The sequence below is a fragment of the Flavobacterium jejuense genome (genome assembly GCF_006491595.2).
In the GTDB taxonomy this organism is placed as follows: Bacteria; Bacteroidota; Bacteroidia; order Flavobacteriales; family Flavobacteriaceae; genus Flavobacterium; species Flavobacterium jejuense.
Window position 1 is genome coordinate 172,010 of record NZ_VEVQ02000003.1, and the last position, 115,343, is coordinate 287,352.

Annotated in this window: 119 protein-coding genes, 1 tRNA gene and 1 pseudogene (2 of these 121 running past the window's edge); 73 read left to right on the forward strand and 48 right to left on the reverse strand. The window is 29.2% G+C overall.

The genetic code is table 11. The features are described 5' to 3' along the window. The 5 genes from FIA58_RS05765 to FIA58_RS05785 all read left to right on the forward strand — a co-directional run. Nucleotides 1–697: the end of a tetratricopeptide repeat protein gene (locus FIA58_RS05765; protein WP_165928860.1), read on the forward strand. The gene continues 884 nt to the left of window position 1, outside the view; the window shows 697 of its 1,581 coding nt (coding positions 885–1,581); its start codon lies beyond the left edge, outside the window; the stop codon is at nucleotides 695–697. Nucleotides 698–821: 124 nt separating this feature from the next. Continuing rightward, entirely contained in the window at nucleotides 822–3,074 is a 2,253-nt protein-coding gene (locus FIA58_RS05770) for a T9SS type A sorting domain-containing protein (protein ID WP_140961081.1), read from the forward strand. A gap of 120 nt (nucleotides 3,075–3,194) precedes the next feature. Then, the gene (locus tag FIA58_RS05775; protein ID WP_140961083.1) at nucleotides 3,195–3,770 is read left to right on the forward strand and encodes a hypothetical protein; all 576 of its coding nucleotides are present in this window, start codon (nucleotides 3,195–3,197) and stop codon (nucleotides 3,768–3,770) included. Further along, a complete protein-coding gene (locus tag FIA58_RS05780) occupies nucleotides 3,730–4,464 on the forward strand; it encodes a hypothetical protein (RefSeq protein WP_140961085.1) in 735 nt (244 codons plus the stop codon). The genes FIA58_RS05775 and FIA58_RS05780 overlap by 41 nt, the downstream gene beginning before the upstream one ends. Nucleotides 4,465–4,473: 9 nt before the next feature. Then, entirely contained in the window at nucleotides 4,474–5,031 is a 558-nt protein-coding gene (locus FIA58_RS05785) for a hypothetical protein (protein ID WP_140961087.1), read from the forward strand. A gap of 54 nt (nucleotides 5,032–5,085) precedes the next feature. Here FIA58_RS05785 and FIA58_RS05790 read toward each other — a convergent pair whose 3' ends face one another. Then, on the reverse strand, nucleotides 5,086–5,820 hold the full coding sequence (locus tag FIA58_RS05790; protein WP_140961089.1) for an SDR family oxidoreductase: 735 nt from the start codon (nucleotides 5,818–5,820) through the stop codon (nucleotides 5,086–5,088). Between the two features lie 102 nt (nucleotides 5,821–5,922). Here FIA58_RS05790 and FIA58_RS05795 point away from each other — a divergent pair, with 102 nt between their 5' ends. Continuing rightward, nucleotides 5,923–6,267, forward strand: coding sequence for a winged helix-turn-helix transcriptional regulator (locus FIA58_RS05795; RefSeq protein WP_140961091.1), 345 nt, complete (start codon nucleotides 5,923–5,925; stop codon nucleotides 6,265–6,267). A gap of 10 nt (nucleotides 6,268–6,277) precedes the next feature. On the opposite strand, the gene FIA58_RS05800 is transcribed toward FIA58_RS05795, so the two are convergent. Together FIA58_RS05800 and FIA58_RS05805 are read right to left on the reverse strand one after the other, a co-directional pair. Continuing rightward, complete coding sequence (locus FIA58_RS05800) at nucleotides 6,278–6,538, reverse strand: hypothetical protein (RefSeq protein WP_140961093.1); 261 nt, start codon at nucleotides 6,536–6,538, stop codon at nucleotides 6,278–6,280. A 41-nt stretch (nucleotides 6,539–6,579) separates the two neighbouring features. Then, a complete protein-coding gene (locus tag FIA58_RS05805; RefSeq protein WP_140961095.1) occupies nucleotides 6,580–6,921 on the reverse strand; it encodes a hypothetical protein in 342 nt (113 codons plus the stop codon). Between the two features lie 271 nt (nucleotides 6,922–7,192). Here FIA58_RS05805 and FIA58_RS05810 point away from each other — a divergent pair, with 271 nt between their 5' ends. Further along, nucleotides 7,193–7,687: a hypothetical protein gene (locus FIA58_RS05810; RefSeq protein ID WP_140961097.1), complete on the forward strand. Its 495-nt coding sequence runs from the start codon at nucleotides 7,193–7,195 to the stop codon at nucleotides 7,685–7,687. Nucleotides 7,688–7,734: 47 nt separating this feature from the next. Here the strand turns inward: FIA58_RS05810 and mtaB are convergent, their stop codons facing one another. Then, nucleotides 7,735–9,063 (reverse strand): tRNA (N(6)-L-threonylcarbamoyladenosine(37)-C(2))-methylthiotransferase MtaB, encoded by a 1,329-nt coding sequence (gene mtaB, locus FIA58_RS05815; RefSeq protein WP_140961099.1) that lies wholly within the window; start codon nucleotides 9,061–9,063, stop codon nucleotides 7,735–7,737. Nucleotides 9,064–9,421: 358 nt separating this feature from the next. Between mtaB and FIA58_RS05820 the strand changes: the two genes are divergently transcribed. Both FIA58_RS05820 and FIA58_RS05825 read left to right on the forward strand, forming a co-directional pair. Further along, complete coding sequence (locus FIA58_RS05820; RefSeq protein WP_140961101.1) at nucleotides 9,422–9,694, forward strand: hypothetical protein; 273 nt, start codon at nucleotides 9,422–9,424, stop codon at nucleotides 9,692–9,694. A gap of 30 nt (nucleotides 9,695–9,724) precedes the next feature. Then, on the forward strand, nucleotides 9,725–10,021 hold the full coding sequence (locus FIA58_RS05825; protein WP_140961103.1) for a hypothetical protein: 297 nt from the start codon (nucleotides 9,725–9,727) through the stop codon (nucleotides 10,019–10,021). A 20-nt stretch (nucleotides 10,022–10,041) separates the two neighbouring features. On the opposite strand, the gene FIA58_RS05830 is transcribed toward FIA58_RS05825, so the two are convergent. The 3 genes from FIA58_RS05830 to FIA58_RS05840 all read right to left on the reverse strand — a co-directional run bounded on the left by FIA58_RS05830 (nucleotide 10,042) and on the right by FIA58_RS05840 (nucleotide 11,928). Further along, on the reverse strand, nucleotides 10,042–10,380 hold the full coding sequence (locus FIA58_RS05830; RefSeq protein WP_140961105.1) for a hypothetical protein: 339 nt from the start codon (nucleotides 10,378–10,380) through the stop codon (nucleotides 10,042–10,044). A 2-nt stretch (nucleotides 10,381–10,382) separates the two neighbouring features. Next, complete coding sequence (locus FIA58_RS05835) at nucleotides 10,383–11,558, reverse strand: GlmU family protein (protein ID WP_140961107.1); 1,176 nt, start codon at nucleotides 11,556–11,558, stop codon at nucleotides 10,383–10,385. A 115-nt stretch (nucleotides 11,559–11,673) separates the two neighbouring features. Continuing rightward, nucleotides 11,674–11,928, reverse strand: a complete 255-nt coding sequence (locus FIA58_RS05840) for a type B 50S ribosomal protein L31 (RefSeq protein WP_140961109.1) — start codon at nucleotides 11,926–11,928, stop codon at nucleotides 11,674–11,676. 233 nt (nucleotides 11,929–12,161) lie between these two features. Between FIA58_RS05840 and FIA58_RS05845 the strand changes: the two genes are divergently transcribed. Genes FIA58_RS05845 through FIA58_RS05870 form a run of 6 tightly spaced genes read left to right on the forward strand, consistent with a single transcriptional unit; the run spans nucleotide 12,162 to nucleotide 18,500 of the window. Next, on the forward strand, nucleotides 12,162–12,692 hold the full coding sequence (locus FIA58_RS05845) for a DUF4199 domain-containing protein (RefSeq protein WP_140961111.1): 531 nt from the start codon (nucleotides 12,162–12,164) through the stop codon (nucleotides 12,690–12,692). After that, nucleotides 12,693–13,646: a glycosyltransferase family 2 protein gene (locus FIA58_RS05850; RefSeq protein WP_140961113.1), complete on the forward strand. Its 954-nt coding sequence runs from the start codon at nucleotides 12,693–12,695 to the stop codon at nucleotides 13,644–13,646. It begins immediately after the preceding gene. Nucleotides 13,647–13,701: 55 nt separating this feature from the next. Further along, nucleotides 13,702–15,429, forward strand: a complete 1,728-nt coding sequence (locus FIA58_RS05855; protein WP_140961115.1) for a phospho-sugar mutase — start codon at nucleotides 13,702–13,704, stop codon at nucleotides 15,427–15,429. Next, nucleotides 15,429–17,276 (forward strand): ABC transporter ATP-binding protein, encoded by a 1,848-nt coding sequence (locus FIA58_RS05860; protein ID WP_140961117.1) that lies wholly within the window; start codon nucleotides 15,429–15,431, stop codon nucleotides 17,274–17,276. Before FIA58_RS05855 ends, FIA58_RS05860 begins: the two co-directional genes overlap by 1 nt. 8 nt (nucleotides 17,277–17,284) lie before the next feature. Further along, nucleotides 17,285–17,740: a DUF2147 domain-containing protein gene (locus FIA58_RS05865; RefSeq protein WP_208022762.1), complete on the forward strand. Its 456-nt coding sequence runs from the start codon at nucleotides 17,285–17,287 to the stop codon at nucleotides 17,738–17,740. Between the two features lie 58 nt (nucleotides 17,741–17,798). Then, nucleotides 17,799–18,500 (forward strand): hypothetical protein, encoded by a 702-nt coding sequence (locus FIA58_RS05870; protein WP_140961121.1) that lies wholly within the window; start codon nucleotides 17,799–17,801, stop codon nucleotides 18,498–18,500. 290 nt (nucleotides 18,501–18,790) lie between these two features. Here the strand turns inward: FIA58_RS05870 and FIA58_RS05875 are convergent, their stop codons facing one another. The 7 genes from FIA58_RS05875 to FIA58_RS05905 form a co-directional block, all read right to left on the reverse strand. Continuing rightward, nucleotides 18,791–21,454 carry a peptidase associated domain and porin domain-containing protein gene (locus FIA58_RS05875; RefSeq protein WP_140961123.1) on the reverse strand — a complete coding sequence of 888 codons (2,664 nt, stop codon included), beginning with the start codon at nucleotides 21,452–21,454 and terminating at the stop codon, nucleotides 18,791–18,793. 60 nt (nucleotides 21,455–21,514) lie between these two features. Further along, nucleotides 21,515–22,318 carry a GLPGLI family protein gene (locus tag FIA58_RS05880; RefSeq protein ID WP_140961125.1) on the reverse strand — a complete coding sequence of 268 codons (804 nt, stop codon included), beginning with the start codon at nucleotides 22,316–22,318 and terminating at the stop codon, nucleotides 21,515–21,517. A gap of 89 nt (nucleotides 22,319–22,407) precedes the next feature. After that, nucleotides 22,408–22,632, reverse strand: coding sequence for a hypothetical protein (locus FIA58_RS05885; protein ID WP_140961127.1), 225 nt, complete (start codon nucleotides 22,630–22,632; stop codon nucleotides 22,408–22,410). A gap of 343 nt (nucleotides 22,633–22,975) precedes the next feature. Next, nucleotides 22,976–23,146 carry a hypothetical protein gene (locus tag FIA58_RS05890; RefSeq protein ID WP_165928861.1) on the reverse strand — a complete coding sequence of 57 codons (171 nt, stop codon included), beginning with the start codon at nucleotides 23,144–23,146 and terminating at the stop codon, nucleotides 22,976–22,978. 48 nt (nucleotides 23,147–23,194) lie between these two features. After that, the gene (locus tag FIA58_RS05895; RefSeq protein WP_140961129.1) at nucleotides 23,195–23,914 is read right to left on the reverse strand and encodes a hypothetical protein; all 720 of its coding nucleotides are present in this window, start codon (nucleotides 23,912–23,914) and stop codon (nucleotides 23,195–23,197) included. A 48-nt stretch (nucleotides 23,915–23,962) separates the two neighbouring features. Next, nucleotides 23,963–26,425 (reverse strand): TonB-dependent receptor, encoded by a 2,463-nt coding sequence (locus FIA58_RS05900; RefSeq protein WP_208022763.1) that lies wholly within the window; start codon nucleotides 26,423–26,425, stop codon nucleotides 23,963–23,965. Nucleotides 26,426–26,436: 11 nt separating this feature from the next. Continuing rightward, entirely contained in the window at nucleotides 26,437–28,122 is a 1,686-nt protein-coding gene (locus tag FIA58_RS05905) for a M23 family metallopeptidase (RefSeq protein WP_140961145.1), read from the reverse strand. Between the two features lie 193 nt (nucleotides 28,123–28,315). Between FIA58_RS05905 and FIA58_RS05910 the strand changes: the two genes are divergently transcribed. From FIA58_RS05910 to FIA58_RS05925, 4 genes are all read left to right on the forward strand, one after another. Further along, nucleotides 28,316–28,606 (forward strand): hypothetical protein, encoded by a 291-nt coding sequence (locus tag FIA58_RS05910; protein ID WP_140961148.1) that lies wholly within the window; start codon nucleotides 28,316–28,318, stop codon nucleotides 28,604–28,606. 5 nt (nucleotides 28,607–28,611) lie between these two features. Continuing rightward, nucleotides 28,612–28,905 carry a cell division protein ZapA gene (locus FIA58_RS05915; protein WP_140961151.1) on the forward strand — a complete coding sequence of 98 codons (294 nt, stop codon included), beginning with the start codon at nucleotides 28,612–28,614 and terminating at the stop codon, nucleotides 28,903–28,905. Nucleotides 28,906–29,114: 209 nt separating this feature from the next. Further along, nucleotides 29,115–30,677, forward strand: a complete 1,563-nt coding sequence (rny, locus tag FIA58_RS05920; protein ID WP_140961153.1) for a ribonuclease Y — start codon at nucleotides 29,115–29,117, stop codon at nucleotides 30,675–30,677. A gap of 134 nt (nucleotides 30,678–30,811) precedes the next feature. Next, nucleotides 30,812–31,396 (forward strand): porin family protein, encoded by a 585-nt coding sequence (locus FIA58_RS05925; protein ID WP_140961156.1) that lies wholly within the window; start codon nucleotides 30,812–30,814, stop codon nucleotides 31,394–31,396. Nucleotides 31,397–31,432: 36 nt separating this feature from the next. Here FIA58_RS05925 and xerD read toward each other — a convergent pair whose 3' ends face one another. The 4 genes from xerD to FIA58_RS05945 all read right to left on the reverse strand — a co-directional run bounded on the left by xerD (nucleotide 31,433) and on the right by FIA58_RS05945 (nucleotide 34,684). After that, nucleotides 31,433–32,332, reverse strand: a complete 900-nt coding sequence (gene xerD, locus FIA58_RS05930) for a site-specific tyrosine recombinase XerD (protein WP_140961158.1) — start codon at nucleotides 32,330–32,332, stop codon at nucleotides 31,433–31,435. A 71-nt stretch (nucleotides 32,333–32,403) separates the two neighbouring features. Next, nucleotides 32,404–33,210 carry a hypothetical protein gene (locus FIA58_RS05935; RefSeq protein WP_208022764.1) on the reverse strand — a complete coding sequence of 269 codons (807 nt, stop codon included), beginning with the start codon at nucleotides 33,208–33,210 and terminating at the stop codon, nucleotides 32,404–32,406. Between the two features lie 143 nt (nucleotides 33,211–33,353). Continuing rightward, nucleotides 33,354–33,959 carry an outer membrane protein gene (locus tag FIA58_RS05940; RefSeq protein ID WP_140961160.1) on the reverse strand — a complete coding sequence of 202 codons (606 nt, stop codon included), beginning with the start codon at nucleotides 33,957–33,959 and terminating at the stop codon, nucleotides 33,354–33,356. Nucleotides 33,960–34,114: 155 nt separating this feature from the next. After that, the gene (locus FIA58_RS05945; protein WP_140961162.1) at nucleotides 34,115–34,684 is read right to left on the reverse strand and encodes a porin family protein; all 570 of its coding nucleotides are present in this window, start codon (nucleotides 34,682–34,684) and stop codon (nucleotides 34,115–34,117) included. Between the two features lie 323 nt (nucleotides 34,685–35,007). Between FIA58_RS05945 and FIA58_RS05950 the strand changes: the two genes are divergently transcribed. The 5 genes from FIA58_RS05950 (at nucleotide 35,008) to FIA58_RS05970 (ending at nucleotide 41,763) form a co-directional block, all read left to right on the forward strand. After that, nucleotides 35,008–37,470 carry a T9SS type A sorting domain-containing protein gene (locus FIA58_RS05950; protein WP_165928862.1) on the forward strand — a complete coding sequence of 821 codons (2,463 nt, stop codon included), beginning with the start codon at nucleotides 35,008–35,010 and terminating at the stop codon, nucleotides 37,468–37,470. A gap of 132 nt (nucleotides 37,471–37,602) precedes the next feature. Continuing rightward, nucleotides 37,603–38,145 carry a porin family protein gene (locus FIA58_RS05955; protein WP_140961166.1) on the forward strand — a complete coding sequence of 181 codons (543 nt, stop codon included), beginning with the start codon at nucleotides 37,603–37,605 and terminating at the stop codon, nucleotides 38,143–38,145. Between the two features lie 73 nt (nucleotides 38,146–38,218). Continuing rightward, nucleotides 38,219–38,632 (forward strand): type II 3-dehydroquinate dehydratase, encoded by a 414-nt coding sequence (aroQ, locus tag FIA58_RS05960; RefSeq protein ID WP_140961168.1) that lies wholly within the window; start codon nucleotides 38,219–38,221, stop codon nucleotides 38,630–38,632. A 54-nt stretch (nucleotides 38,633–38,686) separates the two neighbouring features. Next, nucleotides 38,687–41,149 carry a DUF5686 and carboxypeptidase regulatory-like domain-containing protein gene (locus tag FIA58_RS05965; protein ID WP_140961170.1) on the forward strand — a complete coding sequence of 821 codons (2,463 nt, stop codon included), beginning with the start codon at nucleotides 38,687–38,689 and terminating at the stop codon, nucleotides 41,147–41,149. A gap of 194 nt (nucleotides 41,150–41,343) precedes the next feature. Further along, entirely contained in the window at nucleotides 41,344–41,763 is a 420-nt protein-coding gene (locus tag FIA58_RS05970; protein WP_140961172.1) for a hypothetical protein, read from the forward strand. A gap of 60 nt (nucleotides 41,764–41,823) precedes the next feature. On the opposite strand, the gene murA is transcribed toward FIA58_RS05970, so the two are convergent. The 3 genes from murA to FIA58_RS05985 are packed head-to-tail and all read right to left on the reverse strand — an operon-like array spanning nucleotide 41,824 to nucleotide 44,125. After that, nucleotides 41,824–43,134 carry a UDP-N-acetylglucosamine 1-carboxyvinyltransferase gene (murA, locus tag FIA58_RS05975; protein WP_140961174.1) on the reverse strand — a complete coding sequence of 437 codons (1,311 nt, stop codon included), beginning with the start codon at nucleotides 43,132–43,134 and terminating at the stop codon, nucleotides 41,824–41,826. A 5-nt stretch (nucleotides 43,135–43,139) separates the two neighbouring features. Then, on the reverse strand, nucleotides 43,140–43,838 hold the full coding sequence (locus FIA58_RS05980) for a DUF4290 domain-containing protein (RefSeq protein WP_140961177.1): 699 nt from the start codon (nucleotides 43,836–43,838) through the stop codon (nucleotides 43,140–43,142). Between the two features lie 2 nt (nucleotides 43,839–43,840). Then, the gene (locus FIA58_RS05985) at nucleotides 43,841–44,125 is read right to left on the reverse strand and encodes a DUF493 family protein (RefSeq protein WP_140961179.1); all 285 of its coding nucleotides are present in this window, start codon (nucleotides 44,123–44,125) and stop codon (nucleotides 43,841–43,843) included. Between the two features lie 126 nt (nucleotides 44,126–44,251). Here FIA58_RS05985 and FIA58_RS05990 point away from each other — a divergent pair, with 126 nt between their 5' ends. The 5 genes from FIA58_RS05990 to FIA58_RS06010 all read left to right on the forward strand — a co-directional run bounded on the left by FIA58_RS05990 (nucleotide 44,252) and on the right by FIA58_RS06010 (nucleotide 48,790). Further along, nucleotides 44,252–44,791, forward strand: a complete 540-nt coding sequence (locus FIA58_RS05990; RefSeq protein ID WP_140961181.1) for an AAA family ATPase — start codon at nucleotides 44,252–44,254, stop codon at nucleotides 44,789–44,791. Between the two features lie 36 nt (nucleotides 44,792–44,827). Further along, nucleotides 44,828–46,711 carry a RecQ family ATP-dependent DNA helicase gene (locus FIA58_RS05995; protein WP_140961183.1) on the forward strand — a complete coding sequence of 628 codons (1,884 nt, stop codon included), beginning with the start codon at nucleotides 44,828–44,830 and terminating at the stop codon, nucleotides 46,709–46,711. Next, entirely contained in the window at nucleotides 46,711–47,658 is a 948-nt protein-coding gene (gene fmt / locus FIA58_RS06000; protein WP_140961185.1) for a methionyl-tRNA formyltransferase, read from the forward strand. Before FIA58_RS05995 ends, fmt begins: the two co-directional genes overlap by 1 nt. 164 nt (nucleotides 47,659–47,822) lie before the next feature. Then, on the forward strand, nucleotides 47,823–48,110 hold the full coding sequence (locus FIA58_RS06005) for an HU family DNA-binding protein (protein WP_317167881.1): 288 nt from the start codon (nucleotides 47,823–47,825) through the stop codon (nucleotides 48,108–48,110). Between the two features lie 119 nt (nucleotides 48,111–48,229). Continuing rightward, entirely contained in the window at nucleotides 48,230–48,790 is a 561-nt protein-coding gene (locus FIA58_RS06010) for a YqgE/AlgH family protein (protein ID WP_140961189.1), read from the forward strand. Here FIA58_RS06010 and FIA58_RS06015 read toward each other — a convergent pair. Both FIA58_RS06015 and FIA58_RS06020 read right to left on the reverse strand, forming a co-directional pair. After that, nucleotides 48,783–49,625 (reverse strand): aminotransferase class IV, encoded by an 843-nt coding sequence (locus tag FIA58_RS06015; protein WP_140961191.1) that lies wholly within the window; start codon nucleotides 49,623–49,625, stop codon nucleotides 48,783–48,785. The two genes, FIA58_RS06010 and FIA58_RS06015, sit on opposite strands and share 8 nt — an antisense overlap. Before the next feature lie 57 nt (nucleotides 49,626–49,682). Further along, nucleotides 49,683–50,075 (reverse strand): START-like domain-containing protein, encoded by a 393-nt coding sequence (locus FIA58_RS06020; RefSeq protein WP_140961193.1) that lies wholly within the window; start codon nucleotides 50,073–50,075, stop codon nucleotides 49,683–49,685. Between the two features lie 161 nt (nucleotides 50,076–50,236). Between FIA58_RS06020 and FIA58_RS06025 the strand changes: the two genes are divergently transcribed. From FIA58_RS06025 to FIA58_RS06070, 10 genes are all read left to right on the forward strand, one after another. After that, nucleotides 50,237–50,310: transfer RNA gene (locus FIA58_RS06025), tRNA-Met, on the forward strand. Between the two features lie 17 nt (nucleotides 50,311–50,327). Beyond that, nucleotides 50,328–51,590 carry a tyrosine-type recombinase/integrase gene (locus FIA58_RS06030; RefSeq protein ID WP_140961195.1) on the forward strand — a complete coding sequence of 421 codons (1,263 nt, stop codon included), beginning with the start codon at nucleotides 50,328–50,330 and terminating at the stop codon, nucleotides 51,588–51,590. A 300-nt stretch (nucleotides 51,591–51,890) separates the two neighbouring features. Beyond that, on the forward strand, nucleotides 51,891–52,700 hold the full coding sequence (locus FIA58_RS21625; protein WP_140961197.1) for a type IV toxin-antitoxin system AbiEi family antitoxin domain-containing protein: 810 nt from the start codon (nucleotides 51,891–51,893) through the stop codon (nucleotides 52,698–52,700). After that, nucleotides 52,697–53,491, forward strand: a complete 795-nt coding sequence (locus tag FIA58_RS06040) for a nucleotidyl transferase AbiEii/AbiGii toxin family protein (RefSeq protein ID WP_140961199.1) — start codon at nucleotides 52,697–52,699, stop codon at nucleotides 53,489–53,491. Before FIA58_RS21625 ends, FIA58_RS06040 begins: the two co-directional genes overlap by 4 nt. A 72-nt stretch (nucleotides 53,492–53,563) precedes the next feature. Continuing rightward, complete coding sequence (locus tag FIA58_RS06045) at nucleotides 53,564–55,342, forward strand: restriction endonuclease subunit S (RefSeq protein WP_140961201.1); 1,779 nt, start codon at nucleotides 53,564–53,566, stop codon at nucleotides 55,340–55,342. After that, nucleotides 55,339–56,931: an AAA family ATPase gene (locus tag FIA58_RS06050; protein ID WP_140961203.1), complete on the forward strand. Its 1,593-nt coding sequence runs from the start codon at nucleotides 55,339–55,341 to the stop codon at nucleotides 56,929–56,931. The genes FIA58_RS06045 and FIA58_RS06050 overlap by 4 nt, the downstream gene beginning before the upstream one ends. Beyond that, nucleotides 56,928–57,821: a hypothetical protein gene (locus FIA58_RS06055; protein ID WP_140961205.1), complete on the forward strand. Its 894-nt coding sequence runs from the start codon at nucleotides 56,928–56,930 to the stop codon at nucleotides 57,819–57,821. Before FIA58_RS06050 ends, FIA58_RS06055 begins: the two co-directional genes overlap by 4 nt. A gap of 6 nt (nucleotides 57,822–57,827) precedes the next feature. Then, entirely contained in the window at nucleotides 57,828–59,639 is a 1,812-nt protein-coding gene (locus tag FIA58_RS06060; protein WP_140961207.1) for a hypothetical protein, read from the forward strand. A gap of 4 nt (nucleotides 59,640–59,643) precedes the next feature. Continuing rightward, nucleotides 59,644–61,104 (forward strand): class I SAM-dependent DNA methyltransferase, encoded by a 1,461-nt coding sequence (locus tag FIA58_RS06065; protein WP_140961209.1) that lies wholly within the window; start codon nucleotides 59,644–59,646, stop codon nucleotides 61,102–61,104. Nucleotides 61,105–61,117: 13 nt separating this feature from the next. Then, entirely contained in the window at nucleotides 61,118–62,407 is a 1,290-nt protein-coding gene (locus tag FIA58_RS06070) for a hypothetical protein (RefSeq protein WP_140961211.1), read from the forward strand. Nucleotides 62,408–62,450: 43 nt separating this feature from the next. Here FIA58_RS06070 and FIA58_RS06075 read toward each other — a convergent pair whose 3' ends face one another. The 7 genes from FIA58_RS06075 to FIA58_RS06105 form a co-directional block, all read right to left on the reverse strand. Beyond that, entirely contained in the window at nucleotides 62,451–62,633 is a 183-nt protein-coding gene (locus FIA58_RS06075) for a hypothetical protein (RefSeq protein ID WP_140961213.1), read from the reverse strand. A gap of 6 nt (nucleotides 62,634–62,639) precedes the next feature. Next, nucleotides 62,640–63,572, reverse strand: coding sequence for a relaxase/mobilization nuclease domain-containing protein (locus FIA58_RS06080; RefSeq protein WP_140961215.1), 933 nt, complete (start codon nucleotides 63,570–63,572; stop codon nucleotides 62,640–62,642). Further along, nucleotides 63,573–63,911 (reverse strand): plasmid mobilization protein, encoded by a 339-nt coding sequence (locus FIA58_RS06085; protein WP_140961217.1) that lies wholly within the window; start codon nucleotides 63,909–63,911, stop codon nucleotides 63,573–63,575. Between the two features lie 140 nt (nucleotides 63,912–64,051). Next, nucleotides 64,052–64,537, reverse strand: a complete 486-nt coding sequence (locus tag FIA58_RS06090; protein WP_140961219.1) for a hypothetical protein — start codon at nucleotides 64,535–64,537, stop codon at nucleotides 64,052–64,054. Next, the gene (locus FIA58_RS06095) at nucleotides 64,537–65,229 is read right to left on the reverse strand and encodes a hypothetical protein (protein ID WP_140961221.1); all 693 of its coding nucleotides are present in this window, start codon (nucleotides 65,227–65,229) and stop codon (nucleotides 64,537–64,539) included. Before FIA58_RS06095 ends, FIA58_RS06090 begins: the two co-directional genes overlap by 1 nt. 482 nt (nucleotides 65,230–65,711) lie before the next feature. Next, nucleotides 65,712–66,257 carry a hypothetical protein gene (locus FIA58_RS06100; protein ID WP_140961223.1) on the reverse strand — a complete coding sequence of 182 codons (546 nt, stop codon included), beginning with the start codon at nucleotides 66,255–66,257 and terminating at the stop codon, nucleotides 65,712–65,714. 14 nt (nucleotides 66,258–66,271) lie between these two features. Next, nucleotides 66,272–66,814 (reverse strand): hypothetical protein, encoded by a 543-nt coding sequence (locus tag FIA58_RS06105; protein ID WP_140961225.1) that lies wholly within the window; start codon nucleotides 66,812–66,814, stop codon nucleotides 66,272–66,274. An 83-nt stretch (nucleotides 66,815–66,897) separates the two neighbouring features. Between FIA58_RS06105 and FIA58_RS06110 the strand changes: the two genes are divergently transcribed. Next, nucleotides 66,898–67,149, forward strand: a complete 252-nt coding sequence (locus FIA58_RS06110) for a helix-turn-helix domain-containing protein (protein WP_165928863.1) — start codon at nucleotides 66,898–66,900, stop codon at nucleotides 67,147–67,149. 175 nt (nucleotides 67,150–67,324) lie between these two features. Here FIA58_RS06110 and FIA58_RS06115 read toward each other — a convergent pair whose 3' ends face one another. After that, complete coding sequence (locus FIA58_RS06115) at nucleotides 67,325–67,705, reverse strand: Fur family transcriptional regulator (RefSeq protein WP_140961229.1); 381 nt, start codon at nucleotides 67,703–67,705, stop codon at nucleotides 67,325–67,327. 206 nt (nucleotides 67,706–67,911) lie between these two features. Between FIA58_RS06115 and FIA58_RS06120 the strand changes: the two genes are divergently transcribed. From FIA58_RS06120 to FIA58_RS06180, 13 genes and pseudogenes are all read left to right on the forward strand, one after another. Beyond that, on the forward strand, nucleotides 67,912–68,820 hold the full coding sequence (locus tag FIA58_RS06120; RefSeq protein ID WP_394352409.1) for an NAD(P)/FAD-dependent oxidoreductase: 909 nt from the start codon (nucleotides 67,912–67,914) through the stop codon (nucleotides 68,818–68,820). A 38-nt stretch (nucleotides 68,821–68,858) separates the two neighbouring features. Continuing rightward, entirely contained in the window at nucleotides 68,859–70,397 is a 1,539-nt protein-coding gene (locus FIA58_RS06125; protein WP_140961233.1) for an MFS transporter, read from the forward strand. 10 nt (nucleotides 70,398–70,407) lie between these two features. Beyond that, nucleotides 70,408–71,703 carry an APC family permease gene (locus FIA58_RS06130; protein ID WP_243754641.1) on the forward strand — a complete coding sequence of 432 codons (1,296 nt, stop codon included), beginning with the start codon at nucleotides 70,408–70,410 and terminating at the stop codon, nucleotides 71,701–71,703. A gap of 13 nt (nucleotides 71,704–71,716) precedes the next feature. Then, nucleotides 71,717–72,460, forward strand: coding sequence for a class I SAM-dependent methyltransferase (locus tag FIA58_RS06135; protein ID WP_140961235.1), 744 nt, complete (start codon nucleotides 71,717–71,719; stop codon nucleotides 72,458–72,460). 63 nt (nucleotides 72,461–72,523) lie between these two features. After that, a complete protein-coding gene (locus FIA58_RS06140) occupies nucleotides 72,524–72,778 on the forward strand; it encodes a hypothetical protein (protein ID WP_140961237.1) in 255 nt (84 codons plus the stop codon). Between the two features lie 10 nt (nucleotides 72,779–72,788). Further along, complete coding sequence (locus FIA58_RS06145; protein ID WP_140961239.1) at nucleotides 72,789–73,391, forward strand: class I SAM-dependent methyltransferase; 603 nt, start codon at nucleotides 72,789–72,791, stop codon at nucleotides 73,389–73,391. A gap of 103 nt (nucleotides 73,392–73,494) precedes the next feature. After that, on the forward strand, nucleotides 73,495–74,403 hold the full coding sequence (locus FIA58_RS06150; protein ID WP_140961242.1) for a helix-turn-helix domain-containing protein: 909 nt from the start codon (nucleotides 73,495–73,497) through the stop codon (nucleotides 74,401–74,403). A gap of 89 nt (nucleotides 74,404–74,492) precedes the next feature. Beyond that, complete coding sequence (locus tag FIA58_RS06155; protein WP_140961244.1) at nucleotides 74,493–75,224, forward strand: SDR family oxidoreductase; 732 nt, start codon at nucleotides 74,493–74,495, stop codon at nucleotides 75,222–75,224. Between the two features lie 187 nt (nucleotides 75,225–75,411). After that, on the forward strand, nucleotides 75,412–75,984 hold the full coding sequence (locus tag FIA58_RS06160; RefSeq protein WP_140961246.1) for a Crp/Fnr family transcriptional regulator: 573 nt from the start codon (nucleotides 75,412–75,414) through the stop codon (nucleotides 75,982–75,984). A gap of 73 nt (nucleotides 75,985–76,057) precedes the next feature. Then, a complete protein-coding gene (locus FIA58_RS06165) occupies nucleotides 76,058–76,495 on the forward strand; it encodes an SRPBCC domain-containing protein (RefSeq protein ID WP_140961248.1) in 438 nt (145 codons plus the stop codon). Between the two features lie 48 nt (nucleotides 76,496–76,543). Next, nucleotides 76,544–77,113, forward strand: a complete 570-nt coding sequence (locus tag FIA58_RS06170) for a Crp/Fnr family transcriptional regulator (protein ID WP_140961250.1) — start codon at nucleotides 76,544–76,546, stop codon at nucleotides 77,111–77,113. A 78-nt stretch (nucleotides 77,114–77,191) separates the two neighbouring features. Then, the gene (locus FIA58_RS06175) at nucleotides 77,192–77,515 is read left to right on the forward strand and encodes a putative quinol monooxygenase (RefSeq protein WP_140961252.1); all 324 of its coding nucleotides are present in this window, start codon (nucleotides 77,192–77,194) and stop codon (nucleotides 77,513–77,515) included. A gap of 121 nt (nucleotides 77,516–77,636) precedes the next feature. Beyond that, nucleotides 77,637–77,859 (forward strand): annotated as a pseudogene (locus FIA58_RS06180) (transposase); the annotation flags it as partial. A gap of 179 nt (nucleotides 77,860–78,038) precedes the next feature. Here FIA58_RS06180 and FIA58_RS06185 read toward each other — a convergent pair. Further along, nucleotides 78,039–78,380, reverse strand: coding sequence for a winged helix-turn-helix transcriptional regulator (locus tag FIA58_RS06185; protein WP_140961254.1), 342 nt, complete (start codon nucleotides 78,378–78,380; stop codon nucleotides 78,039–78,041). Nucleotides 78,381–78,488: 108 nt separating this feature from the next. On the opposite strand from FIA58_RS06185, the gene FIA58_RS06190 reads away from it, so the two are divergent. The 3 genes from FIA58_RS06190 to FIA58_RS06200 all read left to right on the forward strand — a co-directional run bounded on the left by FIA58_RS06190 (nucleotide 78,489) and on the right by FIA58_RS06200 (nucleotide 81,025). After that, nucleotides 78,489–79,025, forward strand: coding sequence for a YceI family protein (locus FIA58_RS06190; protein WP_140961256.1), 537 nt, complete (start codon nucleotides 78,489–78,491; stop codon nucleotides 79,023–79,025). A 102-nt stretch (nucleotides 79,026–79,127) separates the two neighbouring features. Beyond that, a complete protein-coding gene (locus FIA58_RS06195; RefSeq protein ID WP_140961258.1) occupies nucleotides 79,128–80,090 on the forward strand; it encodes an NADP-dependent oxidoreductase in 963 nt (320 codons plus the stop codon). Between the two features lie 2 nt (nucleotides 80,091–80,092). Continuing rightward, entirely contained in the window at nucleotides 80,093–81,025 is a 933-nt protein-coding gene (locus tag FIA58_RS06200) for a helix-turn-helix domain-containing protein (RefSeq protein WP_140961261.1), read from the forward strand. A gap of 67 nt (nucleotides 81,026–81,092) precedes the next feature. On the opposite strand, the gene FIA58_RS06205 is transcribed toward FIA58_RS06200, so the two are convergent. After that, nucleotides 81,093–81,722 carry an NAD(P)H-dependent oxidoreductase gene (locus FIA58_RS06205; protein WP_140961263.1) on the reverse strand — a complete coding sequence of 210 codons (630 nt, stop codon included), beginning with the start codon at nucleotides 81,720–81,722 and terminating at the stop codon, nucleotides 81,093–81,095. Between the two features lie 109 nt (nucleotides 81,723–81,831). Between FIA58_RS06205 and FIA58_RS06210 the strand changes: the two genes are divergently transcribed. Then, nucleotides 81,832–82,185 (forward strand): winged helix-turn-helix transcriptional regulator, encoded by a 354-nt coding sequence (locus tag FIA58_RS06210; protein WP_140961265.1) that lies wholly within the window; start codon nucleotides 81,832–81,834, stop codon nucleotides 82,183–82,185. Between the two features lie 28 nt (nucleotides 82,186–82,213). Here the strand turns inward: FIA58_RS06210 and FIA58_RS06215 are convergent, their stop codons facing one another. After that, nucleotides 82,214–83,188 (reverse strand): helix-turn-helix transcriptional regulator, encoded by a 975-nt coding sequence (locus FIA58_RS06215; RefSeq protein WP_140961267.1) that lies wholly within the window; start codon nucleotides 83,186–83,188, stop codon nucleotides 82,214–82,216. A 92-nt stretch (nucleotides 83,189–83,280) separates the two neighbouring features. Here FIA58_RS06215 and FIA58_RS06220 point away from each other — a divergent pair, with 92 nt between their 5' ends. From FIA58_RS06220 to FIA58_RS06245, 6 genes are all read left to right on the forward strand, one after another. Next, nucleotides 83,281–84,384: an FAD-dependent monooxygenase gene (locus FIA58_RS06220; RefSeq protein WP_140961269.1), complete on the forward strand. Its 1,104-nt coding sequence runs from the start codon at nucleotides 83,281–83,283 to the stop codon at nucleotides 84,382–84,384. A gap of 684 nt (nucleotides 84,385–85,068) precedes the next feature. Beyond that, nucleotides 85,069–85,209 carry a hypothetical protein gene (locus tag FIA58_RS06225; RefSeq protein WP_165928864.1) on the forward strand — a complete coding sequence of 47 codons (141 nt, stop codon included), beginning with the start codon at nucleotides 85,069–85,071 and terminating at the stop codon, nucleotides 85,207–85,209. Nucleotides 85,210–85,504: 295 nt separating this feature from the next. Next, on the forward strand, nucleotides 85,505–86,344 hold the full coding sequence (locus FIA58_RS06230) for an SDR family oxidoreductase (RefSeq protein ID WP_140961273.1): 840 nt from the start codon (nucleotides 85,505–85,507) through the stop codon (nucleotides 86,342–86,344). Nucleotides 86,345–86,404: 60 nt separating this feature from the next. After that, complete coding sequence (locus FIA58_RS06235; protein WP_140961275.1) at nucleotides 86,405–87,319, forward strand: helix-turn-helix domain-containing protein; 915 nt, start codon at nucleotides 86,405–86,407, stop codon at nucleotides 87,317–87,319. A gap of 123 nt (nucleotides 87,320–87,442) precedes the next feature. After that, nucleotides 87,443–88,009, forward strand: a complete 567-nt coding sequence (locus FIA58_RS06240) for a Crp/Fnr family transcriptional regulator (RefSeq protein WP_140961277.1) — start codon at nucleotides 87,443–87,445, stop codon at nucleotides 88,007–88,009. 77 nt (nucleotides 88,010–88,086) lie between these two features. Then, on the forward strand, nucleotides 88,087–88,815 hold the full coding sequence (locus FIA58_RS06245; protein ID WP_140961279.1) for an SDR family oxidoreductase: 729 nt from the start codon (nucleotides 88,087–88,089) through the stop codon (nucleotides 88,813–88,815). 423 nt (nucleotides 88,816–89,238) lie between these two features. Here FIA58_RS06245 and FIA58_RS06250 read toward each other — a convergent pair whose 3' ends face one another. Beyond that, the gene (locus FIA58_RS06250) at nucleotides 89,239–89,961 is read right to left on the reverse strand and encodes a LytR/AlgR family response regulator transcription factor (protein WP_140961281.1); all 723 of its coding nucleotides are present in this window, start codon (nucleotides 89,959–89,961) and stop codon (nucleotides 89,239–89,241) included. Beyond that, complete coding sequence (locus FIA58_RS06255) at nucleotides 89,958–90,872, reverse strand: sensor histidine kinase (RefSeq protein WP_243754642.1); 915 nt, start codon at nucleotides 90,870–90,872, stop codon at nucleotides 89,958–89,960. The genes FIA58_RS06250 and FIA58_RS06255 overlap by 4 nt, the downstream gene beginning before the upstream one ends. Before the next feature lie 346 nt (nucleotides 90,873–91,218). Between FIA58_RS06255 and FIA58_RS06260 the strand changes: the two genes are divergently transcribed. The 7 genes from FIA58_RS06260 to FIA58_RS21790 all read left to right on the forward strand — a co-directional run bounded on the left by FIA58_RS06260 (nucleotide 91,219) and on the right by FIA58_RS21790 (nucleotide 96,777). Next, nucleotides 91,219–93,594 (forward strand): TonB-dependent receptor, encoded by a 2,376-nt coding sequence (locus FIA58_RS06260; protein WP_140961285.1) that lies wholly within the window; start codon nucleotides 91,219–91,221, stop codon nucleotides 93,592–93,594. Nucleotides 93,595–93,607: 13 nt separating this feature from the next. Next, a complete protein-coding gene (locus FIA58_RS06265) occupies nucleotides 93,608–94,429 on the forward strand; it encodes a DUF4249 family protein (protein WP_140961287.1) in 822 nt (273 codons plus the stop codon). Between the two features lie 95 nt (nucleotides 94,430–94,524). Continuing rightward, nucleotides 94,525–94,854 (forward strand): hypothetical protein, encoded by a 330-nt coding sequence (locus FIA58_RS06270; RefSeq protein ID WP_140961289.1) that lies wholly within the window; start codon nucleotides 94,525–94,527, stop codon nucleotides 94,852–94,854. A 37-nt stretch (nucleotides 94,855–94,891) separates the two neighbouring features. Then, complete coding sequence (locus FIA58_RS06275) at nucleotides 94,892–95,125, forward strand: hypothetical protein (RefSeq protein ID WP_140961291.1); 234 nt, start codon at nucleotides 94,892–94,894, stop codon at nucleotides 95,123–95,125. 22 nt (nucleotides 95,126–95,147) lie between these two features. Continuing rightward, nucleotides 95,148–96,017 carry an SDR family oxidoreductase gene (locus FIA58_RS06280; protein ID WP_140961293.1) on the forward strand — a complete coding sequence of 290 codons (870 nt, stop codon included), beginning with the start codon at nucleotides 95,148–95,150 and terminating at the stop codon, nucleotides 96,015–96,017. Between the two features lie 113 nt (nucleotides 96,018–96,130). Continuing rightward, nucleotides 96,131–96,553: a lipid-binding SYLF domain-containing protein gene (locus tag FIA58_RS21300; RefSeq protein WP_208022765.1), complete on the forward strand. Its 423-nt coding sequence runs from the start codon at nucleotides 96,131–96,133 to the stop codon at nucleotides 96,551–96,553. After that, the gene (locus FIA58_RS21790; protein WP_394352406.1) at nucleotides 96,550–96,777 is read left to right on the forward strand and encodes a YSC84-related protein; all 228 of its coding nucleotides are present in this window, start codon (nucleotides 96,550–96,552) and stop codon (nucleotides 96,775–96,777) included. Before FIA58_RS21300 ends, FIA58_RS21790 begins: the two co-directional genes overlap by 4 nt. 146 nt (nucleotides 96,778–96,923) lie before the next feature. On the opposite strand, the gene FIA58_RS06290 is transcribed toward FIA58_RS21790, so the two are convergent. Further along, nucleotides 96,924–97,286 carry a winged helix-turn-helix transcriptional regulator gene (locus FIA58_RS06290; protein WP_140961295.1) on the reverse strand — a complete coding sequence of 121 codons (363 nt, stop codon included), beginning with the start codon at nucleotides 97,284–97,286 and terminating at the stop codon, nucleotides 96,924–96,926. A gap of 129 nt (nucleotides 97,287–97,415) precedes the next feature. On the opposite strand from FIA58_RS06290, the gene FIA58_RS06295 reads away from it, so the two are divergent. From FIA58_RS06295 to FIA58_RS06305, 3 genes are all read left to right on the forward strand, one after another. Beyond that, on the forward strand, nucleotides 97,416–98,462 hold the full coding sequence (locus FIA58_RS06295; RefSeq protein WP_208022766.1) for an NADP-dependent oxidoreductase: 1,047 nt from the start codon (nucleotides 97,416–97,418) through the stop codon (nucleotides 98,460–98,462). A 64-nt stretch (nucleotides 98,463–98,526) separates the two neighbouring features. Then, a complete protein-coding gene (locus FIA58_RS06300) occupies nucleotides 98,527–98,970 on the forward strand; it encodes a nuclear transport factor 2 family protein (RefSeq protein WP_140961298.1) in 444 nt (147 codons plus the stop codon). Between the two features lie 1,522 nt (nucleotides 98,971–100,492). Next, complete coding sequence (locus FIA58_RS06305) at nucleotides 100,493–101,977, forward strand: glycosyl hydrolase (protein ID WP_140961300.1); 1,485 nt, start codon at nucleotides 100,493–100,495, stop codon at nucleotides 101,975–101,977. A 343-nt stretch (nucleotides 101,978–102,320) separates the two neighbouring features. On the opposite strand, the gene FIA58_RS06310 is transcribed toward FIA58_RS06305, so the two are convergent. From FIA58_RS06310 to FIA58_RS06360, 11 genes are all read right to left on the reverse strand, one after another. Then, complete coding sequence (locus tag FIA58_RS06310) at nucleotides 102,321–102,773, reverse strand: hypothetical protein (RefSeq protein WP_140961303.1); 453 nt, start codon at nucleotides 102,771–102,773, stop codon at nucleotides 102,321–102,323. 121 nt (nucleotides 102,774–102,894) lie between these two features. Beyond that, complete coding sequence (locus FIA58_RS06315) at nucleotides 102,895–103,719, reverse strand: ABC transporter permease (RefSeq protein WP_140961305.1); 825 nt, start codon at nucleotides 103,717–103,719, stop codon at nucleotides 102,895–102,897. A 6-nt stretch (nucleotides 103,720–103,725) separates the two neighbouring features. Further along, nucleotides 103,726–104,625, reverse strand: a complete 900-nt coding sequence (locus tag FIA58_RS06320) for an ABC transporter ATP-binding protein (RefSeq protein ID WP_140961307.1) — start codon at nucleotides 104,623–104,625, stop codon at nucleotides 103,726–103,728. 99 nt (nucleotides 104,626–104,724) lie between these two features. Continuing rightward, a complete protein-coding gene (locus FIA58_RS06325) occupies nucleotides 104,725–108,177 on the reverse strand; it encodes a pyruvate carboxylase (protein WP_140961309.1) in 3,453 nt (1,150 codons plus the stop codon). Between the two features lie 44 nt (nucleotides 108,178–108,221). Beyond that, nucleotides 108,222–109,169 carry a thioredoxin-disulfide reductase gene (trxB, locus tag FIA58_RS06330; RefSeq protein WP_140961311.1) on the reverse strand — a complete coding sequence of 316 codons (948 nt, stop codon included), beginning with the start codon at nucleotides 109,167–109,169 and terminating at the stop codon, nucleotides 108,222–108,224. Nucleotides 109,170–109,303: 134 nt separating this feature from the next. Further along, on the reverse strand, nucleotides 109,304–109,444 hold the full coding sequence (locus FIA58_RS06335) for a hypothetical protein (RefSeq protein ID WP_165928865.1): 141 nt from the start codon (nucleotides 109,442–109,444) through the stop codon (nucleotides 109,304–109,306). Nucleotides 109,445–109,564: 120 nt separating this feature from the next. Next, nucleotides 109,565–111,055, reverse strand: a complete 1,491-nt coding sequence (locus tag FIA58_RS06340; protein WP_140961313.1) for an aminotransferase class V-fold PLP-dependent enzyme — start codon at nucleotides 111,053–111,055, stop codon at nucleotides 109,565–109,567. A 39-nt stretch (nucleotides 111,056–111,094) separates the two neighbouring features. Further along, on the reverse strand, nucleotides 111,095–113,077 hold the full coding sequence (locus tag FIA58_RS06345; protein ID WP_140961315.1) for a protein-disulfide reductase DsbD family protein: 1,983 nt from the start codon (nucleotides 113,075–113,077) through the stop codon (nucleotides 111,095–111,097). Between the two features lie 17 nt (nucleotides 113,078–113,094). Beyond that, on the reverse strand, nucleotides 113,095–113,235 hold the full coding sequence (locus FIA58_RS06350; RefSeq protein ID WP_165928866.1) for a hypothetical protein: 141 nt from the start codon (nucleotides 113,233–113,235) through the stop codon (nucleotides 113,095–113,097). A 226-nt stretch (nucleotides 113,236–113,461) separates the two neighbouring features. Next, on the reverse strand, nucleotides 113,462–113,686 hold the full coding sequence (locus tag FIA58_RS06355; protein ID WP_140961317.1) for a hypothetical protein: 225 nt from the start codon (nucleotides 113,684–113,686) through the stop codon (nucleotides 113,462–113,464). 208 nt (nucleotides 113,687–113,894) lie between these two features. Beyond that, nucleotides 113,895–115,343, reverse strand: partial view of a TlpA family protein disulfide reductase gene (locus FIA58_RS06360; protein WP_140961319.1) — the 3' portion only. Its footprint extends 24 nt past the window's final position; only the last 1,449 of its 1,473 coding nucleotides appear in the window; the start codon falls outside the window, past its right edge; its stop codon occupies nucleotides 113,895–113,897.

The window sequence follows — 115,343 nt, forward strand, 5'->3', positions numbered from 1 at the left end:
TAATACCGAGGAAGCCAAACGAATTACTGCTTTAGAATTGAATTATAAATTTGAGAAAGAGAAGTTGCAAGCAAGCTTGAATTTACAAAATGAAAGAGCTAAAAAACAATTGTATCTCATTTTACTTTTACTTTCAGTAATTTCAGCTGTTAGCATATTTTTATTGGTACGAAAAAACTTAAAATACCAATTGGATCTTTCAAAAAGAAAATTAGAAGAAGAAAACTTACAAAGGAAAAATACCGAACAAATTTTACAATTGAAAGAAGCCGAACTTAAAACGGAATTTCTGAACAACAAAATTAAACAAGAAGTTCAAGAGTATTTTGAAAATGAAGTAAAAGCCATTTTAAAGTTAGACGAAGAAGAAAAAACAAAGGCCTTAAAATCGCTCTTGCTCTCTTTAAAATCTAAAAATTCAAATTATAGTCCTTCGCAAAATTTAGCCGAGTACATTGATCAGGTTAATCATGATTTCAAAATTAAAGTGAATACTTATTTCTCGATTCTCAATGAAAAAGAAAAAAAGCTACTCTATTTGATGAAATTAGGGTTATCAACTAATGAAATAAAAGATTTACAAAATACTAGTTTGGCATCGGTAAAATCGATACGATATCGCATTAGAAAAAAGTTAGAAATTGATTCTGAAGCTGACATTATAGCTCATATAGAAAAATATTCTAGTAACGCATAATTGCTCTTAAAACCTTGTATTTTGGGAGTTGCTACCCATTTGCTACCCTAATTTCCTTTTCCTTACATCCAGAAATGTTTTCCTTTGCAGGATAAAATTGTACAACATAAACATACATTTCACGATGAAAAAATTATTACACGTAATTGCTCTCTTTTTTTCCCTAATGGCATTCAGTCAGTACACCAGTATTCCAGACACGAATTTTGAACAAGCCTTAATCGATTTAGGAATTGATACGGATGGCACATTAAATGGTTTAGTATTGACTTCAGATGTTGCTTCGATTGTTTCTATAGATTTAGACGATAAAAACATCTCTGATTTAAATGGTATTGAAAGTTTTTCAGCTTTAGAAACACTACGTATTAGAAGTAATAATTTAACACAAATTGATCTGTCTAATAATTTGGCTTTAAAGAGCTTGTATGCGGGATACAATTTCTTTACTTCGGTTGATTTATCAGCACACACAAGCTTGATGCGATTGGGATTAGAAGGAAATCCTTTAACAGAATTATTATTATCTAGTGCCGCTACTCAATTTTATGAATTTAATGTTTCTGATACACAACTTACAGAAATTGATTTAAGTGGTTATCCTGATTTAGCTTTAGTTATCATTAGTAACAATCCTGTTATTGAAAGATTTACATTAAAAAATGGAAATAATACAGGAATTTTAATATATCAATCCTCAAATACGCCTTTATTATCGTGTATCGAGGTGGATGATGCTTCGTATAGTACTAGCAACTGGACTTCAGTTGACGCCAATAGTACCTTCAGTTCGGATTGCCATTTAGATGACACCTATGTTCCAGATGATAATTTTGAACAAGCCTTAATTGATTTAGGCTACGATTCGGTTTTAGACGATTATGTAACTACAGCCAATATTTCAGGAATTACGTCTCTAAATGTAACTTATAGAAACATTTCTGATTTAACAGGTATAGAAGACTTTGTGTCGTTACAAGTTTTGAATTGTAGGAGTAATCAACTTACCACTTTAGATGTATCCAATAATACCGAATTAACGAATCTAGTTTGTGGTGCCAACACCATTACTTCTCTTGATTTATCAGCCAATACCAGTTTAACAAATTTAGCAGCAGAACTTTGTGATTTAACTAGTATTACATTACCATTGAGCATTCAATTGATGAATATTGATGGCAATGAATTTACCGAATTAGATTTTAGTGGTTTACCCAATTTAAAATATCTTTTGGTTAAAAATAATACGTATTTGAGTGTTTTAAATGTTCAAAATGGAAACAATACTAATTTTATTGGTTTTGAATCTACTTCAAATCCGCTATTGTATTGTATCGTAGTAGACGATCCTTCCTATAGTACTACCAACTGGACCACTGTGAGTGCACAAGTTACTTTTAGAACAGATTGTACCGTTCCAGTAATTACCTTAACAGGTGCGAACCCTCAAGAAATTGAATTAGGTGCTGGTTATACCGAATTAGGTGCTACGACCAGTGACGGTTCGAATGTGGTGATTGATGCTTCCGAATTTGTAGATGCAGTAGGAACCTATTCTATTTATTATGAGGCTACAGATGCAGCTGGAAATGAAGCGGAACAAATGATTCGTACCGTGAATGTAGTAGATACAACACCACCAACCATAATTTGTGCTGGAGAAACTTGGTTTAATCTAGATGAATATGGCACCTATACTGTTCTTATTGAGCAAATTGATAACGGTTCGAATGACCTTTCCGGTATTCAATCCATAACTATTGACCAAGATAGTTTTGATTGTACGTACATTGGTACACCAGTAACCATTACTTTAACCGTAACAGACAACAACAATTTATCAGAAACGTGTACAACTACCGCTCATTTTGTTGACAATACCCTTCCCGTTTTCGATACCAATACCTTACCAGATGACATGACTGTAGCGTATAATAATGCTGAAAATAATGGTTATATTTTACCTGATTTTACTACTTCTGTAGTGGTTACTGATAATTGTACTTCATCTGTTGTAGCGGATCAATATCCTTCACCCGGACAGACCTTAACTAGCGGATTGCATACCATTACTTTAGAGATTTTTGACGATTCAAACAATTTCGATTTTTATGAATTTGTAATTAATGTTGATGGAACATTAAGTGCTGCAACATATATTATTGATGGTCTTACGGTTTATCCTATTCCAACACACGACAGGGTTAATTTAGATGTTGTAGTAGATGCTGTTCGTGTAACAAACCTAACTGGACAAGAAGTAATGCAATTGACTCAAACTGCTTCCATTGATTTGTCTGAAATGCCTAATGGAATTTATTTTGCTCAAATTAACAAAGACGGAAAACAAGAAGTGGTTCGCTTAATCAAAAAGTAGTTTTAGTTTAATTATAGAACCTACTTTATTATAATTGGGTTGCTTTTAAGATGAAAAAGTCTGTATTTTTATACAGACTTTTTTATTTTTAATGTATTTTAGTGGTACCTATTTTTACAAATGAAAAACTTATTGTTTTTAATCCTTGTACTACTATGCGTTTCTTGTCAGTACAAACAAGAGAACACAACTCCTTCTATATTCACAGAGGAAGAGGCTTATGCAGTAATGAATACTTTTATTGCAGACCAAAAAGACAAGCCTGTCCTTTGGAACGATAGACAATTAGTTAGGCCTTCAATGGAGTACACAACTGTCAGTTTTGATGAAATCCCAGAAACTCCTTATTATCCTGAACTTTCTTTCCCTGTTTTTACAAAAGGCTATTGGAAAATAGAAAAATTAAAAAACACTATCCTTTTTAACAGTAAAGAATATGATTATTTTTTTGCGAATGAAAGTCAAGATGAGATTGAAATTGAAAAGATTAAACAGGAATGGCAAACTCGTTTTAAGGACCACTATTTATACAATGTTTCTTATCCTATCTATAATGCAAATTCAAAAGTAGCCATCATAGCTGTCTATTATTACAAAATACCCTTATATTGTGGAACAGGTTTACATCAAACGTATTGCTATAAAAAAACAACAAATGGATGGAGTAAAGGCATTCCTTGCAACGGTTGCAATTAGTTTGTTTTCTTGCCAAAGCAAAGAAGACCAACTCATAGGTCATTGGCACGAATATGAAAAAGGAAATCCTGATTTTATAAATTGTCATAAAATTACGGATAGTACTTATTCTGTTGATTTATATACTTATGGAAGTGGTGAACCAATGAAAAGAGGTACTGAAATAAAAAAATCAGAAATTGCAATTCAAGAGTATGTTTTTAGTAGCAATTTTTCAATAAGTAATAACAAACTTATTATAAATGATTCTATTTATTGGATCAAACAAGAAGATAATGAACAAACATTTATCGCTGATTTTTCGGCAGGACTTTTAGTAAACATTCATCCATTTGAAACTAACGCAACTGAATTTGATTATAAAAAGAATACAAAACATCTTGAAGTACTGATTTATATTGGCACACTTAAAAAAAGTACACTTACTTCCTATAAAGAATACAATTCGAAAGAACATTACATTCAATTGAATGATAAAATCGTGAATGTGTACGATATTAAAAGTTATCTAGATTACGGTGTGCATCATGATGAGCGAATAAAAGTAGTATTACACACAGATAAAAACACTCCAAAACCTTTTTTGTCTCAAATAGAAACAGAAATTTTAAATTGTGGCTATAAAAGAAATCAAATTTATTATTTAACTGTCAATACTCAAAAAAAACTTTATGGTTATAATAATCGTAATTAATTAAAAAAAATGAAACAGTACCTTCAAATACTATGCTGTGTTTGTCTATTTTCTTGTCAAAAAAACAAAGAAAATCAAATAACATTAGTTACCGAACCTGTCAAAACAGACACAACAACTCTTATAATAGAAAAGGAAATAATTGAAAGTCAAAGTCCAATAGATACTACAGATTACGAACATACTATTTTTTATGTTGTAATCGTTGATACCAGTTTCAATTATCAATCATTACATAAAAAAATGTTAGATTTGAGTAAAAAGTCAAACACTCCAATAGACACTATGGGTCGTTATTACAATGCTTCTGAAGATCTTATTGTACTTTCTGATGATGATGATGATTTATATGCAGGAGATTATTTCCCTAGACGCTTTCCTTCTGAAAATTTAAGTTTAGAATATTTAACATGGTACAAAAATAACGCTGAAGAAAAAACAATTGCTTTAGTTGCTGGAATTTATGAATCGGAGATTAAAGCAGATAGCGCTGTTAGTAAACTAAAGAAAACAAACCCACAAACATTTGAGATTAAAACAAAAATGTTTGTGGGTTGTATGCACTAAGCTTTTATATCAAATAAAAACTCTCATTTCATATAAAAATGAGAGCTTAAAACACTAAAGCGTTGAGCCTCCATCAACCACAATTTTCTCGTTTCGTAATACTAAAGAGTTATCGGAAACTAAAAATTCAACTATGGGAGCTATATCTTCAGGTAAAACCACTCTTCCAATAGGAGAGGTTTCTGAAAAGTGTTGTAATAAGCCATCTATAGCTTCATCTGTCATTCCAGATTTTTTCTGAATGGGTGTATGTGTAACTCCTGGACTCACTATATTAACTCTAATTCCTTTTTGAGCCAATTCAAGATTCAGTACTTTAGCTATTGCTTCTAATGCAGCTTTACTTGCAGAATAGACACTAGCATTTGGAAAGGCTTTAAAAACTGCAATGGAAGTATTCAAAACAATACTAGAAGGGTTTTTAAGTAGTGAGACAAACTTTTGAACCGTAAAAAAAGCTCCTTTGAAATTAATATTCATAGTTTCATCAAATAATTCTTCGTTAGTATCTTCAAAACTAATCGATTTAAAAATTCCTGCATTTATAAACAATCCATCAATTTTTCCATGATTTTTTTCAATTTGATTCACTAAATCGTCTATATCAATTAATTTACTAGTATCTGAAATATATCCGAAAGCATTTTTTCCTAATTCGTTTAATGCTTTTTCCAAATTTTCTTCATTTCTACCAGTAATAATTACTTGATAATTTTTCGAAATTAAATATTTTGCACAAGCAAATCCTATGCCGCTTGTTCCTCCTGTAATAACAATTATTTTATTCATTTTGTATTTATTTTTAAACAAAACTATATTATTACTAACTTTGAAACAAGTACTTACTAAATGGTAAGTAACTGACTTTAAACTCGGAATACAATCATTATTATGGAAATAGAGGTAAAAAAAATAAAAGAAAAATACATTATAGCTGAGGAATGTCCCATAACTATTTTTATGGAGCAAATAGGTGGCAAATGGAAACCCGTCATTATATGGATATTATTAAGTAATGAAGTGATGCGCTTTAATGAACTGGACAAAACTATAAAAGGAATAAGCCAGAAAATGTTATCGCAACAATTAAAAGACTTGGAACAATTAGGAGTAGTTGTTAGAAAATCTTATCCAGTAATTCCTCCAAAAGTAGAATATCGTTTAACCGAAAAAGGAAAATCGTTAGCTCCTCTTTTAACAGGTATGAAAACTTGGGTGTATGAAAATTTAATTTAATAACAATAGCTTATCTAGTTCCAAAAATCTCATTTTTCAAATCTTCAATTTTAGAGTTAATTCGTTTTTCTTTTTCTATAATTTTTATAATTTGAATTTCAACGATTCTATTTTCTGTTTTTCCATTTATAATGTCTTGAATGGATTTTGGAGAATAGGATTTTCCTCTGATATTGTAAATTTTCTTTTTATTTAAAACAGGTATAATCTTTTTACTGGGTTGTTTACCCAAAAAATGTAATATGATATCTTTTTCAAAGGATTTTATCATGGTAATTTACCTTGTAAAAGGCTTTTTTATATCCAATAAAATTATAAGTAAACAATACTTTTTAATTTATCTTCTATAGAGGCAACACTAGTTTTAAAATAAGTAGCCCCTCCTTCTTTGTAAAATCGTTTAAAATCATAAAAGAGCGTTGTTAAAAAATGGAAACAAGCTAATTTATCGATTTGATTTCCTAATTTTTCAATTAATCTTGGAATGGCTTCCATACAATAGACTCCTATAAAATTAAAATAATCGGCAGTAAATTGTTGTAAGTAACCCTCTACATTTTCTAATAATTCTATTTGAATACTCAGAAAATCATCTATAGTTTCTGCTTTGTGCAAAATTTTACCTATTTCATGGTTTGTATACATATGGGACATTAGTCTTGGTTTAGTTTTATTTTATATACGATTAATAGCAAAATTTGGATTAAAACATCTTTCCTTTTTTAAATCAAAACTTAATATTAATCAATTACTTACAAAAAATTTAAAATAATAAGCTTTATCAACAAAACATAAGTAGTACGGAATACAGTATTTTTCACTATATTCGCTTTACCTATCAATTCGTTTATAAGTAGTTGTTTATTCGTTTTGATGTAGCTAATATACAAACAAGTTTTTATTTTACAAATATATTTTAATAAAAATGCAAACTTTTTTCAAAAGATTATTATTAATTGTTGATTTTCAAGGCTTTAAAAACATAAATGACTTTGCTTTAAATGGCTTAAAATATGACAGTTCAAGCAAATTAAATCGATTGAAAGATGAAAAAAATAAACCTTCGGTAGAAATCTTATTAGATATCGCTCATTTTTTTCCAAAAATAAATACACATTGGTTAATTACTGGTAAAGGTGATATGCTTTTAAACAAAGAGGAGTTGGTTATCCAAAATTTACAAGAACCAAACACTATTTATAAATCAGAAGCTAGTAGGCAATTATCTGAGAATTATGCCACTTTAAAGGAAAATATCACTCTAAAAGATGATATCATTAAAACCTTAAAAGAAAAAATAGAACTACAAGAGAAACAATTAGTTCCTTTTGAATCTATTATAGAAAAATTAGAACTTCGAATAGATTCTATTGAACAATTTAATGCTTTGGTAAGACATAAATTAGATATAAATAAATAATCGCATAAGAAGAAACCCTGAAAATGTATTTTTCAGGGTTTTATATTTTAAACTTCTACACCTACAAACTCTAATCTTACACTGCCATCATCATCAATGTGTGTTAGCTTTATTTCGTGTAAGGTATTTGCATATTCTGGATTCCATGGTGTTTTTACTTTGACGTAATTTTCGGTAAAACCATGAATATAGCCTTCTTTATTTTCGCTTTCAAATAAAACGGTTCTGTTAGTTCCTATTTGACTTTCATAAAAAGCTCTACGTTTTTTAACCGATAAGCCTCGTAACATTTTACTGCGTTTCGCACGAACGTTCTTTGGTACTACTCCATCCATTTCTGCTGCTGCTGTGTTGTCTCTTTCGGAATAAGTAAAAACGTGTAAATAAGAAATATCTAACTCATTTAAGAAATGATAGGTTTCTAAGAAATGTTCGTCTGTTTCTCCAGGAAAACCAACAATCACGTCCACACCAATACAAGCATGAGGCATTACTTCGCGAATTTTATTCACGCGATCCACGTACAATTCTCGCAAATAGCGACGTTTCATTTTTTTAAGGATGTCGTTGCTTCCACTTTGTAATGGAATATGAAAATGAGGTACAAATGCTCTTGATTTTGAAACCAATTCAATGGTCTCATTTTTCAGTAAATTAGGTTCAATAGAGGAAATTCGTAAGCGTTCAATTCCTTCTACTCGATCTAATTGGGTAACCAAATCTAGAAAAGTATGTTCGTGTTTTTTATTTCCAAATTCTCCTTTTCCGTAATCACCTATATTTACACCTGTTAGAACTATTTCTTTAATGCCTTTGGCTGAAATTTCTTGGGCATTTTTCAATACTCCTTCCATGGTATCACTTCTAGAAATTCCTCTAGCTAATGGAATGGTGCAATAGGTACATTTGTAATCACAACCGTCTTGTACTTTTAAAAAGGCACGTGTTCTATCTCCTATAGAGTAACTTCCCACATAAAAATCGGCCTCTTCAATTTCACAGGAATGCACTTCACCCATATCATTTTTAGACAAATCGTTGATATAATCTGTAATTTTGAATTTTTCGGTAGCACCTAAAACCAAATCCACTCCGTCCACTGCTGCTAATTCTTCTGGTTTTAATTGTGCATAACAACCTACAGCAGCTACAAAAGCATTTTCATTTGCTTTAAGTGCTTTTTTAACTATTTGTTTAAATTGTTTGTCTGCATTCTCAGTAACTGAACAAGTATTAATCACATACATATCGGCCACTTCTTCGAAGTCAACACGTTCAAAACCTTCGTCTTGAAAATTTCTCGCAATAGTAGAGGTTTCTGAGAAATTTAATTTACAGCCTAAAGTGTAAAAGGCTACTTTTTTCTTGTTTTCCATAAGTATACACCATTAATGAAATCGTTGTCAAAAAATGGAGGTGGCAAAGATACTACTAATGTAGGAATTAAACTTACTTAATGTTTCTTATTAAAAAAATCTTTACTTTATTTGTGTTAGGATCGTGTCTAAAAAATAAAACCGTGTATTTTAGCCCTGATAGGAACGACATCCTTTTCTTTTTTTCTTTAAAAAAGAAAAGATATAGTGGATAGCAGGTCTACTTTTCTACTGAAAAGTTTATTTTGTGCTTCTAAAAAAAAGAATAAAACTTCAGGTTCAAAAAAAATATTCTCATTTAGGTTTGTAACTTTTATAAAAGTGCTTACGTATAATTATAAACTAAATTTTTATAATTATGGCTGGAGAAGGTTCTATGATGCATGCTAACACAAGTTTAAAAAACAATAGAAGAGCTAAAAAATCGAGATTAGAAAACTTTGTAAATTCAACTACAAACGGTAATACAGCATTTGTAGATCCTATAAAAGCAACACCAAAACAATTAGCTGATATAAAACAAAAACTACAAGAAGAGAACAAAGCGATTCAAAGAAAAAAAATTATTTTAACAGTAAGTATTGTTGGTTCTATTTTAATAATCTTAGCTGTTTTGAATCAGTTTTTATAAAAATTTACTAACTAAAAAAACAGTTACATCATGGCAGGATATTATGGGTCAATGTCTGTAGTTTTAAAAAACAACAAAACATTATTAGGCGAAAAAAAAAGAAATACTAGAAAAGAGTATCTTAATATAAAAGAAGTGGCAACTGATGATCCTAATAAAGCTTCATCAGAATTATTAAATGAAATTAGAAGTAAGATTCAAAAAGAAAATAAAAAAAGAAAGAAAACACAAATTGTAATTGCTATTCTTTCTCTTGTTATTACTATTCTTGTAATTTATGCTATGACCAGGATAGAATGGGTTGGGATAAGAGTAATTACACAATAGTCAGAATTAACTATTACATATTACATTCCAATCTCATCAATATCTTTGCCAATATCATCAATACTCTCTATTGGTTGAATTTGTATCTTCTTCCAATTGTTTTCTAAAAGTTTGTAAAAACCATAACAGGCTAATGCTCCAATTGGTATTCCTAAAAGATTAACTGCTACATTGTTAAAATCGAAATTAAAATCAAAAAACTCATTTAAAATAGCTAAAATAAAACCAAAAATAATTTGCCCTACATAATAAATAACAACTCCTAATATGGCATACAACCATTTATTCTGATTGTATTTTTCGGCTAAAACATAAAAACGTTTACCTAACCAATAAATTAAAAATAATCCTAAAAACATAACTACTCTTTTCTATATTTTTTTGTTTCTTCAAAAACGTACTCTAATATTTTGGCATCTTGTGCTGTGAAGTCTATTTTTCTACGATTCATTACTACTTTTGCTACTTCAAATGCTTTTTTAGTTAAATAAGTTGTAAAACCAGAAGCTCCGCCCCATGAAAAACTAGGCACAAAATTGCGAGGAAAACCACTTCCAAAAATATTTGCAGAAACACCTACAACTGTTCCTGTATTAAACATCGTATTGATACCACATTTACTATGATCACCCATCATTAATCCACAAAATTGAAGTCCTGTTTTAGCAAAACCTTCTGTTTCATAACTCCATAAACGTACTTCTTCATAGTTGTTTTTGAGGTTTGACGTGTTTGAATCTGCTCCAATGTTACACCATTCTCCTAAAACTGAATTTCCTAAAAATCCATCATGTCCTTTATTAGAATAACCAAATAATACTGAATTATTGACCTCTCCTCCTACTTTACAATATGGGCCAACAGTAGTGGCACCATAAATTTTACTAGCTAATTTTACTTGTGCTTCCTCACAGAGAGCAAAAGGACCTCTTATAACAGAACCTTCCATTATTTCTGCATTTTTACCAACATAAATAGGTCCTGTTGATGCATTTAAGGTGACAAATTCTAACTTGGCTCCTTCTTCAATAAAAATATTTTCGGGTGCAATTACATTAACACTTTTAGGAATAGGTTGCGAATGTCTATCCTCTGTCACTAATTGAAAATCTTCTCTAATAGCAGCATCATTTTTAGCAAAAATATCCCAAGTATTTTCAATCCGAAGTAAATCTTCATCATAATCAATTAATTCGTAATCATCAAAATCAACTTCTTCCTGTGTATCATTAGAATAAAAAGCAATAATTTCTTCTCCAGAAATGATAGCTTGGTTCGTTTCTAAATTCGTAATCATTTCTACTAAAACTTCATTAGGAAAAAAAGAAGCATTAATCATAATGTTTTCTTCCATTTCTACCATTGGAAATTTTTCCATTAAATACTCTTCGGTTAAAGTAGTAGTAGTATATCCTAAATACTTCTCCCATTTTTCTCTAATGGTTAAAATACCTACACGAATATCGGCAACAGGTCGAGTGAATGTAAATGGAAGCAATGCATTGCGAACTGTTCCATCAAAAAGTATATAGTTCATGATATGATGTCCTTTATTTTAGATGCTAAATTTACTATAATTTGTGTAAACCAAAAATTAAAGCATAAAAAAAGCTCCACAAATGTGAAGCTCATTAGTATTTTGATAATTTCGATTATTTTTTATCGAATTTAGCATATTTAGTTTTGAATTTATCAATACGTCCTGCAGTATCAATAAGTTTCGATTTACCTGTGTAAAAAGGGTGAGATGTTCTAGAAATCTCCATTTTAAATACTGGATATTCAACACCTTCGTGCTCAATTGTTTCTTTTGTGTCTACTGTAGATTTAGTAATAAAAACATCTTCGTTTGACATGTCTTTGAAAGCTACTAATCTGTAATTCTCTGGGTGAATTCCTTTTTTCATCTTGATAAATCTTTTTTATTTGTGATTATAAATTGCTTCGCGGCTTTCTTATTTTATTAAAAAAGGTGTAAACACTTTATAACCTTTTCGTTTATAATCTTTTATTTTGAGAGTGCAAATTTACATTAAATTTTTAATTCACAAGCATTACTGTAACTTTTTTTTATTTTTTTACACTAATAAGCATAAACTTTATTATTTCTATATTTGTAAACTATTAAAACTAACGAACCATGAACGAAATTATTAAAAAAAACGGAATCACTTTTGGTATTGTAACTGGTGTAATCTCTATCTTAATTACATCTTCAATTTATCTTATCGATCTTAAACTATTTACGGCTTGGTGGTTAGGAATATTAAGTATTGCTATTTATTTAGGAATAGGCATTTACTTATTAACGAAAACAAAAAAAGAATTAGGAGGCGTTTTCCCATTCAAAGAAGCCTTTACAACCTATTTTATATCAGCTGTAATTGGTATTGCTATTTCGGTATTATTTAACATTATATTATTTAACTTCATTGACCCTGAGGCTAAAGAAACATTAAGTGATTTATCCATTGAAGCAGCAGTGAATATGATGAAAAAATTCAACACACCAACATCAGCTATAAAAGAAGCCGTTGCTAAAATGGAAGAACAAAATCAATTTGATATAGTAGCACAATTAAAAGGTTCAATATTCAGCATTATATTTAGTGCTATTTTTGGATTAATTTTAGCTGCTATTTTTAAAAGTAAAAAACAAGAACAATTGTAGATGAATCTATCCATAGTTATTCCTTTATTAAACGAACAAGAATCGTTACCCGAATTACATAATTGGATTGTAAAAGTTATGACAAGTCATAACTTTTCTTATGAAATATTGTTTATAGATGATGGAAGTACAGATACTTCTTGGCAAACTATCGAACAGCTTTCTAACCAAAACATCCATGTAAAAGGGATTCGTTTTCTTAAAAATTATGGTAAAAGTCAAGCACTTCATGCTGGATTTGCCAAAGCACAAGGTGATGTAATCATTACTATGGATGCCGATTTACAGGACAGTCCTGATGAGATTCCTGAACTTTATAATTTAATTTTTAAAGAAAACTACGATTTAATTTCTGGTTGGAAGAAAAAAAGATACGATTCGGTTCTTTTTAAGAACATTCCGTCTAAATTATTCAACTGGGCCGCTCGAAAAACTTCTGGTGTTACTTTAAATGACTTTAATTGTGGTTTAAAAGCTTACAAAAATGAAGTAATTAAAAATATTGAAGTTTCTGGTGAAATGCATCGTTATATTCCTGTTTTAGCGAAAAATGCTGGTTACAGTAAAATTGGTGAGAAAGTGGTCATTCATCAAGCACGAAAATATGGCAACTCAAAATTTGGTATGAGCCGATTTATAAATGGCTTTTTAGACTTGATTACTATTTGGTTTTTGTCTAAATTTGGAAAACGCCCTATGCACTTATTTGGTGCTTTAGGCGTTTTAATGTTTGTAATTGGTTTTTTAGCCGCTGGAAGTATTGGTTTTATGAAGTTATGGAAACTATACCATCATGAACCTACCATTTTAGTAACCAGTAATCCGTGGTTTTACATTGCTTTAACAACCATGATAATAGGAACGCAATTCTTCTTAGCTGGATTCTTGGGAGAAATCATTTTACGAACAAAAAATAATGAAGAACGATATAAGATTTCAAAAACAATAGAATAATAGCCCTGACAAAAGATAAAGCGAATAGCAGGAAAAGCTTCAAAAAACATATAATATGCATATAGACAAACAAATTCTAGACAAAGTAAATGAGTGGTTGACTCCAACATTTGATACTAATACAAAAGAAGAAATTGAAAAAATGATGACAAGTGCTCCTAAAGAGCTAGAGGATTCTTTTTATAAAAATTTAGAATTTGGTACTGGTGGTATGAGAGGGATCATGGGTGTTGGAACCAATAGAATTAACAAATATACCTTAGGTAAAAACACGCAAGGTTTAAGCAATTACATCAAAAAAGTATTTGCTGGAGAGGAACTTAAAGTAGCCATCGCTTATGATTGTCGTCATAATAGTGATACACTTGCAAAAGTTGTGGCTGATGTTTTTTCAGCAAATGGTATCAAAGTGTATTTGTTTTCTGAATTAAGACCAACACCAGAGCTATCTTTTGCAGTTCGCTATTTAAATTGTCATGCAGGAATTGTTTTAACAGCTTCACATAATCCACCAGAATATAATGGTTATAAAGTCTATTGGCAAGATGGTGGACAATTAGTACCACCTCAAGATAGTGAAATTATTGAAATCATAGAAAAGTTACAATATAGCGAAATTCATTTTGAGGCTAACGATGCTTTAATCGAATATATAGACAAAGAAGTTGACGAAGCTTTCTATCAATCTACCATTGAAAACGCTAGCTTTAACACGCCTCAAACTGCAAAAGACAATTTAAAAATCGTTTATACTTCCTTACACGGAACTTCCATAAAATCGATTCCAAGTGTATTGGATAAAGCAGGTTATAAAAATGTGAATATTGTTCCCGAACAAGCTGTTCCAGATGGAAATTTTCCAACAGTAAAATCTCCAAACCCTGAAGAACCTGAAGCTTTAACAATGGCTTTAGCTCTAGCTGAAAAAACAGGTGCTGATATCGTTGTAGGTACTGATCCTGATAGCGATCGTTTAGGTGTGGCTGTTCGTGACTTAGAAGGCAACATGAAATTATTGAATGGAAACCAAACCATGGTTATCATGACAGCCTTTTTACTAGAACAATGGAAAAGAGCTGACAAGATTACAGGAAATGAATTCATTGGCTCAACTATTGTATCTACTCCAATGATGCTTGAACTAGCTTCTGCTTATGGTATTGAATGTAAAGTAGGTTTAACAGGTTTTAAGTGGATAGCTAAGTTTATTAAAGATTTTCCAAACCAACAATTCATAGGTGGTGGTGAAGAGAGTTTTGGTTACATGGTTGGTGATGCTGTTAGAGATAAAGATGCTGTAGCTGCTATTTTATTAGTTTGTGAAATTGCTGCTCAAGCAAAAGCTGCTGGTAGTTCTTTATTTAAAGAGTTAATCAACTTATCTCTAGATTATGGATTTTACAAAGAATATTTAATTTCAATAACAAAAAAAGGTATTGAAGGAGCAAATGAAATCAAACAAATGATGATTGATTTACGAGAGAATCCTTTAAAAGAAATAAACAACCAACGAGTAGTTTGTATTGAAGATTACCAAAGTTCAAAAGCACTTGATTTAATGAGTAATGAAACTTATGAAATTAAAATACCTAAATCTAATGTATTAATTTACTATCTAGAAGACGGAACTAAAATTTGTGCAAGACCAAGTGGAACAGAACCAAAAATTAAATTTTATTTCAGTGCCAATACCGAATTACCATCTGTAGATGCTTACAACACCACTGAAGAATTCTTAGATCAAAAAATTAAAAATATTATTGCTGAAATGCAACTTACCTAATGAAAAAAATAATTAATAAACTTAGACCTTATTTAAATCCGTTTAAAAACCATATTTTTTGGAATATATTTTATAATGTCTTGTATGCTTTTTTTGGTACAATCTCTTATGTAACATTAATCCCTATGATGAATGTTTTATTCGACAAAACTAAAAAAGTCACAATAGAACCTATATACACTGATGTTCTTCATCTAAAGGACTATTTGGAAAACTTAATGTATTACAAAGTAACTTCATTTAGCGATAGTGGAACTCCTCAAAAAGCATTATTATTAGTCGTATCAATTGTAATACTAACATTCCTACTAAAGAACTTAGCTGGTTATTTAGCTTCTTATCATATGATGCATTTACGGAATGGTGTTATGGCTAAATTAAGAGGAGTCATGTACGAAAAAATTATAAGTCTACCTATTTCGTTTTATTCTGAAAAAAGAAAAGGAGATGTTATGGCTAGAATGCTAGGTGATGTAGGTGAAGTACAAAACTCATTTTTCATGTTGTTAGAACTTATTGTTAAAGAACCTCTTACTATTATTTTCTCTATTATAATGATGTTCACTTTTAGTTGGAAACTAACATTATTTGTATTTCTTTTTATTCCAATTTCTGGATTAATTATTTCTAAAATTGGAAAAAGTTTAAAATCACAATCGTTAAGAGCACAAAATGAAGGAGGATATATGATTTCATTAGTAGAAGAAACTCTTTCTGGTTTAAAAGTTGTAAAAAGTTATAATGCAGAAGACACTTTTATTAATAAATTTCGTGAATCGATTAATAGGTTGTTAAATTTATCAAATAAAATAGGCAAAAAAAATAACTTAGCAGGACCGTTAAGTGAAGTAATGGGAATTATAACTATAGGAATTCTACTTTGGTACGGAGGAAGTTTAGTTCATGCTGAAAAATTAGCTGATGGTTCTCCAGCTCTAGAAGGAACTGTTTTTTTAGCTTTCATGGGATTAGCCTATAATATCTTAACTCCTGCAAAAGCAATCTCAAAAGCTTCTTATGCCGTAAAAAATGGTTTAGCAGCAGCAGATCGTGTGTTTGAAGTTCTAGAACAAGAAAATACAGTAGATTCTAAAGAAAATGCATTAGTTAAAAATACTTTTGAAGATAAAGTTGCTATCGAAAATATTAATTTTAGATATGGCAATGAAAATGTCCTAAAAAACTTTTCAATTGAAGTACCTAAAGGAAAAACGGTTGCTTTAGTTGGTCAATCTGGTTCTGGAAAAAGTACCATTGCCAACTTGTTAACACGTTTCTATGATGTTCAAGAGGGAAGTATTAAAATTGACGGAACTGATATAAAAGATTGGAACATTCATTCTTTGAGGGGATTAATGGGATTAGTTACTCAAGATTCTATTCTATTTAATGACACGATTAAAAACAATATTCTCATTGGTAAACCTAATGCAACTGATGAAGAAATCATTGAAGCTCTAAAAATAGCCAATGCTTATGAATTTGTAAAAGATTTAGAAGATGGAATTGAAACTAATATAGGTGATGCAGGTGGAAAATTATCTGGTGGTCAAAAACAACGTTTATCCATTGCAAGAGCAGTATTGAAAAACCCTCCAATTATGATCTTGGATGAAGCTACTTCTGCTTTAGATACTGAAAGTGAGAAATTAGTTCAGGTTGCCCTTGAAAACATGATGCAAAACAGAACTTCAATTGTAATTGCCCACCGTTTATCTACTATTCAAAAAGCAGATACTATTATTGTGATGCAAAAAGGAGAAATTGTAGAACAAGGAACTCATGCTAATCTGTTAGCTAAAGATGGTATGTATGCCAAACTAGTAATGATGCAATCTTTTGAATAAATAAAATCATGAAGAAAACAGCCTTTTTTACGCTTCTAATAGTTACTCTGTCAAGCTTAGTCTTTACTTCTTTTCGACTGCTTAAAAATCCAGCTGATGCCATAACAGGTACTTGGTTAACAGCGGGTGATGATAATGCAAAAGTTGAAATTTATGAATCCCATTCTAAGTATTACGGAAAAATTGTTTGGTTAAAAAATCCGATTCGTGAGGGTAAAAAAGCATTAGACGTTAATAATCCAGATAAAAATAAAAGAAATAACCCAATTATAGGTTTACAAATTATTTCAGGGTTTGAATTCAATGCAGATGATAACATTTGGGAAAATGGAAAAATTTACGACCCACAATCTGGAAAAACGTACAGTTGTAATATTAGAAAAGAAGGCAATAAACTAAAAGTAAGAGGTTACATTGGTTTTTCATTATTAGGTAGAACCGAAATTTGGACAAAAACAGACTAATTACTTCTAAAAAGTTATTTCAAAATTTACTACATTTGAAGATAATCATTCTCTACACATGTATGTAAACAGTTCAGACATTAATTTATCAGATAATGATAATCTTGTAGTTTGGAAATATTTGGACTTATCCAAGTTTCTAGACATGTTGTTATCTCAAAAATTATTCATGTCTCGCTCTGATAAATTTGAAGACCAATACGAAGGTACTTTTTCCGAACCTACTTTTGAAGAAATTAAAAAAATTGCTGCCAACAATCCGAAGTTTTTAGATTACTACAAATCACATCGTGAAAAAGTAGTCGTTAGTAGTTGGCATGCTAATGAGTATGAATCTTTTGCTATGTGGCAGATTTTTACTAAAAATAACGAAGGCTTAGCTATTCAATCAACCATTGGCCGATTAAAAAAAGCAGTAGCTGTTGAAAAGCACATTGAACAATATATTGGAGAAGTCAATTATATCGATTACAAAAAAGAATATATTCCATTTGAAGATACATTTTTCCCTTTCTTATTCAAGCGAAAAAGTTTTCAATATGAAAGAGAAATTCGCATTATTTCTGATGTGAGTAATGCAAAAATTTCTATTAATGATGGTATAAAGATAGATGTTACTATCAATCAGTTAATTGAAAAAATATACATTCATCCTAAGAGTGAGAATTGGTACAAAAATTTGGTGGTTGAAATGGTAAAAAAATTAGGCTACGAAATTGCCATTGAAAAATCGGATTTAGAAAGCGATATTTTAATTTAAAAATCTGATTTTTTAAGTTTAAAAGAGTTAAATAAAAAGGTAGGAAATGACTTTAAACTAATGAAAACAATTCTGTATTTATTTTTTATTAAAACATTATGGAACTACATTTAACTAATCACCTATAAAACAACAATCTAACAAAATCACAAAGTTGTTTTAATAAGTTATAAATTACAAAACAATCATTAAGTATTGAAATCTAATTTCTTTTTTACTCAGTCTTTTCTGATTTAAATACCACTTTATTAAAGTATAAGTTAATTTATAAAACTAAATAAAAAATACATTTAAAATCTTAGCTCTATTTTTAAAAGAACATATCTTGTTTGTAATCTATATTCTGTTTTCGAAATATCAATATCTGTGATATTATAGTTTATAAATGTTTCTGTATTAAAAAGATTATTTCCAGAAAGAAAAAATGTTAATTTATTTTTCTTGACAGTATAACGTGCTTCTAAATCTAAAAAATAATATTGATTGTTTATTTTTTCTAAATTACCAAAAAAATACCGCTCTGATTGTAGTTGAATATTAAACTTATTACTAAACAAGAATGATAAATCTAAAAAACTTATATTGTTTGTAAATGAATTTTGTATGGTTGTTTTTACTTGATTATAGCTCCATTTTGAACCAATATGATAATTAAAAATACCTTTATAACCTGAACGCAATTCAAAACCATATTTTGCACTTAAATTTTTTATTTCTCTTAAATTTGAATTATTTAAAATGTTCTTAAAATTAGTTTTTGTTGCATCTAGTGTGATTTTTAAATTAGATTTTATTGGCTTAAAATAATAATCAATATTAGATGAAATAGATAAAAATTCTCTGTCTTTTATAATAATTTTTTCAGATTGTGAATAATTTTGAGTAATAATAAAATTATTACTATAAAAGTCATTGCTGTTAGAATACAAAATAAAGGTGTTTGTAAAAAACTTATCACCCCAATTCCCGTAAGTATAATTTAAATTAACATTTGATGAATTTAGCTGATTAAATTCTTCTAAACCCTTTGAAAACGAACGAAAGCCATTCTGCACAAAACCTGAATAAACATCCAAAATTCCTGAATTCATAGTATTATAGGAGTATGATGCTATAATCTTATTCTTTTCATTTATATTCCAGTCTAAACCTAGTTTCGGAATAACTAAAAATGTATTTTGATTGTCTCTACTTTCATGCTTTTTAAATTGATTAAATAACTGATGAAAGTCTGATTGAGTTAATAATTTAAAATTATCAAACTTAAAATGATATTTTACTGATAAATATAAATCATTAGTAGAATAAATTAGATTATTTTGATAACTATTAGGTAGCGCAAGATTAATATCATTATTTAATAATTCAAAACGTGTATTTAAATTATCAATTCTTAATTGATTTCCTAATTTCATTTCTAATAAATCATCCTTCATATTTTTGTTTAAAAAATGAGTTTCAACACCTACAAACTGCATTTGATTTTTACTATATTGTTTGGTATTATCTGCATTATCAGAAAACAAATCATTAAAAATAAACTGATTAACAGAATAGTTTTGTGGTGTTTTTTCGTTGATATATCTACCTGAAAAAATTAAAACTTTATTATCTTTAAATCTATTGGTAAAAACCAATTTCTGATCAAAAAGTTGATTATTACTATTAAGTCTTTCGTTTAGCAAAACGTTGTTGAACAGAAGATTACTTTGTTTTCTTTCGTCAGTTTGATTTAATTTTCCCGAATATTCTAAAGTTTTATTTTTAGAAATATCATAGATCAAATCTAGCTTACTAAAACCTGTAATTTGTTTTTTTCTTGCTAAAAATTCTTCCATATTTACAAAAGAAGTAGTTCCCATTGAAAAAGATTGAACACTATTTCTAAAATAATCAATTTCATCTGTGTTTAGAAAGCCTAAAGTTTTAAGTTTTACTTTTTTAGAAAGGATAAAAATACTATTTAACGAAAGCATTTCTGCATTATTAAAGTTTACTCTCTTTTCTTTTAGATTTGGCAAATCTAAACCTAATCCTAAAAGTGTTTTTACTGATTGATTATCTCCAATACTTCCTGGTTCATCAGAGCGATAAGGTCTAATTAAACTGTTGACATCTCCAATTACATCATTACTAATATTATTTAGATTAGTTAAAAAATAATGCTTATTTTTTTTACCAAAATTCATTATATTACTTTTCAACTCATATCTATTTTTGGAAACTAGACCAAAACCACCTAATGCATTACCAAACCAAATGTGTTTAGCATCTTCTTTTAATACTAAATTTAGAGCCACTTTATCACTGTTTTCAATTCCTTTTAGATGCTTGTTGTTGGAATAATTTTGATATAACTCTACTTTATCTATAGGGTTAACATGCATATTTTTTGTAATAATTTTATACCCACGCTCAAAAAAATCCTCACCATCAATCATAACTTTTTCAATTTCTTGATTACCTAGTCTAACTTTACCATCATCTGTAACAGTTAACCCTGGAATTTTTTTTAACAAATCTTCAACTACTTGTTCATTTCCTTGTATAAAAGATTTTGCATTAAAAACTATTGTGTCATTTTTTATTTTTATTGGATTATTTGTTTCAACTATTACTTCATTTAATTCTATTAACTTGTGAGTTAATAGAATATTTTTTTCAATTTCTTTTATTTTAGATGAAATTTCAATATTTATGTACTCTGTTTCAAAACTTAATGAAGAAAAAACTAGTGTAAAAAAGCCAAACTTATTTATTTCTAAAATGTATGTATCATCTGAGTTTGAATACGAATAATCAATTGTTTTACCACCTTGTTTCAATACTATGGTTACAGGATTATTCTTTTCGTTATTATCAAAATTAATTTTACCTTTAATTGTAGTTTGAGAAAAAATAATGCTATTAAATAAAAGTGTAAAAAAAAGGATTAACTTATTTTTTTTTTTCATAAAAGATTTTTTAAAAATAAGTTAGCACTAAAACAACTTATTTTTATAATAGTGTTTCAGTTAATCAAAAAAAAACTTAGTTCTCCATTCATTTGTAGGCTCTTTTTCAAGAAATGTTGAATACGAATAGCTTGCCTTATTTTCGGTTCTATTAGCATTTCTAGCTCTTATCATTTCTATTTTTTCATTTATTGCTTTTATACGTTTTATGTCAAAATCTTTGTAAGAAATAGATTTAAATTTTGGGTTATTAATATTAATCTTTTTTAAATCGATTTCTTTTCCCTTATATGGATAAGTAATCGATTTTACTTCCCATTTATAAATTCCTTTTTTATCTGATACAGATAAGATTAAACCAGGAAGTCCATTAAATTTCCATGGGCCAGAAAAAATAGGAATTTGTTCTGTATACCATGCTGTATAAGATCTACCTCTAAATGTTATTTGTGCACTTTTACACAGATAATTATTAATTTTTTTTTCATCATCTAAAATTTCCCACTTCATTACTGATAAATTTTCTTTGACTGCATAATGTTTCTTTAAAAATAGATTTTCATACAATGTCTCTGTTAACGTTTTCTCTTTATTGTTAACAATAATTTCAGAAAATAAAAAATCTTTTTCATTTGAGTCCAAAATTATTGTCTGTCCATCTTCAATCTCGCTTTTTTTTTCACTTTCAATTGGTTCAACCTTATAGAATGAAAAATCTTTTGACATATATAATGCCCCTATATTCTTCATAACTATTTTAGGATGTTGAGCTATAAATTCATTATATTGTACCTTCAAAGTTATTTCACTTTGTGAATATGATAATTGAAAAAATAAAAGAAATGCAATAAAAAGTGTTTTCATTATTAGAAATTATTTTATGTTATTTATGAATTTTATACTTAAAAAAACTAAAATATCCCTATTCGAATAGGGATATTTTTCGAACTTTTTTAATGATTATTATTCCAAATCTCAATTGCAGCGTATTTACCTAGCACGCTACCGCAATCTACAACATTTGGAAGGGATATTGTATGAGTTCCTAAATACTGACCAGAAGCACCATACATTCTATAGGTACAACTATGTTCAACAACATCTTTTGAGTTTTCTTTTGTAAAAGAACTCAAAGAAATAAATGCAATGGCAATTAAGCCAAAAAATGATTTTTTCATTTTAAAATATTAAAAATTAGAGATTTCTTCCTCTTTTATTGGCATGGAAGTTCTACCTAGTTCAGTTTTTTCTTTGGGTACCAGACAAATCCCTCAATTATTGGCCAAATAATATTTTTATAACGATTTTTTGTTAAGAATAGTATATAAAAATTAAAAAATATTTCAAGGTTTCCAGAAAGTTTTTACTAAAATCACAAAATACTATTTTAAGCTTTGTTTTTACATTAAACACAAGCAGTTCTTAAAATATAATTTTAACTCTTTTACTTATTTTTAATGCTCTAAATTAAAAACTTAATCAATACATATTTAGAAAATGGAATAACCACAAAATTTGTTACTAATTTTTCAAATTGCTTTTTTTTAATAAACTTCTTAATACTCCTTTTTCAACTCCAGTTTCTGCAATTGTTGTTGTAGCACTATAAACTATACTCTCTTTTGTATAAATATTATAGTCACCTCCTGTAGTTTCAATCATTTTACCTCCTACAGTTCTTATCCTAGTCATATAAAAAGTTTAATTCCTCAGAGAATTATTAGAACTATAATTTCCAACCTAGATAGGTATATACTCTTCCACTTTCCATTCTTCAGCAAGAAGGTTCACAAAATAATAATGAACTTTGTCATTTTTATCAAAAGCACCATTTTTATTAATATCTCCAATACATCTAAAATATAATCTATTTTGAGTTTCGATGATATTCCAGTCAATCAATTCTTGTAATGGTTCTGATAATTTGACAAATCCTGAACCATCAATATGACTTATATATAATGATTTAATGTCATTTTGATCCACTTTACCATCTTTATTAGTATCAGAATCTACTAAAATATAAACTAAAATTTGTTTTACAGTTTTTTCAGCAATTGTATTTAAAAAAGTAACTGTTTGGATTTGTATTTTGTTTTCTGTCAAAGGTATAAGACGAGTAGAATCTATATGTTGAAACTTTAAATTCTCAAAATAACCTGTTATTTCAAATCGATTATAGTTAGATATAGCATAACTCACTTGATTCGTTTTACTAGAGCCATATACTTTACTATAATCATCATATACACGAACATCTCCTACAGGATGAATAAGAAACTTAGTTCCTTCCATATGAATAGGTAAATCGGCAATTTTTATAGAAGTCGTATCTATTTTTTTAGGTTCAATAGTTTCCTTTGCTTCCTCATAAATTACTTTAGGAGTCTGCTTTTCTTGTTTACAACTTATTAAAAGTGTAATGATACAAAATGAAATATAACGTGTGATGATGTTCATGTTTTGAAAGTTATAGTCAAATATACTAATTTTTTGAATGTCTTTATTTTACAAACGTGCCATTAATTTTACATTAAAAACTCTTGTGGTCAAAAAGTTAGGAATTCCATATTGAGATTTTGTATATACATCTCTTACCCATGTATTTGTAATGGAGTTTTGATTGTTAAACATATTAAAGATTTCTAAACCTAAAGACAACTCTTTAAAAGGACTTAACCATTTTTTATTGGATTGAATTGAAGCATCTTTAAACACATAAGAAAACCCAACATCTGCTCTACGATAGTCTTTTAATCTTAATTGAAAGTCATATGGGTCTGCATAAGAAGGAGAACCACCTGGCAAACCAGTATTATAAACTAAATTTATATAAACCTTAAAATTTGGAATATTAGGCATATAATCTTGAAACAACAAACCAAATTTCAAACGTTGATCAGTTGGTCTTGAGATATAACCTCTATCATTTTGATTTTCTTCTGTTTTCAAATAACCAAAACTAAACCAAGATTCTGTACCTGGAACAAATTCTCCATTTAATCGAGCATCGAATCCATACGCATAAGCTTCCGCTTCGTTATTGGCTCTATATCGTATTCTTACATTATTAATTGTATATGTATTTACATCTGTAATCTTCTTATAATAGGCTTCACTAACTAATTTAAAAGGTCTTGTCCACATTTTAAAACTATAATCATTACTCAGTACGAAATGAAATGACTTTTGTGCTTTTACATTAGGTTGCACTACTCCATCATAATCTCTCAGTTCTCTGTAAAATGGTGGTTGGTTGTAAACTCCTCCAGAAATGCGAAATAACATATCTTTCTTCCAATCTGGTTTTACAGCAAATTGTACTCTTGGCGAAAAAGTAAATTGGCTTTCCCCTCCTACAATATTTTTGCCTGAAACCTGCCATTGATGTCCTCTAACACCTGCGTTTAACCAATATTTATGTGTTCCAAATGATCCTTTATAGTTCCATTGTGCATATCCCGAAAAACGATTAATAGTAGTGTAATTTGTTGCTCTTACATTTTGATAAGGAGCCAAAGGGCCAACATAAGGATTATATGGCTGATCATTTTGATAGTCTAAGACAGGAGCTGGTAAAGAAAAACCTGCAGAATCAATTACTTCCCATTCTACAATCCGATCTCTAATATCCTCCTTAGTATATTTAATTCCCCATTCTATTTGCGTTTTTTCATTTAACTCATGAAATCCTTTCACTTCAGCATTGAAAATTAAAGCATCTAAATCATTTCTAGCATGACTTAATTGTGAACCAATTCCTCTTGAAAAAACAACATCACCAAAAGTTTCAGAACCAATATTTGAATCTACTTCACCTAAGCGATATTGGGCTAAAATATCATAATGTTCTTGTTCTTGAGTATGATAAGTAGATGTAATGAACTTCAGTTTATTATTAGCGTTATATTGGTAAACTGATTTCAATGCTCCAAATAAAGTCAAATACTTATCTTTTTCCTGACCTTCATAAGCCACAACTAAAGCAATAGGGTCATCTATAGTTCCAAAATTAGTTTGACGAGTTAAAGGTTCGTAATTGTATTTATTTTGAGAAATATTTCCTAAAAAGCTCCAACTCCATTTTGTAGAAGCATTAAAACTAACTAAAGTTTGAATATCCGCAAAGGAAGGTCTAAAATTAGTTTCAGTTTCTTTGCTATTTACCAGTAAACTATTATCTCTATAACGAATACCTGTAATGTTGCTCCATTTTTGATTTTTAGAAACTCCATCAAAAGTTAAACTTCCTCCCATGAGACTTGCTTCAAGGCTTGCTCCAAATTGTTTTGGATTTCTATAAGTAATATCTAAAACAGACGATAATTTGTCTCCATATTTAGCTTGAAAACCACCTGCAGAAAAATCAACATTCTCCACCATGTTTGTGTTAGTAAAACTCAATCCCTCTTGTTGACCAGAACGAATTAAAAAAGGGCGATACACTTCTATTTCGTTTACATAGACCAAATTTTCATCATAATTCCCACCTCTTACACCATAAGAAGTACTCAATTCATTGTTGTTATAAACTCCTGGTAAAGTTTTCAATACATTTTCTATACCTGCATTAGCACCAGGAATAGTTCTAATAACTACAGGATCAATATTCGTAACACCCTCAATCCTTTTTTTACTATTTCCAGTTACCGTTACTGGTCCTATCTGAGTTACTCTTGTGTTTAAAACAGGATAAAATTCAAAATCTTCATTTTTTTTCAAAGTAGTAATAATTGTCGCACTTTTAAAGGAGACATGAGAAAAAACTATAGTAATTTCTTTATTAGCAGGAACCTCTAAGGAATAAAAACCATTCTTATTAGTTTCTGTTCCATTTTCACCTACAGTAACGGTTACGTTTTCAATAGGATTATTAAATTCATCTAAAATAACACCTTTAATTCTTGCCGTTTGTGCAAGTAGAAATTGCTCAAAAAAGCAAAAAATGGCTAAAAAGATAAGTTTTTTCAATTATATCAACTTTAATTATTCATAAAAAAATGCGACTCAAAGGTAGCTGAATTTTGCATATTATCGGTTACAACCACTTTAAAATCATTTTCCCCTTGAACATATTTATTATCACTTAACGTATGAATTAGCTTTTTAGTCTTATAATCGTATTCCATTAATATCCATTCACCATTTAAATAACCATTATAAGTATCTATTCCAGATAAATTATCCGCAATAGAAACACTTAAAGTTTTTTGATTTTTCAAATCCTTACCCTCTACAAAATTAACATTATAAATTCTAGGTGCTATCGTATCGACAGCCAATTTATAATTATCTAAATCCCTAACTCTAGTTGAAAAGGTAGTTCCCTTTCGATAGGTCTTATTATAATATAGACGGTGACCTTCTAAAGAAGCTATAAAAGTTTTATCTAAAAGAGCCTCAGAAACTCCTTCTACATTATTAAATGTTACAGTTATATTCTTTTGAAGTGGTTTATCTTTTTCTGAAAAACTTAAAACACCATCTTTTACTTCAAAATCAAATTTAAAATCATCATAAAAAGCATTTTCAGGAACATAAATGGATACATTTTCTTTAGTATAATTATTTTCTACTTTGGAACGCAGCAAATAAGGTTCATTATTATTTTCTTTAGAAATAGTTATTGTTTGATTCTGAAATTCTATTGGAATTATTATAGTTGTTTTATTTCCGTGATAATCAAAAAGTTCAATTTTATAATTATAATTTGCATTAGGTTGAGTATTAATAATGCCATTATTTTTACTATATTTAATAACAGACAAAGGATAAGGAGAATAATGAAATAGTTTTTGTACCCTTTGTTTCATTCCCTTGTAACGTTCATAATCAATTAAATTATTAATATATCGTGATTCATCAAAAGAGAATGTTTCAAAATCATATTCATAATACAGAACACCATTTAAATAAGCATTCACTTTATACAAACCGTTTTTATTATAAGGATTAGTACAATAATCATATGCATTAATTCCAAAACCTACTTTACCATTCGTAAGTACCTTTGTGGCTAAATACGTTCCATCAGCTTGTTTGTTAAAAGAAATAGCTATTGGCTTTTGAGATTTATTTACAACAACACTATCTATTGGATAAGCGACAATTCCTTGTAAAAAAGGTTCTCTTTTATCTGATACAAATTTAGTAAACCCAAAATGCAACGGATTAATCACTTTTTCAGTTCTCGAATCTCTAAATTCAAAATGCAAATGTGGCCCACCGCTTCCTCCAGAATTCCCAGAAAAAGCAATAATATCTCCTTGTTTTACAGGCAATTCTCCAGCACTAGGAAACATTTCTACTTCAAAAGACTTTTGTTTATATTGTTGTTTCTTAATATATTCTTCAATAGCACCATTTGCTTCTCTTAAATGACCATAAACAGATACATAGCCATTAGGATGTGTGATATAAATGGCTTTACCGTAACCAAAAGTTGAAATTTTTATTCTAGATACAAAACCGTCTCCAACTGCAAAAACATCTAAACCTTCTTTCTTATTGGTTTTGATATCTAATCCAGCATGAAAGTGGTTACTACGTAATTCCCCAAAAGAACCAGAAACATCAATCGGAATTGATAAAGGAGAAATAAAATCATTTGGATAATTGGTTTGCCCAAAAATTGAAGCAGAAAAAAATAGGATAATAATAAGTCTCATGTGCGTATAGTATATTTAGGCTAAAATAATAAAAATTCTTATAAATTAAATAGGAAAAACATCCTTTTTATAAGTACTTAACAATCAAAATATTATAAAAAATTCAAATAAAAATATAATTTTTTGCAAAAAGTATTGTTATTATCCAATAGTAATACTAATTTTGTAGAAATAGAAATGAATTTTATCATTGATGAATGGATTATCTGAACTAATTGATTCTCTTGAAATTAAATTTTTCAAGCTCAACCAAAAGCTGGTTCAACTAGAGAAAAAGAACAAGGAATTATTAGAAAAAATCAAAGTTTCTGAAGATATTCAAGAACAACAAGCAGTTGAAATAGCTGAATTGAAAGATAATGTAGCGAATTTGAAGATGATAAATTCACTATTAGGCAGTGAAGAAAATAAAAGAGAAACGAAACTCAAAATAAATTCATTAATTCGAGAAATTGATTATTGCATAGCACAACTTTCTGATTAGAGAGCATGAGTGAAAAATTAAAGATTAAAATATCAATAGCAGACAGAGTATACCCTCTAAGTATTGAGGAATCTCAAGAAGAAGGCTTAAGAAGTGCTTCAAAAAAAATTGATATGATGATTAAAGAATTTGAACAAAACTATGCAGTGAGAGACAAACAAGATGTTTTAGCCATGTGCGCATTACAATTTGCATCACAATCTGAGCAAAAACAACTTGACATCTCTCAAGAATATGAAACATCATTTAATCGCTTGAAGAATTTAGATAAAAAATTGAGTGACTTACTCACAAAATAAACACGTTCTTACATACAAACAAAAATACTGCCTACATTAGTATATATTTGATAAACTCAACACTAACAAATTAAAATGAGTGAATCTTCGTAGCTATTGCAAGCCCTTAAGTGGGAAGCATGAAATACGAGTTAGCTCAAAACTTGTCATATACGAGTTTATACAAACACCTAATGTAGGCTTTTTTTATATAATTTATTTAACAAACTATGGACATATTAAGTATAATAATTGGAATCATCGCAGGTCTTGCTTTAGGCTTTGGAATTGCTAAATTTCTCGAAAAGAGTAATGTTTCAAACCTAATCAAAAATGCAAAAAAAGAAGCTGGTTCCATCCTAAAAGATGCAAAAACCGAAGCCGAATCGCTTAAAAAAGATAAAATCCTTCAAGCTAAAGAAAAATTTTTAGAATTGAAAGCTGATCACGAGCAAGTCATTTTATCAAGAGACAAAAAGATGGCTGAAGCTGAGAAAAGAACTAGAGATAAAGAATCTCAAATTTCAAATGAGTTAGCGAAGTCAAAAAAAGTAAATGAAGATATAGAAAGAAAAATAGCTGATTACGATACTAAAATTGAATTTCTAGACAAGAAGCAACAAGAAATTGACAGATTACATAAAAGTCAAGTAGAGCAACTTGAAGTTATTTCTGGTCTATCTGCTGACGAAGCTAAAAATCAATTAGTAGAAAGCTTAAAAAATGAGGCAAAAACCAATGCGATGTCTTTCATTCAAGACACTATAGAGGAGGCTAAATTAACAGCACAACAAGAAGCTAAAAAAATCATTATTAGCACCATTCAAAGAGTAGGAACAGAAGAAGCTGTTGAAAACTGCGTTTCTGTTTTCAACATTGAATCAGATGATGTTAAAGGTAGAATTATTGGTCGTGAAGGAAGAAATATTAGAGCCCTAGAATCTGCTACAGGTGTTGAAATTATTGTTGATGACACTCCAGAAGCTATTATCCTTTCATGTTTTGATCCAGTAAGAAGAGAGATTGCACGTTTAGCACTACATAAATTAGTTACAGATGGCCGTATTCACCCAGCTAGAATTGAAGAAGTAGTTGCTAAAACTCAAAAACAAATAGAGGAAGAAATTATTGAAGTTGGTAAACGAACAGTAATTGATTTAGGAATTCATGGATTACATCCAGAATTAATAAAAATTGTTGGCCGAATGAAATACCGTTCTTCATATGGACAAAATTTATTACAGCACTCTAGAGAAGTAGCTAATTTATGTGGAATAATGGCAGCCGAACTAGGTCTGAATGTAAAATTAGCAAAACGAGCAGGTTTACTTCATGATATTGGAAAAGTACCCGATACTGAAAGTGAATTACCACACGCTATCTTAGGAATGCAATGGGCTGAGAAATATGGAGAGAAAGAAGAAGTTTGTAATGCAATTGGTGCTCACCATGATGAAATTGAAATGAAATATTTAATTTCACCAATCATTCAAGTATGTGATGCTATTTCTGGTGCTAGACCAGGTGCTAGAAGACAAGTTTTAGATTCTTACATTCAACGTCTAAAAGATTTAGAAGATATTGCATTTGGATTCAATGGTGTTAAAAATGCTTATGCTATTCAAGCTGGTAGAGAATTACGTGTTATAGTTGAAAGTGAAAAAGTTTCAGATGAATCTGCTTCTAACTTATCTTTTGAAATCTCTCAAAAAATACAAACAGAGATGACTTATCCTGGTCAAGTTAAGATCACAGTTATTAGAGAAACTAGGGCTGTGAATATAGCTAAATAATTAAAAATACATATAAAAACAAAAACGCTTTTCAGAAATGAAGGCGTTTTTTATTTTTATACAAATACTTCTTTTAGAAAAAAATTGGCATGATTTTTACTCTTATTAATTTATAAACATAAAAATAAAGTAATATGAAAAAAGTTTTTTTAGCTAGTTTTTCATTTTTATTAGCAAATGCCATTTTTGCTCAAAATGGAAATTCAGAAAAGTTTGGAATAAAAGGAGGTCTTAATTATTCAACCATTACTAAGGGAGACTTCAACGAAGGTGCTGACCCTAGAACCAGTTACTATATTGGTTTTTATGGAGAAGTTCCTTTAATAAGAAAGGTTTTATCACTTCAACCCGAAATTATTTATTCAAGACAAGGCTTTGAAACTAATTACACTAACTTATTAGGAAACAATTACAAACAAGAATATAGAATCGACTATATCAATTTGCCTATTTTAGCCAAGATTCATATTGGTAAAGTTTTTTCTGTGGAAGCTGGACCTCAATTTGGTTTTAAAATTAATGAGAAAATTAAATCCGAAAACAATTCAACACTAAATAACGACGTCAATAGTTTTGATACTGCTTTAGCTGGTGGAGTTTCATTTAATATTGATGATTTTTTAATTTCTGCAAGATACACCTATAGTATAAACGAAGTTATTAAAAATACCGATTCAAAAAATTCTGTTTTTCAGATTGGCATTGGATTCAATTTTTAAAATAAAAAAGCATTACAATTTTGTAATGCTTTTTTATTATTTTCTTGGATGAAAATTATTCAATACTTCTGCCAAAAACTTTCGATCCAAATGCATATAAACTTCTGTCGTAGTTATAGACTCATGTCCTAGCATTAATTGAATAGAACGTAAATCTGCTCCGTTCTCTAACAAATGAGTAGCAAAGGAATGCCTAAACGTATGAGGACTTATTACCTTACTTAAATTAGTCTTTAAAGCCAAATCTTTTATAATAGTAAAAATCATTGCTCTTGTTAACTGTTTTCCCCTTCTATTTAAAAACAAAGTATCTTCATGTCCTTTCTGAATATTAATTTGATTTCGAATTTGATTTTTATACAGTAAAATATATTTCTCTGTTGTTTTACCAATAGGAACAAATCGCTGCTTATTTCCTTTTCCAGTGATTTTTACAAAACCTTCTTCAAAAAACAAATCTGATATTTTTAAAGTAACCAATTCTGAAACCCTCAATCCACAACTGTACAATGTTTCTAATATAGCTCTATTCCTCTCCCCTTCTAAAGTAGACAAATCAATTGCATCAATTAACTTATCTATTTCTTCAACAGAAAGTGTATCTGGCAGTTTTCTTCCTGTTTTTGGAACTTCAATTAATTCCATAGGAGTATTTGTTCTATAATCTTCAAATACCAAATAATTAAAAAAACTTTTTAACCCAGATATAATCCTTGATTGACTTCTAGCATTAACTTTTGCTGAAGTTTCATAAATAAATTGCTGAATCGTTTCTTCTGTAATTGCTAAAGGACTTTCATCTATATTGTGATTCGAAAGAAACAATACCAGTTTTTCAATATCAAAGGAATAATTCTCAATCGTATTTGCAGACAAACCTCTTTCTAGCTTAAGATAGTTTTGATATTCTTTAATAAAAGATTGCCAATTACTCATAACCCAAAAATACAAAAAACAAAACATAAAAAAATCCCGCAAAAGCGGGATTTTAAGAAAACTTTATATTTTTAAAAATGCAAAGTAAGATTTAAAGAAAAAATCCCTACTCCTACATTTGTAGTATTATCTAAATCACCAAATGCAAAAGAAAAACCTTTATCTCCATCTACTGTTACTGCATCGTCAGTTCCATTTTTAGTTGTTGTTTCAGAGGCTCCATTTAAAGCAAACCCTACTCTATATGTATATTGAGCTCCTATAGCAAACTTTGGAAAAATAAAATACTCAGCACCAATAAATCCTTGAATTCCAGCTCCTAAATCTAAACCAGATTTTTCTTCAAAACTACTTACAAAATCACCAGTATCCGTGTCTGTTGTTGTAACTTCTTCGGTATTAAAAGCAGTAGTTACTAAAACATCTGCTCCATAAAACCCTTGTAAACGTGTATTCCCTTTTCTCCATTCTTTTCCTACCCCTAATGCTAAAGCAAAATCATTATTCTTAGTTTCAATTGTTGTTCCTGCACCAGGACCAGTTACAAGAGGAGACGTATTATTTTGCGAACCAAAACCTAAATTAGCAACAACTCTATACGCTTTCTTATCTGAAACAAACATTTTACCCACAAAAGTATTTGTTCTTACATAACTTACTTTTGGTGCATTATTTCTACTTGTAGAGCCACTAAATGCATTCCCTACATATTCAAAAATACCATCAGCATTAAAACTAATAGCCCAGTCATCCATTTGAGGTAAATAATGTTCTCCTTTACTAGAAAGAATTGGGTTTACCAAAATTTCATCTTCTTCTTGAGCATTAGCAATAGCAAAACCGCACAATGCTATCACAGAAAGTAATACTTTTTTCATATTGTTTATCTTAAATTTGTTAGCGCAAAACTATAAAAAATATCTCAAAAAAATAATAAAAGTACTTCTAAAACTACAAAAGATATAAAAACAAAAAATCCCGCAAAAGCGGGATTTAAATGTATTCAATTTAGAAATTCTAATTAGAATTTGTAGTTAACTCCAAAAGTTACAGCTCTCCAATCTCCACCGAAATTAAATGAATTAGTTTTTTCTGCTCCATCTCCTCCATTATCGTTTGAAGAATAACCTAAAACAGCTACTCCAGCTTCAATTGAAAAATTAGAAGAAACGAAATAGTTTATACCTGCACCCAAGTTAACACCAAATTCTTTTACATCTGCATCAGATGCAGTAAAATCTTCTGGATCGAACTCATAGCTATAACCCATATAATTAGCTCCTAATTCAGCAAATAATGAGAATTTGTTTGCTGGTGTAAAATAGTAACGTCCAAAAGCTCCAACACCGAAACCACTATTAGTAGCGTCAGCTGAACCTACATCAACTTTATTTGAAGCATAACCTAACATCAATCCAGCAGCAATGTTTTCAGTTACAAAATAACCTACTTTAGGTGCTACTTCAAAAGTATTAACTTTGAAATCTCCTGTTTTCTCACTTCCAAATGTGAAAGCTCCAGAAACAAATACATCTCCTTGAGAAAAACCACCATCTGTAGATTCTTCTTGAGCATTAGCAAAACTAAATGCGAAAACTGCAGCAGCAGCGAATAATAATTTTTTCATTTTAATTAATTTTAAATTTTGAGACTGCGAATTTATATAATATTTATTTTCCAGCAAGAAAAAAAGTATTAAAAAAAACATAAAAAACATAACTATTTAATAATCAAAAGCAAAAAAACCCGCAAAAGCGGGATTTTAAATATTTTATAAAAATATTAGAATTTGTAAGCTACTGCGAATGCAATGTTACTGTTTCCAACTTTATAACCACTAGGTGCATCTTTAGCAATATTACTAAGACCAAAAGTGTATCTTAATCCTAGGTTAATATTTTCAGTTACATCATAACCAGCTCCAACATTCATACCAAAATCAGTTGAATTATAATATTCTTTTGTATCCACATCTTCACCATCTCCTTTATCTTTTGCAGATAATAAAAATCCAATTTGTGGCCCAGCTTCTAAACTAAATCCTTCTGCTACAAAATACTTAGCCATTACTGGAATGTTTAAATAATTCAAATGACTTGTGTAATCAAAACCTTCGTCACTACTTTTAGCACCAAGAGATGAATATACTAATTCAGGTTGAATTGCAAACTTATCAGAAATCATAATTTCAGCAAGAGCTCCTACTTGAAAACCTACTTTAGTTGAAGTACCTTCAGCATCTCCTGAGAAGTTAGACAAGTTTAAACCTGCTTTAGCTCCAAACTTAACTTCCTGTGCATTAGAAACTCCAAATGCAAATACTGCTACAGCAGCAAATAATAATTTTTTCATTTTTTTTAAATTTTAGTTATTAAGACAAATTTATATTATTTTTTTTAAGAATTTCATAAAAGAAAAGCAATTATTAACATTTTTTTAAGCAAAAAAAACGTTATTAACTAATAATCAAAGCTTTAAACAAACAAATGAATAATTAAAAACATAAAAAATAAACTTTATTTAACACTAATTTTATTATTAATCAAGTAGTTACCTCATTATTTTGTATAAAAGTTAGTATATATAAAAAACATCTTTTTTATAAAAAAACAATACCACAGTAATAAAAAATATAAGAAAGTTAGTAATAATTTTGCGAGCTAAAAATGAAAAAAATGAAAAAAATCTATTTATTATTACTTTTGAATTGCTTTGTTTCTAATTATTCGCAAAGTGTATGCGAACCAAATGAAATCAGCACAGATGCGCTTTCTCCTGTAAATCCAAATCAACCTGATTACATCAATCAATTTGATTGGACAACTGATAACTCTTACTATAATATAAATTCTCAATGTACTCCAAATACATTTACACCAAACCCTTTTCAATCTAATCAATTAGAACTTCTGCCTTTATCATTATCAAAAGATATGATGCCTGAAGATGGTTGGGAAATGATTGCCTATAATTTAGGATACGACAATAACAATATTCCATTAGCAGCAAAACCAGAACACACTTATATAATGCTATATAATAAATATACTGGAATGTTACGAATTTTAGTTAAATGGTGCAGAAACACTAACTATAATGGAGCATTATTAACATTAAAATTTGCTCCTGGATTCCAAACCAATCTTTTAGACATGGCTAATGATGAAAAAGCACTAGATGCTACACATATTGCTAATCCTTCTCTAAGCACTACATTAAAATTTTACAATGATAATAATTATTGGGCTTATGCAGATTTTAAATTAAATTATGATCCTTGTACATGTTCATTCGATGAAACTTCAAGGTTATTTTTATACACAGAATTAATTAGTAATTCATCAGTAGAATTAACTGGAAAAATAACCGGTATCATTTCTTCAATAACACAAGGTCAAGGTTCTACTTCTTCAGATGGGAATTTTTGGAAAAGCGCAACTAATATTAACAACAAAATGATGTCGGCTCATAAAAGTGTGACAAATTTTGCTGACAAATATCAAAAAATATATAAAGATTTAGCTGATGGAGGAATTACAATTGGAGCGATTAACAATATTGGAAGTTTTTTAAATAATAATAACTTCATGAAAGCAGGCTTAAAAGCTTTACCATATGTAAGTGAAGGAGTAAAATTTTTAAGCGGATTATTTGGTGGTGGAGCTAGTGGCAATCAACCTATTCAATTAGCCCCTATGAGTGTTAATCTAGATGTACAAATTAGCGGTACAATTTCTACTCAAGACCCTATGCATAATCAAACTATTGGTTTACCTGGTTCAATAAATAATAATATTTTACCAGGAACAATTGGAGGTCAACCATTATACAATGAAACTTTGGGTGTTTTTTCATTAATTAATACTCCAGTTATGCATTACAAGGAAAGTTTTACATCTAAAAGCTTTTTAAATAGAGAAACCATAGTACCATCTTCAAGAATAAAAGAATATTGGGAAGTACTTTCTGATTATAAATTTACGAACAGAATATATAAGCTTTCAGGTGAAAATCTAAAATATGCTATAAATCCAGCAAGTAATTTAATCTTACAAGATGCAGAAATTATTTTATTAGTTGAATATGAAAAGCCATCAATAACTTACCCAAAAAAATACCCTACATTTATTTTTAATAGTCTAGATAATGATTTAAATAATGGTTTAGCTATTTTAGGAACTAATACAGGTCCATCTACAGATTCAGATAATGGAATTTTTCAAAATGCTTTTAAACCCATTGGTATAAATAACTTTAAAAATGATTATTCATTTGAATTTTTATATGACGTTTCAAGAACAAGCAATGAGGTTAAAACTAGACAAATATCCCAATACAAACCTGTAGGTTCTTTCACAAAAAAATGGCAATGCACAAATTCTACTAACTGTGAATTTCAGAAAATACAAGGATCTAGAATATATAGTTATGTACAAAGCAAAGCAGATTTACCCATAACTTGGAGTAATTTATTAACTAGTGACTTCAAATCAAACATAAATAATTCTTTATCATTTCTTCCTCAAGTGACAACTCCAAGACCAGAATTCTTAGCACCTAGAGTAAAAAATTTCAAACTAAAATTTGTTCTAAATTTAAAGAGAACGGATAATCCAAATGCACAAAATGTATTATATGTTGTTACTTATCCAGTAGAATTAAAGGAGGCTCCAAGTGGATATAACATGAATGGTTCTGACTATATTGCTGATGCTATACAATATGCTCATCAACCTGATTTCAACCCTACTAACCCAACGAATAAAGTAATTCCTGTTACGCAAAGTGAATTAGCTACAATCTGTTCAAGCACTACATATAAAGCGAATAGAATTTCATCTGCAAGCAGAAAAAGAGAATCTGATTTCAAAACAAATATTGAAAAAACAAATAACGAAAATCTTGAACCAAAAATATTTCCAGTTCCAGTGAAAGATAAATTAAATGTTATAACTAATAATTGTAAAATTATATCAATAATAAATTCTTTTGGACAAATTGTAAAAGAATTCAGTGAAAACACTTCAAATGACAATGAAATTACTATAGACACATCACATTTGAGTAAAGGAATTTATATTATGAACTATTTGGATTCAAATAGCGATTTAAAAACTATAAAATTCATTATTCAATAAGATTTATTAATAATTAAAATTATATAAAGTCATTCATTTAATTTGAATGACTTTTTTTATAATAATTACTCAATTTATAAACAATTTCCTTCCAATAGATTCGTTATTAATTAAATATCAATCATTTAAAACATGAAAAGCAAACTTTTTTTAACAATAATTTTACTATTTTCCTTACAAATAGTTACTAGTCAAATCTTTAAAGTAGGTATAAAAGGAGGTTTGAACTATGCTAATCTTATAGATACATCAATTAAAACAGATGCTATAACTAGTTATCATGCTGGTTTTGTTAGTGTTATTAGATTAAGCAAATCTTTGGCTTTACAACCCGAATTACTCTATTCAACACAAGGTGCTTCTTATGAAAATGCAATTAGTGAGTTTAAAAATGAATTAGGTTACTTATCCATTCCTTTTCTCGCAAAATTGAATTTGAGTGAAAGCGTTTCATTAGAAATTGGTCCGCAAGCTTCTTTTTTATTAAGCAAAAAAGATGAATTTGATTTAAACGATTATAATACGTTTGATTTTGCAGTTGACGGAGGATTAGGTTTACAATTAACCGAACATCTTTTTATTCAAGCAAGATATATACTTGGTCTCAACGAAATTTCAAAAAATGCAGAAGCAAAAAATAGTGTTTTTCAACTTTCTGCTGGTATTCTCTTTTAAAAACTCTTAAACTTTTTATAAAACCATTCAACTAATGAATGGTTTTTTTATTTTTACTTAAAATCTATATTACATGAAATTATTAATACTTAATGGACCAAACCTTAATTTATTAGGAAAAAGAGAACCAGAAATTTATGGCAATTTAACTTTTGAAGATTATTTTTCAACCTTAGAAAATAAATTTCCTGAAATTTCATTTACTTACTTCCAAAGTAATGTAGAAGGAGAATTAATTAACAAATTACATGAAGTGGGTTTTTCTTATGATGGTATTATTTTAAATGCTGGTGCCTACACTCATACCTCAATTGGTTTAGGCGATGCTATAAAAGGAATTACAACTCCTGTTATTGAAGTACATATTTCTAATACTTTTTCTAGAGAAGAGTTTAGACACCAATCTTACATTTCTCCAAATGCAAAAGGTATTATAATAGGTTTTGGATTAAAAAGTTACGAATTAGCAGTTGATTATTTTTTATAAACCATACAACCTTTTATTTCGTAAAACCGTCTTTTAAATAAACACCAAACAACAATGAAAAATATCTTTACTACACTCTTCCTTTTATTTACTGGTATAATAGTATCACAAATAAAAGGAACAGTAAGTGATACAAATGGAAACCCGTTACCTTATGTAAATATTTATATCGAAAACACATATATTGGAACTACTACTAATGAAAATGGAAAATATGAGCTGAATTACACAACCTCAAAAAACGTAACCTTATTGTTTCAATATTTAGGATATAAAACCCAAAAACAAATTCTAAACATTAATCGATTCCCATTTGAGTTTGATGTTACTCTTCAAGAAGAAGATTTTCAACTAAACGAAGTTGTTGTTCAAAACGGTATTAATCCAGCTGATGAAGTTATAAAAAAAGCTATTGCTAATAAAAAAATAAACGCTGATAAAACTGATAAGTTTGAAGCTGATTTCTATTCAAGAGGTATTTTTAAAGTAAAAGATATTCCAAAAAAATTCATGGGAATTGATGTTGGTGATATGGAAGGAAGCCTAGACTCTACAAGAAGTGGAGTAATTTATTTATCTGAAACTGTTTCAAAAATAAAATTTGAAAAACCAAACAACCTAAAAGAAGAAATTATTGCTTCTAAAATTGCTGGTGACGATAGCGGTTTTAGTTATAACACTGCATTGAATACTAATTATGATTTTTATGAAAACTATGTAGAATTTGGTATTAACATGGTTTCTCCTATTGCTGACAATGCTTTTAATTACTACAGATACAAATTAGAAAGTAGTTTCTATGATGATAAAAATCAATTAATTAATAAAATTAATGTTACACCAAAAAGAGATAAAGAACCTGTTTTTGAAGGATATATTTACATTGTAGAAGATACTTGGGCAATTTATGGGATTGATTTAGACATTAAAGGATATAGAATGCAACAACCCATTCTTGAAACTATGAAATTACTCCAAAATTTCAGTTACAACACAGAAGAAAAATTATGGGTTAAGAATGTTCAATCCCTAGATTTTGATGCAGGAATTTTTGGAATGAAATTTACAGGAAAATTCACACATGTATTTAGTAATTATAAATTCAAAGAAAGTTTCGAAAAGAAAACTTTTGGAAAAGAGATAGTCACTTTTGCTGAAAATGCTAATAAAAAAGAAAATTCATTTTGGCAAACAACAAGACCTGTACCTCTTACAGAAGAAGAATTAAAAAATTACACTAAAAAAGATAGTATTGAAACCATTCGCAAATCAAAAACCTATTTAGATTCTATTGATGCCAAATCAAATAAATTTAAATTCTTTGATATCATAAGTGGTTATACCTACAAAAATTCACATAAAAAGTGGAATCTAAGTTACCAAGGAATGTTGAATTTCTCTTCACTTAGTTTTAATACCGTTCAAGGTTGGAATTTAGATAGTGGTTTTTCCTACAGAAAGTGGAACGAAGAAACAGGCAAGTACACTTATATTTCATCAACATTCAACTATGGATTTGCAGAAGATAGACTAAGAGTTAATGGAAGGTATTATCACCGATTTAACAACATTAATAATGCAAACCTATCCATTTCAGGAGGAAGTGCAGTTAGTCAATTTAATAGCAATGAGCCTATTCCTAATTTTATAAATACAGTAAGTACACTTTTCTTTAAAAATAATTTTATGAAATTATACAATAAAGAATTTGCTGAAATCAATTACGGACAAGAACTTGTAAATGGTATTTTTATTAATGGTAAATTATCATATGAAAACAGGCATTCTTTATTTAATAACACCAATCAATCGATTATAAAAAGCGATGATATTTACTCTTCAAATGATCCTTTACAACCTTTTAATTATAGTTCAGGATTTGAAAAGCATAGTCTATACAAAGCAAATATAGCTACTAGAATACGATTTGGGCAAAAATACATTTCAAGACCTGACGGAAAAATCAATATTCAAAATGACAAATATCCAATCTTGAGTTTTACTTACGAAAAAGGATTTGGTGGTACTAATTCAAATTATAATTATGATTTCGTTGCTGCTCGTATAGACTACAATCAAACTTTTGGAAACAAGGGAGAATTTTCAGCAAATGTAAGAGGAGGAAAATTCTTTAATGCAGATAATATTTCTTTTATTGATTACAAGCATTTTAATGGTAATCAAACACATGTGAATTTTAGAGGTAATTATTTAAATGCCTTTAATCTTTTGCCTTATTATACTAATTCTACTAATGATGCTTATTTAGAAACGCATTTACAACATAATTTTAAAGGTTATATTATGAACAAAATTCCGTTATTAAATAAATTACAATGGAATTTAGTGGGTGGTTTTCACCAAATTAATGTTCCTAATACTAAACCATATCAAGAATTTAGTGTTGGTTTTGACAATATTGGTTTTGGCAAGTTTCGATTTCTACGAATTGACTATGTAAGAGCTTATCAAAATGGCTTCCAAGGTGATGGAATTATGTTTGGATTGCGTTTTTGATGAATAAAGTATTATTATTTTAATTATATAAAAAACTAAAGTCTAAAAGAAAAAGACGAATTCATTTTAACCCTAAACAATTCATAATGAATTAATTACAATTTAAAATAAAAACAATAAAATCCAAATATCAAGAAATTGAAAATTTGGATTTTTTTTATACATTTACTATAACTAACCAAAACATTTTAACTATGACAAAACCAAAAACTTCCTTTTGGATAATAAGTGTAGTTGCACTTTTATGGAATCTAATGGGTGTGAATCAGTATCTTCTTATGGCATTTAAATCAGATTCTGTTAGAAGTGGATTAACACCTGAAAGACTTGCTTTACTTGACGCAACACCATCTTGGTCAACTGCAGCTTTTGCTATTGCTGTTTTCGCAGCTACTATTGGCTGTATAGCGCTTTTAATTCGAAAAAAGATAGCATATTCCTTCTTTGTTATTTCTTTTTTAGGTATTATTGTTCAAAATATAGATGCTTTTATGCGATTTAAAATAAGAGAATTTAATAGCTTTGAATTAGTAATGACCATTATGATTCCTGTCATTGGATTATTTTTAATTTGGTACTCCAAAAATGCAATCAAAAAAGAATGGCTTAAATAAAAAAACAAATTCCAATTAATATTAATTGGAATTTGTTTTTTTTATATTTTACAATTTATCTTATACTCTTACAATATCGGCACCAATCGCTCTCAATCTTTCATCAATTCTTTCATAACCTCTATCAATTTGCTCAATATTTTGAATTGTGCTTGAACCTTTAGCAGTTAAAGCTGCAATTAGTAGTGAAATCCCAGCACGAATGTCTGGTGAACTCATGGTTGTCGCTTTCAATTGAGATTGAAAATTATGTCCCATAACTACTGCTCTATGTGGATCACACAGCATAATTTTGGCACCCATATCAATTAATTTATCTACGAAGAACAATCTACTTTCAAACATTTTTTGATGAATTAAAACGTCTCCTTTAGCTTGTGTAGCTACAACCAAAACAATACTCAATAAATCTGGAGTAAATCCAGGCCAAGGAGCATCAGAAACGGTCAAAATTGAACCATCAATATCCGTTTTTATCTCATAACCTTCTTTATGAGCTGGAATGTAAATATCATCTCCTTTTCGCTCTAGAGTAATTCCTAGCTTTCTGAACACATTAGGTATTTGACCCAAATTATCCCAACTTACATTTTTGATTGTAATTTCACTTCTTGTCATAGCAGCAAGACCAATCCAAGAGCCAATTTCAATCATATCAGGCAAAATTCTATGTTCGCAGCCACCTAATTCATCTACACCTTCTATAGTTAACAAATTAGAACCAATGCCTTTAATTTTGGCACCCATAGAGTTCAACATTTTACATAACTGTTGCAAGTAAGGTTCACAAGCTGCATTATAAATTGTAGTTGTACCTTCTGCTAAAACAGCAGCCATAACAATATTTGCTGTTCCAGTTACTGAAGCTTCATCAAGTAACATATAAGTTCCTTGCAATTTGCCTTCTCTTTCAACACCATAAAAATGGTCTTCTCTTTCATATCTAAATTTAGCTCCAAGATTAATAAAACCTTCAAAGTGCGTATCTAATCGACGACGACCAATTTTATCTCCTCCTGGTTTTGGAATATAACCACAACCAAAACGAGCTAATAATGGACCTACAATCATAATAGAACCTCTTAAACTTCCACCTTCTTTTTTAAAAGCTTCCGTTTTTAAATAGTCTACATTAACCTCATCAGCCTGAAATGTATAATCTCCTGCTCCATTTTTTTGAATCTTAACTCCTAAATTACCTAAAAGCGTAATTAATTTATTAACATCAATAATATCAGGAATATTAGTAACCCTAACTTTTTCAGAAGTTAATAATACAGGACATAAAACCTGTAATGCTTCATTCTTAGCTCCTTGAGGAGTAATTTCACCTTTAAGTGCTTTTCCACCTTCTATTTTGAATGTTCCCATTAAACTTAATTTCTTTTATGATTTTTAGGGTTTATATTAGTTTTCTTTTTGTGAATTTTCGGATTCGAATTTTTACTATTCGTATTAAATTGAGATTTATTAGACATCTTCTTATTCACTTTCATTAAGTTATGTGAATTAGATAGTTCTTCATTAGACTTAAATAAATCTATTTTTCCGTTAGATAATTCTAATAAATGTTGAAAAATAACTTCATCTTCCACAGTTTCTTTATTCCAACTTAAATAGCATTTCTTCATGTGATTGGCTATCACCAAAATTAAAGCACTCTTTAAATCACCTTCCTCCCATTTCATAGCCACATCAATCATGTAAGTGATATTATTTCCATAAAAACGATACTTAGGAAAATTTTGTGGGTATTTTAAAATTTCTGGTCGTTGATTCAAGACCTCTCTTGAAGGAATAGGATATGGAGAATCTACCTCTAATCTAAAATCAGACATGATGAATAATTGATCCCATAACTTATGCTGAAAATCCGGAACATCTCTTAAATGCGGATTTAAAGAACCCATAACCGAAATAACATATTTAGCAGCCTTATTTCGTTCTTCCCTATTTTCAATTTCTGTTACTTGATCAATTAATTTCTGCAAATGTCTTCCATATTCTGGAATAATTAACTGCTCACGTATTGAGTTATATTCTAATTGCGATACTGCTTCTGTTTTTACTTCCATAATTATAATGATATGATTCCTTCCACAACAGCAAGTTCTTGATATTTATCAATAACTGCTTGTGGATTTTTCATTTGTACACTAATTGACACACTAGTATACTTCCCTGTTTTTGATTGTGTTGTATTTATAACCGCTCCCATCGTATTGAAAGCATTTTCAACTGTTTCTACTTTTGTAGCATCTGAAGGAACAATAAATTTAAATAAATATTCTGAAGGCCAAATAGAATTATTAGCCAATTCTTCTTTCAAACGAATATAAAAGTCTTCCGTTTTCTTATCCATCTTCATTTTTTTAGAGTAGCAAATATACTTTTTTAAGTTAAGAATAAATATTTTGAAGAACATAAATTTAATTTATGGATTAGATTTTTAAAAAAAACTTACTTTTGCGTTTTACTTTTTAATGGAATGGATAAAGAAATAATAGTTTTAATAGGTGGACCAAGTTCTGGAAAAACGACTTTAATAAATGCTCTTACTAATAAAGGATATATTTGTTATCCTGAAGTTTCTAGAGAAATTATTCAAAAAGCTCAAAATGACGGAATAGAGCAATTATTTCTTGAACAACCTTTACTTTTTAGCGAGTTATTATTAGAAGGAAGAATTAATCAATACAAGCAAGCAAAAAAAGAATCCTCTGAAATAGTTTTTATAGATAGAGGTTTGCCAGATGTTATTGCTTATATGGATTTTGTTGGAAATTCATATCCAGAAGCCTTTCATAAAGCTTGCTTAGAGAACAAATATTCAAGAGTTTTTGTTTTACCTCCTTGGGAAGAAATCTATGTAAGCGATAAAGAAAGATATGAATCCTATGAGGAAGCTGTTCTAATTCACAAGCATTTAGAAAAAACTTATAATGAATATGGTTATCAGTTAATTGAAGTTCCGAAAGATTCAATCGAAAATAGAGTTACTTTCTTAATGAATGAGATTACTAAATAATTTTATAAATTTAGCCAAAGCTATTTAAATTAAAGAATGTCAGAATCTTTACAAATTCTTCAAAAATATTGGAAACATGACTCTTTTAGAGATCTTCAAGAAGAAATTATTAATTCTGTTTTAAAAGGGAATGACACTTTTGCATTATTACCTACCAGTGGAGGAAAATCTATATGTTATCAAATTCCTGGTATGCAAAATAAAGGATTATGCATGGTTATTTCTCCTTTGATAGCACTTATCAAAGACCAAGTTCAAAATTTACAAAGCAAAAACATAAAAGCTATAGCTCTTTTAGGTGGCATTTCACAAAATGACGCAATAGAATTATTAGACAATTGTGAATATGGCAACTATAAATTCTTATACCTTTCACCTGAAAGACTTCAACAAGATTGGGTAATAGAACGCTTAAAGCAATTACCTATAAACTTAATTGCAATTGATGAAGCACATTGTGTAAGCCAATGGGGACATGATTTTAGACCTGCATATCTAAAAATAAAACAATTAAAAACTCATTTCCCAAAGGTTCCCTTTTTAGCTTTAACTGCTTCCGCTACAGTACGAGTTCAAAAAGATATTATTGAAAATTTAGCTCTAGAGCAACCCAAAGTTTTTAAAAAATCATTTACACGCTCCAATTTAGCCTATCATGTAGTTAAAACTGAAGACAAAATTTTCAAACTAAGACAAATACTTACAAAAAACCCACAATCAAGTATTATTTACGTACGCAATAGAAAGGCATCTATTGAAATTGCAAATCAACTTCAAAAAATCGGGTTATCTAGTACTTATTTCCATGGTGGTTTACCCATAAAAGAAAAAGAAAAAAACATGTCGCTTTGGATGCAAAACGAAGTACAAACTATTGTGGCCACAAATGCATTTGGAATGGGAATCGACAAACCTGATGTAAAAACTGTGATTCATATGCAACTTCCAGAAAATCTAGAAAACTATTATCAAGAAGTAGGAAGAGCTGGAAGAAATAACGAGAAAGCTTTTGGTCTTTTATTAGTAAGCGTAGGCGACATTGAAGTTGCAAAAAAACAATTTTTAGAGTCACTTCCAGACAAAGTGTTTCTAAAAGAAGTCTACATCAAACTAAACAACTATTTTCAAATTGCGTATGGAGAAGGCTTTAACCAGCAGTTTAATTTTAACCTTAATCAATTTTGTACCCAATACAACTTCCCTATTTTAAAAACATTTAATGCCTTACAATATTTAGACAGACAAGCCGTAATTACTCTTCAAAATGAATTTTCAGAGAAAATAAGTTTGCAGTTTATCATTCCAAGCAAAGAAGTAATTCGATACATGAGTCTAAACTCAAAATCGGAAAATATAATCACAACTATATTAAGAACCTATCCAGGTATTTTTGAATTAGAAACACTAATAAACAGTACTTTAATTGCTAAAAAATCTAGTACCAATGAAAAAAAAGTACTAGAAACAATCTTAGAATTAGAAAAAAACCATTGTATTACATTGCAAATACAGAATAACGATAGCCGAATTACTTTTAACGAAGTTAGAGAAGATGCATTAACAATTAATCGAATTTCAAAATTACTTGAAAAACAAAACGAATTAAAAATAAGTCAATTGAAAAGTGTTATAGATTACATTTCGAAAGAAAAATGTAAGAACAAACTATTGATGCACTATTTCGATGAAAAAGAAACCCAAAATTGTGGTATTTGCTCCTATTGTATTTCTCAAAAAAACAATGTTAATTTAGAGCTAATCAATCAAATTATTGAATTACTTAAAGAAAAAAAATTAAATTCTAGAGAAATAGAAAGCTTACTAACTATAAGTTCAGAACAAGTTATCTTTGCCATTCAAACTTTGCTTGAAAAGAATATAATAGCAATTAATCCTTACAATCAATATTATTTATTATAATGGAAAAATTAAAAATCGTATTTATGGGAACTCCTGACTTTGCAGTTGGCATTCTCAACACAATATACAATAGCGACTATGAAATTGTTGGTGTTATAACTGCACCTGACAAACCCGCTGGTAGAGGGCAAAAAATAAACACAAGTGCTGTTAAAGAATTTGCACTAGAAAAAAACTTACGATTATTACAACCCACTAATTTAAAGTCTGAAGATTTTTTAACAGAATTAAAAAGTCTTGAAGCCAACCTACAAGTTGTGGTAGCTTTTAGAATGCTTCCAGAAGTGGTTTGGAAAATGCCAAAATATGGCACATTTAATTTACACGCCTCTCTACTACCTCAATACAGAGGAGCAGCACCAATTAATTGGGCAATTATAAATGGGGAAACAAAAACTGGTGTAACTACTTTTTTCATAGATGATAAAATTGACACTGGTGCAATGATCCTACATAGAGAAACACAAATTAAAAACTCTGAAACCGTAGGTGAACTTCATGATAGATTAATGCATATAGGAAGCGAAGCTGTTTTAGCAACTTTACAAGTGATTTCTGAAGGAAATGTAAAAACAACCATACAAGAAGATGTTTCAGAAATAAAAACGGCTTACAAATTAAATAAAGAAAATTGTAAAATAGATTGGAACAAAAAAGGAATCCAAATTTATAATTTAATTAGAGGGTTAAATCCATACCCAGCTGCTTGGACTTTTATTAAAGACAACGACAATGAGTGGAATGTTAAACTATATGATGCTACATTTGAACACGAAACCCACCATTTTAAAGCTGGACAAATTTTCACCACAAAAAAAGAAATTAAAATAGCTACACATGATGGATACCTTCATATAAGTAGTTTACAATTTCCAGGCAAGAGAAAAATGGAATCGAGAGAACTATTAAACGGAATACAATTTTCAGAAAATGCAATAGCTTTTTAAGCCTTGCTAACACTGAGAAAAGTGTAATTTTAATGAAAACTAATATAGGTTATTAACAAAACACGTGTTTTATTAACATTTTAAGGTAAAATCCTAGTAAACACTTGCACAATTCAGTTATACGAGTAAATTTGTGTTTAAATAATTAAGTTTAACCAAAATTAATAAACAATTTTATTATGAACAAGTCAGAATTAATCGATGCAATGGCAGCTTCTGCTGGAATTACAAAAGCAGCTGCTAAATTAGCTTTAGAATCATTTTTAAGCAACGTTGAAGGAACTTTGAAAACAGGCGGAAGAGTTTCATTAGTAGGTTTTGGTTCTTGGTCAGTATCAAAAAGAGCTGCAAGAGATGGTAGAAATCCTCAAACTGGTAAAACTATCAAAATCGCTGCTAAAAATGTAGTTAAATTCAAATCTGGTGCTGAATTAGACAAAGCAGTAAACTAATAACTATTATTTACTCAAAATATAAAATCCCGCTTTTGCGGGATTTTTTTTGACTTATATCAAAAAATATTTGATTTTGTAAACTTTTTTTGATAATTTTAGTTAAAAATAATTTGCTTATGATATCAGTTTTACCCAAAAAAGGACATTTGCTGATAGCAGAACCTTCTACCTTAGGAGATTTTTCATTCAATCGTTCAGTAGTATTATTAGCAGAACACAATAATGAAGGATCTGTTGGCTTTATTCTTAACAAACCATTAGGATACTCTATTAATGACTTAGTACCAGAAATAGAGGCTAATTTTAAAGTTTACAATGGTGGTCCTGTTGAACAAGACAACCTGTACTTTATTCATAATATTCCAAACATTATTCCTGGTAGCATAGAAATAGCTAACGGAATCTATTGGGGTGGTGATTTTGAAACAACAAAAACACTTATTAACAAAGGTGATATTTCAAAAAACAATATCCGTTTTTTTCTAGGATATAGTGGCTGGGCAGTAAGTCAATTAGAAAATGAATTAAAAGAAAATTCTTGGATTATTACAAACAATGATAAAAAGAGTGAATTATTATCGCAATCTTCTCAACATTTTTGGAAACAAAAAATTAACGAGCAAGGTGGTGAATATGTACTATTTTCAAATGCTCCTTCAGATCCTATTCTTAATTAAATCGCACAAAAGCATTTAATTTTATCAATAGTTCATGCACTACTTTTATTTCAAATGTTTTCTTTCTATATTTTGTTATAGGTTGTATACCTTTAATAACGTTTGTTACAAATAATTCATCTGCTTTTTGTAAATCAAATGGAGAAATCGATTTTTCAACAACATCATAACCTTCTAACTTTTGAGCAAAGTTTAGAATTTGTTTTCGCATAATTCCATTTAAACAACCATCAGTTATAGGAGGCGTTATTAAAGTATTCCCCATTCGCATAAATAAATTACCTTGCAAGGCTTCAATTACATTTTTCTCATCGTTTAAAAGAAGGCAATTATCAAAACCATTTTCAGACGCAAAAATACTTCCTGTAATATGGATAATTTTATTATTCGATTTAAGAGATGAAAATAATTGTTTTGTAACATAAGCATCTTTATAAAGTTCTACCTCATAAGATTTTTCAGAAATAAAATACAAATCGCTTTCCAGAGGCAATATTGTTAACACATAACCAACATCATTTGTTTTAGGCAAATAAAAACCTGTATCTTTTCTAAATACAGAAAAACGAACCCTACAAGAGTTAGAAATAGATCTAAAAGAGTCTACCAATAATAAAACTTGCTCTTCAAAAAACTCCATTGTAAAATTCATTGGAATTTCCATTCTAAAAATTCGCATAGAAGCCATTAAACGAAAATAATGATCTTCTAGAAACAGAACCTTATTATCTAAAACCTTTACCGTTTCAAAAACACTATCTCCAAATAAAAAACCTCTATTATCTTCAATATTGACACTACTACTCTCAAGAATAGTTCCATTATAATTTACCATAGCTAAAAAAAAATCCCGATTAAAAAATCGGGACAAATATACTCTTTATAATTTAGTTTACACAGAACCTAAAACATGTTTTAAGTCTGAAACCTGATTTTCCCATAGTAATTTAGACTCTTCCAATTCGTCTTCTTCCGCAAAATCAACTATAACTAAAGATACATCTTTTGTTATCTCATCTTCCATGATTTTAATCTCAAAAAAATAATCAGTATCTCCTCCATCTTCATCTAGCCAACGAAATTTCACACGTTCACCAGAACGTTTGGCCATCAGTTTGGCTTTTTCTTCAGAGTCATCCCAAATGAATGTGAAAAGTTCTCCTCTAGAATTTACATTATCTGCAAACCATTCAGATAAACCAGAAGGAGTTGAAATATATTGGTATAATAAAGAAGGCGAGGCATGAATTGGGAATTCTAATTCGTATTTTAACTTAACTTCCATTTTAAAAAATTTATTTTGGAAATATATAGAGAATAATCTTAAAAACCAAAAAGAAAAAAATAGATTTTTATTTAGAAAATATTTTATAAAAAAATATTTGTACTAAAGAGAAATAATTATATATTTGCACCCGCATTAAGAGATGCACAATTAAACATAATGGCGAGGTAGCTCAGTCGGTTAGAGCGCAGGATTCATAACCCTGAGGTCACGGGTTCAACTCCCGTCTTCGCTACTAGGTTTATAAAAATCGTGAAAATTAGATTTTATGCGGGATTAGAGCAATTTAATCCCGCATTTTTTATGTCTAGTTTATTGAAATTTTTGTACATTGAACACGATTTTGAACACGATTTGAAAAAAAAGAAAAGATACTCGGAACCTAAACTATATGACGCAAATGGGGATTTATCCAAGCGTTGGTATGTTTATTTTTCATTTAGAAAAATAATCGATGGCCCTTTGGAAAGATATCCTAACAACATTTATGCTCCACAACATTTTGATAAAAAAGAACGCATTGAATGGTTAAAAACTATTCAGCGTAATTTATCAGTACTTCTAAAAGATGGTTTCAATCCTTATAACCCAGAAAACAAATTTAGTTTTAATGAAGAGCAACAGGGAAAATCAATACAAGATGCTTTTGAATTTGCTCTTACCATTAAAAAAAACACTCTAGCCTTAACCTCTTATAAAGGACTTGAAGGAAGAATAAAACGCTTTGAAAAATGGTTAAATGAAAATGGATTTAAGAATCGATTAATTGATTCTGTGAATAAAAAGGTTATAACTACTTATTTGAATGAAATTTTAATTGCTACTTCAGCTAAAAACAGGAACAATACTCGTGCCGACATTAGTACTATTTTTTCAACTTTAGAACAAAATGAAATTATAACACAAAACTTTGTTCAAAACATTCCTATACTAAAAACGAATCCTGAAAAGAACAAATCCTATTCTAGTGCTGAAGAGTCTAAAATTTTTACGTATTTAGATAAAAACAACAAGTTATTGTCTTTATATGTAAAATTCATTTCTTACAATTTTTTAAGACCCGTAGAAGTGAATCGAATTACAATTGCTGATATTGATTTAAAGGATAAAATTTTAAAAATAAAGACCAAAACTGGATTTCAATTAAAAAGAATTCCTCAACTCTTAATTGATGAGATTCCAGATTTATCTAATTACCCCAAAGATGCTTATCTATTTGGCAGAAAAGATTTTGGGCAATATTGGGAAGCCAATGAAACTAGCCGAAGAAATGATTATTCAGATTATTTCTTAGAAGTGAAAAAGAAGTTTGGATTAAGTAAAGACTATGGATTATATAGCTTTAGACACACTTTTATAACCAAGCTTTACAATACTTTCATAAAAGAAATGACTCCTGAAGAAGCTGAATCAACCATTATGTCAATTACAGGGCACACTACAAAAACTGCTTTACGTAAATATTTAAGAGAGATAAATGCTTATATTCCTGATGATTATTCGAAGTATTTATAAATACTAAAGTATAAATTGAACATGAATATAAATTTTATAAATTAAAAGATTATTTATTACTAAAAAATATAAACATATTTTAATAAACTCTATTAATTTTTAAATATTGATAATAGATTTCTTTGTTTTCTACAGGTGTTTTTCCTGAGTTCTTTCTTATCTTAATTAAATAATTTATATACGAAAATTAGTAAACCATTTAGTATTTTTTTTAACCATTAAATATACTATTTAGTATATAATATATTATATTTGCGTAACACTACACATTGTGTAGTAAATAGCAAACAAAATAAACTAGTGAAGATAGGAAATCAAACATATAATTATTTAGAAGAATATATAGACAGTGTAAGAGCTAAAGGAAGATATGCTTTCACACTTGAAGAACTAAAAGATAAATTAGAGGTAACAGATAAAGCAATTCTTCAAAGCCTATATAGACTTAAAGTAAAAAATAAGATTGTTCAAATACGTAAAGGCTTCTATACTATACTCCCAGCAGAATATTCGAGATATGGTGTAATTCCAAGTAACATGTATCTAGATGACATGATGGTATCGCTAAAGAAAAACTATTATTTGGGTTTAATTTCTGCGGCTGCAATTCACGGAGCATCACATCAACAAACAATGGAAACATTCGTAATTACAGAGAAGCCAGCTTTACGAGATATTAAAAATAAAAAGCTAAAAATAAATTTTTTAGTAAAAAATGAGTGGAACAAAGAAGATATTAAAAAAGTAAAAACGGAAGCCGGATATATAAATGTTTCTTCTCCAGAACTGACAGCTTTAGATTTACTTTACTATGTTGAAAAACTAGGAATGAATCGTGTGATTACTATTTTAAAAGAATTAGTAGAAGTAATAAAACCAAGTTCATTAGCAAAAACAGCTAAAAACTATTCACAAATTGCAGCCGTTCAACGATTGGGTTATTTATTAGAATATGAACTTGAAAATGAAAAACTAAGTCAAGTTGTTTATAATACAATAGCAGATAAAAAAGGAGTAAACATACCCTTAATGCCAGGGAAGAATAAAAAAGGAATTACTAATACCAAATGGCGTATTATAAACAATATTAATATTGAGAGCGATTTATGATTCCAAGAAGATATATAGAAGAATGGCGTGAGTTTGCACCTTGGCCAGAGAACGGACAAATAGAACAAGATCTTATCATTGAAAGAGCAATTGTAGAAATATTTGCCGACCCATTTTTAAATGAAAACCTAGCTTTTCGTGGTGGAACAGCCTTGCACAAACTATTTCTAAAGCCGCAAGCAAGATATTCAGAAGATATAGATTTAGTACAAATAAAAACAGGTCCAATAAAACCTATTTTATCAAGAATTAGAGAAGTCTTGGCCCCATTTTTAGGTACAAAAAGAAATATAGAAACAAGCATACACAACAACACGGCAACCTATCGCTTTGAAACCGAAATACCACCGATAATACAAATGCGACTGAAAATTGAAATCAATTGTAGGGAACATTTTACTGTGCTAGGATTACAACAAGTACCGTTTGAAGTAAATAATGGTTGGTTTTCTGGAAAATGCATGATTAACACCTATCATGTTGAAGAATTATTAGGAACTAAATTAAGAGCATTATATCAAAGAAGGAAAGGAAGAGATTTATTCGATTTAAATGTAGCACTTTCAAATCTTGAAATTGATGAAGGTAAGTTAATCCAATGCTATAAGGAATACATCAATTTTTCTGATGGAGTAAATCCTACGAATAAAATGTTTGTAGCAAATATGGAAGAAAAAATGAAAGATGATGAATTTCGAAAAGACATCTTTACGATACTTAGACCAGATATTGAGTATGATAATGATCTAGCGTATCAACGAATCAATGAAAAAATAATTAGTAAAATTTAATAATCATCTCAGTAGTAGCCTTAACTACTAGTTTAAATCGTATAATTTCTAAAATCATTTAGAGGATTAAAAATGAAAGAACTACAAGAACAATATAATTTACCCACAGGATGGTCAGTTGCTACAATTGAGGAATTGATTGATGGGAAGGATGGTATATTCAAAGACGGTGATTGGATTGAAACTAAAGACCAAAACCCAGATGGAGAAGTTAGATTAATTCAACTAGCAGATATAGGGGATGGTTTTTTCAGAAATCGTTCCGATAGATACATGACCAAAGAAAGAGCTTTGGAGCTTAATTGTACATTTTTAAAGAAGGGTGATATCTTAGTAGCTAGAATGCCAGATCCATTAGGAAGAGCTTGTGTTTTCCCTTATACTGATGAAGAAAAATATGTTACAGTTGTTGATGTAGCCATAATAAGAACTGGACAAAATGGAGTAGATAGCCGCTATCTTACTCATTTTATAAACTCCCCACAAATAAGAAAGCAAATAGAAAAAATGCAAACTGGTACCACCAGAAAAAGAATATCTAGAGGAAATTTGTCAACTATAAAAATTCCTGTTCCTCCATTAAATGAACAAATTAGAATTGCATTAAAAATTGATGAACTTTTTAGTGCTTTAGATAATGAAATATTAAACCTTAAACTTACACAAAATAAACTTAAAGTATATAGACAAACTTTGCTGAAACATGCGTTTAATGGAAAATTAACAGAATCTTTAAGAAAAGAAAATAAATCAGAATCAGCTGAAAATCTATTACAACTTATTGAAAGTGAACGTAAAAATCGTTATAAAGAAGAGCTGGAAAAATGGAAAATTTTAATTAATGATTTGAAAAAAAATGAGAAAAAACCAAAAAAACCAAAACTAGAAAAACAAATAAATGTTACTAAAGATGATTATAGTTTTTTTAATAAAATTCCAAAAAATTGGAAATTAACCAAGGTAGCTAATATATCTTTTGTTGGGACAGGTACAACTCCATTAAAAAGTAATTCAGATTATTACAAAAATGGAAATATTCCATGGGTAACTAGTGGTGCATTAAATAATTGGATGATTAATAAACCATCAGATTATGTCACAGAAAGGGCCATCAAAGAGACAAATCTTAAAATATATCCTCAAAAAACACTTCTAGTTGCATTATACGGAGAAGGGAAAACACGTGGTAAATGTTCTGAACTTGCTTTCGATTCAACAATTAACCAGGCTATTGCAGCAATTGTTCAAAGAGGTAGTGAAGAAAAATTAAGAAAATATTTAAAGTTTTATTTTACTAAAAATTATACAGAGTTAAGAGAGCAAGCGGTTGGTGGAGCTCAACCAAATTTAAATCTTGGAATAATTGAAAACACAATTGTCCCTATACCTTCAACTGAGGAAGAAATTAATTTTATTACTGATGAAATGGATTCACAATTTTCAATAATTGAAAATCTTGAAAAAACTATTCAGAATACAATTTTTAAGAGCAATATTATAAAAAAATCAATTTTAAGAAAATCAATTTACGGTAAATTAGTTGAACAAGATTTTAATGATGTTGAAGCAACGGAATTATTAAAAATAATTAGTGTTGAAAAGAAAAAAATCTTAGAAGAGCAAAAAAAAGAAAAGAAAAAAACACCCAAAAAAAGAGAGAAGATGAAAAAGGGATTAAGTATTGAAGAGGTTCTTGAAGCTTCAGATAAGCCTATGCTTTCAACAGATGTTTGGAAACAAAGTAAGCATAAAAATAATATTGAAGATTTTTATAAAGAGTTAAAAGATATTCAAAGCAAGGTCAAAGAAGTTAAAAAGGATAGTCAATCATTATTATCTTTAATAAAATGAGAATAGACAAAGTACACATAAAATCACGTTTTAAGAATCTTGAAGATTTTACTATAGATATAGATGAAAATGCTTGGGAAACAGTTTTACTTGGTCTTAATGCTACAGGTAAATCAAATTTTCTTGAAGCTATTGTAATTGTTTTTCGAGATTTAGATCTTATTTATAACTATAATAAAAAAATAAAAAGTCCTTTTGAATTTTATATTAAATATGAATGCAGAAATAATCATATAGAAATAACTTATGAGAATGAGAAATATAATTTTATTGTAAATGGGAAATCAGTTACAACTGAATTCACAAAAAGTATTGATTATTATTTACCTAAGCATATTTTCGTTTATTATTCTGGGATTAGTGACAGATTAGCAGATTTATATATTCCTCATCAAAAACTTTATTATGAAGAGATTATAAAAAAAGATGCTGAAATTACAAAATTTGATACTATAAGGAGAATATTTCTTGCACAAAATATTCATGCAAATTTTGCACTTATAGCATTTTTTATGTTCCAAGATGAGCAAAGTGAAGATGATGAGACGATTAATTTTTTAAAAGAGGAGTTAAAAATAAATGATTTTGGCTCAGCACTTTTTATGCTTAAACAGCCTATTTGGGCAAAATCAAGGAAAAACAAAAATTCTCTTTTATGGGGAGCAAAAGGACTTGTTAAAAATTTACTTGAAGAATTATTGAAATTTTCTTATGCACCAATACAATATAAAGAACGTATTGAAGTGTCTTATAAAAAGGCTGAGACACAAGATAGGTTATATTTGTATTTAAAGGATAAAAAAACATTCTTGGATTTAATTGAATACAAGTACAAAAACAAGATTGAATTATTTAACGCTCTTGAAAGTATTCATATATCAGATATGTTACATGACGTAAAAATTAAAGTTCAAAAAGAAGGAGTTAATGGTGAACTATCAATGTCTGAGTTAAGCGAAGGTGAAAAACAGTTGCTTTCAGTTTTAGGACTATTGAAATTTACAAATGATGAAGAATCACTTATTTTATTAGATGAACCAGACACACATTTAAACCCAATGTGGAAATGGAAATTTTTAGATTATCTAGATAAAGTTGTAAAGCGTAAAGAGAATACTCAAATTATATTTTGTTCACATGACCCATTAGTTATTGGAAATTTAAAAAAGAATCAAGTACAAATTTTTAAAAAAAATAAAGAAGGAAAAACAGAAGCTTTTAATCCTAATATTAGCCCAAGAGAAATGAGCGTTTCAAAAATATTAACAAGTGAATTGTTTGGTATACCATCTTTAATGAGTAAAAAATTAGAAGATTTATTAAATCAAAAGAGATATTTTCAAGCTAAAATATCTCAAGGACTTCTGCAAGAAGATGAAAAAATCCAATTTGAAAGATTAATAAAATATTTTGATAGTATCGGATTTAATGATGAAACAGTTGATAGTAGATATAATCAATATCTTAAGCTGACTAGTAACTATGAAGAATTTATTAACAGGAAATATACCAAAGATGAAGCTGCAGAACTTGATAAAATTGCGAAAGAAGTCCTTGAAGAAATTTTAAAAGAAGAAAAAGAAAAATGAGATATATTGATAGAAATAAATTCAGGGAAAAAGTTGAAACATTTGGTTGGGAAGTAGTTAGACAAGCCCAAATAAATGCAATGGAAGGTTTTAATCTATTGCAAAAAAAGAATCATATTAATAATAATCCATTGTGGAATCAACTTCAACCAATTATGTTGACATTATCAAATAATAAATGCTGGTATTCTGAAGCTCCGATTGGAAATAGTGATTTTGAAGTTGATCATTTTCGACCAAAAGGTAAATCAAAACAAAAAAATGATTTTAAAGATCCAAATAGCAAATCAACAATACTAAAAGAAAATGGTTATTGGTGGTTAGCGTACGAATGGAGTAATTATAGATTATCAGGGGGGCTAGCTAATAAGATTAGAAGAGATAGGCTTGGAGATTGTGAAGAGACTCATGGTAAAGGTGATTATTTTCCATTGGATTGTAATGATGTGGGTAGAATAGCTGATGATGAAGAAAATATTAATTGTGAAATTCCAATTTTGTTAGATCCATTTAGTCAAGAAGACGTAAGCTTATTAGCGTTTGATTCTAATGGTGAAGCAATAAGTGCAGGATTAAATGATTATGAGAATGAAAGGGTATTACAATCAATTTTTTATTATCATCTTGATTTAGAACAACTAAACAAAGAAAGGTTAATGTGTTGGAAAGATTGTGAAAGAGAAATACTTGAAATCAAAGAATTAATTGATTCAGCACCAGATGAAAGAGCAAGAAGATTAGCTGTTGCATCTTGTTTTAGAAGATTAATGGATTATGTGAAAAATCCTGATAGACCATATAGTTCAACAGTTAAATCTTGTGTAAGATTTTATTCTAAACTCGAAGGATTTAATTGGTTGGATAGATTTGTCACAACAATTTTAATATAAATCAAGATGATTTTGGATGTTATAACTAAAAATCATATTATTAAATCTGCATCAATAATTGATAAACAAGGTATTCCTAAAAATTTTGTTTGGAGTCAATATTATGTCATAGTAAATAATAAAGAATATCAGTTCAAATATTTAATTAGATTAGCATATCAATTAGCTACTAATGAAGAACTTGACTTCCAATCAAACAATACAATAAGAAAATATATTGAAGATTTAGGTTTTGAAATTAAATACTATCAAGGAGGGTATAACTTTTTTACAAAAGAAGAATTAGCATTTTACAACTCAATCGTTAATACAGACTATAGAAAAGCTAATTCCGAACATAAATATTATGGACAAAAATTATATCCAATAATTGCAAAAGCCAAATATTGGGCAGAAGAATTGTTAATTGATGACTTTAAACTTCGCAAGGATGGTAATTGGCTAAATGGTCATGTAGCTAAAATAAAACCTTATTTCTGGCCAAGAATTTACAGTGGTGAGGATAAAGACATTTTTTTTAATGTCGAGGTTAATGGATCTAATAAATTTATTGGGTACAAACTTGATGGTTATTTTGAAACTACTAAGAGACTGCCAGATTATAAAATTAAATTATTACAAGAATATAAGGAAATAGTAAATTGGAGTTGGCCAAAAATTTCATTTGATAATATAGATGAATATAATTGGGATAAGCTTATTGAGGAGAGTAAAGCATACATAAATAAACATTTATCTAATCATAATCATTTAAAGAGAATTTTGTCTAAAGAATCTAAAATCTGTAGAATAACATGGAATAATAATGGTTGGATAAAGCCATCTGGTCTTTCAGGAAAATCAAAACACCCTAGTTTTGAAAAAGAGAATGGATTTGGGCACGAGGAATGGCTTTTTGATGGAAATAAAATAATTGATGGTTATAAATATGGATTTCTGGAGCCTATCCATAAATTTAGAACTAAATATCAAGCGAAACTTTTTGACCTTTTATTATATACTAGAGATTCTGATTCAAATCAAAACTATTGGGTAACAACACTAAAAGATGTAGAAGTTATTAATACTGAAGAATCTGAAAAAGTATTAGTTCATTACAAAAATGAAGGTTGGTATGATGAAATGAAATCAGATTTATATAATCTTAGTTTAGATTCAAAACAGTTAGACACATGGATTGACGAAGGAGCGCAGCAGTTATTTAATATTAAATTTAAAGCATCACAAATAAATGAAATACCTAATGATTTAATTTTAGTAGAAAATCCTAATGAAATTCCATCGAGTAGATATTTATTAATGGATTTTAAAAATGATGTAACAGAAAAAATTAAAGAAAACATCAAAACTAAATTTTCATTTTATAATTCAGGTAGTGAGGAAGCAGAACTTGAATCAAAAGGAAAAAGAAAGAGAAATAGAAAAGATATTGAATTAGAATTTAAACATAACCTTCTACAAAAAAAATTCCTACAATTTTTACAAAACAAATATGGTAAAAATGCCGTTAAAAGAGAATGTACAGCTTATGGAGCTTCGCGAATTGATATAACCAGAAAAACAAATACAGGTTTTGTTTTTTATGAAATAAAAACATATAATAGCTTGCGTTCTTCAATTAGAGAAGGTTTAGGGCAATTACTAGAGTATTGCTTATATCCTAATGTAAATGAAGCGGAAAGCATTGTGTTAGTTTCCCATGTAGAACCATCCACAGAATTAAAAGAATACTTAATTCACATTAAAAAATTTATTAACCTTCCTTTTTCTTATATTCATTTTGATTTAGATAAAGAAAAAATAATTTCAGAAATATAAAAATATGTCAACAAATAATTTAATAACTAAAATTTGGTCATTCTGTGATACATTACGAGATGACGGTTTAGGATACAATGATTATCTTGAACAGCTAACCTATTTACTTTTCCTTAAAATGGCTGATGAGAATACAACAAAGTATAATCTACCTGCAATATGTGACTGGAAAAAATTAGTAGAAAATTCAAGGGGTGAATTGCTTGAACAATATGAAGAAATATTAAAAACATTGGCTGAATCTGGTGGTATGCTTGAAAAAATATTTGCTGGTGCTCAAAATAAAATTCATGATTCCGTAAAGCTTAAAAAATTATTACTCTTAATTGACGAAGAAAATTGGTCATCTACAAATGCAGATATTAAAGGGGAAATCTATGAATCATTACTTCAAAAAAATGCAGAAAATAGCGGTGCTGGTCAGTATTTTACACCAAGACCAGTTATACAGGCAATGGTCGAATGTATAAAGCCTTTACCTATGGAAACAATTGCTGATCCATCATGCGGTACAGGAGGTTTCTTCTTAGGTGCCCTAAACTATATACGTGAAAATAATAAGTTAACAGAGGATAAAGAAAATTTTCTAAAATTTGAAACATTTCATGGTTGGGAAATAGAAAAGGCAACGGCGAGGTTATGTTTAATGAATCTATATTTACATGGAATTGGAGACTTAAAAAAAACACCCGATATACAAGTTTCTGACAGCTTAAATCCGCAAAAAGTTGGTAAAGAAATTCCAAGAGTAAAAATTGTTCTTGCAAATCCACCTTTTGGTAGAAGTAGTAGCGATATACCAACAATAGACAAGAACCAAGCACAAAAAGATGGATATTTTTTACGTGAAGATTTTTGGGTTACAACCGGTAATAAACAATTAGCTTTTCTTCAGCATATTGTATCAATGTTAGAAGAAAACGGTAGAGCTGCAGTAGTATTGCCTGATAGTGTTCTTTTTGAAGGAGGAGCAGGTGAAATTATTCGAAAAAAAATGCTTGATGAGGTTAATTTACATACAATATTAAGATTACCAACAGGAATTTTTTATGCTCAAGGCGTCAAATCAAATGTTTTATTTTTTGAAAAAAAGAAAAATGTAAAAAAGAATGGAACATCTGAAGTTTGGTTTTATGATTATAGAACCAATATTCATCATACTCCAAAAAACAATCAAATTGCGTTTAAACATTTGAAAGAATTTATTGATTGTTATAATATTGGTTCAGAAAATAAACGTTCCGAGACATGGTCAACTGAAAATACAAAAGGGCGTTGGAGAAAATATTCTTATGATGAAATTATTGAGAGAGATAAAACTAATTTAGATATTTTTTGGCTGAAAGATGATAGTTTGATAGATATAGAAAATTTACCAGAACCAGAAATGTTATTAGAAGATATTATTGAAAATATTGAAAGTACTTTAGCAAATTTTAAAACCATTAAAGATTCTTTGATTTAAATAGTAATTCAAAATGTCAATTATAAAAAATAAATTCTATCATTTGTTTTGGAATAATCCATCATGTCAAAATTTGTTCTTACTTTCAAAAGAAGAACTATTAGAAACAAAAACTTTTGGTGAAGATAAAGCTCCATTCACATTTTCAACCAATAGAATTATAGTTTCTAATGCACAAGATAATCAAAATGAATTTTTTGATACAATCAAAACTAGAAGTGAAATTTACAATGTAGAAATTGATAGTTTACTAAACGAGAAAATTGAATATTTTAAACCTCTTATAGAACAATTCTTTGACTCAAAATTTAAAAAGTCAATAGAAAGATTAATGCTTGATATTGAAAAAAAGCCTTTGAAATTCTTGTCATTTATTTTAAAAGTAGCTGCAGATGAAGAAAATAGAGAAGTTAAAACAATAGAATTTCTTCAAAAATATGGCTTTATCGGAAAAAATTTAAATTCTTTTAAAGAAATTGAGACTAGTATTGGACAATCTTTAATTCCTAGTAAGAACAATGAATTAATAAATGAAAATACAATAAATACATTTTTTGAAGGAGTTAAATTTGTTAAAGAACTCTATGTTAATCATTCATATAAAAATCTTTATAATACCAATCAAATTTTAATTAACACATTAAATTCTGAAGATAATTTCCAATCTAGAATCAAGCTTTTTGGAGAACTCTATGATTCAAAAATTATTGCACCTTCAAAAGACGATGCTTTTATTGAATGTTCACATTGTGATCCATTAACATATAGAGGTGTATTCCAATTAAGATTAAATCCAAAAAAACTGAAAGATTTAAAATGTCCTGTTTGTTCAAATGAACTTACCTATTTTGTACCTTATAAATTACATGAAGATATATACAAAATTGTAAAAAATCACGATGGTTTAATTCTTGACGCACTTCAAAACAAATTATTTTTAAATGGAATTAAATATGAAATAAATAAAAAATTCTTAAATGATATTGAGGTTGATTGCATATTTAGAGATGGTAATAGAATTTTTATAGTTGAAACTAAAATGTACAAACAGAATAATACAACTGAAAACAAACTTATAAGTAAGATTAAAGAACATTTTAGTAAGTTAATTAAAGATGTAGAACGTATTGAAAAAAATGAGGAATTTCTAGGATTAGAAATAGTTCCATTTTTAATTACAAACATCAATAATCAAAATATTTTAAGAGCTTCACAACAATATTTTAATTCAATTATTACAGAAAATAAATATTATGATAATGGCAATATAATCAACTTAAATTTGTTAAAAATTAAGTCATAAAATAGGGATAAATATCATTTTGTAAGTATTATTTATAATTTTATTAAATCCCTCCCAACTTCTTCAAAAGATATTCAGTCGCTTCCGCATCTGAAAGTAGCGGTTTCTTTTTAGATTTTTTGACAGGAGTAAATGTAGCCGTAACAACACCTAACATTTTATACAGCCTTTCGACTTCCTGTTGAGGAAGAGCTTGTATTACGTTGTATGCTGTTTCGGCTTTCATTGTAGTTTATTTTCTTTTAAATCTTATGAATGGCTGTTTATTTATTCTATCTTTTTGACTTTCTCCCAAATCACTTTTTGGTTCTTGATTACTGTTTTGGTTGTTTCGCTCAGTTGCTCCGAAAGATTGTCTTGTCGCTTGTTGATTTTCTGTAATTCTTCCAGTATTTTGGAAAATAATTGAATGGTCTCTGTCTTGTTCATCAAATTTTGTTTTTAAAGTATTCCATGATAGTTTTCTATTTACTTGACTTCCTTTGTAAGTCTTTCCCTTGTACTCAAAAGAAATACCAGATATTACACCTTGCTTACTTGAATTGAATTTCACATTTACTTGTTTGCCTTTAAGTTGCTTTTCAAATTCAGAAAGGGAAAACTTATATTTTATAATTTCATTAATAATTCTTTGTAGCTCTAATCTTTCTGGTTCTTCGCCGGTTCGTAAACATTTTTCAATTTCACCTTTAGATAGCACATTAGATTCTTCTTTTTCTTCCAATACCGTTAAATTGTATTTTAATTCTAACTTCCTTATTAATGCTTCACTTCTTTTATAATCTTGACTATCACTCACCACATTACCTGAGAAAGCTACTCTATTAGCTACAATATGAATGTGCTCATGATCTTGATCGGTATGTTTGTAAATAATGTATTGATTATCATCAAAGCCCATACCTTCAAAGTAGTCTTTGGCTAAATTGGCAAACTCTTGGTCGGAAAGGGTATCGGAATAGGGCAAACTTAGAGAAGTATGATAAACTGCTTTAGATAAGTTTGGGCGCAATTGTCTAATTACATTTAATTCTTTTGTTTGCATTACAACCGAATTGGCAGCTAAGTTGGTATCTAAAACACACCCTTGTCCTTTATCTATTTTCTTTTGATTATAAGATAAAACACCATAAAAATCTTTTCCTTTTATTTGTTTACCAATCATCTATTCTAAAATTTTACTTTTTATTTGGTATAGCATTTCTTTTAATAGATTTAACTCTATGTCCAAACCATTTCTATCAATAACATTTTGATTTGACTTTTTTGTTAATTGATTAATGTTATTCCCAATGCGACTTAATTCAACTAAAAATTCTCTATTAAGCGGTGAAATAGCTTGCTTTGGTAATTGTTTATTTAAAGACCTTCTCCTTACATATTGCACCACAGAAATACCATAAGTATTAGCCTGACTTTCAATAAATATTTGTTCGTCAAGAGTTAATCTTATATTGACTTGAAAAACTTTTAATGCTTTCACATCACTCTTTGGTCTTGCCATAATAATTACATTTTACTAGGTTTTTGATAGCGATAACATGAACTAAAAAACCCATCTAAATTCATTCATTGAACAAATTTAAATGGGTTTAATTTTAAAATCTAAGGCTATCGTACAAGTAAAGTGTACGGTAGAATTTTCTAAACCTGTAATCTTTCGTAAAGTTGCACTATGTCTTCCCTAGCTTCTTTTCCATCAATATAAAAATCAGACATACAAGCTAACAATTCAATCGCTTCCATATAATGACGAAAGCTATTCATATCATCACCATAGTATTTAAAAGCATTTTTAGGATGCGTTTCTTGAGGCGAATTAAACTTTGTTCTATCTCTATTCTTTTGATTAAACCGTTGTTTTGATATTTCTTCAATAACATTAAAATCTATATTTTTTGCTTCATAAGTGTTCAATTCAAAATATTCTTCTTGAAGAATTACTATTAAAGCTCTTCTTCTTGATAAATTGGATTTTATGGTAAATCCATTTAGTTTATTTGCAACTTCATTTAAGTCTTTTAAAAAAGATTGTAATTGATTATAGTTAAATGTTAAGTCTTCCCTTATAACACTATAATTCACTTTATCATATTTTTCAAGAATCTCAATTACTTCATTTAAAGTCATTATAATTTTGGCCCTCCTCTACCTTTATTTTTACCGTTAGCTAAATTCCAATTTAATGAATAGGTTTTACTTAATACTTTCTTATAAATTGCTAAATTTTTGACTAAATCTACGATTTTCTGCTTAGCAATTTTACTGATTAAACCATATTCCAAAGAACTACATCGTGTATCAATTAATTTTTGTTTAAGTGTAAAAGCAAGCAACATATTTTCTTGAAGAGAAAAACTATACTCATTTGCTTTAGTTAGTTGCTCACCTATTTTCTTAAATGGTTGCTGTTCTTTTTTTAAAATATTTTGAATCTTTTGCTGATTAAGATTAGATTCATTTTCGTTAACAACTTCCTTTGTGAATTTTTGTAAAAATAGTTTCCCATATTCAAAACTTCTTAAAGGCATGTAATCTAATAAAACTGTATCTGTAAATTCTAAGATATCATTGTTAGTTAAAATCTCTTTTAAATAATATTCCTTTCCTAGTATAAATTTTAAATATTCCAATTTAAAATCTTCGAGATTTTCTAAAACTAATCTACCAAATTGCCGAGTCGTATTTACAATAGTATGTTTTTCATTAAGAATAAATTTCATGACTTCTTTATTTTTTTCTTTATCATCATGTTCATGATATTGAATAGCAAATAATAATGAAATAATAGATTTCAATTCATCTGAAGTAAATTGAATCAAATTTTCGTTGTCTTTATACTTCTTTAAAATATAACTATAAGTATAATGTGTATAATTTTTAAACTGTATTGCTTTGATAATCTTCTATTTTAAGTAAATCAAAAATAAATAAATATTTTAAAAAAAGAAATTGTCTAATTAGAATTTAATACTTATTTACGAGTAATAAACATAACATCTTATTTATCTTGAAGAGTTAAAACTGTTGAATTTAAATTAAATATTAAAGTAACAAAATTTAGATTTATCTTATAATCTTAAATAAAAAAATCAATTTTAATTTAACGGGGTGTGGGGTGTAACCCTGCCAAGCCATGAGACCGAAGGGAGCCGTTTTTGCTATCAAAAACATGGCTTGCTTCATGACAACCTAAATTTTATTATTTCTGAACAAATTATGAATTCAATTCTTAAAATGGAACAAAAAAAGACTTCATCTTAGAAGTCCTTTTGATTCATTTAATATTTTTTTTACTTTTAAATTAACTTGATATTGTTTCAATTACATCTAAAATTTCTTCAATTGATTCATCAGTAATTACACTTAAATCTAATTCATTTGCCAATCTCGAAATTTTCTTCAACAACATTTTTTCTACATCATCTCTTAAACCACTTTTTTCAGGTTCATAAAGTTTGTATGCAAATTCTCTACCTAATTTTATTTCAAATAAATCTTCATCCTCTTGAAACTCTTGCTTAATAAAATCATCATTATACTTAAAATAATTTTCATTCAATGATAAAAAATATAATGCCATCATATCCTGCTCATCTAAACTATTTAAAAAATAATTTAAATAATTTATTACTTCGGGTAGCGTATCCAAATTAAAATCTCCTTGATGGTAATTTAAAGTTTCTAAAAGTGGATTTATATTTTCTGTATTTAATTTATTAAATCTTTTTGAAAAGTGAGTAAATGAAAAGTGGTAGAAAAAATCTTTTAGTAAGATTTGCTTGGCATACCGACACATTATTTCATTTACTTGCTTGGTAACAATTAATTTTTCATTGACAGAAATCATAAAATCTATTTTAATTAAACTAAAGTTTTTGGATTGGTATTTCTCGAATAAATTTCTAAATATTCATTTTCTGTAATTTGATTATCATAAACATATTCAAAATAAAATAGTTCTTCAAAATAGAGAGCAAAAAATCTTTTAATGTAAAAATTGACGTTGTCATTTTGAATATAAATAAATAATTGTTTAATAATTTCTTCTCTAACATTTTCAATATTATTAATACTAATATCATTATTATTAATTTTTGCTTGAAAGATTATTATATCAATATAGAGAGGATCAGCAATTATGATTTTAAAAGTAGAAAATCTATCTTCTTTTGAAAAATTATTCAAAATAATTTCGGTTTGCTTTCCAATATATTCTTCTATTATACAACTGTCCTTTTCATAATTACTTTTTGTTTGCAAAAAATCTTTGCATATATCTGTTTTACCATTATCAAATACTGGTTTATCTGGTTTTCCAAATAAGATTTGGTTAAGAAGAGGTTCTAATATTTGGTAATTGACTTTTTCAGTTTCTTTCATTGGAGATGTATTGGTGTTTATCATTTCAAATATATAAAAAAATGCAATGCATACAACCCCTAAAATACAATCACTTATAAACTATGCATTTTATTCATTTTTGTAAAATGCCAAGAGAAAGAAAAAATCCTATACCAGAAATTGTAGCTTTATTTGGAAAGAGAATAAAACAACTACGAATTGAAAGAAAAATGTCCCAAATGGATGTGGGTGCTGCTTTAGGAATTGATAGAGAAAATATAAGAAAATATGAAAAAGGGCTACAAGAACCTAAATTATCTACTATTGTGAAATTTGCAGAATTATTTGAAGTTGATTATAATAATTTAATTCAACCAAAAAAATGTAATGAACTTTAAACTAATAAAAGAACTGTTTAAGAATAAACAGTTCTTTTATTAGTTTAATTTAAATATTAGTCTATTCAAAAAATTGTATGTTTATATAGTATAAAACTAAAATGTCAGAATTTTAATTTTTTAAAATTCAATCAAACCGACACTATCCTAAAAAGTGTGTAATTAAATTCCTTATTTAATAACATTCGCTACAAACACCTGTAAGTACACAATTTACACTCTCAACATTATAGCCTTTTTCAAGTGCAAAATGCACAGGTACAGGCAGGCATTCAATAGTTTCACATTTAGTGCAACGAAAATGAAAATGATGTAAAGGTGTTCTTATAGAGCTATCATCGCACTTCACGCATACTGCAAAATACTGTTTCCCATCCTCAGCAACTATTCTATGAAGAACCCCATCCTCACAAAAGCGATTTAAAACACGATAAATAGTAGCTCTATTGATATCAATATTTATCTTTTGCTCAATCGCATCTTGACTCATTGCTTTACCAGTATTTAATATAACGGCTAAAACAGCTTCTTTTGTGGGTGTATTTCTTCTCTTCATAAATTAACGCGATTTATTCGCAATTATTTATTGCGATATTATTGCAATATTATTAAATAATAATATATTTGCAAAATAAATTAATGCGACTTAATTGCATTTGTTTTGTTTTTATGAATAGAAGAGACCTTATAAAACAAGGAAGTTTGGCTGCTTTAGGGGTTGCTTTACCTATGCCGCTAATTAATTTTACAGAATACATAAATATGGGAGAAAATAAAAGTTTTGAAGTTATCATAGTTGGTGGCAGTTACGCAGGTCTTTCTGCAGCAATGGCATTAGGACGTTCCTTACGTAGCGTTCTAATTATTGATAGTGGCAAGCCTTGTAACCAACAAACACCTCATTCTCATAATTTTATTACACAAGATGGGGTAAAGCCTTCTGAAATTGCTAAAAAAGCCAAAGAACAGGTTTTGGAGTATAATACCGTTAAATTTCTTAATGATCTCGCCATAAGCGGAAAGAAAACCGAAAACGGATTTATAATTACTACAGAATCTGGAGGAGAATTTAAAGCGAAGAAATTAATTTTTGCTACAGGAATTAAAGATACAATGCCAAATATAAAAGGTTTTGCAGCATGTTGGGGTATTTCAATAGTACATTGCCCATACTGTCACGGTTATGAATTACGAAATAAAAAAACTGGAATTGTGGCAAATGGAGACCGTGCTTTTCATTTGGCTTCATTAGTTAATAACTTAACCAATAATATTACCATCTTGACCACTGGTAAAGCAGATTTTAACAAAGAACAATTAACAAAGTTTGACAACCACAACATAAAAATTATTGAAACTGAAATTTCGGAAATTGAACACGAAAACGGACAGGTAAAAAATGTACTTTTTAATAACAGTAATAAAATAAACTTTGAGGGCATCTACGCAGCATTGCCTTTCACTCAACATTCCCACATTCCTGTTTCGTTAGGTTGTGAATTGAATGAACACGGTTTCATTAAAACGAACGGTTATCAAAAAACAACTATTGAAGGTGTTTATGTTTGTGGTGACAACAGTTCTATGATGCGTTCTGTAGCTACTGCTGTTTATACTGGAAATTTAACAGGGGCAATGATAAACAAAGAACTAACAGACGAACAATTTTAAACTTAATATAAATTCAGAAAGATTATTTAATAAACAGAATGATAACAAATAAAGAAAAACAAGAAACGTATGTTCCTGTAGAACATAATTCACGTCAACTACGTGCAATTTTAGTAACCGTATGTATCGCCCTTATGGCAGTTATAGCATCTGTTTCTGGATTAAATGTAGCTCAACCCAATCTAGCAATAGAATTTAAAGCTTCTCAGAACACAGTACTTTGGATGATTAATATTTATACCATTAGTTTAGCGGCACTATTATTACCTCTTGGTGCTCTTGGTGACCGTTTAGGTCGCAGACCTATTTTACTAGCAGGTTTAATTATTTTTGGTATAGCAAATCTAGCTGCTGGTATTTCCACTTCATCAGCAATGATAATTGTTGCAAGGTTACTAAGTGGTATAGGAGCAGCAATGATCATGCCTATTACACTTGCAGTTATTACTTCAACTTTCCCATCTGAAGAACGCTCAAAAGCCATTGGAATTTGGACTGCGGTTGCAGGTGGTGGTGGTATTATTGGCATGTATCTTTCTGCGGTTTTGGTTGATTATGCAAATTGGCGTTGGCTTTTCGTGCTTCCTATCGTATTGGTTATTGTTTCATTTATTATGGCACTTCGCTTTATACCTAACTCTTTCGAAAAAACAATCCACAGATTTGATTTTGGGGGTTCAATTTTATCAGTAATAGGAATAATAGGAATTGTTTATGCGCTTCATGAAGCGCCTAGTTTGGGATGGACAGAGCCTTTTGTATTGGTAAACCTAGTAGTTGGGCTTCTCTCCATATTTGGTTTTATGTTATGGGAATTGCGTCAAAAAGCTCCTTTACTTGATTTGAAATTTTTTAGCAAAAGAGGTCTTTCAAGTGGTTCTGTATCACTATTAGTTGTTTTTGGCGTGCAAGCGGGTATTTTTGTGGTACTCTTCCCTTATTTTCAGGCGGTACTTGGTTGGTCTGGGCTTCGTGCTACTTTCGGGATGATGCCCATGGCGATATTAATGATGCTTGCATCAGGACTAGCCCCAAAACTAAGTTCTCATATTGGAAATCGTTTTACAATGGCTGTTGGAATTATATTATTTGGAGTCGGATTAACTCTTTTAGCTACATTGGTTTCTGTTGATGGCGGTTATCTTTCGGTGCTTCCTGGAATGCTAGCTATGGGTTTAGGGATGGGTATCTCTATGACTCCTTCTACCGAAGCAATTACTTCTGCATTACCAGCAGAAAACCAAGGTGTTGCCTCGGCACTCAACGACCTTACTCGCGAATTAGGTACAGCACTTGGTGTCGCCTTACTGGGCGCTTTTGTTACTGCTGGCTACAGCAATGCTATTGACAATCGACTTCATGAGTTTCCATCTAAAATTACTTCAATTGCTCGTGAAGGTATTGTAACCGCTTTGGAAATTGCTCCCAATCTAGGTTCTCAATCAAATATGCTAATTATAGCCGCTAAAGAGTCATTTATTATTGGTTGGCAACAGGCTATGTGGATAGGTACAGTTGTGATGGCTGTTTTGCTTATTTATATATTAGTTATGGGACCAAAAACAGATAAAAAGTAAAATAATTAAATTGAAAACGACAAGCTCTTTTACTAATAAAATAAGCGCCTTAACAGGAATTGCTATTGTGGTTGCCAATATGATTGGTACGGGAGCATTTACAAGTTTAGGATTTCAATTAAATGATTTAAAAAATCCAGTAGCAATACTTACGTTGTGGATATTAGGAGGAGTATTAGCCTTGTCAGGGGCTTTTAGTTATGCAGAAGTAGGTACAGCTATTAAAAAATCGGGTGGAGAATATATTTTTCTTTCGCACATTTATCATCCTCTGGTTGGATATTTATCAGGCTGGATTTCATTAACGGTTGGTTTTGCTGCACCAGTTGCATTATCCGCCATTGCTGTAGTAACATATTTTCCATTTGCAAACCTTCCATTAAAATGGACAAGTATTGCTTTGGTAGGGCTTATTACACTCATTCATACTTTTAGCTTAAAAACAAGTTCAAAATTCCAGAATATTAGTACACTTCTAAAAATTATTTTAATAGCAACATTAATAATCATAGGGTTGATTCTACCAAAAACATCAGGAACTAGTTTTACAGAAGCTAATTATTTTACCGAAATAACTTCTGGTGCATTTGCCATTGCACTTATCTACGTTAGTTATTCTTATTCTGGATGGAATGCAGCAACCTATATTACTGAAGAATTTAAAAGTCCCAAGAAATCATTGCCTGTAGCATTAATAGGGGGCACTTTTATTGTAATGGTTCTTTATACATTTTTACAATACATTTTCTTAAAAATGGTTTCAATCAGTAAGTTAACAGGACAATTAAATGTTGGCACAATTGTCGCGCAAAAGATGTTTGGTGACAGTGTCGGGAATCTATTCAGTTTGGCAATATCACTACTGTTAATTTCAGGAATAAGTGCAATGGTTTGGGTAGGACCAAGAGTAACATCGAGTATGGCAAAAGATTATCCGCTATGGCGTTTATTTCAAAACAACAAAAATGAGATTCCGAAAAAAGCATTATGGTTACAATTTAGTATTACTACTATTTTCTTACTAACAGGTACTTTTGAGCAAATATTAATTTATTGTGGTGTTCTTTTAACACTTTCATCTGCACTTACCGTTTTAGGTGTATTTGTATTAAGGAAAAACAAAACGCATAATAGCTCATCAGGATTTAAAAGTCCGTTATTTCCCTTTTTTCAAATTTTATTTCTGTTGTTCTCTATTGGAATGATTTTTTTCGCATTAAAGCAATACACTTTTGAAACAATAATGGGAGTAAGTAACCTGTTTATTGGGTATGGAACTTGGCTTATCAACAAAAAATTAATTTAAAAACAATAAGAAAATGACAAAACAAAAATTATTAATTCAATCTTTAAGACTATTATTTGTAGTTGCTTTATTTACGTCGTGTAATAATATTAAAAAGCAACCGGATTCAGATGAAAATAATGAAACGCATAATCAGCACAAAGATGCCAATCACGAAAAACCATCACATGCAACACACGGATTTACAGACAAGGTAACTGTAGAAGAACTTACAAAAAGGTTTGAGTCATCCGAGAGAGATTCTGTTGAACAACCACAAAAAATAGTACAATTTCTTGGAGAAATTCAAAATAAAACGATATTGGATATTGGAGCAGGAACGGGTTACTATGCAGTTAGATTTGCCGATAAAGGAGCAAAAGTTATTGCAGCCGATGTGAGTGATCAATTTCAGGATTATTTGAAACAACGCATTGAAAAGAACAATATCAAAAATATTGAACTTAGAAAAACACCTTATGACAGTCCATTACTAAAAGATGGTGAAGTTGATATTGTCTTCATTGCAAATACCTATCATCATATTGAAAATAGAACGGAGTACTTCGCCAAAGTAAAGAAGGGTCTAATAATGAATGGAGAATTAATCGTTTTAGATTACTTTAATGTCGATTTTCCAAAGGGAATAATGGCTCCACCTATGAAAATGAGAGTATCTGTTGATCAAGCAGTTTTTGAATTGAAAAAAGCAGGTTTTACTACTTTTGAAGTTGAAGTAAATGCTTTGCCTTATCACTATATTATTAAAGCGAAGTAAACAGTTTATAGTACTACTTATAGCTCTAATTAATAAATATTATATTGCACCTAAACCATTATTATGACAGAAGTTTTTACCACTAACATACAAAACACTACTCAAGCAGACCGTATTTTAAAGATTCTTAAAAATAGTTTTTCTGAATTGAAAATTAATTTTGATTTTAATGATTTTGATACTACGGAAACACGCTATCCTTGTACCCATAGTATATTACGTGTAGAAGGGATTTTAATTGATTTAAATGCTATTACTTCAATTTTAAATAAATTTGGATTTATGTGTGATGTTTTAGAAGATAAAATTTGTAAATAAATAAAAAATTATGACAGAATTCTGGGAAGAAAATTTTATAGATAAACAAGAAATGTGGGGTTTAAATCCTGCAAAATCTACAGTTTTAGCAAATGATTTTTTTGTAGCAAATGGCGTGAAAGATGTTCTCATTCCTGGAATTGGTTATGGAAGAAATGCTCAGGTTTTTAGAGAGAATGGCATGACCGTAACAGGAATAGAAATATCAAAAACAGCAATTGAGTTAGCAAGAAAACATTACGGAACGGAAATGACCATTTATCATGGCTCTGTAACAGATATGCCATTTAACAATAAGCAGTATGATGGAATATTTTGCTATGCTTTAATCCATTTATTGGACAGCAACGAAAGACAAAAACTAATCCAAGATTGTTATAATCAATTAACAGAAAATGGGTTTATGGTTTTTACTGCCATAACCAAAGAAGCGACAAATTATGGAAAAGGAGAATTAATCAGTAAAGACCGTTATGAATTTCATAAAGGAGTAAAAATATTCTATTACGACGAAGAGTCAGTCAAAACGGAATTTGAAGAATTCGGACTATTTGAAATTATTAAAGTAGATGAAAACCAACCCATGTTATTGATTAAATCTAAAAAAGATTGATAATGTAAATCTGAAAAATATTGAATAAAATTCTCAAAAATATTTAAATACGAGAAGTTAGTGTAATTTTGTGTACGATATTTGTTTTTCATAACTTTGAATTATGAATAAAAGACAAACATTAGAAGATTTATATGAATACAGATACAATTGGATTCCTGATAATCTAAAAGATGGCATTGGGCATTTTAATGTTTTTAAGCTGGATGATTTTATTGGGGAGAATCCAAAACCCTTGTCATTTAACCGAAGGGTCTATTTTAAAATAACCTTACTATTTGGAAAAAGTAGATTGCACTATGCCGATAAGGTTATCTATATTGATAAACAGGCACTAGTTTTTTCCAATCCTCAAATCCCTTATAGTTGGGAGTCGATAGGCAATAAACAATCGGGTTTTTTCTGTGTTTTTACGGAAAGTTTTTTTAAGCAATTTGGAAAACTAATAGATTATCCAATATTCCAACCAAACGGAAATCTAGTATTTGAATTAACGGATAAACAAGTGGATATTTTTAAACATATTTTTCTAGAAATGTTCAATGAAATCAACTCCGATTATCCTTATAAATATGATGTGCTAAGGAATTTGACATTTGAAGCTATCCATAAGGCGATGAAAATTCAGCCAATACAATTGCCGGAAACTTCTGTTTCTAATGGTGCCGAAAGAATATCTTCCTTATTTATGGAACTATTGGAAAGACAATTTCCTATAGAAAACACCAACCAAAGTATAGAGTTGCGTTTTGCTTCCGAATACGCAAATCGATTGAATATTCACGTCAATCATCTAAATAGGACTCTGAAAGAAAAAATGAAGTTGAGCACAAAAGAAATTATTGCGAATAGAATACTACAAGAAGCTAAACTACTCTTGAGACATACCACTTGGAATATTTCCCAAATTGGTTATTGCCTCGGATTCGAAGATGTTTCAAATTTTTCCCTTTTCTTTAAAAAGAATACGCAATTATCTCCTTCACAATTCAGAAACAAAATAATTGTTTGATTTTAATAAAAACCTGTTTGAAGTTTATAATAAAATCTTGCTATTGAATATCACCTTTGTACTATTCAATAATTAAAAGAAATTAAAGTATGAAAAATAGTAAAACAGCACTTATAACAGGGGCAAACAAAGGAATTGGGTTTGAAACTGCCAAACAATTAGCTACACTTGGGTACAATGTATATTTAGGAAGCCGAAACAAAGCAAATGGAATAAAGGCTGTTGAAGAACTAAATAAGCTAGGGATTACAAATGTTGATAAGTTAGAAATTGATGTTGCCAACAAAAAATCCATTCTAAATGCGAAAGAAGAGTTAAAAACAAAAATTTCTCATCTTGATGTTTTGATCAATAATGCTGGTATTTCTGGTATCGTTTCTAATCCACCTTCCATCGATTCCATTGATAATGTGCGAAATGTTCTTGAAACCAATTTTTTTGGAGCCATTCAAGTAACACAACATTTTCTTGACTTTTTAAATAAATCAAACGCACCAAGAATTGTAAACGTTTCAAGTGAATTAGGCTCATTAGCATTACAAAGTGACCCAGAATGGGAGTTTTACCCTTATAAAGTATTTGCATACAATACTTCAAAAACAGCCTTAAATTCATTTACTGTAATGTTGGCTCACGAATTTAAAGACACTGCTCTCAAGATAAATAGTGTAGCTCCAGGATATACAGCAACTGATTTAACTGATTTTGGTGGAGAAAGAACTCCTGATATGGGAGCCAAAGTAATTGTTAAATATGCTACACTTGATACCAACGGTCCAACTGGAAAGTTTTTTAACGAAGATGGAGAAGTTACTTGGTAATCGATAAGTAAGAAACTATCACAAACGAAGAACTGAGTTAAAAAAACTAGCTAATTAATTGATGTAAAAAGGGCTTGTGTTTTTATGAAAAACCTACAAGTTCATTAATAGACGGAAACTTCTTGTATATTTATACGCTACATTTCATGCTCAAATTGTTAGCAGTAATGTAAAATAGCTACAAAATATGAAAGAATTTGAACACTATATAAAATCGTACTTTGGAATTGTTCAAGAGGAGGACTTAAAAAACATAGTTTCATTCTTTAAATTGAAGACTATTCAAAAAGGGAATTTTTTGCTTAAACCTAATAGCGTTTGCGAGAAACTTTGTTTTGTTGAATCAGGAATTTTAAGAACTTACAGAACAACAGACACCAAAGAAATTACATTATGGATTTCTAAAAAAGGTCACTTTTCAGCAGATATTTCAAGTTTTATTTTTGAAATAGTTTCACAATGGGAGATCCAAGCCTTGGTTGACACCGAAGTTTACATAATTACGAAAGAAGATTATAATAAAATAGGAGCATTAGTACAAAAATGGCCTGAGTTTGAAAAAACATTTACTATAAGTTGTTTTTCAGTTTTGGAAGAAAGAGTTTTTAGTCATTTATCAATGACAGCAGAAGAAAGGTATGAATCATATTTTCAACAAAATAAAGAGCTTTTTAATCAAGTTCCATTACAATATATAGCTTCATTTCTTGGAATGACCCCAGAAACGTTTAGTAGAATTAGAAAAAAGCAACTTTTGTAAATTCTTGATTTTTGTCAAGTAGAAAGTATTCTTTTTGCCTGACCTTTGTCGCTAAATATAAATGTTTAGCAAAATGTCAAAATTAATAAGAACGGAAATTCTAATTAACGTATCCCCAAAAAAGGTTTGGACAATTCTTCAAAAATTTGAAGACTACCCAAATTGGAATCCTTTTATAAATTTAATAAAAGGAGATTTTAAAGTTGGAAATCAAATAAAGGTAACTATAACACCACCTGGTTCTAAACCGATGACTTTTAAACCGAAAGTATTAACCTATAAGTTCAATAAAGAATTAAGTTGGCTTGGTAGTTTATTGTTTACAGGTATTTTTGATGGGGCACACAAATTTGAACTTATTGACAATGGAAATGGAACAACAACTTTTATTCAAAGTGAAAATTTTAAAGGAATACTCGTGCCTCTTTTCAAAAATAGTTTAGAAAAAAATACAAAAAATGGTTTTGAACTTATGAACTTGAAATTGAAAGAATTGGCTGAATCTAAATAATAACTACCGCTATAAACTCTTGTAACTCACTTTTACTAACTTGCGACCATGAAAGAATTGACAGAATACATCTTACAGTTTGGAAATTTAAACAAACAGCAAATTGACTTGATAGAAAGAAAAACAACTGTATTAGAGTTGAAAAAGGGTGAGTACTTTTCTGAAGCTGGAAAAATACCACAGCAAGTAGGTATTATTGTAGAAGGAATTCTTCGTGTTTGTTATTACAATAATAAAGGTGAAGAAATCACACGTTATTTTATAGATGAAAACCACTTGGTTGTCGATATAAAAAACTTTGAGGCAAATACAGAATCTGCCGAATATGTACAAGCAATTACGGATTGTAAATTATTCGTGTTTTCTAAACAAGCTTGGGAAGAACTTTTAAACACCATAGTTGGTTGGGATGCCATTGTAAACAAAATAATTAAAAAAGCATTAATCATAAAATTAGAACGAAGAAGTCCTTTAATAGAGCAAGATGCAACTGCACGTTATTTGGCTTTTTTGAAAAAATATCCAAAGCTTACGAACCGTATTCCGTTGTCCTATTTGGCTTCATATTTAGGTATTACCCAATCTACATTAAGTAGAGTAAGAAAAAATCTTAATTAAGGCGTTTTTTGATATAAGGCAAAAGATTTTGTTTTTGAGAGCTGCACTTTTGTATCATCAATTTAAAATAATAATAAGATGGTAGAAAAAATAAATAGCTACGTTACCGTGCTTTGGGAAGCAAAAGCTAAAAAAGGAATGGAATCCAAAATGAAGACATTTATTACCAATGCTGTTACTGCATCACGTTACGAATTTGGATGTATCGACTACGAAGCTCACGAAGTTGAGGGGCAATCAGGAAAATTTATCATATTAGAACGTTGGGTAAGTATGGAAGCACTTCAAGAGCATTTGAATTCACCAAGAGTCAAAGAAAAAGGACCTGAACTGGTAGAAATGATGGCAGGTTCTATAGAAGATGGTATCCGTTTTTTACATCCTTTTCGTCCTATACAATAAACTTATTTGTAATCAAACTAGAGCCCTGAAATTAATTTTAGGGCTTTTGACAAGCGAAATTTGTAAATAAGACAGATATGAAATGTTTGGTGGTGTACAGATGTTCTTTTATGATAGAGAATCGTGGAAAGAAAATTGGGAAGAACTTACCGTGTTTTTTGACTTCCCAATAGAAATTAGGAAAATAATTTACACTACAAATCTAATCGAAAACCTTAATGGAAAGATTAAAAAATACATAAAAAAAATAATTATCTTTCCCCACAGATGACGCTGTTTTAAAATCCGTATATATAGCTCTGAGAGAAGCAACCGAAAAAGGGTCAATGCCAATCCAAAACTAGGGATTAATCCTCAATCAGTTCTTAACTATATTTGAAAAAAGGGTTCAACTTTAATATAAAAGTCAAACCCCATTATTATTAATTTACACACTTTGCGAGATAGTGTCTGTAGAAAAGGAAATTAATGAAATATTAGAATTCAAATGAATAAGTGAAATCTATTATTTTAAAGTAATCTTCTATTTGCCAATTATTTCTTTACGAAAGTGAACACCCCAATCTAAAATTTCATCAAGCAACTTTTTCATTGACAAACCCAGTGGTGTTAGAGAATATTCAACAGTTACTGGCATACTATCATAGAGTTTTCGCTTGATTATTTTATTTGTTTCTAGCACTTTTAATTCTTGCGAAAGCATCTTTGGTGAAATATCTACAATATCTCTTTGTAGTTCACCAAATCTTTTGTTGCCAAATGTCAGAGCAACTATTATAGGTATTCTCCATTTACCCTGAATAACTTCTAAAACATCTCTAGTTACTAACATTTTATGTTGACAAACTTCTTCTTTCTGATTCATTTTTATTTTACTTACTTAAAGGTAACTACTTACTTATAGGTAATAAGTATATATTGAATAGCAAAAGTATATAATTTTGTCAAATAAAAATAAAATTTAATAAAAATCATGACAAATTCAAAAAAATGGGTAATTGACCCAATGCATTCAGAAGTATTATTTAAAATTAAACACTTAGTCATTTCAACAGTAACAGGTTCTTTTAACAAATTTGAAGGAAACATAATCACCACCGAAGATAGTTTTAATAATGCAAAAATTAATTTTTCAATAGATGTAAAAAGCATTGATACCAATCAGGAACAGCGTGATGCACATTTACAAAGTGGCGATTTTTTTGCTGCTGAAGAATTTCCAAATATTATTTTTGAATCTACTTCATTTAATTTTAATGGTAGTCCTCACAACAAACTAATTGGTAATTTAACAATGAAAGGAGTTACAAAACCAGTTGAATTAAATGTTGATTATGGAGGATCAGAAGATAATGGACACGGTGTTTTAAAACATGGATTTGAAGTAACAGGAATTGTTAATAGAATAGAATTTGGAATGACATGGAATAAATTGACTGATACTGGTGGACTAGGCTTAGGAGAAAACATTAAATTGATTGCTAATATTCAGGTGGCAGAAGAAATTTAAGAGAGAATAGTATATTCACTTTTGACTATTACAAAGTCAAATTCGGTTACTTTTATATTTTATTTGATATTTAATTTTGCCTTAACATTAAATTATATAAAAATGAAAGCAATAAGAATTGATGAGTTTGGAGGTACAGAAGTTTTAAAATTAGTAAATATTGACCGTCCAATTCCAGAAAATGATGAAATTTTAGTTAAGGTGTATTCAAGCAGTGTAAATCCTGTTGACTGTACTATGAGAAATGGTGGTAATGAAATTTTAAGACCATTTTTAAAATTACCAATGATTTTAGGTTGCGATGTTGCAGGTATTGTTGAAGAAGTTGGTAGCGAAGTAACAAACTTTAAAAAAGGTGATGCAGTGTATGGCTGTCCTAATTTTCCAGGTGATGGAAGTTATGCCGAATTTGTGGCTGCAAAATCTAATAGATTTGCAATTAAGCCTAGCAACATTTCTTTCAACCACGCAGCTGCTGTACCATTAACATCTTTAGTTGCATGGGAAGGTATTTTTGAATTAGGTAAGTTAGAAAAAGGACAAAAAATTCTAATTCAAGGAGCTTCAGGTGGTGTTGGTAGCTTTGCAGTGCAGATTGCAAAAGCAAAAGGTGCTTATGTTATAGGTGTTGCCTCAACCGATAATGTTGAATATTTAAAGCAATTAGGTTGCGATGAAGTTTTTGATTATAAATCTCAAGATTTTGAAAACATCTTAAAAAATATAGATTTGGTTTTCGATGCTTCACCAATTAGAAATGATATTGATCGATTAAAATCTGTAAAAGTTTTAAAAAATGGTGGTATTTTTGTAAGTGTTAATGTTGATTATCCTTTTAGTGAAATCGTGAATGAAGAAATGGATAATAAAAATGTTATTGGAAAAATGGTTGCTGGTCAAAATCATGCAAACTTATCTGAAATTGCAGAACTAATTAGTGAAAACAAAGTTAATGTTTTTGTGAGTAAAGTATTTCCTTTAGAACAAGTAGCTGAAGCACACAAGGAAAGTGAAACATGGCATGTTCGTGGTAAATTAGTTTTAGAAGTAAGAAAAGAAATTTAAAAATGAAAAATACTAAATTCCATAAAATAAAATCAATTCATGAATTTCATAAATTCAGAGAACTGCCTCCACCTGAGCATCCTTTAATAAGTATTATAAATGTTGAAAATGTTAAAAGTATTAATAGCGACGAACCAAAAAATTTACTTTTAGATTTTTATGTTATAGCACTAAAGCAAAACTTCAATAATAAAGGAAGTGTTCTTTTAAAATATGGACAACAAAAATATGATTTTGATGAAGGTACTATGTCGTTTATGTCCCCAAATCAGGTTTTTAGTATTACTGTAGAAAATGAAATTAAAATCAAACAATCAGGATGGGTTTTACTAGTCCATCCTGATTTTTTATGGAATACTGCTTTGGCTAATAAAATAAAAAAATATGATTTTTTTGATTATTCAGTCAACGAAGCTTTGTTTCTCTCTCAGAAAGAAGAAACAATCATTAATAATATTATTACAAGTATCAAACAAGAGTATTACTCTAATATAGATGATCACACACAAGATGTAATAATTGCGCATTTAGAATTACTGCTTTCTTATGCAGAAAGGTTTTATCATAGACAATTTAATACTAGAAAAATAAGCAATCATCAAATTTTGGAAAAATTAGAAGTTTTGCTTACAAACTATTTTAATAGCGAAGATTTAAGTCAAAAAGGATTGCCAACTGTTCAATTTATCTCTGAAAATCTAAACGTTTCTATTAGTTACTTAAGTCGTTTATTGAAAAGATTAACTGGTCAAAGTACCCAACAACACATCCATGACAAGCTAATTGAAAAAGCAAAAAGTAAGCTCTCTACCACAGAATTATCTGTAAATGAAATTGCTTACGAATTAGGCTTTGAACATTCACAAAGCTTTAGTAAGTTGTTTAAGAGTAAAGTTGAAATGAGTCCATTAGATTTTCGGGCTTCGTTTAATTAATTTAGAATCCATAAAAACCAAATACTGACTGTGAATTCAGCATTTAGTTCAATTGAATAATACCCTTTTACACAACTTCAATAGCAAATTCTTCTATCGGCAATCGTACTTTTTTCAGGCTTACCATATAATCATTTTCAGCATCGCGGTAGCCCAAAGCAAGCAATACCACACTTTTTAATCCTTTTTCTTTTAACCCTAAAAGAGTATCAAATTTTGCTGCATCAAAACCTTCCATTGGAGTTGAATCTACTTGCAAATTAGCGGCAGCAATTAAGCCTGTGCCCAAACCAATATAGGCCTGCCTTGCCGACCAATTGAAATGCTCTTTATCTGTTCTGGAGAGCAATCCACCCACCATTGCATTTTTATAATCCGCCAAATTTTCTATTGGCATATTTCTTTGGCTGGCTGCCAATTGTATATAGTTTTCTATCATTTCTTTTGTGACAGTATCAAAAGCAGCAAATACCAAAAGATGGGAAGCTTCACTAATTTGAGCATTAAAAGAATCTTTGCCTAATTCTTTTCTTAATTCTTGATTTTCAATTATCAAAACTCTATAGGTTTGCATACCTGTTGATGATGCCGATAAATTGATGGTTTCCACTATTTCATTCACTTTTTCGGTTGACACTTTTTTTTCGCTAAATTTTTTAGTAGCATATCTCCAGTTTAATACTTCTTTTAAATCCATTTTTCGTTTATTTTAAAATTTTATAGGGCAAAATTATATTTAATAAGTGAATAAAAGTAACTTTGTGTCATAAAGTAATAGTGACAAACGAGTAACCAACTGACAAATTATGGAAACGGAAGTAAAAACACCAGTTAAAGAATGTGCTAATGCCATATTAGCTATACAAGATGTAATGGATATTTTAGGCGGCAAATGGAAGGTGTCTATCATTACCTGTTTGTGTTTCGACAAAATGAGATACAGCGACTTGCTGAAAGAAGTAAAAGGTATTTCAGGCAAAATGCTCAGCAGGGAGCTGAAAGAGCTTGAAGCAAATGAGCTGATCACAAGAACTGTTTTGAATACCCAACCCATTACCGTAGAATATGCCATTACTGAATACGGAGCTACTTTGGAAAATGTAACCAAAGTAATTGCCGCTTGGGGTTTAAATCACCGAAAAAAAATAATGGGGAAGTAAACGTGTCTTTTAGCGAGCCAAGCAAGTTTTAATTGCTTTCGCTCATAGCAAACTTCTTAGGCTTCATGCCAATGTGTTCTTCAAATACTTTCCCAAAATGGCTAAGGTTTGTAAATCCTAACTTAAAGCCAACTTCCGATACATTAAGACTTTCTTCTTTAAGTAATCTTGCGGCTTCTTTCATGCGTATTTGTTGGTAATAGTCGTAGATACCCATTCCAAAAACCTGTGTGAATATTTTACGGAGTTTTAACTCATTCATGCTAGCAATTTTAAGTAAGTCAGCAATTGTAGCTGGCTTGTCTAATTGTTTTACGAGAAAGTCTCGCACATTGTAAATGGTCACTATCTCATTAGCGGTTAAGTTTTTATGATTATTGTCTTTGCGTTTTGATAGGTCTCTGAATAGGAAATATACCAATTCCAATGCTTTTAATTTAAAATAGAATTGTGCCAAGGCAATTTCTTTTTCTGATGTGATTTCGTGTATCACTCGTATAATATCTTCCGACATTATTTCTTCTATCCAAAACAGATTTTCTTGGTCTAGTAAATGTAGAAATGGCTCTTCTTCATCATTCAAAAATTCTTTTAAATAGCGATATGTAATTAATACAAGTAGCTGTTTTTTATGAATACTTTTTTCTATGGTCAGTTGATCGAATACATTTAGGGGACCAATCCTAATGTGCGGAATTTCTTCAATGATATGGAAATCATCTGTTTCACTCGAATGCAGTCCGTCGTCAAAAACATTATTAAACGAGAGTAACAAACAAGGCTCAGAAGTGTCGGCAAATTGCCGCTCTATCATAAAGTCTTCCTGCGATACAAAACTGCGGGTCATCATGACCAAATCGGGTAAATAATCATAAATATTTAAAGTTGTAAACTTTACTTTGTCAAATAGCTCCTTTACCTGTTTGGCATCCTCAACGCCTATTTTATGAGCAATGTCAATGAATTTCTCTATGTCTGTGTTTTTTATATTTAATTTACCCATCGTTAATTTATTCGAGTATTTTTATAATTTTTTCAAATATTTTATTTGTAAAAATAAAAATAAATTTGCATTATAATTTTAAATGAAGAAAAATGAAGAAAAAATCAGTATTAATTTCAGGAGCAAGCATTGCAGGACTAACAATGGCTTATTGGATGAAACGGTATGGATATAAAGTTACAGTGGTGGAAATTGGAGTGGCACCAAGAATGGGTGGCTCACCAATTGATGTAAGGGGTGATTCTTTAGACACCGCAAAACGTATGGGAATATTTGATGCTATTAAAGCAGCAAGGTTAACAATGGGATTAGAATTTTTGAATGGAAAAGGGGAAGTTGAAGGTAAAATAAAGGTTAATGAGCTTGGAGCCATTCGACCGGGAGAAGATACAGAAATTCGCAGAGATGATTTGGTAAATATCTTATACTCAACTGTCAAAGAGGGTGTAGAATACAAATTCAGCAACCGTATAACATTATTAAATCAAGACGAGGAAAAAGTAGAAGTTACTTTTAAGGACGGCACGTCAGAAACTTATGATTTTGTCTTTGGTGCAGATGGGATTCATTCAGGAGTTAGAAATTTAGTGTTCGGTAAGGAAGAACAATATAGCCATTTTTTGAACTTTTACTATACAGGCTTCCCTGTAGATGTTAGTTTAGGTAAGAAAAATTATGGTCAAGTATATACGACTACTAAGGGTTTTGCAGTGATTTATCATTATAGTGATGTTTTTGCAGATGGATTCATAGCGTTTAAATCATCAGAAAATATTTCGTTTGATTATAAAGATACAGAAGCACAGAAGCAAATCGTATTAGACAATTTTAAAGAAACTGGCTGGAAAGTAACAGAGTTGAAAGAGGCATTGGTTAAAGCAAACCATTTTTACTTTGATCAAGGTTGTCAAATTAAAATGGAAACTTGGACAAATGGAAGAGTGGCTTTAATTGGTGATGCAGGTTATGCACCAGCTTTTCCTACAGGTATGGGAAGTACACTAGCTATGCAGGGAGCTACAACATTAGCAGATGCGTTGGCTGAAAATGAAGATTACAAAATAGCATTTCAAAAATATAATGAAATGTTTCGACCAACTGTTGATGCTTTACAGGCAACTGTCTACAATGGGCTTTCATTTTTGCTTCCCGAAACACAAGAGACAATTGATGCCAGAAATAAAGGAATGAAGTAAAACACCGCTTTTGATTAATTTTATTATGAAAATTGCTATTAAATTCCAACCATCAATCAAGTTTCTACTTGATATTCCAATATGGTTTGAATAACACCTTATTATCAAGATGTAGCAAAAATAGCAAAAGAAGTTGAATGTGGATTTACCAAGATATTAAGCAAAAAAATAAATTAGAAAAATGGTATATATTTTCAAAACATCTGTCAAAACAAAAATACAAGTAGAGGTACTCAAAGCCCATATCAACAATAATCTACCTAATGCAAAATGGAATTTTGACCTTGAAGATTGTGACAAAATTTTACGAATAGATAGTGATGATAATAATGCAGTTTTGAAAATAATGTTACTAGTTAATAGGTTTGGCTTTGAATGTGAGGAGTTGTTGTAAAGTTTTATAGAGTTTGGGACGTCAATTAACTAACTTTTGCCACATGACAAATGTTTTTTGAATTAATTAATTTTGTATTGCTAATTTAAAATCAAAATAACAAAAACAAAAACAATTACTTAACTATACTATGGAAAGTAAAGACAAAAACAGGAATTGAAGCTGAAATGAAATCATTTATTACAGGTCTTATAACAGTATCTCAATATGTTGTTGTTTGTATTGACTACAAAGCACACGAAGTCGAAGATAAACTTTGTATGTTTATTATATTTGAAAAAGTGGAAATTATGACAGATTTACAAGGGCATCTCAATTCTGACAGAGTTAAAGAAAAAGATCTAAAATTATTAAAAATGATGGAAGGTTCCATTGATGAAGGCATTTGTTTTTACATCCTTTTCGTCCTCTACAATAAACTCACTTCATAGTTAGACTAAGCCCTGAAATTAATTTTAGGCTTTTGGTCAAGGAAAACTTATAAATAAAGACAGATATGAAATGTTTGGTGGAGTACAAATATTCTTTTACGACTGAAAATCAATTCAAGAAGAGTTTAGTAATTTTGGATTGCTTGAAATATCAGAAATAAAAGAAAATTATTTTTTTACATTATTAAGTGTAAAAAAAAGAAAGTAACTATTCTAGTTACAACAATCATAGATTTGGTTACATTACCTAAATGTGTTCTACGGAATTTTGTATTATTAATTTAAATACAAAAAAATGGACACAAAAAAAGTATGGTTTGTAACTGGAGCATCAAAAGGATTAGGATTAAGTATTGTTAAAAAATTATTAGCTAGTGAATATAAAGTTGTTGCAACATCAAGAGATGTAAATTCATTAATTAATGTTATTGGAAATGCATCATCAAATTTTTTACCACTACAAGTTGATTTGTTGAAAGAAGAAAGTGTTTCATTTGCTATTAACGAAGCAATAAAAGTTTTTGGAAAAATTGATGTAGTGGTAAACAATGCAGGATATGGACAAGCAGGAACATTAGAAGAATTAAGCGATGAAGAATCTCGAAAAAACTTTGATGTTAATGTTTTTGGTTTGTTAAATGTTATTCGCAAAGTAATGCCACAATTACGAGCACAAAAATCAGGACATATTATTAATATTTCTTCAGTAGGAGGATTTATTGGTAATTTTCCAAGCTTTGGAGTGTATTGTGCTACAAAATATGCTGTTGTAGGTCTTACAGAAGCATTATCTGCCGAAGTAAATGGTTTTGGTATTAAAGCAACTGTAGTATATCCGGGTTATTTTAGAACTAACTTTTTAGATGAAGGTTCTTTTGTTTTACCTAAAACCCCTATTACAGAATATGAAAATGCAAGAGCAATAGAAAAATTTCATATTGATGAAATAAGAGGAAATCAAGCTGGTGATCCAAATAAAGCGGCTACTGTTTTACTTGAAATTGCAGAGCAAGAAAAACCACCGTTTCATTTGTTCTTAGGTAGTGATTCTTATCAATATGCTAAACAAAAAATAGAAATTATAGAAAACGAATTAGAAATTAATAAAACATTAGCAACTTCTACTGATTTTTAAAACAATAAAGTCGGACTCAAAATTTGGGTTCGACTTTATTTTGTATATTTATAAAACACTATGGAACAAAATAAAATTCATAAAATAAATACGATTAGCGAATTTCATAAAATTACAAATTTGCTAAAACCACAACATCCTTTGATTAGTTTGGTAGATTATTCTTTGGTTGAATATTTAGTTGATGAAAAAACTATAAATTGGGTTCAAGGTTTTTATACTATTGGCTTAAAACGAAATTTACAAGGTAAAGTAAGATATGGGCAACAAACCTACGATTTTAATGAAGGTTTGCTTTCTTTTATAGCTTCAGGACAACGAATTCAATTTGAAATAGTAAAACAAGATCCAAAACCTACTGGTTGGTTGTTATGTATTCATCCTGATTTTTTGTGGAATACAGTGCTTGCAAAAAATATAAAACTGTATGATTTTTTTGGATATGCAGTTAACGAAGCTTTGTTTTTATCTGAAAAGGAAGAAGAAATAATAATCAATGTAATGAAAAACATTGAGCAAGAATACCATTCCAATATTGATAAATTTAGTCAAAATATTATTATTGCACAAATAGAAGTGTTACTTAATTATGCCGAACGATTTTATCAACGTCAGTTTATTACAAGAAAAATTAATAATCATCAAATTTTAGGACAATTAGAGGATATACTTAACAACTATATTAATACCAAAGCTGCCAATAAAAGTTTACCAACAGTACAGTTCATTGCTGATGAATTAAATATTTCGGCTAACTATTTAAGCAGTCTTTTAAAAACATTAACTGGGCAAAGTACACAACAAATTATTCATGAAAAACTGATTGAAAAAGCCAAAGAAAAACTATCTAGTACAAAACTTACTATAAGTGAAATTGCTTATGAATTAGGGTTTGAACACTCACAATCATTTAGTAGGTTATTTAAGAAAAAAGAAAATATGAGTCCTGTGGAATTTAGAAATACTTTTAATTAAACTACTGTTTCTCTATATTTTTATATAATTTTTTTGCTTAAAAAATAAATTGATACTCATTTAAAAAAGAAATAATTTACCAAATGATAAATTCAGAAATATTTGTTTCACTAACTTTGTTTTATGGAAGAATTGATGCGATATATTTTACAATTTGGTAATTTGAATAAGCTACAAATTGAATTGATAGAGAAAAATATAACTTTTTTAGAAATTCAAAAAGACAACTATTTTTCAGAAGCAGGAAAAATACCAAAACAAGTTGGTTTTGTTATTGAAGGAGTAATTCGTGGTTGTTATTATAATAATAAAAGCGAAGAAATCACAAGATGTTTTATTAGCGAAAATAGTTTAGTAGTAGATTATGTTAATTTTGAATCTAATACTGTTACTACAGAATATTTACAAGCTATTACCAATTGTAAATTAATCGTTTTCTCAAAACACAATTGGGAAGAGCTTTCTCAAACAATTGTTGGTTGGAACACTATAAAAAATAAAATGGTGCAAAAATGTATGTATCAAAAATCTAGAAAAAACCCTGTTATTTCACAAGATGCTACTACTAGATATTTAGAATTTTTAGAAAATTATCCATCACTTGCAAATCGAATTCCGTTGGCTCATATCGCTTCTTATATAGGTGTTACACAACAATCGTTAAGTAGAATTAGAAAAAACATTTCATAAAAGCGTTTTTTACCAAATGGTAAACCATGTAATTTTATATCAAACTAATTTTGCTCAATAAAATAAAATTTAGCAAAATGAAAATAGCATTAATTACTGGAGCAAATAAAGGAATTGGTTTGGAAACCGCAAAGCAACTTTCTAAAAAAGGAATATTTGTATATATAGGAAGTAGAGATATTAAAAAAGGTAAATTAATTGTAGATAAATTAATAAGCGAAGGTTTTAAAAACATTAAAGCAATTGAACTTGATGTTACAAAGATTGAAACCATTATATCTGCAAAAAAAATTATAGAAAGAGAAACTAGTCAATTGGATATTTTGATAAACAATGCTGGCATTTCTGGTGGTTTTGATCAGTCAGCTTTAACGTCTAGTACAGAGCAATTTAGAGAAGTGTTTGAAACCAATCTTTATGGAGTTGTAAGTGTTTGCCAAACTTTTGTTGAATTATTAAAAAAATCAGATAAACCTCGAATTGTAAATGTAAGTACCGCAATGGCTTCGCTTACTTTGTTTTCAGATTTTAATAATCATACTACAAGATTTGTTGCTTATCAAGCATCAAAAACAGCTTTAAATATGTACACTATTAATTTAGCTTATGAATTACGGGAAACAAATATTAAAATAAATGCAGTTTGTCCGGGTTACACACAAACTGATTTTACAGGTCATCAAGGAACTAGTTCGGTAGAACAAGCCGCAAAACGAATTTCAAAATATACTTTAATTGAACAAGATGGCGTTACAGGAAGATTCTTTAGTGAAGAATATTTTGGCAAAGAGAATTGTCCTTGGTAAAAGCAGTAATATTATAAATTTGAAGGATGTAAAAAGTAGCAAAACTTCTCAAAATTTGAATCTTTAACCGAATTCCATAAGATGCTGGGCTTATCTAAGCCTTTGCATCCGTTGATAAGTTTTATAAATATTAAGACTTTGAAATTTTATCCGAAGCATTGGGTAATTCATTTATTCTTAAATTTATGTGATGGCTAAACTCACATGTCCAATTAGAACACTCACTGTCATTTAGTAGGTTGTTTAAGAAAAATAAAAAAACATGAGTCCTATGGAATTTAGGGCTTCTTTCAATTAAAATAAACAATTAAATTGCAAAATTCAGGAAATAAGTTTTAAAATAAAAAGTAATTCAAAGTTTTGTAAATTAGAAAATTCTCCTTTTTACATCATTAAATATAAGAAAATCATATCAAAATTAAACTACCTACTCAATATTCTTTTACTCACGAATTCATTAAAAAAGAAATCTCTATACACATTGCCGATAGGTATTTCATTTTTGCCAATATAAACAGTATTGTTGTCAACAGACTCAATGAATTTTGAATTAATAATGTATGATTTACTAACTCTAACAAATAAACTTTTTGGCAAGTGCTCATGTATGCTTTTAATATTCATTGCAGTAATTATTTTTTGACTTTCTATATGAATTACTACATAATCTTTTAATCCTTCAATGAATTGAATTTCAATGAAATAGACTTTGAACATTTTTCTATCAGCTTTTACAAAAAAATAATCTTCAGTAAAATTTTCTATTTTATTTGTTGAAAAATCAACATCAATAAGTTTTGAATATGTATTTGCTTTATCAACTGCTTTTCGAAAGCGTTCTAATTTTACTGGTTTTATTAAATAATCTATGGCATCAACTTCATAACTGTCTGTTGCAAATTCAGAAAAAGCTGTAGTAAAAATTACAAAAGTTTCTTTTGGAATTGTTTTAGCAAATTCAATACCATTTATGCCTGGCATTTGTATATCTAGAAATATTAAATCAATTTTATTTTCATACATAAATTCGGATGCCGAAGCTGCACTATTAAATGAATTAATGAGTGTTAAATTTTGCGTTTTTTCAATCAACATTTCTATAGCTTCTCTAGCTAGAGGTTCATCATCTACTATAATACAATTCATAATTTTATATTTAAGGTTATACAAAATGTCTCTTTATTTTCTTCTATTTTTAGATTATGGGAAGTTGGAAATAGAAGTTCCAATCTTCTTTTAATATTTACTAAACCTAATCCTCCTGTTTTATAAATAGCCTTCATTAAAGGTTTAGAATTAATACATTTGAAAAAAAGTTTACCATTTCTAATATCAAAAAATAAATGAACAAAAGATGTTTTTGATGTGTCATTATTATGCTTTACAGCATTTTCTACAAATGAAATAAATAATAATGGTGGTATTTGCACTCCATTTAAATCTCCTTCTTTTGAAATTAAAAAATCGAAATTATCACGTCTAACTTTTTCTAAATTTAAAAAATCTTCCAAAAAATGAATATCTGAAGTCAATAAAACCTTATCTCGGGCACTATCATACAATTGATAACGTAATAAATCACTTAATTTCATTAAAACTTGCGATGCCTTTTCTGGATCTCTTTTTGTAAGTACATTAGCATTATTGAGCATGTTGAATAAAAAATGAGGATTGATTTGATTTTTTAACTGTTCCAATTCTGCAGATGTTTTAGATTTCTCAAGTTCAAAAATTAATTGTCTATCTAATATCCATTTTTGAAATAATTTAACTGAAGTAGATGCAGACACAAGAACAACAATCAAAGCGGCAAAAAGAGGAATATTTAATCCATCACTATCAATTCCTTCTCCAAATAAATTACAGCCAATTCTGTATGTAAGTGCTGATAAAGAAATTATTCCCAAAATAGACATACAATACAAAACATATTTATTTCTAAATAATAATTTAGGAACTAATAAATACATATTAACATAAAAAAGCAGTAGAAAAAATAGCAGAATCAATGTTGGTTCTGTCACTTCGGGTGTACTATTATATAAAACAACACTCATAAAGAGTATTAGTAAAAGATGCCTAAACAATCTATACTTTGGGGATATAAAGAATTGAAATATAAAATTTTCGTTCATAAAAAGTAGTATTATATCATGTTGTGAATTTTAAACAATACAAATTTAAGATATATACTAAAAACAAATTTGAATTTATACAAAAGCACTGTCTTATTATACAAAACGATATTTATTGTCAAATTTATATAAATAGTTCATTTTAATGCAATTATACTATGATTGAATTTGGTATAAAAAATAATTCATTTCGTATAATTAAAAATATTGTGGTAATAATAAAATATAGTTTAGCCGAAAAATAAGTTTAAATCTAATTCGGTTAAATATGAAAGACAAAGTCAAGGTATGCTTGTTATTCTTTTTTGCTTTTCTTTTAGAAGCAAATGCTCAGGATAAAGTTACACTAAGTGGTACAATTGCTGATATTGAAAACAATGAAACATTGTTAGGTGTTAATATTTATATTAAAGAACTTAACACTGGAGTTACAACAAACAATTATGGTTTTTACTCCATAACGGTTCCTAAAGGTGAATATACAATTTTTATTACCTATATGGGATATGCAACTATTCAAGAAAAAGTTTCATTAAATCAGAGTATTCAAAGAAATTTTAGTCTTACATATAAAAGCACTGCTCTTGATGAAGTTGTGTTGACTGCAAATAATCTTAAATCTAACATCAAAAAACCTGAAATGAGTGTTAATAAACTCTCAATTTCTACCATAAAAAAAATGCCAGCAGTTATGGGAGAAGTAGATGTGTTGAAATCGGTATTGCAGCTACCTGGAGTTACAAATGCACAAGAGGGAGCTACAGGGTTCAATGTTAGAGGTGGTTCTGTTGATGGAAACCTTGTATTGTTGGATGAAGCAATAATATATAATACTTCTCACCTTTTTGGTTTCTTTTCAGTTTTTAATTCAGATGTAATAAAAGATTTAAAATTATATAAAGGAGGAATACCAGCCAATTTTGGAGGTAGAATTTCATCTGTATTAGATATTTATCAGAAAGAAGGAAATAGTAAAGAATATCATTTTAATGGAGGAATCGGGGCAATATCTAGTAGATTACTAGTTGAAGGACCGATTGTTAAAGAAAAAAGTTCATTTGTTCTAGCAGGTAGAGGGTCTTATGCACATCTTTTTCTTAAACTAGCGGACGAACCAAATTCAGCTTATTTCTATGACATCAATGCAAAGTTTAATTACAAATTCAATGATAATAATAATGTGTTTGCATCTGGATATTTTGGATATGATAAAATGAATTTCAACAACAATTTCATTAACAACTATGGTAATTCATTCTTTAATTTAAGATGGAATCATTTTTTCTCAGATAAATTATTTTCTAACGCATCTATAATTTATAGTGATTATGATTATGGATTAAAATTAAAATTTGTTGGTATTGATTGGAAATCGGAAGTAAAAAACTATAATTTCAAATATGATTTCAAACACTACCTTACAAATAATCTAACGTTAAATTATGGAATAAATTCTATAAAATATGATTTTAATCCAGGTACAATTAATCCTGTTGATGCATCTTCAAGTATTAATCCAGACCAAATTGCTAAAAAGTTTGCCTTTGAAAATGCGATATATGTGAGTGCGGAACATAAATTTAATGATAAATTATCTATAAATTATGGACTTCGTTACAGTAATTTTCAACGTTTAGGTGAAGAAGAGGTTAGTACATATGCCAATAATCAAGCGGTTATCTTCAATCAAGATTTTCAAGTTTACGAAGAAGCTACTCCTACAGGAAGTATAAAATATGGTAAGAATAAATCTATTGCAAGTTTTGGTAATCTTGAACCTCGTTTTGCAGTATCTTATTCTTTGAATAACGATCAATCAATCAAAGCAAGTTATAATCGTATGAGTCAGTATGTTCATTTGATTTCGAATACGGCTTCAGTTTCTCCATTAGATATTTGGGCGCCTAGTGATAATTATTTAAAGCCAGAAATTTTAGATCAAGTGGCACTTGGCTATTTTAGAAATTTTAAAAATGGAGATTACTCATTAGAAGTTGAAACGTATTATAAAAAAGTAAAAAACAAAGCAGACTATATTGATGGTGCGGAATTAATTGCAAATAAGAATATAGAAAGAGTACTTCTTAATGGAGAAGCTCGTTCATATGGTTTAGAGATAATGGCTAAAAAAAATACTGGTAAATTAACGGGATGGTTATCTTATACTCTATCTAAAGCGGAACAAAGAACTCCTGGAAGAAATAGTTTTGAACCAGGTATAAATAATGGTGAATGGTATCGTGCAAATTATGACAAAACACATAATCTATCTGTAACAGGTGCTTATCAATTAACTAAAAAATGGTCATTCGGGGGGATTTTTACGTATCAAACTGGAAAAGCAGCAACGTTTCCAAATGGAAAATATGAATATCAAGGAATTAATATAGCTAGTTATGGAACTAGAAATGCTAATTCTCTTTCGGCATATCATCATTTAGATTTATCGGCAACTTATATTCCAAAACCAGAGAAGAAAAAAGGTTGGCAAGGAGAATGGGTTTTTAGTATTTACAATGCATACGCAAGGAAAAACGCTGCTTCATTCAATTTTGGTCAAAATATAGACACTGGTGCAAGTGAAGCAAAAAAAATGTCAATATTTGGAATCATTCCAAGTGTAACTTACAATTTTAAATTTTAAAAATATAATTAAGATGAAAACATTAATTAAAATTATAATTGGATTAACTGGTTTGTTTTTAACTGGTTGTGAGGAAGTTGTTCAGGTCGATTTAGAAACTGGGGCACCAAAACTAGTTATAGATGCTTCTATTGACTGGGTAAAAGGAACTATGGGTAACGAACAAAAAATAAAATTATCTACATCAACAGGGTATTATAGTTCGTCATTTCCAACAGTATCGGGTGCTTCTATCACTGTAGAAAATTCTTCAAGTGTGATTTTTGATTTTATTGAAACCCCTGGAACAGGAGAATACATATGTGATAATTTTCAACCTGTAATTGGTGAAACTTATACCTTAACTATTTTATTAAATGGTCAAGTATACACAGCGAGCGAAAACTTAATTAGTGTGCCTAATATAGAAGATAATGTAATTCAAAATAATGATGCTGGTTTTGGAGGTGATGAAGTTGAAGTTCTTGCCAAGTTTCAGGACAATGGTTCAGAGGAAAATTATTATTTATATCGTCATAAATCAAATAGAGTTGCTTTTCCACAATATCAAGTGGAAAATGATCAAAATGTGCAAGGGAATCAAATTACAATGTATTATTCAAATAAAGATTTAGTAGCAGGGGATCCATTAAATATTAAGTTATATGGAATTTCTAGAAGGTATTATGAATATTTTAAGAAAATTCTTCTAGCATCAGGAAATGATGATAGCCCTTTTCCATCAACGCCAGCTGCAGTAAGGGGTAATATTGTTAATCAAACAAACTTTAACAATTTTGCTTTTGGATATTTTAGGTTATCTGAAGTAGATGTAAAGGATTATGTTATACAATAATAGTTAAGTTTTCATATTTTATTTTAGTTAAATTTTGATTAAATGCTGGGCAAAATGCACAGCCCAGCATTTTTTATCAATTTAAAAATAATTTAGTGAATAATAAAAAGAGATACAACAACAAAAAAAAATCTATTTTAAAAATAGGTTGTTTTCTAGGTGTCATAAATATAATAATTTCAATTATTGATATAATAACTAACATAGAAAATATTGATTTTCTTATTGCTAATAATTTAATTGCTTTTATATGTATACTAGGTATTTGTCGTATGAAAATATGGGCAATATTTACATATATAGCTGTTTTTGTGGTTAATCAAGTTATTCTAGTGTTATGTAATCAATGGGTTTTCTTTCAAACATTGTTACCTTTAATTGTGATAAGTATTGCTTTAAAAAAAATAGATGAAATGGGTTTATAATTACATATTAAATTATTTATAAATAAATTTTATTCATATGGAATTAAGTCAAAGTAGTTTTCATTTTAAAATAAATAGTAACTATGAGTATCAAATTTTCTGGATTACTTATGAAGTTATGAAAATATGCCCAAATGTAGAGTTAACAAGTACTAAAGTTGATAATCAATTTTATATGATTTCAATTTTAAATTCAAATCTAACATTGTCCGATATTAAGATTATTTTGTTAGAAAATAGTATAGATTATGAGTTAGTATTAACAGCTTAAAGGATAAAAAAAAATAGTAAGGATGAAAAAAACAATGATTACAGGAGCAACTGGACAATATGGAAAAGTTGTAATAGATGAATTGATAAAAAAAGGAGTTGACAGTAAATCAATTTATGCATTAGTTAGGGATGAAACTAAAGCAGAGAATTTAAAAAATATAGGTGTGAATATTGTTATTGGAGATTATAGCGATTATAACTCATTGATTTCAGCATTTTATGGGATTGATAAGTTGCTTTTTGTTTCAAGTGGAGAATTAGAAAATCGTATTAAACAACATTTACAAGTCATTAAAGCGGCAAAAAAGACAGGAGTTAAACATATACTTTACACAAGCCAAATACATAAGACAGATAGTATAACTTCACCAATGAATTTTGTAATGAAATCACATTTGGCTACAGAAAATAATTTAATTGAAAGCGGTATTGAATATACTATCCTTAGAAATGGACTTTATTTAGATATGCTACCTTTATTTTTAGGTAAAAATGTTTTAGAAAAGGGAATTTTTCTTCCAGCAGGTGAAGGTAAAATAGCTTTTGCATTACGAAATGAAATGGCAGAAGTGGCTGCAAATATAATAATATCAGAAAGACACCAAAATAAAATTTATAATATCTCTTTACCTGGGGTATCCTTTACAGAGATTGCTACTATAATATCTGAAATTACAAATAAAAATATAACTTATTTAAGTTCGAGTTTAGATATATTTCTACATACAATGATAAATAATGGAATGCCAAAGATGTATGCTGAAATGATAGGTGGATTTTCTGCTGCAGCTAAACAAGGTGAATTAGAAGGAGGAAAATCACAAATGGAAAAACTTTTAGAAAAAACACCTACAAGCGTAAAGGCATTCTCAGAGAAAATGTATAATTAGAAATCCATTAACTATCGTAAACAACATTTTGGAATTGCCAATAATAGTAGTTTTATTAACTTATCACTAGATCTAGTATGTTTTTAACAAATAATAATTAAATCTAAAATCTTATGAATGCATCAAAATTTTGGAAAGCACCTCTTATAATGAGTGCAATTTTCTTACTTACTTCGGCTATTAAATCAGACAAAGAAACAGAACGTATTAACAAATCAGCAAAAGTGCTGGTAGACATCAGTAAAATGGAGGAAAGCATACCACACGAACTAATGGTTCATTATGAAGCTGTAATAGTGATCCCTAAATTGCTAAACTTAGGTTTTGGCGTAGGAGGCAAACGAGGTAGAGGAATAGCTTTGGTCAAACTACCTAATGGTAAGTGGAGTAATCCTGTGTTTATTACTTTAACTGGAGGTAGTGTTGGTTTCCAAGCTGGTGTACAATCTGTAGACCTCGTTTTAGTATTCAAAAATAAAGGGATACTTACTAAAGTTAATAATGGAGATTTACTATTGGTGGCGATATATCTGTGACTGCTGGTCCCGTAGGTCGTAACTTAAGTGGTCACACAGATTATAAATTAGATGCCGAAATCTATTCCTATTCACGCAGCAAAGGAGTTTTTGCGGGTATCAGTATTAATGGTTCAAATCTGGCGATAGATAAATCATCTAATGAGAATTTTATGGCAAAGACATTACTTCACAAGCCATATTTAATAATACAGAAAGTAGAGACAAAGCTGTCGAAAATTTAAAAGTTGTCTTATCTGCTTTTTAACTTAAAGTATTTGATTTAGATACCAAAGTAATAGGAATGATTTGTTGTCGTGTTCTTGAAATTAATTACGACAATAAATCGTTTTCACTGCTTATAATCGTGTCAATTATTAGGATAGTGTCATTATTTACATACTTCGCACTCTTCAATTTCCTTAGCGATTTGCTTTTTACCCCAATTGTGTAAATGCTCAATAAACGGAATTAGTTCATATCCAGTTTCTGACAAGGAATATTCTACTTTGGGTGGTACTACTTGATAAACTTTGCGATTGATAAGTTTATCTTCTTCCAGTTCACGAAGTGTTTGTGTTAACATTTTTGTTGTTATATCAGGCATAGTTCTGCTTAATTCCCCATATCGTAAAACACCTTTTAAAAACAAATACCACAATATTCTTGCTTTATATTTTCCGCCAATTCGTTTAAAAGCAAAATCTACTGCACATATTTGAATATTTTCAGTAATATTTAAATTATTTTTCATTTTAATTTTATTATAACTTATTAATTTTCAGCAATACATACTTTTTTGTATGTAACATACAAAAAAGTACATACTTGACACAAAGATATATATAATTTAATTTTGTAACAAATAATTAAATATATAGTAATGGAAAAATTTCAAAAAAAACACGAAAGAAATGAAACTCGTTTGGTTATGAAAGCGATTAGACAACATAAATTTGGTGGAACAGAAGTGCTACAATATGAAGATGCACCAATTCCCGAATTAAAGTCAGGAGAAGTCCGAGTAAAAGTCAAAGCAATAGGACTTAATCCACCAGATTGGTATTTGCGTGATGGTTATAAAATGTTACCGCCAGAATGGCAACCTGTAGTTCCGTTCCCAATAATTTTAGGAACAGATATTTCGGGTATTATAGAAGCTATCGCTACAGATGTAACCGAATTTTCGGTTGGTGAAGAGGTATATTCTATGGTGCGTTTTCCTAGTTTTGGTCAAAGTCAAGCATATGCAGAATATATTACTATACCTGTCTCTGAAGTTGCTTTAAAACCAAAAAAAATAGATCATATTCTTTCTGCTGCTGCTCCAATGTCACTACTAACGGCTTGGCAATTTATGATAGAATTAGGACATAATGAACCTAATCCGTTGCAACCCAAAAAACATGAACCTGTTCCCCTTAAAGGTAAAACTGTGCTTATAAACGGAGCTGGTGGTGGAGTTGGACATTTTGCCGTACAACTCGCTAAATGGAAAGGAGCAAAAGTAATTGCCGTAGCTTCTACTAAACAAGAAGCCTTGTTGAGAGAGTTAGGAGCAGATGAATTTTTTGATTATACAAAAGAGAAAGTAGAAGATATTGTTAAAGATATAGACTTAGTTGTTGATACTGTTGGAGGAGCAACGACAGGAAGATTTTTACGAATACTTAAGCCAGGTGGTTCTTTGTTTCCAATTTTTCCATTAGGTTTTTCTGGAACTGAAGAAGCTAAAAAATTAGGTGTGACTGTTTCTGCAACACAAGTACGTTCGAGTGGTGCTCAACTGAAAGAATTAGCTCGTTTGCTTGATTATGGAACGATTCGTGTTGTAATTGATAGTGTTTTTTCACTTGCAGATGCGGGCAAAGCACACGAAAGAGCAGCTGAAGGACATATACAAGGAAAGATTGTACTTAAAGTATCGTAAGTATAGAAATTTACAAAACTAAAGAGGCTTTAAGTTTTACAAAGCATCTTTAAAAAACAAATGTATGAGTAGCAAAGAAATAATAGATAGAATTTTATTGAAAGAACTGGTTGATGAAATTTCGATTCTTGGTGACAAAAAAGATTATGTTAATCAGGTTGAATTGTTTACGGAAAATGCCATATCTGAAACAATAGCTAATGGTATTACTATTTTAAAGTTGCAAGGAAGAAAAAGTATGGAAAAAACTTTCAAGGAGTTTCTTAAAGATTTTGAAACGGTGTATCATTTTAATGGTCAGCAAGTGGTTACTATAAACGATAATACGGCTACAGGAAAATGTTATTGTTTGATAACACTTATTGGTAACGAAAACGGTAAAAAAATAAAAACCACTATCGGTGCAATTTACGAAGATGACTACATTCTTGTCAATAATCAATGGTTAGTGGCCAAGCGTGTGGGAACTTTTGACTGGCAGGAAAAGGTGAATTTAAACGTAGAATAATTCTTAGAAGAGGCTGTCCGAAAAGACCGCAATCTTGTCAAACTTGTTTCAGTTTATTTCTATAAAAAACTGAATTTCAGCACTTATTAGATTCCGATTCATCTAGGCGAAAGGAATGACGATTTTATTACTTTTCGGACAGTCTCTTTATTCTATTAGATTTTAATTGCTTCGTTTCAAAAGTTTAATTCCTATTAAACGAAAATTTCCCTTTTAAATCATCCAATCCCTTGCTTACTTTTATGCCCAATATTTTTTTTGCAAAATGTTTAGGAATTATTAATTTTTTGTAACCAAATATCTCACTTACTCTTTAAATAGAATGTGGTTATCGTAAGAACTATTAGTTAATTTATAAATTGTTTTACCACTAAGTCATAATTAAAGGTTTCTGAAATTATAATTGTTACATTTAAAAGAAAGTAATTTACTAAAGCAACATACTAGAACATTATTAGTTTCATAAATGAGTACAACTATTTTATTCCTACAGAGAATCAATCAATGAGGCACTTAATGACTTCGTCCTTTTGAAATTACTATAATAAATGTAAACCAATCAAAGTATTAATATTACCTACCCGAGAATTATTGGCTAAAATCCTTTAAAGCTTAAATGTGAGAAATTAGCAGATTTTAAGTACAACATTTTTGCATAACTTTATCTAATAGATAAAGAGCAAACATTAAAAAGATTTAAGTTATTCTTGTTATATTCAATTATACTTTGTCCTAAAGTATAAAAATGATAACTTAGATTTATTTTTAAACAATCTACTAAATATTATAGGTGTTCAGAACCCAATTGATAAGCAATTTAACTAACAGGTAAATTTATGATAGATAATTTTCATGGGCTTTTTCAATTTTTTTAACATCCCGTATTATAAAAGTTCCTTGCCCATCATCTTTCCCTCTATCACTTTTTACAATAACATGTTCCTAAACTTCTTCAGCAATTGAATTAATTTTAAAATAACAATTGTGTCTTTTAATACAATATTTTTAAAACGAATCCCAACAAGGTAATAAAAACTTAAAAGTTTAGTTACTTCAAAATCTCTAATCCTAATTTTGCTCTATACACCTTGTTTACAACACCTTAAAAACATCCTCTTTAAAATCTTTGTAGTTTCGGTCTTCTTTAATAGATATTAAACGTAATCTAACTGAACTACTAAGAATAATTGATTTCACAATGGTAATTAAAGTCTGCAAATTCATAATTTTTGCTCAAACTAATAATACTATAACTTATCCTAATAGTCAAAATAATGATTAAGCTAACCATAACTCAGATCTTATATAATAGTACTATTATACAAAACTCTTAAGGAGTTGGATAAAAAAAATTAAAAGTAGTTTTAATTTTAAAACGTATCTAAGTTGCATTATTAGGTGTGTGTTTTTTAAGAATTGAAATATTTCATAGTTTTTAAAATGAAATGCGTGTGTTTTAACATAATAATCTATATATTTTTCACTAGCTTTACCCGTATAATACTTCTAAAACAAATCACTTATGCATATTAAAAAAATTTTTAGCTTGCTTTTTATTATTTTAATATCTAATAATTTATCAGCACAAAGCCCTAAAAGAGGTATTGCATACGGGCATCATTCTGTGGCAGATCTTGTAGCGTTAAGTCCTGGTATAACATGGTGGTATAATTGGTCTATTCAGCCTGATAATGATGTACAAAGTAATTATGCAAGCATAGGTGTTGAGTTTGTCCCTATGGCATGGAACAATAGTTATGATTTAAATACCTTTATAAGTAATATTCGCCCTGGTGCAAAATATTTATTAGCTTTTAACGAACCTAATTTTAATGATGGTGCAAGAATGACTCCTCAAGAAGCAGTTAATTTTTGGTCTAGAATAGAAACAGTTGCAGCTACAAAAAATTTAGAAATTGTTAGTGCTAGTCCTGCTTTTAATGGCCCAAATAATTATGGTGGATATAGTAGCCCTATTGCATGGCATGATGATTTTTTTGCGTTATGTCCTAATTGTAAAGTGGATTATATTGCAGGCCATGCATATACCTCTCAAAACAATCCGTATAGTGTGATAGGAGAAATAGGATTGTTAAAAAAATATGGAAAACCAATTTGGGTTACTGAGTTTGCTAACAGAGTTATTCAAAGTAGTGCTGATAAAATTGCATTTATGATGACTATAACAAATGCTTTTGAGGCTGATCCTGACATTTATAGATATTCATGGTTTACTGGCAGGGTTCCAGACACATGGACAGATATGTTAGAAGGACAATTATTAAGTCCTACTAATGGTGTACTTAGTGCAATAGGAAATGAATATATAAATGTGTCTTATACTCTTAAAAAAATAGACATTCCTGGAAGAATAATTGGAAACAACCATTATCGCCGTAAAGGAACTGATTTAGAAAACACCAACGATGGAGGAACCATTCAAAATGTAACTGATATTAATGTAAACGATTGGGGAGAATATATGTTGAATGTTCCTACAGCAGGTAATTACAATATGACTTTTAGAGTAGCTACTGATGCAGTTCTTGGTAAATTTGATATTATGATAAATGATACATTAGTAAGAACCGAAGAAACCTTTCTAAATACCGGAGGGCAACAAAATTTTACTAATAAAATAGTAAACAATGTATTCTTACCTCAAGGAGAGGTGTTTTTGAAAATTATTTACAAATCAAATGATATGAATTTTAATTATATAGATGTAGCCCCTAGTAATTTAAATGAGGCTGATTTTAACTTAAAGAATAACTACCTAATTTACCCTAACCCTTTTACAAATGAAAATGGTTTTACAATTGATTCAAAATCTAGTAAAAAAATTAAATTAAGTATATCTGATCTTTTAGGAAGAGTCAAATTTATAACAAATGATTATTATACAAATCAAGATATAAAAATTGGAAACAATTTATCAAGTGGGGTTTATTTTTTAACCATTGAAAGTGAAAACAAAAAAAGTAGTTTTAAGATTATAAAAAAATAAACCTCATTATTTAATTAGACCTCTTTGTAGTGTTTCAGAATATAAAACAATGTTTTTAAAAGGTCATAAAATTTAATTATTATATGAGGTATTAATACCTCATATACATAGACGGACTCTTCAAAAAAAGCTGAAGACTATTTTACAATTGTTTTTCCAAAACATACATTTTTTTAGCACTACCTACAAATTAAGTAGTGAAAATACTATTTTTTCATAAAATAAATGGATTCCTAAGGTATTTCCCATTTAGAAAACAAATAATAACAATTGTAAATAAAAGGAGCCCAATACAATATTGAGCTCATATAAATTCTTTTATAAAAACTGATGCTTTTCTAAATTATTTTTTCGATCTTTTAAAAACATATCGTGTAATAAAAATCCCTTGCCCATCGTCTTTTCCTCCATCACTTTCAACACCACTCGTAACAAAAGCGAGTTCCCAACCTTCTTCTGCCATCGTATTAATTTTTGATGTAACAACCGCATCATTTGCTGCAATATTTTGAAAACGAATCCCAACAAGGTTATAAAAATTTAAAAGTTTAGTTTCTTCAAAATCTTTAACTCTAATCTCGCTTCTATCTGCCTTATTTCTAGTATTATCACCCTCTGTTTGTTCAGATGTAAAATCTTTGTAGTTTCTGTCTACATTAGCAGATATTATACGTGACCTCCCTGATCCACTAGGGATAATGGATTCTACACTAGTAATTATTTTATACTCTACTTGTGCATTTGTTTCTATAAATACAAATAGACTAATTGCCAAAATAAATAATGATTTTTTCATGTTATTGATTTTTGATTAAAATATAATAAGGTTCAAAAGAAATATCTCCTTTTGGATTAATTTGTTGTAAAGATTTATGTGTTTATTAAGTAAAATATTATTTTAGAACAATTTAAATTAATTACAAATCACGTTTTTTCAATAGAAAATAGGATAAAAACAGAAATATAGTAGTCCAAACTAAAACAATAAAGATTTCATGAAAATAAACAGTATAATCCAATAATTTTTCTTGATTATTAGGAAATTTCACCAATAATACTCTCTGAAAAGGTTGGTCTATTAACTTATACATACTATGTAAAGGAAATAAATTATAAATCTTCTCTGCTATAGTTTCATTCGTAATCCTATTTAAAAGTCCATAAAACAACCATTCGACAAAATACAAAATAAACAAAAATGCTAGTGAGAATGCTGAACGGCGAATTAATAATGCAAAAAACAAACAAAGACTAAAAAAGCCTATTTGTTTTATTAAGTAGGCAAATAAAAATTCACTTTCATTGAAAATAATTTTAAAATTAGTAAGTTCTGTGTTATAAAACCCTATAAAAAGTATAGTTATACCAATTAATATTGTTGAGATAATTGAGAAAATTACGATCGTATAAAACTTTGATAATAAAAACTCTTTTTTACTTAATCCATCAATTAAATTTTGCTTTATAGTTTTATTACTGTATTCATTTCCTATCATACTAACTATTACTATTGCGAAGAATATTTTAAACAGAGAAACAGTAAAAGTAGCAACATGCCAAATCATTGGAAAATTAAACATTCCTATTTCTCCCATTTTTATATTTAAAAAACTAAATAAATTAATCGAAATAGAGGACAGTAATATAACTGTAAGAGGTAGTATAAAAGAAACCAATATTAATATTTTACTTGCTCTATTTAGCCAAAGTTTTTGAGTTTCAATTTGTATTAAGCGTATCATAAGTGTTTAATTATTATTATTTGTAATTTGTAAAAACTTTTCTTCAAGACTTTCTTTTCTTTTTACAAGATGAGAAAGTATTATGTTTTGATTTACGAGTTCTTTATTAAAATCACTAGCATCTATTGCTTCTAACAAAAATGCTGTTATTAAATCTCCTTCTATTTTCACGTTTTTAATTGCGGGATTCGATTTTAAATAACTAAGAAGCTCTTCTTTTTGATTTGATTTTACCTCAAAAAAACTATTGCTATTGATCATTTCATCAACAGAACCAGAATAAAGTTTCTCCCCTTTTCTTAATACTATCACGTGAGAACAAACTTTTTCAACCTCGTCAAGTAAATGTGATGCTAATAAAATGGTGATTCCATCTGTAGCTATTTTTTTAATTAATTTTCTAATTTCATGAATTCCTTGAGGATCAAGTCCATTAGTTGGTTCATCTAAAATTAATAATTCTGGGTCATTAAGTAACGCAGATGCGATGGCTAAACGTTGTTTCATTCCTAATGAATATGTCCTAAATTTATCATTTTTCCGATCTAAAAGTCCTACAATATCTAATTTTTCGTCTATTTTTTTAAACGAAATATTTTTAATCCTGCATACAAGTTTAAGGTTTTGTTCTGCAGTCATATATTGATAAAAATTAGGGCTCTCTATTAAAGCTCCTACTTTTTTAAGTGCATCACTTCCAGTAATACTCCCTTCAAACCATTCAAAGTTTCCAGAGGTTTTATTAATTACATTGAGAACAATCCCTAGTGTAGTTGATTTCCCACTGCCATTAGGTCCTAAAATTCCATATACGTTACCTTTATTAATTGTTATAGTTAAATCTTTTACAGCCGTTAACTGACCAAATTTTTTGGTAAGATTTGAAAGTGTTAAAATTGTTTTCATATAAAATATTTTATTAATTATTTTAATTCGTTCAGAATAATAAAATTGTATAAATTAATATTTCTACCTATTATCTAAATTCAATTCTGATTCAGAATATTATTTGAAACTTATTATAAGATCTTCTGCATTAACTAGTGCACCAGTTTTTAGTTCAATTTTATTTACTACTCCAGCTTCAGGTGCTACCACCGTAGTTTCCATTTTCATAGCTTCTATAACAAATAAGGGATCATTCTTTTTTACTTCTTGTCCATTTTTTACAATAATATCAGACAACAATCCCTGTAACGGAGCTCCAATATGTTTGGGATTACCTTTTTCTATTTTAATGTTTTGAGCAGATTCTACTTTAATGGTTTTATCTTTAATTAACACATTGCGCAACTGTCCGTTAACTTTAAACAAGACACCTACATTACCCATCACATCAGCATCAGCCACAGAAACTAGAGAAATTAGAACATTTTTTCCTTTTTCTATTTCTACCATAATTTCTTCGCCTACTTCCATGCCGTAAAAAAAATTTTTGGTTGGTATATTGGTTACATTCCCATATTTTACATGATTGTTATAAGCATCACAAAATACCTTAGGATATAAATTATATGACAAAAAATCTGTAATTTCTAAATCTCTACCCATTCCTTTGGAAAAATTCTTATTAAATACTTTAAATTCTTCTTCAAAATCAATAGGATCTAAATGCTCATTGGGTCTTTCGGTATATGGCTTTTGGTCTTTTAAAATCAGTTTTTGAATTTTTTCAGGGAAACCACCAACGGGTTGCCCTAAATCACCTTTAAAAAAACCTATAACTGACTGTGGAAACGATAATGAATCTCCTTTTTCTAAAACATCTTCTATGATAAGATTATTACTAATAAGGTATTGCGCCATATCACCTACAACCTTCGAACTTGGTGTTACTTTGACAATATCACCAAACAGCTGATTAACTTCCCCATACATTTTGGTTACTTCTGGAAATTTATCTTCCAAACCTAAAGCAATGGCTTGTCCTTTTAAATTTGAATATTGTCCACCTGGAATTTCATGATTATAGACTTCTCCTGTTCCTGCTTTTAACCCAGATTCAAAAGGATAATAATAGTTTCTAACCAATTCCCAATAATCTGAATATTCAGCTAATTTTTTACTATCTATATGATTTTCTCGTTCATGAAAACGGAATATCTCAAGTATTGAATTAAAATTTGGTTGAGATGTTAAACCAGACAAACCACCCAAAGCCACATCAATAACATCAACCCCTGCTTCAGCAGCTTTTAAATACATCGCAGCTTGAACAGACGATGTATCATGAGTGTGTAAATGAATAGGAATGTTGATTTCAGATTTTAAAGCTGATATTAATTCGTAAGCTGCATTAGGTTTTAATAATCCAGCCATATCTTTAATACCTAAAATATGAGCTCCCGCATTTTCAATATCTTTTGCTAGCTTTATGTAATATTTTATATTGTATTTTGTTTTACTTGGATTCAATATATCACCTGTATAGCAAATAGAACCTTCGGCTAAACCATTAGTTTTAGTACGCACATGCTCAATACAGGGCGCAATGGATTTCATCCAATTTAAAGAATCGAATATTCTAAAAATATCTACTCCGTTTTCCCAAGACTGCTCAACAAATTTTTGTACTAAATTATCGGGATATGCTGTATAACCAACACCATTAGAACCTCTAATAAGCATTTGTAACAGTACATTTGGCATAGCTTTACGTAGTAAACGAAGTCTTTCCCATGGGTTTTCGTGTAAAAACCGAAGGCAAACATCAAAAGTTGCTCCACCCCAAACTTCCATACTAAAAATTTCTGGATGATTCTTCGCATAGCCTTCTGCCACTTGCAACATATCTAAAGTTCGCATACGTGTTGCAATTAAACTTTGATGTGCATCGCGCATTGTAGTATCTGTATAGTGCAGCTTTTTTTCGTTTTTAAGCCAGTTTGCAAATTTTTCTGGTCCAAGTTCTGTTAATAAATCCTTTGTTCCTTTAGGATATGCTTGAGATTTATCAAATGTTGGAACTTTTGGCTTTATAAACTTTTTATTTGTTTCTATTTTCTTGACATCTGGATTTCCATTAACAATAACTTCACCTAAAAATTCTACCAATTTACTGGCTCTGTTTTTAGATTCGGGAAATTGGAACAAGGACGGTTCGTTTTTAATATAATTTACGGTGGTTTTTCCATCTCTAAAAATAGGATCCTTTAAGATATTATCTAAAAAATAAATATTCGTTTTTACCCCTCTAATACGAAATTCAGACAAGGCTCTTCTCATTTTTCTGCAAGCCCCATCAAGTGTTCTGCCACTTGCAGATACCTTAACCAGCATAGAATCAAAAAAAGGTGATATTTTAACCCCTTGATAAATACTTCCTGCGTCTAAACGTATTCCAAAACCTGATGCGCTTCTATATGTTGATATTGTACCATAATCTGGTTTAAAGTCGTTTGTTGGATCTTCAGTGGTAATACGACATTGCAATGCATACCCTGTAAGTTTTACAGCTTCTTGATTTTCTATTTTTATTTGTTGGTCAGAAAGTTTGTATCCACCAGCAACAAATAATTGTGTTTTCACTAAATCAATATTAGTAACCACCTCTGTAACAGTATGTTCAACTTGTATTCTTGGGTTAACTTCAATGAAATAAATACTGCCGTCATCATCTAACAAAAACTCAACAGTACCTATATTATTATAGTCAACTGCCTTACATATTGTTATAGCGTACTCATAGAGCTTATTCTTGGTTTCTTGTTCTAATCCGTAGGAAGGTGCATACTCAATAACTTTCTGGTAACGTCTTTGAACAGAGCAGTCTCGCTCAAATAAATGCACCATATTTCCATGTGAGTCCGCTACAATTTGAACCTCAATATGCTTTGGATTTTCAACATATTTTTCTAAAAAAACAGTATCATCTCCAAAGGCATTTAAAGATTCCCTTTTCGATTCGTTGAAATCTTTTTCCAATTCATCTTTAGATCGGATTACACGCATACCACGTCCTCCTCCTCCTGATGCAGCTTTAAGCATAACAGGATATCCTATTTCTTCAGCTTCAGATAATGCAATATTTATATTTGTGAGATCTTTTTTACTGCTGTTAATAATTGGTACATTATTTTCTTCGGCTACTTTTTTTGCCGTTATTTTATCTCCAAGAGCTTTTAATACAGATACTTTTGGTCCAATAAAAACGATGCCATTATCTAAACATCTTTGTGCAAATTCTGAATTCTCTGATAAAAAACCATAACCTGGATGAATCGCATCTACACTATTCTCTTTTGCAACTTTTATAATTGCATCTATATTTAAATATGGTTTTAAAGGTTCGTTATCTTCACCTATTTGATAAGATTCATCGGCTTTATATCGGTGTAATGAATAACGGTCTTCAAAGGTGTAAACTCCTACTGTTTTAACACCAATCTCTACGCAAGCTCTAAAAATTCTAATGGCAATTTCACCACGATTTGCGACTAAGACTTTTTTGATTTTCATTTTTGATTGATTAGTTGTTGTTGTTGTTAGTTAATAATTATTTTTTATTCCTTACTCGCCAAATACCGTTCCGCATCTAAAGCTGCCATGCAACCTGTACCTGCAGCGGTAATAGCCTGTCTATAAACATGGTCTGCAGCATCACCAGACACAAACACACCTTCGATGTTTGTTTTAGAGCTACCAGGAACATTTATAATATATCCTGTTTCATCAAGCTTTAAATACTCTTTGAAAATATCGGTATTTGGTTTATGACCAATAGCTACAAAAAAACCTGTTGCAGGAATTTCATGCTTTTCATTGGTTTTATTATTGAACACCCGAACACCAGTAACTACTTGCTCGTCGCCTAAAATTTCATTGGTTTCGGTATTGAATAATATCTCAATATTTGAAGTGTTTTTAACTCTATCGGCCATTATTTTCGATGCTCTAAACTCATCACGTCTTACCAAAATGGTTACTTTTTTACACAATTTTGATAAGTAATGTGCCTCTTCACATGCAGAATCTCCAGCACCAACAATTACTACTTCTTGATTTCTGTAAAAGAATCCATCACATATTGCGCAGGCAGAAACACCTCCTCCTAGTTTTAAATATTTTTGTTCGGACTCTAAACCTAAATATTTTGCAGATGCTCCTGTAGAAATGATTACTGTGTCACAATGAATTTCTTTTAATTCATTTACCCAAACTTTATGTACATCGTCAGAAAAATCCACTTTAGTAATCCAACCGTCTCTAACATCGGTATCAAAACGTTCTGCCTGCTTTTGTAACTCTATCATCATTTCTGGCCCAGTAATCCCTTCTGGATATCCTGGGAAATTTTCAACCTCGTTTGTGGTTGTTAACTGACCTCCAGGTTGAGTACCTTGATACAAAACGGGTTTCATATTTGCTCTAGCTGCATATATAGCTGCAGTATAACCTGATGGTCCTGAACCAATAATTAAGCATTTAACTTTTTCTATTCTGTTTGACATATTGCCTAAATTTATAAGGTAAGTTAATTTGTGTTTATTATATTATTACTAAATAATAATTCCAGTATTTTTTTATTTTTTTTTAATATCGAATTTCGTTTGGATAAATTTTAATTAATACTTAGGAACTTCTCTTAAACTTTAAATGGATGAGTTAAATCAACTGTCAAAGTTGATTTTTTATAAATAAATCCATAAAGCTCTTTTTTTGGGTATTTAGGTAAAGTCTTTTTAATTCTTTTCCAATCTTTTTTGAATAATTCTAATGGTTCCATATTAATTAATTTATAATTGTTACTTAAATTTTATTCCCCTTCAAGTTTAATAAACTTAGAAATACAAACAACTTAAAATCATACTAATAAAAATTTACTTTTAAATAAATTGATATTTATTTATAATTTAAACCAGTCTTTTAATATTGTTTTTTCAGCATTATTGTTAGTTTTGTGTACAAACTCATTCTTAAAGGTATCATATTTATAATCTTTCCCCCATATACTGTGATTTAAAGCAACATCTGCAATAGCATCACATATAAAGTTAATTTCTGAATTAGTCATTGTAGGGTGAATAGACAAACGAATCCAACCTGGACGTTCAACCATATTGCCTTTTAATATTTTTTTTTCAATCTCTTTTGAAGTTTGTTGATTAACTTGTAATAAAAAATGTCCATATGTCCCAGCACAAGAACATCCACCACGGACTTGAATACCAAATTTGTCATTTAATAATTTTACAATTAAATTAAAATGAGTATTTTCAATAAAAAAAGAAAAAATTCCTAATCGATCTTTGTGTTCTGATGCTAAAATTTTTAAATTATCTATTTTAGAAAGTTTATCAAAAATAATTTCACAAAGCTCATGTTCTCTTCTCAAAATCTTTTGTACCCCCATTTTTTCTTTAAGTTGCATTGAAAGAGCTATCTTTATAGCTTGCAAAAACCCTGGAGTTCCACCATCTTCACGAGTTTCAATATCTTCTATATAATCGTGATCCCCCCAAGGATTAGTATAACTTACTGTACCACCACCAGGATTGTCAGGAATTAAATTTTTATATAATTTTTTATTAAAAATTAGTACTCCTGAACTTCCTGGTCCACCTAAAAATTTATGTGGTGAAAAGAAAATAGCGTCTAAATAAGAGTCTTTATCTGTGGGATGCATATCAATGTTAACATAAGGAGCAGAGCATGCGAAATCAACAAAGCAAAGTCCTCCATATTGATGGATTGTTTTAGCAAGTTTATGATAATCTGTCCTAATCCCAGTAACATTAGAACAAGCTGTAACTGACGCAATTTTTATAGGTCTTGTTTTATATTGTTTTAGTAACATTTCAAAACTTTCAAAACAAATCAACCCAGATTTTTGACAAGGAATAATTTTAACATCAGCAATTGTTTCTAACCAGGAAGTTTGATTAGAATGATGCTCCATATGGGTAATAAAAACAATCGGTTTTAATTCATTTGGAATATGAGTATATTGCTTTAAATTTTCTGAAACTTTTAGTCCTAGAATACGTTGAAACTTATTTATAACACCCGTCATACCAGTTCCATCAGTTATTAAAACATCATCATTATTAGCATTCACATGTTCTTTTATAATTTTTCTAGCTTCATGATAAGCCATTGTCATAACAGACCCAGTAATTGAAGTTTCTGTATGTGTGTTAGCTACAAATGGTGCTATATTATTGAGGAAAGCTTCTTCAATTGGTCTATATATTCTACCACTTGCCGTCCAATCTGCATAAATGATTTTTTTTCTTCCATAAGGAGATTCAAAATATTCATCTATACCAACAATACCTTCTCTGAATGATGAAAAATATTGTTCTAGCTCTGATGCTATTTTTTCATTTAATGACATGTTCAAAAAATTTTATTTAATTATTCATTCTTTTTAAAATTATTGATATTCATTCTTTTTAAAATTTGAAATACCTTTTTCTAACCAAGAAAGAAATTGATCTACATCAGGAGTATAAGCTATAGGATCAATTAAATCTTCTTCATTATGCCCCATTAACACATAAAATGGCTGTGAATTGGCTTTATATTTTATGGTTTGGAGTTCGCTCCATTTTTGTCCTATATATTTAAGCTTTTTACCTGGTCGTAATTTGGATTCTTCAATTTCGGAGGCTTCTAATTCTCGTTTGTCATCAACATAAAGTGATATTAGTACAACTTTATTTTTAAGGATATTTAAAATTTCTGGTTTTGGCCATACGTTTTGTTCCATTTTTCTACAGTTAACACATGCCCAACCTGTAAAATCTACCATAACTGGTTTACCAACTTTTTTTGCATAGGCTAAACCTTTATCATAATCATTAAAGGCTAAAATATCATGTGGTGCTAAAAGATGAGATCCATCAGGTAAATCGTTATGATCTTTAGATACAGAAACTGAACCATTTCCTAATTTTGTAAATCCTACACCATAAGGAGACTCACTATATTCCAGTGGAGGTGGAAATGCACTTATTAAATTTAATGGTGCACCCCATAACCCAGGAATAATATATATAGTAAATGATAAAACAATAAGACCTAAACTTAATCTTCCTACAGAAATATGTGCTAAAGATGAATCATGTGGTAATTGGATTTTTCCAAATAAGTACAATGCCAATAAGCCAAAAACAGCAATCCAAATAGCTAAAAACACTTCGCGTTCTAACAAATGCGCTTGTAATACTAAATCTGCATTAGATAAAAATTTAAAAGCAAATGCTAATTCTAAAAAGCCTAATACTACTTTAACGGTATTTAACCAGCCACCAGATTTTGGTAAAGAATTTAACCAACCTGGGAAAGCGGCAAATAAAGAAAATGGTAATGCTATAGCTAATGAAAAACCAAACATCCCTATAATTGGTGCTAAACCTCCTAATGATGATGAAGCACCAATAATACTCCCCACAAAAGGTCCTGTACAAGAAAAGGATACAATAGCTAAGGCTAACGCCATAAAGAAAATACCCATATAACCTCCTTTATCTGCTTTTCTATCAATCTTATTTGCCCATGAATTAGGGAGCATTATTTCAAAAGCACCTAAGAAAGAAGCCGCAAAAATCAATAAAATCAAAAAGAATATTATGTTAAACCATACATTTGTAGCTAAAGCATTTAAAGAACTTGCTCCAAATACAGCTACAACAATAGTGCCTAAGAGAACGTATATAACAATAATAAAAACTCCATAAATAATAGCATTTCGAATACCTTCTGATTTCGATTTACTTTGCTTGGTAAAGAAACTTACCGTCATTGGTATAAGTGGGAAAACACAAGGTGTAAATATAGCAACAAATCCAGCTGCAAGCCCTAATAAAAAAACAATCCAAAGCCCTTTTTTTGAAGGTGATGTAGAATTGTCTTCATCATTTTTTTTTGTATTTAATGATTTACTTATTACCTGATTTTCAGTTGTTTTTTGTGCAATATTAAATTCTAAATCTACTTCTTTTGGAGGTAAACATCTAGAATCGTCACATGCCATAAATTCAACAATAGCTTTTATAGTTGATACATTTTTTTTAACTTCTACTTTTTGTTTAAATGTGGTCATTTTTTCAAAGAACTTTATTTTCATCATAAAAACAGGATCATCTATAACAAGACCCTCTTCTTCTATTGTTTTACCTATTATTTTAAAAGCCACCGAAGTATCTTCATAAGTAAAAAACGTAGGATTTGGACCATTTTCTGGTACACTTTGTGAGTACATATGCCATCCAGTTTCAATAGTTGCTTTTGAAACCAATTCATATTCTGTCTCTGAAATTTTATTTACTGAGGTTGTCCATTTTACTGGATCTAAAATTTGCGACTGGCAAATATTAAAAACAATAAGGGTAAAAAATAAAATTATTTTATTCATATCTTTTTTATTAAATTTTATTGTTCTGGCTTGAAAATAATTTCAAAATTATCTCCATTTTTTATGATTTGTTTAGCTATTTTCTTAATGTCCTTATTACATATTTTATTTTCAATTTCTTCAAAGTTTTTTGAATCATTCATATCATAATTAAACATGTAAAATTTTTAAGTAACTGCATATCGTAGGTATTTTTATTTTATTTAAATCTTCTTCTAATATAGCCCGTAGTTATTTTTTGAAATTCTTCATTTACTATACTTACTAATTTATTTAGTAATTCAGGATTGCAATCAAAATTAAAAGAAACTTCAGCTAATGATTTTGGTTCTCTAACTAAACTTTCAGTTGTATTTGGGCTATATGCTCCTCATTCAGATTCTCTTACTGTTTCTCCGTTAGGAGTAATTGTAAAATATCCAATAATACACTTGTATATAGAGCATTTTTTACAACATCAGTACTTTTTATATAATAGATCATCCCATTGGAAAGCATTCCTTTCTTTACACTATTATCTATTAATAGCGTTTGGTTTAAATCAAGAATTTTTGCACTAACAGATAGAGTTGCAATTAGTGTAATTATTATTAATGAAACTTTTTTCATGTTTTCAAAAAAAAATGCTTTTTGATTTTAATTTCTTTAAAAAGGGCTATTTTTTAAATAGCCCTTTTATTATCTTTCACTTTTTATTGATTAACTAACCCAAACTATTTAATAAGCATATGAAAGATTAAGTTTAGAATTTTTATTGTATTTTTTATTAATATTTAGCAAACTAGTAAAAAACAAAACATATATAATTATCACTTTTTTAAAGATTTTCTAAATTATCTAGCATAGCCCTAACTGTAGCACTTGAAGGTCTATCTGCATTATAGTTAATTACAACTCCATTTGGATCTAATAATACAAATCGTGGGATAGATTCAATGTTAAGTAGTTTTGCAACTTCTTGATATGATTTTTCATTCATTATAACTTGAATACCTTTTAGTTTCATATCAGAGACCATTTTTTTCCATTTTTCGATATCAGTTTCTCTATCTGTTGAAATACTAACAAAATTTATGTCTTTATCATGGTACTCTTCTTCAAGTTTTTGAAGAAAAGGAATTTCAATTTTGCAAGGCCCACACCAAGTTGCCCAAAAATCAATATAGGTATATTTTCCCAATAAATCTTTTTTAGAGAAAGACTTCCCTTCAGTTGTATTTGCATTAAATTCTGGAAAAGGTGTAGAATTTAAAGTCAACACTCTACTAGTTGTTTCTAAAATTTCATCTCTCCTTTTTTTATCCTTAATTAAATGTGCGGTTTCATTAGCTAATTTATGTTCTGAATACAGCATCTTTTGTTTATGTAGTCTATATAAAAAAGAATCATAAACTAAAGAATCAGATATCATTTTTTTATACTCTTCAATTATTTTATACCAATGTGGTTTTTTATTTTCTTCAGTTCCCCAAGCATTAACATTAAGTTCTGGATATTTATTTGATAGAATAAGCTCTAACCAAGTCATATATTCATTTTCATTCAATTTTAAAAGTGTACCATCATTAATATTAAAATCTGTAACTATATCACTATACCCTTTAGGAAAAATAGTATCTATTTTAACATCTTTCAAGGATCCCGATGGATCATATGCAGCAAGTAATGCAGGATTAGCTCTTATTCTTGTTTTTACATTCTTATTTATTAAATTTTCTATAAGTATATTATTTTTATTCCAAAAACGTTCATAATGTAAAAATTCTGGGTTCATATCTTTAGTAGTATTTTCATCTAATAGCGCTGTAAATTTCTTTACTCTTTTTTTTAAAATACTATCTACTTCTTCATTTGACATTGTTAAAAGTTTTGTCATATTTATATTCAATGCATCCATTGGATTAATATTACTACCTTTAATAGTTAAATAATGATTTTCTGCACTTCTATCACCTGAAAACACCGTTGCTTTTAATTTATCATCATTTTTTGTATTGTAGGATAGATAAATACTATCCCCAGGCGTACAAAATATAGATTGATTCATATCATCAGATCCTATTATAAAATACTTAGAATGTGAAATTTCTGTTTTAATTTGAAATTTTCCACTTTCATCTAACTCAACTTCTTTTTGTTCATCACCGTCAACTAAATAAAATTTATTGCTTGTGTAATTTTTAATTTGCCCAGCAATCGTTAAAGAATTATCAACTTCATTGGTTGAATTTTCTTTTTTACAAGAATTTAAAAGCATTATTGCCGT

Excerpts from the sequence above, each read along its gene's own strand:
- FIA58_RS06070 (WP_140961211.1), top strand. The coding sequence starts at position 61,118 with ATGTCAATTATAAAAAATAAATTCTATCATTTGTTTTGGAATAATCCA.
- FIA58_RS06195 (WP_140961258.1), top strand. The coding sequence starts at position 79,128 with ATGAAAGCAATAAGAATTGATGAGTTTGGAGGTACAGAAGTTTTAAAA.
- FIA58_RS06140 (WP_140961237.1), top strand. The coding sequence starts at position 72,524 with ATGACAGAAGTTTTTACCACTAACATACAAAACACTACTCAAGCAGAC.
- FIA58_RS06235 (WP_140961275.1), top strand. The coding sequence starts at position 86,405 with ATGGAACAAAATAAAATTCATAAAATAAATACGATTAGCGAATTTCAT.
- FIA58_RS05980 (WP_140961177.1), bottom strand. The coding sequence starts at position 43,838 with ATGGAAGTAAAAACAGAAGCAGTATCGCAATTAGAATATAACTCAATA.
- FIA58_RS05840 (WP_140961109.1), bottom strand. The coding sequence starts at position 11,928 with ATGAAAAAAGGAATTCACCCAGAGAATTACAGATTAGTAGCTTTCAAA.
- FIA58_RS05905 (WP_140961145.1), bottom strand. The coding sequence starts at position 28,122 with ATGAGACTTATTATTATCCTATTTTTTTCTGCTTCAATTTTTGGGCAA.
- FIA58_RS06150 (WP_140961242.1), top strand. The coding sequence starts at position 73,495 with ATGAATAAAAGACAAACATTAGAAGATTTATATGAATACAGATACAAT.
- FIA58_RS06065 (WP_140961209.1), top strand. The coding sequence starts at position 59,644 with ATGTCAACAAATAATTTAATAACTAAAATTTGGTCATTCTGTGATACA.
- fmt (WP_140961185.1), top strand. The coding sequence starts at position 46,711 with ATGGAAAAATTAAAAATCGTATTTATGGGAACTCCTGACTTTGCAGTT.
- FIA58_RS05945 (WP_140961162.1), bottom strand. The coding sequence starts at position 34,684 with ATGAAAAAATTATTATTTGCTGCTGTAGCAGTATTTGCATTTGGAGTT.
- FIA58_RS06125 (WP_140961233.1), top strand. The coding sequence starts at position 68,859 with ATGATAACAAATAAAGAAAAACAAGAAACGTATGTTCCTGTAGAACAT.
- FIA58_RS05820 (WP_140961101.1), top strand. The coding sequence starts at position 9,422 with ATGGCTGGAGAAGGTTCTATGATGCATGCTAACACAAGTTTAAAAAAC.
- FIA58_RS06320 (WP_140961307.1), bottom strand. The coding sequence starts at position 104,625 with ATGAAAACAATTTTAACACTTTCAAATCTTACCAAAAAATTTGGTCAG.
- FIA58_RS06205 (WP_140961263.1), bottom strand. The coding sequence starts at position 81,722 with ATGGATTTAAAAGAAGTATTAAACTGGAGATATGCTACTAAAAAATTT.
- rny (WP_140961153.1), top strand. The coding sequence starts at position 29,115 with ATGGACATATTAAGTATAATAATTGGAATCATCGCAGGTCTTGCTTTA.
- FIA58_RS05775 (WP_140961083.1), top strand. The coding sequence starts at position 3,195 with ATGAAAAACTTATTGTTTTTAATCCTTGTACTACTATGCGTTTCTTGT.
- FIA58_RS06090 (WP_140961219.1), bottom strand. The coding sequence starts at position 64,537 with ATGACTTTAAATGAAGTAATTGAGATTCTTGAAAAATATGATAAAGTG.
- FIA58_RS06165 (WP_140961248.1), top strand. The coding sequence starts at position 76,058 with ATGTCAAAATTAATAAGAACGGAAATTCTAATTAACGTATCCCCAAAA.
- FIA58_RS05970 (WP_140961172.1), top strand. The coding sequence starts at position 41,344 with ATGACAAAACCAAAAACTTCCTTTTGGATAATAAGTGTAGTTGCACTT.
- FIA58_RS06155 (WP_140961244.1), top strand. The coding sequence starts at position 74,493 with ATGAAAAATAGTAAAACAGCACTTATAACAGGGGCAAACAAAGGAATT.
- FIA58_RS06290 (WP_140961295.1), bottom strand. The coding sequence starts at position 97,286 with ATGAAAAATAATTTAAATATTACTGAAAATATTCAAATATGTGCAGTA.
- FIA58_RS05785 (WP_140961087.1), top strand. The coding sequence starts at position 4,474 with ATGAAACAGTACCTTCAAATACTATGCTGTGTTTGTCTATTTTCTTGT.
- FIA58_RS05850 (WP_140961113.1), top strand. The coding sequence starts at position 12,693 with ATGAATCTATCCATAGTTATTCCTTTATTAAACGAACAAGAATCGTTA.
- FIA58_RS06100 (WP_140961223.1), bottom strand. The coding sequence starts at position 66,257 with ATGATTTCTGTCAATGAAAAATTAATTGTTACCAAGCAAGTAAATGAA.
- FIA58_RS06265 (WP_140961287.1), top strand. The coding sequence starts at position 93,608 with ATGAAAACATTAATTAAAATTATAATTGGATTAACTGGTTTGTTTTTA.
- FIA58_RS06355 (WP_140961317.1), bottom strand. The coding sequence starts at position 113,686 with ATGAAAAAAGTTTCATTAATAATAATTACACTAATTGCAACTCTATCT.
- FIA58_RS06055 (WP_140961205.1), top strand. The coding sequence starts at position 56,928 with ATGAGATATATTGATAGAAATAAATTCAGGGAAAAAGTTGAAACATTT.
- FIA58_RS05940 (WP_140961160.1), bottom strand. The coding sequence starts at position 33,959 with ATGAAAAAATTATTATTCGCTGCTGCTGCAGTTTTCGCATTTAGTTTT.
- FIA58_RS05880 (WP_140961125.1), bottom strand. The coding sequence starts at position 22,318 with ATGAAAACACTTTTTATTGCATTTCTTTTATTTTTTCAATTATCATAT.
- FIA58_RS06225 (WP_165928864.1), top strand. The coding sequence starts at position 85,069 with ATGACAGATTTACAAGGGCATCTCAATTCTGACAGAGTTAAAGAAAAA.
- FIA58_RS05770 (WP_140961081.1), top strand. The coding sequence starts at position 822 with ATGAAAAAATTATTACACGTAATTGCTCTCTTTTTTTCCCTAATGGCA.
- FIA58_RS06295 (WP_208022766.1), top strand. The coding sequence starts at position 97,416 with ATGGAAAAATTTCAAAAAAAACACGAAAGAAATGAAACTCGTTTGGTT.
- FIA58_RS06260 (WP_140961285.1), top strand. The coding sequence starts at position 91,219 with ATGAAAGACAAAGTCAAGGTATGCTTGTTATTCTTTTTTGCTTTTCTT.
- FIA58_RS05830 (WP_140961105.1), bottom strand. The coding sequence starts at position 10,380 with ATGTTTTTAGGATTATTTTTAATTTATTGGTTAGGTAAACGTTTTTAT.
- FIA58_RS05925 (WP_140961156.1), top strand. The coding sequence starts at position 30,812 with ATGAAAAAAGTTTTTTTAGCTAGTTTTTCATTTTTATTAGCAAATGCC.
- FIA58_RS06210 (WP_140961265.1), top strand. The coding sequence starts at position 81,832 with ATGGAAACGGAAGTAAAAACACCAGTTAAAGAATGTGCTAATGCCATA.
- FIA58_RS05835 (WP_140961107.1), bottom strand. The coding sequence starts at position 11,558 with ATGAACTATATACTTTTTGATGGAACAGTTCGCAATGCATTGCTTCCA.
- FIA58_RS06145 (WP_140961239.1), top strand. The coding sequence starts at position 72,789 with ATGACAGAATTCTGGGAAGAAAATTTTATAGATAAACAAGAAATGTGG.
- FIA58_RS06045 (WP_140961201.1), top strand. The coding sequence starts at position 53,564 with ATGAAAGAACTACAAGAACAATATAATTTACCCACAGGATGGTCAGTT.
- FIA58_RS06350 (WP_165928866.1), bottom strand. The coding sequence starts at position 113,235 with ATGTTTAATTATGATATGAATGATTCAAAAAACTTTGAAGAAATTGAA.
- FIA58_RS05885 (WP_140961127.1), bottom strand. The coding sequence starts at position 22,632 with ATGAAAAAATCATTTTTTGGCTTAATTGCCATTGCATTTATTTCTTTG.
- FIA58_RS06230 (WP_140961273.1), top strand. The coding sequence starts at position 85,505 with ATGGACACAAAAAAAGTATGGTTTGTAACTGGAGCATCAAAAGGATTA.
- FIA58_RS05865 (WP_208022762.1), top strand. The coding sequence starts at position 17,285 with ATGAAGAAAACAGCCTTTTTTACGCTTCTAATAGTTACTCTGTCAAGC.
- FIA58_RS05860 (WP_140961117.1), top strand. The coding sequence starts at position 15,429 with ATGAAAAAAATAATTAATAAACTTAGACCTTATTTAAATCCGTTTAAA.
- FIA58_RS05995 (WP_140961183.1), top strand. The coding sequence starts at position 44,828 with ATGTCAGAATCTTTACAAATTCTTCAAAAATATTGGAAACATGACTCT.
- FIA58_RS06020 (WP_140961193.1), bottom strand. The coding sequence starts at position 50,075 with ATGGAAGTTAAGTTAAAATACGAATTAGAATTCCCAATTCATGCCTCG.
- FIA58_RS06275 (WP_140961291.1), top strand. The coding sequence starts at position 94,892 with ATGGAATTAAGTCAAAGTAGTTTTCATTTTAAAATAAATAGTAACTAT.
- FIA58_RS06215 (WP_140961267.1), bottom strand. The coding sequence starts at position 83,188 with ATGGGTAAATTAAATATAAAAAACACAGACATAGAGAAATTCATTGAC.
- FIA58_RS05875 (WP_140961123.1), bottom strand. The coding sequence starts at position 21,454 with ATGAAAAAAAAAAATAAGTTAATCCTTTTTTTTACACTTTTATTTAAT.
- FIA58_RS06325 (WP_140961309.1), bottom strand. The coding sequence starts at position 108,177 with ATGAAAATCAAAAAAGTCTTAGTCGCAAATCGTGGTGAAATTGCCATT.
- FIA58_RS06135 (WP_140961235.1), top strand. The coding sequence starts at position 71,717 with ATGACAAAACAAAAATTATTAATTCAATCTTTAAGACTATTATTTGTA.
- FIA58_RS06345 (WP_140961315.1), bottom strand. The coding sequence starts at position 113,077 with ATGAATAAAATAATTTTATTTTTTACCCTTATTGTTTTTAATATTTGC.
- FIA58_RS06240 (WP_140961277.1), top strand. The coding sequence starts at position 87,443 with ATGGAAGAATTGATGCGATATATTTTACAATTTGGTAATTTGAATAAG.
- FIA58_RS05890 (WP_165928861.1), bottom strand. The coding sequence starts at position 23,146 with ATGACTAGGATAAGAACTGTAGGAGGTAAAATGATTGAAACTACAGGA.
- FIA58_RS06015 (WP_140961191.1), bottom strand. The coding sequence starts at position 49,625 with ATGGTAAATTATAATGGAACTATTCTTGAGAGTAGTAGTGTCAATATT.
- FIA58_RS05795 (WP_140961091.1), top strand. The coding sequence starts at position 5,923 with ATGGAAATAGAGGTAAAAAAAATAAAAGAAAAATACATTATAGCTGAG.
- FIA58_RS06220 (WP_140961269.1), top strand. The coding sequence starts at position 83,281 with ATGAAGAAAAAATCAGTATTAATTTCAGGAGCAAGCATTGCAGGACTA.
- FIA58_RS06280 (WP_140961293.1), top strand. The coding sequence starts at position 95,148 with ATGAAAAAAACAATGATTACAGGAGCAACTGGACAATATGGAAAAGTT.
- FIA58_RS05805 (WP_140961095.1), bottom strand. The coding sequence starts at position 6,921 with ATGTCCCATATGTATACAAACCATGAAATAGGTAAAATTTTGCACAAA.
- FIA58_RS06120 (WP_394352409.1), top strand. The coding sequence starts at position 67,912 with ATGGGAGAAAATAAAAGTTTTGAAGTTATCATAGTTGGTGGCAGTTAC.
- FIA58_RS05780 (WP_140961085.1), top strand. The coding sequence starts at position 3,730 with ATGGATGGAGTAAAGGCATTCCTTGCAACGGTTGCAATTAGTTTGTTT.
- FIA58_RS05915 (WP_140961151.1), top strand. The coding sequence starts at position 28,612 with ATGAGTGAAAAATTAAAGATTAAAATATCAATAGCAGACAGAGTATAC.
- FIA58_RS05800 (WP_140961093.1), bottom strand. The coding sequence starts at position 6,538 with ATGATAAAATCCTTTGAAAAAGATATCATATTACATTTTTTGGGTAAA.
- FIA58_RS05790 (WP_140961089.1), bottom strand. The coding sequence starts at position 5,820 with ATGAATAAAATAATTGTTATTACAGGAGGAACAAGCGGCATAGGATTT.
- xerD (WP_140961158.1), bottom strand. The coding sequence starts at position 32,332 with ATGAGTAATTGGCAATCTTTTATTAAAGAATATCAAAACTATCTTAAG.
- FIA58_RS05910 (WP_140961148.1), top strand. The coding sequence starts at position 28,316 with ATGAATGGATTATCTGAACTAATTGATTCTCTTGAAATTAAATTTTTC.
- FIA58_RS06185 (WP_140961254.1), bottom strand. The coding sequence starts at position 78,380 with ATGAATCAGAAAGAAGAAGTTTGTCAACATAAAATGTTAGTAACTAGA.
- FIA58_RS05845 (WP_140961111.1), top strand. The coding sequence starts at position 12,162 with ATGAACGAAATTATTAAAAAAAACGGAATCACTTTTGGTATTGTAACT.
- FIA58_RS06115 (WP_140961229.1), bottom strand. The coding sequence starts at position 67,705 with ATGAAGAGAAGAAATACACCCACAAAAGAAGCTGTTTTAGCCGTTATA.
- FIA58_RS06200 (WP_140961261.1), top strand. The coding sequence starts at position 80,093 with ATGAAAAATACTAAATTCCATAAAATAAAATCAATTCATGAATTTCAT.
- FIA58_RS06305 (WP_140961300.1), top strand. The coding sequence starts at position 100,493 with ATGCATATTAAAAAAATTTTTAGCTTGCTTTTTATTATTTTAATATCT.
- FIA58_RS05985 (WP_140961179.1), bottom strand. The coding sequence starts at position 44,125 with ATGGATAAGAAAACGGAAGACTTTTATATTCGTTTGAAAGAAGAATTG.
- FIA58_RS06255 (WP_243754642.1), bottom strand. The coding sequence starts at position 90,872 with ATGAGTGTTGTTTTATATAATAGTACACCCGAAGTGACAGAACCAACA.
- FIA58_RS21300 (WP_208022765.1), top strand. The coding sequence starts at position 96,131 with ATGAATGCATCAAAATTTTGGAAAGCACCTCTTATAATGAGTGCAATT.
- trxB (WP_140961311.1), bottom strand. The coding sequence starts at position 109,169 with ATGTCAAACAGAATAGAAAAAGTTAAATGCTTAATTATTGGTTCAGGA.
- FIA58_RS06010 (WP_140961189.1), top strand. The coding sequence starts at position 48,230 with ATGATATCAGTTTTACCCAAAAAAGGACATTTGCTGATAGCAGAACCT.
- mtaB (WP_140961099.1), bottom strand. The coding sequence starts at position 9,063 with ATGGAAAACAAGAAAAAAGTAGCCTTTTACACTTTAGGCTGTAAATTA.
- FIA58_RS06085 (WP_140961217.1), bottom strand. The coding sequence starts at position 63,911 with ATGGCAAGACCAAAGAGTGATGTGAAAGCATTAAAAGTTTTTCAAGTC.
- FIA58_RS05990 (WP_140961181.1), top strand. The coding sequence starts at position 44,252 with ATGGATAAAGAAATAATAGTTTTAATAGGTGGACCAAGTTCTGGAAAA.
- FIA58_RS05855 (WP_140961115.1), top strand. The coding sequence starts at position 13,702 with ATGCATATAGACAAACAAATTCTAGACAAAGTAAATGAGTGGTTGACT.
- FIA58_RS05810 (WP_140961097.1), top strand. The coding sequence starts at position 7,193 with ATGCAAACTTTTTTCAAAAGATTATTATTAATTGTTGATTTTCAAGGC.
- FIA58_RS06110 (WP_165928863.1), top strand. The coding sequence starts at position 66,898 with ATGCCAAGAGAAAGAAAAAATCCTATACCAGAAATTGTAGCTTTATTT.
- FIA58_RS06340 (WP_140961313.1), bottom strand. The coding sequence starts at position 111,055 with ATGTCATTAAATGAAAAAATAGCATCAGAGCTAGAACAATATTTTTCA.
- FIA58_RS06250 (WP_140961281.1), bottom strand. The coding sequence starts at position 89,961 with ATGAATTGTATTATAGTAGATGATGAACCTCTAGCTAGAGAAGCTATA.
- FIA58_RS06300 (WP_140961298.1), top strand. The coding sequence starts at position 98,527 with ATGAGTAGCAAAGAAATAATAGATAGAATTTTATTGAAAGAACTGGTT.
- FIA58_RS06060 (WP_140961207.1), top strand. The coding sequence starts at position 57,828 with ATGATTTTGGATGTTATAACTAAAAATCATATTATTAAATCTGCATCA.
- FIA58_RS06310 (WP_140961303.1), bottom strand. The coding sequence starts at position 102,773 with ATGAAAAAATCATTATTTATTTTGGCAATTAGTCTATTTGTATTTATA.
- FIA58_RS06315 (WP_140961305.1), bottom strand. The coding sequence starts at position 103,719 with ATGATACGCTTAATACAAATTGAAACTCAAAAACTTTGGCTAAATAGA.
- FIA58_RS06050 (WP_140961203.1), top strand. The coding sequence starts at position 55,339 with ATGAGAATAGACAAAGTACACATAAAATCACGTTTTAAGAATCTTGAA.
- FIA58_RS06080 (WP_140961215.1), bottom strand. The coding sequence starts at position 63,572 with ATGATTGGTAAACAAATAAAAGGAAAAGATTTTTATGGTGTTTTATCT.
- FIA58_RS06105 (WP_140961225.1), bottom strand. The coding sequence starts at position 66,814 with ATGATAAACACCAATACATCTCCAATGAAAGAAACTGAAAAAGTCAAT.
- FIA58_RS05955 (WP_140961166.1), top strand. The coding sequence starts at position 37,603 with ATGAAAAGCAAACTTTTTTTAACAATAATTTTACTATTTTCCTTACAA.
- FIA58_RS05950 (WP_165928862.1), top strand. The coding sequence starts at position 35,008 with ATGAAAAAAATCTATTTATTATTACTTTTGAATTGCTTTGTTTCTAAT.
- FIA58_RS05895 (WP_140961129.1), bottom strand. The coding sequence starts at position 23,914 with ATGAACATCATCACACGTTATATTTCATTTTGTATCATTACACTTTTA.
- FIA58_RS05935 (WP_208022764.1), bottom strand. The coding sequence starts at position 33,210 with ATGAAAAAAGTATTACTTTCTGTGATAGCATTGTGCGGTTTTGCTATT.
- FIA58_RS05870 (WP_140961121.1), top strand. The coding sequence starts at position 17,799 with ATGTATGTAAACAGTTCAGACATTAATTTATCAGATAATGATAATCTT.
- FIA58_RS06170 (WP_140961250.1), top strand. The coding sequence starts at position 76,544 with ATGAAAGAATTGACAGAATACATCTTACAGTTTGGAAATTTAAACAAA.
- FIA58_RS06075 (WP_140961213.1), bottom strand. The coding sequence starts at position 62,633 with ATGAAAGCCGAAACAGCATACAACGTAATACAAGCTCTTCCTCAACAG.
- FIA58_RS06335 (WP_165928865.1), bottom strand. The coding sequence starts at position 109,444 with ATGGAACCATTAGAATTATTCAAAAAAGATTGGAAAAGAATTAAAAAG.
- FIA58_RS06160 (WP_140961246.1), top strand. The coding sequence starts at position 75,412 with ATGAAAGAATTTGAACACTATATAAAATCGTACTTTGGAATTGTTCAA.
- aroQ (WP_140961168.1), top strand. The coding sequence starts at position 38,219 with ATGAAATTATTAATACTTAATGGACCAAACCTTAATTTATTAGGAAAA.
- FIA58_RS06040 (WP_140961199.1), top strand. The coding sequence starts at position 52,697 with ATGATTCCAAGAAGATATATAGAAGAATGGCGTGAGTTTGCACCTTGG.
- FIA58_RS06190 (WP_140961256.1), top strand. The coding sequence starts at position 78,489 with ATGACAAATTCAAAAAAATGGGTAATTGACCCAATGCATTCAGAAGTA.
- murA (WP_140961174.1), bottom strand. The coding sequence starts at position 43,134 with ATGGGAACATTCAAAATAGAAGGTGGAAAAGCACTTAAAGGTGAAATT.
- FIA58_RS06175 (WP_140961252.1), top strand. The coding sequence starts at position 77,192 with ATGGTAGAAAAAATAAATAGCTACGTTACCGTGCTTTGGGAAGCAAAA.
- FIA58_RS05825 (WP_140961103.1), top strand. The coding sequence starts at position 9,725 with ATGGCAGGATATTATGGGTCAATGTCTGTAGTTTTAAAAAACAACAAA.
- FIA58_RS06245 (WP_140961279.1), top strand. The coding sequence starts at position 88,087 with ATGAAAATAGCATTAATTACTGGAGCAAATAAAGGAATTGGTTTGGAA.
- FIA58_RS05965 (WP_140961170.1), top strand. The coding sequence starts at position 38,687 with ATGAAAAATATCTTTACTACACTCTTCCTTTTATTTACTGGTATAATA.